The following is a 115,343-nucleotide window of genomic DNA, read 5'->3' on the forward strand; positions in this document are numbered from 1 at the left end:
CGGTACGGCGGAGCCGGGCCTGCCGGCGTCGGTGTTGTCGGGGGCTCAGGCCTCGCGCGGCGACAGCTCGCCCATGGGGGACCAGCCCTCGGCCGCGATCTCGTCGCTGATGATCTGGGGGGTGGTGGCGATCGCGCCGGCCATCGCCTCCAGGCCCTTGCGGAAGTGCTCGGAGTTGACGTGCCTGTCGCCGGCCTCGCGGTCGGCGAAGCCCTCGACCAGGACGAACTGGCGCGGGTCGTCGACGCTGGTCGACCACTCGAAGAACAGGTTGCCCGGCTCCTGCCGGGTGGCCTGCGTGAAGTCGTCCACCAGCGACAGCCACGAGTCCTGGTGCTCGGGCCGGACGGTGAACTTGACGACGATGAAGATCATGCTGGCTCCTGCGTGGGTACGGACCGGCCTGCGCCTGCGCGGCCGGGCGGGCTGCCGCCCGCGTCGTCCCCCCATGGTGGGCGCCGCCGTCCGACTGCCGAAGAAGGATCGCCGCGCATTCCGGCCCTCCCGGAAAATCCACCGGCACGGCCCCGGCGGGCGGGGCCGTGGTGCCGGGAAAATCCGGTGCGACGAGGCTGCCGGGCGTGGTCGGATGTGCTGCCGGTGGAGACGAGGAGAGGGCGGCGGCAGCATGGTGGAGACGTGTGACGAGGACCGGGCCGCCGATGAACCGCGGTCCTCACGGCGCACCGTACCGCTTCTGGAACTGCCCCGGCCCACCGGCCGCCACGCCGTGGGCGTGCATACCGCCCACCTCGTCGACGACGATCGGGAGGACCCCTTCAGGACCGGCCGGTCCCGTGAACTGATGGCGCAGTTGTGGTATCCGGCGGAGGCAGGGGCCGGTGACGGTCCGGGCCGGTACGTCTCCGCCGCGATGTCCGCCCTGGTCGTCGACTCGTGGGAGGAGGAGCCGGGCCGCTCCGGGCTGCCGCGCGGCACGGCGGCCGGGATCACCGTGTACGGCGCCGCGGACGCGCCGCCCGCGCCGGACGCGCGCGGCTGCCCGCTCGTCCTGCTCTCGTCCGGCCACGCGCAGCACCGCGCCGCCCTGACCGCGCTCGGCGAGGACCTCGCGAGCCGTGGATTCCTGGTGGCGGCCCTGGACCATCCCTCGGACGCGATCGGCGTGGAGTTCCCGGACGGCCGGATCGTGCCGTACCGCGAACCGGACGGACTCGCGGACGGCGACACCGCCGACCTCGCCGGCCGCTACCTGGAGGTCCGGGCCGCCGACCTCCGCTTCGCCCGCGCCCGGCTGTCCCGGTCCGGGTTCTGGTGGCACGCCCTGCTCGACCCGTCGCGGGCCGGTGTGGTGGGCCACTCGCTGGGCGGCGCGGCAGCCGCCGAGGCCATGCGGCTCGACGCGGGCTTCACGGCCGGGGCGAACCTCGACGGCACTCCGTACGGGGAGGTCCTGCGCACCGGCCTGGAGCGGCCGTTCCTGCTGTGCCAGTTCACCCCGGACGACCCGGAGTTCCCGGAGGAGACGCGGGCCAGGGAGCGGCTGTGGAGCGGGCTGCGCGGGCCGCGGCTCCATCTGTCGGTGTCCGGCGGCGGACACGCGTCCCCCACCGATCTCGACGCCCTGGCCGGCCCCCTCGGCTACCGGGAGTTCACCGACGCGGAGGACTACGCCTTCGCGCTCGGCTCGCTGCCCGGTGGCCGCGGTGTCGAGATCACCCGGGCGTGCGTGGGCGGCTTCTTCGAACAGCAACTCCTGGGCGGGCAGGACGTTACGGAGGTGCTTCCCCCGGAGGTCTCCGTGGCGGGCTGAGCGCAGGTTCACGCCTGCGGGGACGGCTCGGGCAGGCCGGGGCCGTCGCAGTGCACGTCGCCGGCCGGGACGGTGCCGCCGACGAGGTAGGCGCCGACCGTGCTGTCCACGCAACGGTTGCCGCGGCTGGCAAAGACTCCGTGCGAGTAGTCGTGGTGCAGGGTGACGAGCCGCGATCCGGGGAGGGCGCGGCCGAGGGCCCGCGCACCGGCGATCGGGGTCACGGGGTCGTGCGCGGAGGACACCAGCAGCGCCGGGGGCGCTTCGGGGCTGCCGAGCGGGGTGCGCCGTGCGGGGCGGTGGTGCCAGTACGCGCAGGCCGCCGCCTCCAGGCCGGTCAGTACGGGCCGCGGGTCCCGGTGCCGCAGCCGCCGGATGTCGGCGAGCACCCGGCCCGGCGTGGGGCCCGGCCCGTCGGCGCACTTCACGGCGCGGTTGGCGGCCTCGTACGTACGTGACTCGGGGCCGTCGAAGGGCGCGGCGGGGCGGAGCCGGCCGACCACACCGTCGTCCAGGTAGGCGCGCAGCCCGTCGCCGAAGGCGGTCCAGCGTTCGGTGCGGCCCAGGGTGCGGTAGACGGTCCGGTCGAACGCGGCGGCGCCGTAGCCGGACACGGGGTGGGCCGTGAGGCCGTCGCGCGTGCGCTCGTAGGCGGCGCGGACGTCGTGCCGGGTGGTGCCGAGCCGGAAGCGGGCGGCGTGCCGCGCCAGCCAGTCGAAGAGCACGTCTCGCCGGCGCAGCAGGGCGTGGGCCTGCCGTACGTCGAAGGCGTGCCAGTCCTCCGGGCCGACCGCGCTGTCCAGCACCAACTTGTCGACGTGGTGCGGGAACCGGGCGGCGTAGGCCGCGCCCAGGTAGGTGCCGTACGAGACGCCGAGGTAGCTGATGCGCCGCTCGCCGAGCGCGGCGCGGACGGCGTCCATGTCGTGTGCGGTCTCGGTGGTGGAGAGGTGGGGGAGGGCGGCGCCGGTGCCCTTCGCGCAGTCGGCGGCCAGCCTGCGCTGGGAGTCCAGGTAGGCACGTTCGCCGGGGCGGTCGTGCGGTACGGGGTCGAGCGGCGGGGAGCCGGGTCCCGGGGCGTCGAAGAGCCCGCCCATCGGGCCGCAGCCGGCGGGTGCGCTGTGCCCCGTGCCGCGCGGGTCGAAGCCGATGACGTCGTAGGCGCGGCGTACGGCTGCCGGGAGTTTGGCGCGCTTGGTGACGGCGTACGGGAGGCCGGAGCCGCCCGGTCCGCCGGGGTTGACCAGCAGGACCCCGCGCCGCTCGGCGGGTGTCCCCGTGGCGCGGACGCGGGAGACGGCTATCCGTATGTGCTCGCCGTCCGGGCGGGTGTGGTCCAGCGGCACGCTCACCGTGCCGCATTCGACGCGGTCCGGTGCGGGCGGCGCGGGGACGGAGTCCGGGCAGGCGCCGAAGCGCGGGGCGGGGGTGGCGGCGCCGGGCCGGGGTTCGGCGGCCGTGGCGGTGGTGAGCGGGACGGTGCCGGTCAGGAGGGCGCAGAGCAGCGCGGTGCGTCGCCGGGCGGGAGGGGGCATGGGCTCGCCGTTCGTGAGGAGGGGAGGGCGCGGACGGGCGTGGGGGCGCGGGCGGTCGCGCCGTGGGCGGGGAAAAGACGGGCCCACGAGGTGACAATGAAAATCATTACGGTTAGCATCGCGTTCGGTCAACACCGCGCCGCGGCCCCCCGGGGTCCCCCGCGGCGTGCCCGGAAGCGAAACCGCCTGCGCAGAAGGAGAGTTGTGGCGCATCTGCTGATGGTCGAGAGCTGGGTCGGGTCGATGGGCAGGCTGCTGCCCCGTGCCCTTCGCGAGGCCGGACACGACTTCACCTTCCTCACCCGCGACCTGCACCACTACCTGCGGGCCGCCCCCGAGGGCACCGCCCACCCGCTGCTGGCGGCCCGCAACGTCCTCACCACCGACACCAACGACACCGAGGCCCTGCTGCCGTACGCGGGCCGTCTGCACGCCGCGATGGGCTTCGACGGCGTCCTCAGCTCGTGCGACTACTACCTGCCCGCCGTGGCGGGCATCGCCGCGCACCTCGGCCTGCCGGGGCCCGCGCCGGCGGCCGTGGCGGCCGCCTGCCGCAAGGACGCCACCCGCCGCGCCCTGGAAGCCGCCGGGGTGCCGGGCCCGCGGTTCGCCGTCTGCGCCGACTGGGCGCGGACCGCCGAGGCGGCGCGGGAGATCGGCTTCCCGCTCGTGCTCAAGCCGGTGGACCTGTGCGCCGGGATGTTCGTACGGCGGGTGGACGACGAGGCGGAGCTGGCGCGGGCCCACCGCGCGCTCGCCGGGTTCCCGGTCAACGCGCGCGGGCAGCTGCGGGCGCCGGTGGTGCTGCTGGAGGAACTGCTCGACGGGCCGGAAGTCAGCGTCGAGACCGTGTCGTACGGGGGTACGGTGCGCGTGGTCGGGGTGACCGACAAGAGCGTGGGCGGCGCCCCGGCGTTCGTCGAGACGGGGCACATGTTCCCTGCCGCGCTCACCGCCGCCGACGCAAAAGCGGCGACGGAGACCGCGTGCGCCGCCCTCACGGCGCTCGGGCTCGACCAGTGCGTCGCGCACACCGAGATCAAGCTCACCGCGGACGGGCCGCGCGTCGTCGAGGTCAACCCGCGGCCCGCCGGCAACCGCATCACCGAGCTGGTCCGCCACGTCACCGGCGTCGACCTGGCCGCCGCCTTCGTCGAGGTGGCGCTCGGCCGCGAACCGGACCTCGCGCCGCGCGAGACCGGACTGCGCAGCGCGGCCATCGGCTTCCTGGTGCCCGGACGCACAGGGGTGCTGGAGGACATCACGGGAGCCGGGGGGATCGAGGGACGGCCCGGCGTGCTGGAGGTGCAGCTCGCCGCGCCCGGCAAGGCCGTCAAGGAGACCGGCAGCAACAACGGATACCTGGGCCACGTCATGGCCGGCGACGGCGAAGGGGCCGGTGCGCGCGCCCGCGTCGAGGAACTGCTGGCCGGCCTGTGTCCGCGGGTGGTGGACGAGCGATGAGCCCGGTGGGACAGGGGGCGCCGCACCGGAGCGCCGCACGGCCCGCGGCGGCCGACTACCCGGACCTCGTACGCCGCGTACGGGCCGGGGAGCTGGGGCCCGACCCCCGTACGCGGAAGATCGCGGTGGCCTTCACCACCAGCCAGGCCGTACGGCACGAAGGGCGCAGCGGCGGCTACCGCAACGAAGTGCTCAGCCTGCGGCTGGGCAGCGCGGTGGGCTCCTGCGCCGTCGAACCCGGCGCGCTGCCCGCCGCCGCGATCGACGACTGCGTGGGCGCCGACGTCGCCACGCTGCTCGGCCACCCGCTGGCGCCGGTACGGGTCGCCGCCCTGGACGCGTACATCATGCACGCCCTGCCGCACACGCCCGAGAACGGCGCGCAGCCCTGGGAGCTGCCCGCCGGGAACTCGCTCGCCAAGTCCCGGGCCCGCGCCCGGGGCGTGGCCGGGCTGCTGGCCGCCGCGCCCGGCCGTACCGTCCTGGTCGTCGGTGTCGTCAACTCGCTGCTGGAGGCGCTGCGCGCCCGCGGCCTGGTCTGTGTGCCGTGCGACCTCAAGGGCGGGCGCACGGAGTGGGGCGAGCCGGTGCGCACCGACGCGCTCGCCGAACTGGACGGCTGCGACGCGGTACTGGCCTCCGGCATGACGCTGGGCAACGGCACCTTCGAACCGCTGCGCGCCCACTGCGCGCGGCACGGGAAGCCGCTGGTGATGTTCGCCCAGACCGGAAGCGCCGTGCTGCCGCGCCTGCTGGGCGCGGGGGTGAGCGCCGTGTGCGCCGAGCCGTACCCGTTCTTCTGGCTCGACGGCGGGCCGGGCGTCGTCCACCGCTACACCGGCGACGACGGCTACGCCCTGCTGGAACAAGGAGGCGCCCGATGACCGCCACCGTCCTCGGCACACCCGCCGCCAACCGCGAACTGCTCGCCCTCGTCGGCCGTACGCCGCTGGCCCGCGTCACCGGCGACCTGCCCTGCCCGCACCCGGGCTTCTGGGCCAAGCTGGAAGGGCTCGGCGCGGGCGGCATGAAGGCGCGGGCCGCCGTGTCCATGCTGCTCGGCGCCCGCGAGCGCGGCGAACTGCGGCCCGGCGCGCCCGTCGTGGAGTCCACGTCCGGCACCCTCGGCGTCGGCCTGGCCTTCGCGGGGCAGGCGCTCGGCCACGACGTGGTCCTGGTCTGCGACAGTGAACTGGAACCGGCCATGCGGCAGTTGCTGCGGGCCTACGGCGCGCGGCTGGAGATCGTCGACCGGCCCGCGCCGGAAGGCGGCTGGCAGGCCGCCCGGCTCGCCCGGCTGCGCGAACTGCGTGCCCTGCTGCCGCACGCGTACTGGCCCGACCAGTACAACAACCCCGACAACGCCGCCGGTTACGCCTCGCTCGCCGCCGAGATGGCCGCCGCGCTGGACCACCTCGACGTCCTGGTGTGCAGCGTCGGCACCGGCGGCCACAGCGCCGGCATCATCGGTCCGCTGCGCCGCCACTGGCCCGCGCTGCGCCTCATCGGCGTGGACGCCACCGGCTCGACCATCTTCGGGCAGCCCGCCCGGCCCCGGCTGATGCGCGGCCTCGGCAGCAGCATCCACCCGCGCAACGTCGCCTACGCGGCCTTCGACGAGGTGCACTGGGTGGGGCCCGCCGAGGCCGCCGACGCCTGCCGGCGGCTGGCCCGCGGCAGCTTCGTCAGCGGCGGCTGGAGCACCGGCGCCGTCGCCCTGGTCTCCGCCTGGGCGGCCCGCGTGCACCCCGGCGCCGTCGTCGCCACCGTCTTCCCCGACGGACTGCACCGCTACCTCGGCACCGTCTACGACGAGGACTTCGCCGCCGCCCACGGGCTGGACGGACGGGCCGTCGCCACCCGCCCGGTGGAGATCCCGCACCCCACGGCGGCAGAGGCTGTCGGCTGGGCCCGGTGCACCACCGTCGTCGACCCGAAGGCCGCGGTGGCCGGAGCGGCCGGAGCGGCCGGACCGGTCGCGCCGGTCGGCCGGGAGGGCGCCGCGTGAACGTCACCCTGCGCGTCGTACGCCTCCGGCTCGCCGAACCCCTGCGGATATCCCGGGCGGTGATGCACGAGCGGAACGCCGTCTGGATCACCGTGGAGCACGGGGGGACGCGCGGCCACGGCGAGGCCGTCACCAGCGTGTACTACGGGCTCGACACCGACACCCTGCGGCGGCTGCTGGCCGGCGCAGGCACGGAACTCGGCCGTTTCGCCGGCCCGGAGAGCGCACTGGACGCCCTGCGTGCGAGCGAACTGCCCGCGCCGGGCACGCCGCCCGCCGTCACCGCGGCCGTCGAGTCGGCGCTCCTGGACCTCGTGGGCAAGCGGGCCGGACAGCCGGTGCACCGGCTGCTCGGCACCGCGCGGCGGCCCGTCGCCGCCACCGCCCGCACCATCGGCATCGTGTCCGCGGAGCGGGCCCGTACGCAGGCCCGCTGCCTGGCCGGCAGCGGCTTCCGCGTCATCAAGATCAAGGCCGGTACGGCGGACCCCGAGGACGACCTCGCCCGCGTACGGGCCGTACGGGACGCCGCCCCCACGGCGGCGCTGCTGCTCGACCCCAACGGCGCCTGGACGCCGGAGCTGGCCCGGCGGCTGCTGCCGCGCTTCGCCGAACTCGGCGTCGAGGCCGTCGAACAGCCCACCGCACCGGGCGACCCCGAGGCGCTCGCCCGGCTCGCGGCGCGTTCGCCGCTGCCGGTCGTCGCCGACGAGGACGCCGTCGGCCTCGCGGACGTCGAGCGGCTGGCCGGACGGGTGCAGGGCGTCAACGTCAAGCTCGCCAAGTGCGGCGGCGTGCACGCGGCGCTGCGCATCGAGGAGCTGGTCGCGGGCAGCGGCACCGGGCTGATGCTCGGCTGCCTCACCGCGGGCACCCTCGGCATCGCCCCCGCCGTACACCTCGCCGACCGGGCCCGCTGGGTCGACCTCGACGGGCACCTGCTGCTCGCGCACGACCCGTGGACCGGCATCGGCGGCACCGACGGGACCGTACGGGCCGGGTCGGGCGCGGGGCTGGGCGTCCGGCCGGTCATCCCGCGGGCGCCGGCCCCGTACGACCGGCACGCCGCGCCCGGCCCCGTCGCGGCACAGGCCGCGGCACGGCCCGCGACACCTCCCGCAGCACAGCTCGCAGCGCAGAAGGAAAGGCACCACCGTGAAGACGTGGAGTGAGATGCGGGCCTTCCCGCTCGCCATCCGGCTCCTGCTGGTCAACCAGCTCGGCGTGAACATCGGCTTCTACCTGCTCATCCCGTACCTCGCCACCCACCTCGGCGAGGACCTGGGGATGTCCGCCGCCGTGGTCGGCATCGTGCTGGGCGTACGCAACCTCAGCCAGCAGGGTCTGTTCATCCTCGGCGGCTCGGCCGCCGACCGGCTCGGCGCCCGCGGCGTGATCATCGCGGGCTGTGCGCTGCGCACCGTCGGCTTCGCGCTGTTCGCGCTCGGCGACGGGCTGCCGGTGCTGCTGGCCGCCTCCATACTCAGCGGGCTGGCCGGGGCCCTGTTCAACCCGGCCGTGCGGGCGTATCTGGCAGCGGAGGCCGGTGACCGCAAGGCCGAGGCGTTCGCCCTGTTCAACATCTTCGCGACGACCGGCGCCCTGGTCGGGCCGCTGATCGGCAGCGCCCTGCTGCTCGTCGACTTCCGCGCCTCCGCCCTCACCGCCGCCGCGATCTTCGCCCTGCTCACCGCCGCCCAGGCCGCCGTGCTGCCCGCCCGCGAGGTGCCCGCCTCCAAGGGCAGCGTGCTCGGCGACTGGCGGGAGGTCCTCGCCAACCGGGCGTTCCTGGCGTTCTCCCTCGCCATGGTCGGCATGTTCACCATGGAGAACCAGCTCTATCTGCTGCTCCCGGACGGCGCCCGGCGGGCCACCGGCTGGGACGGCGCGGCGGGCATCGTCTTCCTCGTCGGCACGCTGGCCAACCTCACCCTCCAGATGCGCATCACCCGCTCCCTCAAGGAGCGCGGGACCAGGGCGCGCTGGGTCGCGGCCGGGCTGGCGCTGATGGGCGTGGCGTTCGTGCCGCCGATGGCGGTCGCCGGGATGTCCGCGGGGGGCGGCACGGGGCGGGCCGCGCTGGGCCTCGTACCGGTGCTCGCCGGGGCGCTGCTCCTGTACGTCGGCGTCATGGTCGCCCAGCCGTTCGTCATGGAGCTGATACCGGAGTTCGGCCGCGCCGAACTGACCGGAACCTACTTCGGGATCTTCTACGTCGTCTCCGGCATCGCCGCCGCCGTCGGCAACACCGTCGTGGGCTGGGCCATGGACGCGGGCGCGCACGGCGGCGCCGCGTGGCTGCCCTGGGCGTGCTGCCTCGCCTTCGGCCTTCTCTCGGCGGCGGGCGTCGGCTGGCTGCACCGGCTGCGGGCGCTGCCCGTACGGGCCGTGGCGGTGACGGCGTGAACGAGACCGCCGCCCGCAACCTGCTGACCGACAACCCCGCGCTCTACGAGGCACGCTTCCCCGACCCGGAACGGCTCGCCGCCCGCTGGGCCGAGGACGTGCTGCGCGCGCACGGCGCCGGGCCGCGCGTGCTCGACATCGGCTGCGGCACCGGACGGGACGCCGCACACCTGCACGCCACCGGCCGTACGGTCGTCGGCGCCGACCTGTCGGACGCGATGCTGGCGTACGCCCGTACCCATCACCCCGGACCGCGATACGAGTGCGCCGACCTGCGCCGGTTCCGCCTTGAGGATCTCGGGCCGCGGCCGTTCGACGCCGTCGTCTGTCTGGACAGCGCGCTGCTCTACTGCCACACCAACGACGAACTGGACGGCTTCCTCGACTCCTGCCGCCGCGCGCTGACGCCCGGCGGACTGCTGGTCGCGGAGATGCGCAACGGCGCGTTCTTCCTCGGCCGTACGGAACTGCTCGATGCGCCGGCGATCCGCGGCTTCGCGTGGGAAGGCACCGTCTACCGGTCCGTCACGACACTCACCGTGGACCGGGCCGCCCAACTGCTGCGCAGACGGCGGGTGTGGAGCGCGGAAGGCGGCACGCCGCCCGTCGAACAGCACTCCGCCTGGCGGCTGCTGTTCCCGCAGGAACTGAGGTACGCGCTGGCCGCGCACGGCTTCACGGTGCTGGGACTGCACGACGGGCCCGGCCCCCGTACGGAACCGCCCTGGCAGCCCGGCCCGGCCGCTGCCCCGGACGGTGCTGCCGACGGCGACCGGCTGCACCTCGTGGCCCGCCTGGCCGACCGCTGAACGCCCCGGACTACAGCCCCCGAATCCCGCCCCGCCTTCCTGTCCACCCACCCACACACCACGAGGCGAGACCCACCATGACCGAACTCCCTCTCTCCGACCGGGCACCCGACGATCACCCCGGCCTGCGACGGCGCGGCTTCCTCGCCCGGGCCGCGGGCGTCACGGCCGCGACCGGCCTCGTCCTGGCCGGCTGCGGGGCCGCCCCCGGCCCGTCGGACGCCGGTGGTGGCCGCCCCCGGCGCGGCGGCCGGCTGCGCGCCGCCTTCGCCGGGGGCGGCGCCTCCGAGACCCTCGACCCGCACCTGGGCAACCTCTTCGCCGACGCCGCGCGCGCCAAGGCCCTCTACGACAAGCTGGTCGACTGCGGCACCGACATGGCCGCCCGCCCCCGCCTGGCCGCCAAGTGGGAGCCCGACGACGCCCTCGACCGCTGGCGGATCACCCTGCGCAAGGCGTCCTTCCACGACGGCAGGCCGGTCACCGCCGAAGACGTCCTCTACAGCTTCCGCCGCATAGCCGACCCGAAGAAGGCGTACCGCGCGAAGGCGTCCCTGGAGCCCATCGACCTCGCCGCCAGCCGGGCGGTGTCCCCGGACGTCGTCGAGTTCCGGCTCAAGCGCCCCACCGCCGAATTCCCCAACGTCCTCGCCGCGTTCGGCGCGTACATCATCCCGAAGGGCACCACCACCGCGGACTTCGCCGCGCCCGTCGGCTCCGGCCCGTTCCGCTTCGTCTCCTTCGCGCCGGGCCGCTCCTGCGTCGTCAAGCGCAACGACGCCTACTGGGACGGCGCCCCGCACCTGGACGAGCTGGAGTTCGTCGTCGCCAACGAGGAGTCCGCCCGCATCAACGCGCTGCTCGGCGGGCAGGTCGAGTACGCACACGAACTCAACCCCACCACGGCGCGCGCCCACGAGGGCAAGGGCCAGATCGAGATCGTACGGCTGCGCAACAGCGCCATGCAGTCCTTCGCGATGAAGACCGACCGCGCCCCCTTCGACGACAAGCGGGTCCGCGAGGCGCTCTTCCTCGTCGCCGACCGCGGGGAACTGGTCGACGGCGCCCTGTCCGGGGCGGGCGAGATCGGCAACGACCTGTTCGGGAAGGGGTACGAGTACTACGCAGGGGACCTGCCGCAGCGCCACCAGGACCTCGACCGGGCCCGCCACCTCCTCAAGCAGGCCGGCGCCGAGGATCTGCGGATCACCCTCGACACCTCGCCCGTCGCCGCCGGGTTCACCGAGGCGGCCGGCATCTTCCGCGACCAGGCCGCCAAGGCGGGCGTGCGCGTCCAGGTCAGGTCCGGCAGCAAGGACAGCTACTGGAGCGACATCCTCGACTCCGGCACCCTGTGCTGCTACCGCTCCGGCGCCATGCCCATCGAGTCGCACATCTCCCAGCGGCTGCTGACCGGCTCGACGACCAACGCCACCAAGTGGCACCACAAGGACTTCGACGCCCTGTACCAGCAGGCCCAGTCCACCCAGGACAAGAAGGAACGCGCGGCGGTGTACGGGCGGATGCAGCGCCGCCTGCACGCCGAGGGCGGCTTCCTGGTGTGGGGCTTCGCGGACTGGATCGTCGGCACCTCCCGCCGCGTGCACGGTGTCGCGCACGAAGCGCCCGCCAACACCCTCGACTGGGCCCGCTTCGACAAGGTGTGGCTGGCGTGACGGCACTCACCGCGCCGCCCCGGCGGTCCGCGGCCGGCGCCGTACCGGCCGTGCTGCGCTCCTGGACGGCGCGCCGGCTGCTGCTCGGTGTCGCGCAGACCGCCGCCGTCGTGGTGCTGGTCTTCGCGCTCACCGAGGCGCTGCCCGGGGACGCCGCCGTCGCCCTGGCGGGCGACCAGCCCGACCCCGCCCGCATCGCGGCCATCCGTACCGAACTGGGACTGGACCGCCCGGCCGCCGAACGGTTCGCCGGCTGGGCGCTCGGGCTGCTGCACGGCGACCTCGGCACCTCGCTCGCCTCCGGCCGCCCCGTCACGGCCTACCTCGCCGACGGCTTCGGGCCCACCCTGCTGCTCGCCGCCGTCACCGTGGTGCTGCTCGTGCCGGCCGGGGTCGGGCTCGGGGTGCTGGCCGCGCGCCGCGAGGGCTCCCGCGCCGACCGGATCGTCAGCTCCCTGACCCTCGCCGTCTACGCCGTACCGGAGTTCGCCCTCGGCGTGCTCCTGGTCACCCTCTTCGCGCTGCGCCTGGGCTGGCTCCCGCCGACCGCCGTCGGCTCCGGCGGCGACCTGCTCGCCCAGCCCGCCGTCCTCGTCCTGCCCGTCCTCGTCCTGCTCTCCCGGCCGGTGTGCTCGATCAGCCGCCTGGTACGGGCCGGCATGATCGACGCGCTGCGCGCCCCGTACGCCCGGCAGGCGGCCCGCTACGGACTGTCCCCCGCGCGCGTCCGGTACGCGCACGCCCTGCCGAACGCCCTCGCGCCCGCCGCCCAGCAACTCGCCCGCACCGTCGACTGGCTGTTGTGCGGGGTGATCGTCGTCGAGGCGCTGTTCGTCATCCCGGGCCTGGGCACCGTCCTGATGAACGCGGTCGCCGAACGCGACATCCCGGTGGTGCAGGGGCTGGCCGTCGTCTTCGGCGTCATCGCCGTCGTCCTCAACCTCGGCGCCGACCTCGTCGCCCGCCGGCTCGCGCCACGGGCGGGGGTGGCGGCCTGATGCCGAAGACCCCGCGCACGGCGGGCGGAACGAGGCGGTGGCCGGGACGCGCCGGACTGCTGATCGCCGGAGTGCCGCTCCTGCTCGCCCTCCTCGGACCGCTCCTCGCCGGTGAACCGGGCCCGCGCACCGCGTCCTTCACCCTCGGCGGCGGCCACTGGCTCGGTACCGACTTCGTCGGCCGCGACGTGGGGCGGCAGATCCTGCTCGGCGGGCAGTCGGTGGTGCTCGTCGCGCTGGCCGCCACCGCCCTCGCGTACGCCGTCGCCGTCCCGCTGGGACTGGCCGCCGCCCTCACCCACCGCGGGTGGCTCGAAGACCTGCTGATGCGCCCGCTGGACGTCCTGCTCGCGATTCCGTCGCTCCTGCTGATCCTGCTGGTCGCCGCCGTCTTCACACCGGGCCCTCCGGGGCTCGCGCTGCTGGTGGCGCTGGTCAACATCCCGGACGCGGCCCGCATCGTCCGCGCCGCCGCCTCGGAAGCGGCCGCCCGCCCGGCCGTCGAAGCGCTGCGGATGCAGGGCGAGACCTGGTGGCGTACAGCGGTCGGCTACGTCGGCCGGTCGGCGCTGCGCACCTTCGCCGCCGACGCGGGCGTCCGGCTGACCGGCGTGCTCTACCTCGTCGCCACCGCCGCGTTCCTGGGCGTGGGCGTCGAACCGGACGCGCCGGACTGGGCCGTCATGGTCGACCGCAACCGGACCGGGCTGTTCGTGCAGCCGTGGGCCGTGGTGGTACCGGCGCTGCTGATCGTGGCGCTGTCGATGGGCGCGAACCTGACGGTCGACGCCGCACTGCACGACACCGAGGAGGGCCGCCCATGAGCGCGGCAGCGAACGTCGTCGCCGAAGTCGAGGACCTGCGGGTGGAGGTCGGCGGCCGGGCCGTCGTCGACGGCGTACGCCTGCGGGTCAGGGCGGGCCGGGTCACCGCGCTGGTCGGCGCCTCCGGCAGCGGCAAGACCACGACCGGCCTGGCCCTGCTCGGCGCGTACCCGCCGGGCGCCCGGGTCCTGGGCACGGTGACCGTCGCGGACGGCCTGGTCGGCCACGTACCGCAGCACCCGGCGGCGGTCCTCAACCCCGCACGCCGCGCCGGGGCCCTGCTGACCGACATCGCCCGCACCCAGGTACGCCACCTGCCGCGCCGCGAACGGCCCCGCGCCGCCGAGGCCCGCGTCGTCGACGCGCTCTCCCGCGCCCAGCTCGACGACCCCACGGAGCTGCTGCGCCGCTATCCGCACCAGCTCTCCGGCGGCCAGCAGCAGCGCTTCGTGCTCGCCCAGGCCCTGCTGCTGGGCGCGCGCGTCGTGGTCGCCGACGAGCCGACCACCGGGCAGGACGCCCTCACCAAGCGCCGCATCGTCGCGGAACTGGAGTCGGTCGTCCGGCAGGGCATCGGCGTCCTGCTGCTGAGCCACGACCTGGACGTGGTGCGCCGATTGGCCCACGAAGTCGTCGTCCTGAAGGACGGGCGGGTGGTCGAGGCGGGGCCCGTGGAGCAGGTGGTGACGGCGCCCCGGCACCCGTGGACGCGCGAGCTGTTCGCGCCGGGGGAGGAGGACGGTACGGGGGCCACGGGGCCCACCGGGACCAACGGCCGCCCGGCCCCCGACGCGGAGTCGGTCCCCGCACCCGCCTCCGCCGCCCCCCTCCTGGAGGTGCGGAACCTCACCGCACACCACCACGGCAGCCACACCACCTCCCGGCCCCGCTCCGCCGGGCGTCGCACCGTGGACGTGCTGCGCGACGTCTCCCTCCATGTCCGGCCCGGACGGCGCGTCGCGGTCGTCGGACGCTCCGGCAGCGGCAAGACGACGCTCGGCCGGTGCCTGGCGGGGCTGCACCGCACCTACGAGGGCGAGGTCCGCCTCGACGGCGTGCCGCTGCCGCGCAGCCTGCGCGACCGCACCCCCGCACAACTGGCGGCGGTTCAGTACGTGTTCCAGGACGCGCAGGCGTCGTTCGACGAACACCGCACGGTGCTGGCGCAACTGGCGCGCACGGCGGTCCGCCTGCGCGGAGCCGCCCCCGCGGACGCGGCACGGGAGGCAGCGGCGCTGCTCGCGGAGGTCGGGCTCGGCGAACAGCACGCCGACAGCCGTCCCGGCCGGCTCTCCGGCGGCGAACTCCAGCGCGCGGCGCTCGCGCGCGCCCTGCTCGCCCGCCCCCGCGTCCTGGTCTGCGACGAGATCACCTCGGGCCTGGACGCGGTCACCCGGCGCGGCATCCTGGCCGTACTCGACCGGCTGCTGCGGGAACAGCCGGACCTGGCCCTGGTGTGGATCACCCACGACCTCACGACGGCGGCCCGCGCCGACCACATCCTCGTCCTGGACGCGGGCGACACCGTCGAACAGGGCCCCGCCCGCCGGGTCCTCGCCGCGCCCGGTCACCCCTTCACGGCGGCGCTGGTGGCGGCGTCGCGGGGCGAGCGGGAGTTCGCCGCCGGGGGGCTGCCGTGAGCCCCGTGGTGCTCCGTCGGCTCTACTCCACGGTCAGCAGAATCCGCGTCTGCGGCGCGGCGGCGGAGAAGCGCAGCCGGAGCGGGAGGGCGTACGTGGCGCCGGGCTCCAGATCGGCGATCTTCGCAGCGCACGGCCGGCTCTCGACCGGCTCGGGTCAGGACGGTCGGCCTGTCGGCCGCCGTCGCGGAGGCGGAGGCCCGCGGGGGGCCGGCGGCGACGGCCGGGGCGCTACGACGGGCTGTCGCCGGCCGGTTTCCGGGCCATGAGGAAGGCCTGCGGGGTCCGTTCGGCGAACCGGCCGGTGTCGGGTTCGCGTACCAGGCGGGCGCGTACGGGCAGGCCTGCCCCGTCCAGGAGCGCGGCGAGCTGGTCCGGCTGCCGTCGGTGGAAGTCGAGTGAGATGCGACGTCCGAAGGCCTCCTCCAGGCGCAGGGGTTCGTCGCCCACCTGGAAGGCGGTCAGCAGATGGCCGCCGGGCACGAGGACGCGGTGGAACTCGACGAAGACCTGCGGGAGCTGTCCGAGAGGAATGTGAATGGTCGAGTACCAGGCCACGATGCCGGCGAGGCTGTCGTCGGGCATGTCGAGGGCCAGCATGGAGCCCTCGTCGAAGCGCAGCTCCGGATACTCGCGGCGGGCCACCGCGAGCATCCCCGGCGAGAGGTCGACGCCGAAGACGGAGAGGCCGAGGCCGGCCAGGTGCGCGGTCACCCGGCCGGTGCCGCACCCGATCTCGGCCACCGGGCCGCCGCCCCCGGCCCGCACCAGGTCGGCGAACCCGGCGAGCATGCCCCGGTCCAGCGGTTTGTGGGCCAGTTCGTCCCGGGCGAATGCCACGTAGTCGTCGGCCAGGGCGTCGTAGGACACCCGGGTGTCCAGCAGGAAGTCCGGTTCGCTCATGGAGGAGGACCCTACTGCGCGCGCCGTGGGCGCCGCGCTCCGGCCGGCGCCCGACCCGGCCTCCCTGGCGGGCGGGCGCCGCGGCCGCCTCCTCAGGAGTTCGACGGGGACGTGGGCGCCAGGACGCGGGTGTCGCCCGCCGGACCGGCCGGGATGCCGAGTTCGAGAGGGGTGGTGCCGTAGATGTCCTGCACCCAGTTGGCGTGGTAGACGGTGTCGAGGTAGCGCTCGCCCAGGTCGGGCGCGATGGCCACGGCGGTCGGTGCCGCGCCGCCGTCCTGTGCGGCCAGCCAGCGGGAGGCGCCGCTGACGACGGTTCCGGTGGAGCCGCCGAACAGGAAGCCGCGGCCCGCCAGCCGGTGGCACATCCGTACGGTGTCGCTCTCCGGTACGAGCACCACGTCGTCGACGAAGTCCTCGTCCAGCAGCGGCGGGCGGATGCCGGTGCCCAGGCCGGGGATCATGCGCGGGGCGGGCGGGTGGCCGAACGCCACCGATCCGACGCTGTCCACGGCCACGACGCGCACCCCGGGGCGGTGTTCCTTGAACCAGCGGGCGCAGCCCATCAGCGTGCCGGTGGTGCCGGCGCCGACGAACAGCACGTCCAGGCCGGGGAAGGCGCGGGCGATGGCGGGCGCGGTGTGGCGGTGGTGGGCCCGCCAGTTCGCCTCGTTCGTGTACTGGTTGAGCCAGACGCAGCGCGGGTCCTCCTCGCACAGCTTGCGCACCAGCGCCAGCCGGGCGGCCAGGAAACCTCCTTCGCGGGCCGGTTCGGTGACCGTGTGCACGGTGGTGCCGAACGCCTCCATCAGGCGTTTGGAGGCCAGGTTGCACCGGGAGTCGGTGACGCACACGAACCGGTAGCCCTTGGCGGCGGCGATGACGCTCAGCGCCACGCCCAGGTTGCCGGACGACGACTCCACCAGCACCGATCCGGGGGTGAGCAGCCCGGACCGCTCGGCGGCCTCGACCATGGCGACGGCGGCCTTCTGCTTGACCGAGCCGGTGAAGTTGAAGCCCTCGCACTTGAGGTAGAGGGGGCTGCCGAGCAGGGTGGCGAGGTCGACGTACAGGTCTTCCTCGTTGAACTCTTGGGGGGCCGAGATGATCGGCATGGAACCTCCCGCCTTGCGGCGTGTCCGTCCTGGGCTGCGTCAGCCGTAGCGGCGCATCTCGTGGAAGAAGTCGTCGATGACCAGCAGGTCGCCCGCGGCCCGCACGGTGTCGTACACGTGCTTGCCGACCGCGAGGTCCAGCGCGCCCAGCCCGAACGGGGAGAAGACCACCGGGCGCCCGGCGGGCGGTCGCAACCGGCCGGTCAGGACGTCGTGGAGCGTGCCGTGGACGAAGTCCCGGTGCCCGACGCGCTGTTCCGCCAGGTGCAGTGAGGTGTCCGCGCGCAGGCAGTGGTCCACGTCGTCGACGATGTTCGTGGCGCCGAGCACCACCTCGGGCGACAGGTCGCGCAGCGAGACGTGCAGCACCAGCGGGTGGTGGGCGAACCAGCCGGGGTCGCTCACGTGCGGCGTGCCGGCGACGGTGGCGAAGACGACCAGGTCCGAGGAGCGGATCAGGCCCTGTGGCGTGTCGTGGACGGTGACGCGGCCGGTCTCGCCGTACCGGTGCAGATAGTCGGTGAAGCCCTTGGCGTGTTCGGCGCTCAGGTCGTGCACACCGACCTCGTCGAAGCTCCAGCCGCTCTCCCGCAGGAAGCGGTGGAGGTACCGGGCGATCAGCCCGACGCCGAAGAAGCCGACCCGGGCCGGGCGTTCGCGGTCCGCGCTCAGCCGGTCGGCGGCGAGCGCCGCGGAGGCCGCGGTGCGCACGGCGCTGATCACGGAGCTCTCCAGGCAGGCGTACGGGTAGCCGGTCCGCGGGTCGTTGAGGATCAGGACGGCGGACGCGCGGGGCAGCCCGGCGGCCACGTTCTGCGGGAAGCTGGAGATCCACTTCAGCCCGTCGGTGCCGGACTCCCCGCCGAGCGAGGCGGGCAGCGCGATGATCCGCGCGGTGGGCCGGTCGGGGAAGCGCAGGAAGTGCGAGGGCGGGTTGACGGTGCCGCCCGTGCCGTGCAGGCGGTAGGCGTCCTCGATCAGCCGTACGAGCTCCGCGCTGCGGCCGTCGACGACCTGGGCGATCCGGGACCCGGGGATCACGGCGAAGGAGGGCGCGGTGTGCTGGTGGGGCATGAAGGCTCCGTGAGGGATCAGAAGCGGTGGCGGGGCGGCCGGTGCCGCGGTCGCCCGCCGCCGCGCTCCGTGGCCCGGCGGCCCGTGTCCGGGCCGGGGTGTGGTGGGCCGGCCGGGCTCCCGGCCGGTTCCGCGGTAGTGGTGTCGGGGAGTCGAAGCCGCGCGTGGCGTACGGCCTGACCTGGCGGTTCGTGGATTGTCCGGCCGTACGGGACGGTGCCGGTGCGGCGCCCGGCCCGCTGCTGGACCGGCGGGGCGACGTGACGCTAACCGCGCCGCCGAGGGAGCGTCAAGCAACACAAGTCACGCCAATCCCGGCGTCCACCAGGGGAATTCGGCGGCTGACGCGGACATCGGCATCGTCTTTAAGGCCTGGCTTAACGACCGCCCGTGACGGCCTGAGCTGGGTCTTTCGGGGGTCCCTGAACCATCGTTTCCGGTGGCGGCGCACCCGCCGGTGACGGGTGCGCGCCGCGAAACGCCGTGCGCGCCACGGTGGTTGACGTGCTCATGGGCAGCGGCCACCCTACGCCGGACAACGCGCCGAATCCCGGCGCCATCACCGTATTGCGGGAGACACGATGATCCAGCGGGCGGAATGCACTCTGGCCGACAAGATCAATCATTTGTTCTCGGTCGTCCGTGCGGAGGACGGCTCGGAGTACCGCAACGAACACGTCGCCGCCGCCATCAGAGAGACGGGCGTGCGGATCTCGCAGAGCTACATCTGGCAGCTGCGCCGCAGCGGCAACGCCAACCCGACCCTCAGGCACCTCCAGGCGCTGGCCGACTTCTTCGGCGTGCCCGCCGCCTACTTCCTGGACGACGCGGTCGCCCGGCGGGTCGGCCAGGAGCTGGCCGCGCTGGCGGCGGAGCGCGCCCGGCTGCGGGAGGAAGCCGGCAGCGGCGACGTACGGCTGATGGCGTTACGCGCCGGCGAGCTGTCGAGCGAGGGCCGCAGACGGGTGCTGGAACTGCTCGACCTCGTCCACCGGATGGAACGGGCGGAACGCGAGACGCGCCAGGAGTGCGGGACGAGCCAGGAGCGCGGGCGGCCGGACGGCGGGCGTTAGCGGCCGTATATCCGCGCGATGCGCCGCCCATAGCCGCGGGTTCCATGATCCGGAGGTGACGGCGGGCGGCTGCCGTCCCCGGTTCCCGAAGGAGGTCGTCCGCGTGCGTCAGGTTCCCCTCACCGGCCCGCGTGCGGCGGGCTGGAAGGCGCTGGCCGAACTGGTGCGGGCGCCCGCGGCGCTGACCGTGCCGGGCGACGTGATCGCCGGTGCCGCGGCGGCGGGCCGCCGGCCGGACCCGGCCGTCGCCGCGCTCGCCGTCGGCTCGGCCGGGCTGTACTGGGCCGGGATGGCCCTCAACGACTTCGCCGACCGGGAGACCGACGCGTACGAACGCTCGCACCGGCCGGTGCCCTCCGGCCGGATCAGCCCCGGAACCGCGCTGGCCGTCGCCGTGGTGTGCACCGCCGGCGGGCTCGCGGTGACCGCGGCGGCCGGCGGGCGGCGCTCCCTCGCCGCGGCCGTGCCGCTGGCCGGCCTGGTGTGGGCGTACGACCTGCGGCTGAAGTCCACGCCGTACGGCCCGGCGGCGATGGCCTGCGCCCGCGGACTCGACGTGCTCGTGGGCGCGACCGCCGCCCCGGGCGGGCGCGGCGTCCGTGCCGCGCTGCCCGCCGCCGGGGTGCTGACCGCGCACACCGCCGCGGTGACCCGGCTCAGCCGCAGCGAGGTCGAAGGGTCCCGCCCGGCCCTTCCCCTGACCACACTGGCCGCCTCGGCGGCCGTTGCGACGGCCGCGGCGATACCCCCGCGCCGCGGCCACGTCCGTACCGGCCGGCCGGCGCAGGCGAGCGCCGCCCTGGCCGGCTGGTACGGCGTCCGTTTCGGGACCGCCCTCCTGGCGGCGGCCCGCGACCCGGCCCCGGGCCGCCTCCAGGCGGCGGTGGCCGCGGGCATCCACGCCATGGTGCCGTTGCAGGCCGCGCTGACCGCGCGTACGGGAGCGGTGGGCCCGGCCGCGGCGCTGGCCGCCGTGCTGCCGCTCGCCCGGCGGCTGGGACGGCGGGTGTCGCCGACGTGAGCGGGACGTACGAGACGGCGGCGATGGCCGGACGGGCGGAGACGGGCCCGGGGGAGACCGGCCCGGCGGACACCGGCCCGGCCCCCGGAGACCTCCGTGCCGCGCTCGCCGCCTGTCTCGACCCGGCCGGTGCGGCCTGGCTGGCCGCGGCCGAGGCGCGGCTCGTCGCCGGCCCCGAGGCGCTGGACGGGCTGTTCCCCAGGGCCGCCCGGCACTGCGGTCACGGCCCGCTGCCCGGTGCCGAGGGGTGGACCGTCGCCGACGCCGCCCGCACCGTACTGCTGTTGGCCCTCCCGTACGGGGGCGGGGAACTCCTCGCCCGGCTCACCGCCTGCTACCAGCACGGCGACGCCGGTGAACGCCGCGCCGTCCTCAGGGCGCTGCCCCTGCTCGACGTCGGCGACGGCGGTGTGCCCCTGGTGGAGGACGCCCTGCGCACCCACGACGCCCGGCTGGTGGCGGCGGCCGTCGGCCCGTACGCGGCACACCGGCTCCCGCAGCACGAGTGGCGCCACGCCGTACTCAAGTGCCTGTCGGCCGGTGTGCCGCTGACGGCCGTGGCCGGGCTGGCGCGCCGCCACGACGCGGAGCTGGCCCGAATGCTGCGCGCCCTCGCCGACGAGTGCGACGCGGCGGGGCGGCCGGTGCCCGCGGGGGTGCGCCGCCTGGCCGGTCCGCGGCCCGCCGGGCCCCATCCGACGACCGCTTCGGCTACCTTCAACAGTGCGCCGTGCGACAGGAGTTGAATACGTTGCGGATATTCGACCCGCACATCCACATGACCTCCCGGACCACCGACGACTACCGCGCCATGCACGCGGCCGGGGTGCGCTGTGTGGTCGAGCCCGCCTTCTGGCTCGGCCAGCCCCGTACCTCCGTGGGCAGCTTCGTCGACTACTTCGACGGGCTGCTCGGCTGGGAGCCGTTCCGCGCCGCGCGGTTCGGCATCGCCCACCACTGCGCGATCGCGCTCAACCCGAAGGAGGCCAACGACCCGCGCTGCGCGGGCGTGCTGGACCTGCTGCCCCGCTACCTGGCGAAGGACGCGGTGGTGGCGGTCGGCGAGATCGGCTTCGACGCGATGACGGCGGCCGAGGAGAAGGCCTTCGCCCGGCAGCTGGAGCTGGCCGCCGCGGAGGGCCTGCCCGCGCTGGTGCACACCCCGCACCGGGACAAGGCCGCCGGGACCGCCGCGTCGCTGGAGCTGGTCGCCGCCTCCGGCATCGACCCCGGCCTGGTGGTCCTGGACCACCTGAACGAGCTGACCGTGGCGCAGGTCGCCGGCAGCGGCTGCTGGATGGGCTTCTCCCTCTACCCCGACACCAAGATGGACCCCGCCCGCATGGTCGCCGTCCTGCGCGAGTACGGGACCGAACGGATGCTGGTCAACTCCGCCGCCGACTGGGGCGACAGCGACCCGCTGCTGACGCGGGCCGCCGGGGAGGCGATGCTCGCCGCGGGGTTCACCGAGGACGACGTGGACCAAGTGCTCTGGCGCAACCCGGTGGCGTTCTACGGGCAGAGCGGGCGGCTGCGGACGGCACCGCCCGAAGGCGTACCGGACGGGCCCGCGCTCTACGAGGGCAACTCCGTGCAGCGCGGGCCCCGGTGACGGCCGATGCGCTTCCGGCACCCGGACGGCACGGTCGTCCACCTCGCGTACTGCACCAACGTCCACCCGGCCGGTGACCTCGCCGGCATCGTGGCCCAGCTGGACCGCTACGCCGTGCCCGTACGCGAGCGGCTGGCGGCCGACCGCCTCGGCCTCGGCCTGTGGCTCCCGCAGCCCGTCGCCACGGCGCTCGCCCAGGACCCGTCCGCGGTCACCGGGCTGCGTGCCGAACTGCACGCCCGCGGTCTGGAGGCCGTCACCCTCAACGGCTTCCCGTACCGCGACTTCCACGCACCCGTCGTCAAACGCGACGTGTACCTGCCCGACTGGTCGCACCCCGCCCGCCTCGACCACACCCTCGACCTCGCCGTGATCCTGTCCGGCCTGCTGCCCGACACCGCCGCCCGCGGCAGCGTCTCCACGCTGCCGCTCGGCTGGCGCACCTGGTGGACCCCGGAGCGGGCGGCGTCGGCCGCAGCCAGGCTCGACGAACTGGGCGCCTCCCTGGCCCGGCTCGCGCGCTCCCGCGGGCGGGCGGTCCGGGTGGGCTTCGAGCCCGAGCCCGGGTGCGTGGTGGAGCGCAGCGAGGAAGCGGTACGGCACCTCGCCGGACTGGACACCTCGGTGCTCGGCGTCTGCCTCGACACCTGCCACACGGCCGTCGCCTTCGAGGAGCCCGCGGAGGTGCTGGCCCGGTACGCGCGAGCCGGACTGCCCGTGGTCAAGGTGCAGGCGTCCAGCGCCCTGCACGCGCCGGACCCGGCCGACCCGGCGGCGGCCGAGGCCCTCGCGGCCTTCGCCGAACCGCGCTTCCTGCACCAGACCAGGGAAGCCGTGCCGGACGGCGTCCCGCTGGGCTGCGACGACCTCGACGAGGCCCTGCGTCCGGGCCGGCTGCCCGGCCGCGCGCCCTGGCGGGTGCACTTCCACGTACCGCTGCACGCCGAGCCCGCGCCGCCGCTGCGCAGCACCGCGCCGGTCCTCGACGCCGCGCTCGCGGAGCTGTTCGGCGGCGAGCGGGCCGCCGCCGACCACGTGGAGGTCGAGACGTACACCTGGTCCGTACTGCCCGAGGACCGGCGCCCGGACACTCCCGAGGCGCTGGCCGACGGCATCGCGGCCGAACTCGGCTGGGCCCGCCGCAGGCTGGTCCACCACGGCCTCAAGGAGCTGCCCGGATGAGCCGACGCACGCCCGTGGTGGTGCTGTGCACCGTCGGGGTCACCCCCCGGCTGCTGCCCCACATGCCGCATCTGCGGGCCATCGGGGAGGAGGGCTTCACCGCCGCGCTGGACCCCGTCTTCCCCGCCGTGACCTCCACCGTCCAGGCGACGCTGACCACCGGGCTCGCGCCGCGCGGCCACGGCGCCGTGGGCAACGGCTGGTACGCGCGCGACCGCGCCGAGGTGCAGTTCTGGGGACAGCACAACGGGCTGGTGTCCGGCGAGAAGGTGTGGCACGCGGCCCGCGCGCTGGCACCGGAGCACCGCACCGCCTACCTGTGCTGGTGGTACGCGATGGGCGCCGAGGTGGACACCGTCCTGACCCCGCGCCCGGTCTACCGCTACGACGGCCGCAAGGAGCCCGACTGCTACACCCGGCCCGCCGGGCTGCGCGACGCGCTCACCGGCGCGCTGGGCCCGTTCCCGCTGTTCCGCTACTGGGGCCCGGCCGCGGGCATCGCCTCCTCCCGGTGGGTGGCCTCCGCCGCCCGCCTCGTCATCGGCACCACCGACCCGGACCTGGCCTTCGTCTACATCCCGCACCTCGACTACGACCTCCAGCGCTACGGGCCCGACGGGCCGGAAGCCATCCGGGCGGCCCGGCAGGCGGACGCCGCGATCGGACCGCTGCTGCGCGAACTGCGCGACCGCGGCACGACCGTGCTGGCGCTGAGCGAGTACGGCATCACCGCGGCCCGCCGGCCCGTGGACATCAACCGGGCCCTGCGCCGGGAAGGGCTGCTGGGCGTCTTCGCCCAGCGCGGCATGGAGTACCTGGACCCGCACACCTCGCGGGCGTTCGCCGTCGCCGACCACCAGGCCGCCCACGTGTACGTACGGGACCCGGCCGACGTGCCGCGGGTGCGGGACGTGCTCGCCGGGCTGCCGGGCGTGGAGCGCGTGCTCGACCGCGACGGGCAGACGGGCCTCGGTATCGACCACGCGCGAAGCGGCGAACTGGTCGCCATTGCCGAGCCGGACGCGTGGTTCACGTACTACTACTGGCTGGACGACGACCGGGCACCGGACTTCGCACGTGGCGTGGAGATCCACCGCAAACCCGGTTACGACCCGGCCGAGCTGTTCTTCGACCCGGCCATCAGCCACGTGCGCGGCCGCGCCGCCCTGGCCGTACTGCGCAAGAAGATCGGGATGCGCGCCCCACTGGCCTACGTACCGCTCGACGCGACGCTGGTACGCGGCACCCACGGCCGCCTGCCCGACTCCGCGCAGGACGGGCCGGTACTGCTGTGTTCCGACCCCGCCGAGGAGCGCGGCCGTTACCGCGCCACGGAGGTCAAGGACCTGATCCTGCGGCTGTCCGGGCTCGTCCGGCGGCCGGGGCCGCACCCCCTTCCGAGCCGACCGACCCGCCAAGCCGCAGGGAGAGATGTGCCGTGAACGTGCTCGAAGAGATCATCGCCGGGGTCCGCGCGGACCTCGACGAGCGCCGCCGGGCGGTCCCCGTCGACGAGCTGCGGGAACGCGCCGCGGCGGCGCCGCCCGCGCTGGACGGCGTACGGGCGCTGCGCGGCGACGGGGGAGTGCGCGTGATCGCCGAGGTGAAGCGCGCCAGCCCCTCCAAGGGTGAGCTGGCCGCGATCGCCGATCCCGCCGCACTGGCCGCGGGCTACGCGGACGGCGGCGCGGCGGCGGTCAGCGTCCTGACCGAGGGCCGCCGGTTCGGCGGCTCCCTGGCGGACCTGGACGCCGTACGCGCCCGGGTCCGCGTCCCGGTGCTGCGCAAGGACTTCATCGTCACCGACTACCAGCTCTGGGAGGCGCGGGCGCACGGCGCGGACCTGGCGCTGCTGATCGTCGCCGCCCTGCCGCAGCCCCGGCTGGCCGAACTGGTCGCCGCCGCCGTGGAGATCGGGCTGACGCCGCTCGTGGAGGCGCACTCCGCGCCGGAGATCGCGCGCGCGGCGGACGCCGGCGCCGAAGTGATCGGCATCAACTGCCGGGACCTGCGCACCCTTGAGGTGGACCGCTCCCTGTTCGCCCGGCTCGCCCCGCACGTGCCCGGTCACGCCGTGCGGATCGCCGAGTCGGGCGTCCGCGGGCCCGCCGACGTCGCCGGGTACGCGGCGGCCGGGGCGGACGCGGTCCTGGTCGGCGAGGCGCTGGTGACCGGCGGGGACCCGCGCGCCGCGGTCCGCGCGCTGACGGCGGCGGGCCGGCCGGGAGCCGCCGCGCGGTGAACACCGGCCGCCCCGGCGGCCGTCCGGACTTTCGGGGGGAATCCGTCATGAGCTGGCAAGCATCCATCGAGATCTCCCGGGACTCCGGGGAGTCCCTCACCGCCCAGGTGCAGCGCACCATCAAGCGGGAGATCAGCGACGGGGTGCTGCACCCCGGCACCCGGCTGCCGTCCACCCGGCGGCTCGCCGACGACCTGGACGTCTCCCGCAGCGTGGTGGTCGAGGCGTACGGGCAACTGGTCGCCGAAGGCTACCTGGAGGCGGTGCAGGGCTCCGGGACCCGCGTGGTCCGGCACCTGTCGGCCGCCCCCGCGCCGGTCGTGCCCACGCTCCTGGACGAGGGGCAGGTGCCGTCGGTCCGCTGGGACCTGCGCAGCGGCACCGTCAACGTCGCGCACTTCCCGTACCGGGAGTGGCTCGGCTGCGGCCAGCGCGTCCTGCGGACCGTACGGCAGGGCGACCTGGGCTACCCGCCGCCGTCCGGCGTGCCCGCGATGCGGGAGGAGGTGGCCCGCTACCTGGGCCGGGTCCGGGGCGTGCGGGCCGCGCCCGGCCAGGTCATGGTCGTCTCCGGCTTCGCGCACGGGCTGGGCCTGCTGTGTGCCGCGCTGCCGTCCCTGGGCATGACCACGCTGGCCATGGAGGACCCCGGGCTGCCCCGGCAGCGGGCGTTCGTGCGGGAGGCGGGGATGCGGACGGTGCCCGTACCCGTCGACGAGGACGGTATCGACGTGCAGGCGCTGGCCCGCACCGGGGCCCGCGCGGTGTTCGTCACGCCCTTCCACCAGTTCCCCACCGGTGTCACCCTCTCCCCGGAACGCCGGGAGGCGCTGGTGCGCTGGGCACGGGACGTGGACGGCTACGTGATCGAGGACGACTACGACGGCGACTTCTGGTTCGACCGCCGGGCGCGCCCGCTGGCCCTGCAACGCCTCGCCCCCGAGCGCGTGGTGTACGCGGGCACATCCTCGAAGTCCCTGGTCCCCGCCCTGCGGCTGGGCTGGCTGGTGGTGCCGCGGGACCTGCAGCCGGTCCTGGAACGGCTGCGCTCGCAGCGCGACCTGGGCTCCGACTGCCTGACCCAGCTCACCTTCGCCGAACTGCTGCGCTCCGGCTCCTTCGACCGCCACCTGCGCCGCCTGCGGGCGCGCTACGCCACGCGCCGCAAGACGCTGGCCGACGCCGTACGGCAGTTCCTGCCCGAGGCCCGGCTCGACGGCCCGGCCGCCGGGCTGCACGCCTACGTACGGCTGCCCCGGCACACCGACGAAGCCGCGCTGGTGGCGGGCGCGCTGCGCCGGTCGGTCCTGGTACGCGGGGGCCGGGAGTTCTGCGCCCGGCCCGACGGCGCGCGGCCGGCCCTCGTCGTGGGCTACACCGCGCTCCACCGCTCCGGGCTGGCGGAGGCGCTGCGCGCGGTGGGCGCGGCCCACGCGGAGCTGCCGGGCGCGCGGCGGTACCCCGGGCCGGTGCGGGCGGCGGCCCGTTCGGCCTGAGCCCGGGGCGCCGCCCGGCCGCCGCCGGTCTCAGGTCCGGGCCGGGCCGCGGTCGCCGCGCGGGCGGTCGCGGTACATCTCGGCGAGGAGGAAGGCCAGGTCCAGGGACTGGGCGTGGTTCAGCCGGGGGTCGCAGGCGGTCTCGTAGCGGTGCGGCAGGTCCTCGGCGAGCACCGAGTTGCCGCCGCCGATGCATTCGGTCACGTCGTCCCCGGTCAGTTCGACGTGCACGCCGCCGGGGTGGGTGCCCAGCGCGTGGTGCACCTCGACGAAGCCCCGCACCTCGTCCAGGACCGTGTCGAACCGGCGGGTCTTGTGGCCGCTGGGCGCGGTGATCGTGTTGCCGTGCATGGGATCGCAGACCCAGCCCACCAGGGCGCCTTCGGCGACCACCTTCTCCACCAGCGTCGGCAGCACGTCGCGCACCCGGTCGGCGCCCGCGCGCACCACGAAGGTCAGCCGCCCCGGCTCCCGGCGCGGGTCCAGCCGGTCGAGGTAGCGCAGCACGGTGTCCGGGTCGGTGGCCGGGCCCAGCTTGACCGCGACCGGGTTGCGCACCCGCGAGAAGAACTCCACGTGCGCGCCGTCCAGGTCGCGCGTGCGCTCGCCGATCCACAGCAGGTGCCCGCTGGTGGCGTACGCCTGCCCGGTCCGCGCGTCGGTGCGGGTCAGCGCCGCCTCGTAGTCCAGCAGCAGCCCCTCGTGCGAGACGTAGAACTCGGCGGTGCCCAGCTCCTTGGTGTCGATCTCGCAGGCCTGCATGAACGCGAGGCTGTGCTCGATCGCGTCGGCCAGCTCCTCGTAGCGCTCGCCCGCCCGCGACCCGGCGACGAACCCCCGGTTCCAGGCGTGCACCTGGCGCAGGTCGGCGAAGCCGCCGGTGGTCAGGGCCCGTACGAGGTTGAGGGTCAGCGCCGACGACTCGTACATCCGCAGCATCCGCCCGGGGTCGGGGCGCCGTGCCCCGGCGGTGAATTCGAGGCCGTTGACCGCGTCGCCCCGGTACGAGGGCAGGGTCAGGCCGTCCCGCCGCTCGACCGGGCTGGACCGCGGCTTGGCGTACTGCCCGGCCATCCGCCCGACCTTGACCACCGGCACGGCGGCGGCGTACGTCAGGACCACCGCCATCTGCAGGAGCGTTCTGAGCTTGCCGCGCACCGACTCGGTGATGCCGGACGGGCCGAAGGTCTCGGCGCAGTCACCGCCCTGGAGCAGCAGCGCCTCGCCCCGCGCGACCTCCGCCAGCCGTTCGCGCAGCGCGTCGCACTCGGCGGCGAAGACCAGGGGCGGGGACGCGGCCAGCCGGCGCGTCACCGCGCCCAGCTCCGCCGGGTCGGGCCAGTCCGGCTGCTGCGCGGCGGGAAAGGACCGCCAGGAACCGGCGGGGGAGCCGGCCGTGTCGTGCGGATTACGCATCATCGCTGCCTTTCCGGGAACGGGACAACACCTCGCGTCACTCCATCCACGGGCACGGGCCGAAGCGCGGTCAAGCGAATCCGAAGTGGTCCGTACCGGTGCGCTCCGATTGGTCTGGTACGCCCGCCGCGCCCGCTGCTTTGCTGACCGCGGCCCAGCGCCAACGGCCCCGCGGACCGCCGACGGGGCCGCGTCCACGAGGAGTTCACCATGCCGGGAACGACGCCGATCGGTGTGCGGGTCACCGCTGCCGGCCTGCCCCGCCACGACCCGCTCGACCTGTACACCCGCCTGCGGCACACCCTGACGGCGGCGGACGTCTACCTCTTCGAGAGCCTGGCCGGAGCCGACGCGGACCGCCGCTCCGCCGTCGTCGGATTCGGCCGGCTGGCCGCGATCCGCGTCCACGAGCGGCACATCGACATCGACGCCGACGGCGTGCCGGGCCTCGGGCCCGCGCTCGCCGCGACCGCCCGCGAACTGGGGCTGCGCAGGGACCCGGCGGGGCCCCGCGGCGGCCTGCGGCTGCGCCACAGCGAGCCAGGGCAGGTCTGGGCGCTGCTCACGGCGGCACAGCGGCTGTTCGCCCTGGACACCGCGGTGCCGGCGGACGCGTACGCCTTCGGGTTCCTGGCCGCGCTCGCCTACGAGTCCGCCTGGCACATGGAGACGCTGCCCGCCCGTACGAAGGCGCCCCGCGGGCCGGACATCACACTGACCCTCTTCCGGGACACCGTGTGGTACGACCACGCCACCGGCGAGGTGCGCCACCTGCGGGCCGAAGGGGACGGCTGGCCGGACGCGGCCGTGACGGCGGCGGACGTGGCCGCGGCGGCGCACGAGGCCGCACGGGAGCCGGGCGGCGGGCCGCTGCCCGAGGCGCCCGCCCCGCTGTCCGTACGCGACAGCGTCGACCGCGCCACGTTCCTGGACTGGGCGGACCGGTGCCTGGAGCACATCCGGGTCGGTGACATCTACCAGATCCAGATCGGCCACCGCATCGACGTGCGGACCGCCCTGACACCCGTCGAGGTCTACCGGCGGCTGCGTGGCCGCAACCCCTCGCCGTACATGTACCTGATGCCGCGCGAGGGCAGCACCCTGATCGGCGCCAGCCCGGAGCTGTTCTTCCGGATCGAGGGCGACGAGATCGTGATGCGCCCCATCGCCGGCACCGCGCGGCGCGGCCCGGACGCCGAGGAGAACCGGCGGCGCGTCAAGGAGATGCGGGAGAGCACCAAGGAACGCGCCGAGCACATCATGCTCGTGGACCTGTGCCGCAACGACGTGGGCCGGGTGAGCCGGCCCAGCACCCAGCCGGTGGAGCGGCTGATGGCCGTGGAGAGCTACTCGCACGTCTTCCACCTGGTCTCCTCGGTCACCGGACGGCTCGAACCGGGCGTGGGCCCCTGGCAGGCGGTACGCGCCACCTTCCCCGCCGGGACCATGACCGGCGCGCCCAAGGTGCGCGCCATGGAGATCATCGACGGGCTGGAGCACGAACCGCGCGGCGCCTACGCGGGCGCGGTGGGCCTGGTGGACGTCCGCGGCTGGAGCGAACTGGCGCTGTGCATCCGCACGATCGAGTACGACGGGAGCACCTACGCGACCCAGAGCTCGGCGGGCATGGTCGCGCAGTCCGACCCGCAGGCGGAATGGCGCGAGACGCTGGCGAAGATGGGGGCCGCCTACTGGGCGCTCACCGGTGAGGAGCTGACGGCATGACCGGAACGCGGACCGCGGCGGGCACCGGGGGAGCGGGCGGGGCGCGGAGCTTCGCCGGCACCCGGGTCGTCCTGATCGACGCGTACGACAGCTTCGTCCACATCATCGACCAGTACCTGCGCACCCTCGGCGCGCACACCCAGGTCGTACGGTCCCTGACCCGCACCCCCGGCGAACTGGCCGCGCTGGAGCCCGACGCGCTGGTGCTCGGGCCGGGGCCCGGCCACCCGGCGGAGTCCGGCCACGTGGAGCTGGTGCGGCACTTCGCCGGACGGGTGCCGCTGCTCGGCGTCTGCCTGGGCCACCAGGCCGTGGCGCTGGCGTACGGCGGCCGGATCGAGGTGGCGGAGCAGGTGATGCACGGGCGGACCAGCACGGTGCGGCACGACGGGGCCGGCATCTTCCAGGGCCTGGGCCACACGCTGGAGGCGACCCGCTACCACTCGCTGATCGTCGCCGAACCGCTGCCGGACGAACTGGTGGTGACCGCCGCCGACACCGACCACGGGTACGTGATGGGGCTGCGGCACCGCACCCTGCCCGTGGAAGGGGTGCAGTTCCACCCGGAGAGCATCATGACGAACGGCGGCCTGGAGATGATGGCCAACTTCCTGACCACGGCCGCCGGTCACGGGGTGCCCGCCACCACCGCGGGCGGCACCCGGTGACCGCCGGGCGCCCGGACCCCACCTGGCCCGCCCTGCTGAACGCGCTGCTGGAACGCCGGGACCTGACCGAGGCGGACACCGCCTGGGCCATGGGGCAGGTGATGACGGGCGACGCCGGACCGGCCCGGCTCGCCGCGCTGCTCGTGGCCCTGCGCGCCAAGGGGGAGACGGCCGAGGAGATCGCCGGGCTGGCCGGTGCCCTGGCCGCGCACGGGGTGCCCCTGCGCGTGCCGGGGCCCGCGCTGGACATCGTCGGCACCGGCGGCGACGGCTCGGACAGCGTCAACATCTCCACGATGTCGGCGGTGGTCGCGGCCGGCGCCGGGGCCCGGGTGGTCAAGCACGGCAACCGCTCGGCCTCCTCCGCCTGCGGGTCGGCCGACGTACTGGAGGAACTGGGCGTCGCCCTGGAACTCGCGCCCGAAGCCGTCGCGGAGGTGGCCGAGGAGACCGGCATCACCTTCTGCTTCGCCCCGCTGTTCCACCCGGCGATGCGGCACGCGGCCGGGCCCCGCCGCGAACTCGGCATCCGTACCGTCTTCAACTCCCTGGGCCCGCTGGCCAACCCGGCGCGCCCCGCGGCCCAGGCGGTCGGCGTCGCGGACCCGCGGACGGCCCCGCTGCTGGCCCGGGTGCTGGCCCGCCGGGGCGTGTCGGCGCTGGTCTTCCGGGGCGACGACGGCATGGACGAGCTGACCGTGACCACCACGTCCACGGTCTGGTCGGTGCACGGCCACGAGGTCCGGGAAGAGGTCTTCGACCCGCGGGACCTCGGGATGTCCTACGCGCCCGCCGAGGCCCTGCGCGGCGGCGGCCGGGCGCACAACGCCCGGGTGGCACGTGAGGTGTTCGCCGGGGCGACGGGGCCCGTACGGGACGCGGTCCTGCTGTCGGCCGCGGCCGGCCTGGCGGCGCTGCGGCCTTCGGACCGTCCGGTCGCGGAGCGGCTGGCGGACGGTGTGGCGCGGGCGGCCGAGGCGGTGGACTCCGGCGCGGCGGCCGGGGTCCTGGAGCGGTGGGCGGCGGTCACCGCCAAGCGCGCGGGGCGGTGACGACGGCGGTGTGGTGAGGGCGGTGCGGTGACTGCCGTGGACGGGCGGTCACCGCACCGGTACGGCAGACGGGCGGGGCCCGGACGCGGTCGTCCGGGCCCCTGCCGTCGTCTGCCGCCGTCGCTCACTGGTCGGGCGGCGACTCGTCGGAGAAGATCCGTGTGTGGATCTTGCCGTCTGCCGTGAGGTAGCCGTCCAGCATGCCGTCGCTGCTGTGCGGGGCGTCGTAGACGCCCTGGGCGTTCAGCGCGATCACGCCGCCGTCGCCGCCGAGTTTCGGCAGCCGCTTCACCAGGACCTCGTACGCGGCGCCGGGCAGGTCCTTGCCGCCGAACTCGATCAGGTCGGAGATCGTGGCGGTGGCGGCGCCCCGCAGGAAGACCTCGCCCGCTCCGGTGGCGCTGGCCGCGACGGTGCTGTTCTTGGCGTAGGTGCCCGCGCCGACGACGGGCGAGTCGCCGACCCGGCCGACCATCTTGTTGGCCAGGCCGCCGCTGGACGTGGCCGCCGCGAGGTTGCGGTCGTGGTCGACGGCGACCGCGCCGACGGTGCCCTGGGTGAGCTTGTCGTCCTTGCCGCCGCCCTTCTTGCCCTTGGCGCCGCGCCCCTTGGCCATGAGCAGCTCCTGCCACCTGGCCTCGGTCCAGTAGTAGTCCTGGGTGACGGTGGGCAGGCCGCCGCGGGCCGCGAAGTCGTCGGCGCCCTCGCCGGCCAGCAGCACGTGCCTGGTCTTCTCCATGACCAGCCGGGCCGCGGAGACCGGGTTACGGACGTTGCGTACGCCCGCCACGGCCCCCGCCGCCAGGTCGGAGCCGCGCATGATCGACGCGTCCAGCTCGTGGCCCGCGTCCTCGTTGAACACCGCGCCCTTGCCCGCGTTGAACATCTCGTTGTCTTCCAGCGTGCGGACGGCGGCCTCGACCGCCGCCACGCTGCTGCCGCCCTTGTCCAGGACTTTCTGCCCGGCGCGCAGCGCGTCCGCCAGCCCGTCGCGGAGCACCTTCTCCAGGCCGGGCGGCGCGTCCTCGCGCTTCAGCGCGCCGCCCGCGCCGCCGTGCACCGCCAGCACCACGTGCTGGGCGTCCGGGCGCGCGGTGCCCTTCGCGGCGGCGGCGTGCCGGGCGCTGCCCGCGGCCACCGCGTCGCCGCCGGAGGCGCCCGTGGCGGGCAGTGCCGTCAGGACGCCGGCCAGGACCGCGGCGCCGGCGCCCGCGGAAAGCAGTCGTATCCCCGAAACCTTTCGCACAATGTCTCCCGAATTTGTCCCGAACAAAAGCCGAATGCCGGCGCGTCGGTGACCGGTGGGGTAAGAAGCCGGTCGCACGCTATCGCACGGGTACGGCGGCGGGGGCGCCGGAAAGCGGCGGCATAATCCGTCGATAAGCGCGGGTTAACGGAATGGTGATTTCCGCATTCGACTGTACCTTTCACATACCGCGCGGTACGTGAAGGGTTTCTCACAGGTCGGCGGGCCGGGACGGGTTCGGGGCCGTGGGCAACCGGTCAGTAGTCGAGATGGTCGGTTGTATCACTTCAACTTGTGGACTATGGTCCGCAGTTGCATCACTTTTAACTGGGATGAAAGGACCGACGTCCGGGTTTCCCAGCAGAGTTGAGGCCGGCCGGCGGGGACGCCGCCGTTCCGGGACCCGCTCCGACGAGAGCATACGCGCGGAAAGCCGCGCGCCAACACAACAACGGGGGTGAGGAGGCGGCGCCGGCCTGCGAGGGCACGCGCCGCCGGACGACGCAGTGTTGGTCACCAGTGCACGTGGACCGTTCTCGCTGATGCGCAACTCGACGGAGGATCGTCAGTCAATGGCACCCGCACCGCTTGGCAACGACAGGGCGCACGACCACACCGGACCGGCGGGGGAGTGCGCTTCGCCCACCGGACTGGAATTCAGGCTGCTGGGGCCGCTGGAGGTCCGCGCCGGCGGGCAGGCGCTGCGTATCCAGGGCGTACGCCAGCGGGCGGTCCTGGCGCGGCTGCTGCTGGCCCAGGGCCGGGTCGTCTCGGTCGACTCGCTGGTGACCGAGGTCTGGGACGGCCGCCCCCCGAACACCGGCCGCACCCAGGTCTCGATCTGCGTGGCCGCGCTGCGCAAACTCTTCCGCTCCGCCGGCTATACGGACGACGTGATCCGCACTGTCTCGCCCGGCTATCAGCTCGCGCTCGACGGGCACCGGCTGGACACCGTCGAATTCGCACGCGGCGCCGAGCGCGGATACGCCCTGGCGCGCGAGGGCCGCAGGGCCGAGGCGGTGCAGGCGCTCCAGCAAGGGCTGGGATTATGGCGGGGACCGGCGCTGGGCGGCGTGGCCGCGCAGTTCGCCGAGTCGGAGGCGGTGCGGCTCGCGGAGCAGCGGCTGCTGGCAACCGAACAGCTGATGTCGCTGAGACTGGAACTGGGTGAACACCGGTCGCTGATAGGTGAGTTGACCGCTCTGGTACACGCCAGCCCACTGCGGGAGCAGCTGCGGACCGTCCTCATGATCGCCCAGTACCGGGCAGGACAGCGGGCCGAGGCCCTGCGTACGTACCGTGAGGCGCGCAAGCTGTCGATCGAGGAACTGGGCCTGGAACCGGGCGCCGAACTCCAGGCCGCCCACGACTCCATCCTCAACAACACCGCGCCCGTCCTGCCCGCCGAGGAGCCCCGCGACGGCCGCCCCAGGGGCGGCCGGGCGCCGTCCCAGCTGCTGCCCTCCAGCGTCGCCTTCGTCGGCCGCACCGCCGAGCTGCGCACCCTCGACACCCTGCTGACCGGCGGACCCGCCCGGCACGGCTCGGTGGTCAGCTTCATCAGCGGCGCCCCAGGCAGCGGCAAGACCGCCCTCGCGACGCACTGGGGCAGCCAGATGCTCCAGTACTTCCCGGACGGCCAGCTGTTCGTGAACCTGCGCGAGGCCGAGCGGGACCGCCCCGGACAGGCGGCCGGCGTCGTCCTGCGCCGGTTCCTGCGCGCCCTCGGCGTGCCCGCCGAGCTGATGCCCGACGACCCCGCCGAGTGCGGCGCCCTCTACCGCAGCATCCTCTGCGAGCGCCGCACCCTGGTCATCCTCGACGACGCCACCTCCTTCCAGCAGGTCGAACCGCTCCTGCCGGGCGGCGGGCACACCTGCGTCCTGATCACCGGACTCGACCAGTTCATGGACAACCGCGGCGCCCCCGGCGTCCAGCTCGGGCCGCTCGGCCACGACGAGTCGGTGGCGCTGCTCGCCTCGGTGGTCGGCCGCGACCGCGTCGCCGCCGAGCCCGGCGCCGTGGACGAACTGGTCGAACGGTGCGGACGGCTGCCGCTGGCCCTGCGCGCGGCCGGCGCCCGGCTGGCCGGCAAGCCCCACTGGTACGTCAAGGACCTGGTCACCCGGCTGTCCGACGGCGCCCGCCGGCTCGACATCCTCAGCCACGGCGAGCACTCCCTGCGGGCCTGCTTCGACCAGGCCGTGGCGGGACTGCCGCCGCACCTCGCACACGCCTACGGGGCGCTCAGCGCGCTGCCGGACGGGCCGTTCGGCGTACCGGCCGCGGCGCAGGTGCTCCGGGTGGGCCAGGCCGAGGCCGAAGACCTGCTGGAGCGGCTCGTCGACCTCAACCTGCTGGCGACCGGCTCGCGGGTCCGGCGCGGCTCGCTGCTGTACCGCTACCGCGGCCTGCTGCGGCTGCACGCCGCCGAGCTGCACGCCGCGGAGGCCTCGCTGGAGCAGGCCACGCTGCGGTTCACCAGACGGCTGAGACAAGGCGGCGGCAGAACCGCCACCAGCCTTTTCGAGGAGCGCTGTTCCTCGGAGCAGTGAGCGCGAAAGTGCGCGCATGGGCATCCGATAAAGCGTCCATAGCCGGCCTCCGGAGACTGTGGGCATCCCCGCACGGCGTGTGCGGGGCGGGCGGTTCCCCGGTGCGGGAGCCAGAGAATTCGGAGGCAGCCGATGGCGCGCACAAGGAGAGCGGTGATGGTGGCGGCCGGGGTCGCGGCGATCGTCGCCGTGGGTACGGCCACGCCCGCACAGGCGGCGCCCGCGGACAAGATGAAAGTTCTCGCGAATTTCACCCAGACCAGCGCGGCCAGTTACGACGCGTGGAACGCCGCGCGCAGCCATCAGGGGGACTGGGCCGCGTACGGTTTCGACTGGTCCACCGACTACTGCACCTCCTCGCCGGACAACCCGTACGGCTACCCGTTCAAGATGTCCTGTGCCCGCCATGACTTCGGCTACCGCAACTACCGTGCGGCGGGCCAGTTCCCCGCGAACAAGGCACGGCTGGACAACGCCTTCTACGAGGACCTCAAGCGGGTCTGCGCGAAGTACAGCGGCGAGGACCGCACCGAGTGCAACAGCCTCGCCAAGGTCTACTACGAAGCGGTCAAGGTGCTCGGTCTGAAGCGGGCAGCCGCGGCCTGAACCGCCGCACCACGCACATTTCTCTGCCGGGAGCGCCGTGTGCACGGCCGCGGCGTTCCCGGTGAACGGGGGAGGAACACCACGTGTTGAGAATTCATTTCACGGCGCAGGACCTGGCCCGCACCCGGCTGAGCCCCACGCTCGGGCCGGTCGCCGAGACCGTGTTCGCGCTCGGGCTGCTGGACGGCGCGAGCAACGCCCTGCACCAGCGCTGGCGGCACCGGCTCAGCCGGCACCTGCGCCGGCGGACCCCGCTGACCGGCCTGCTGGCCACCCGGTCGCACGCCGTACGGGCACCGGACGACCTGCTGTGCCTGGTGGACCGGTCGCCCGGCGCGGACGACGGGGCGCTGCGGGCGCTCGGCATCGACCGTCAGGAGGTGCTCGACGGCGTCCTGGAGGTGTGGCGGTCGGCGGTCGCGCCGTACTGGGGCAGGATGCTCAACCACCTGGAGGCCGAGTGCACCACCCGCGGCCGGATCACCATGACCGGCGGCGTGGACCGGCTGCTCGCGACGCTGCACTCGCGCGTCTCCTGGAACTCCCCGGTGCTGGAACTGCCCGGCCCCGACCAGGAGGTACGGCTGCGCGGCCGCGGGCTGCTGCTGGTGCCCTCCTTCTTCCTGGCGCACCGCCCCGGCGTACTGATCGGCGCGGAGCCGGACACCGGCCAGGCCGCGCTGGTCTTCGCCGTGCCCCCCAGCTCACCGCAGGCGGAGCGGCTGTGGGACGAGCCGGTCAACACGGTGCAGGCGCTCGGCGCGCTGGTCGGGCGGACCCGGGCCGCCGCGCTGCGCGCGCTGACCGCCTCCCGCACCACCACGGAACTCGCCCAGAAACTCGGCATATCCTCCGCCGGCGCCAGCCAGCACGCGGCGATCCTGCGGGAATCCGGGCTCATCACCACGCACCGGAACCGCAATACCGTGGTGCACACGGTGACGCCGCTGGGAATGGCGCTGCTCGGTATGGAACAGGACGCGGCGGACGACGCGCCGCGGCACGGGACGGCCGGCGCCCGGACCCCTATGGCGACGGGTACGGAAACCCGTATGGCGGCCGGCGTCGAAGGGCGTGCGGCGACGGGTGCGGAAAGCCGTATGACGGCCGCGTGAACACCGCCCGGCGGGCCGGGACTTTTCTTTCCGTGACTTTGCCGGACAACGGGCGCCGCGACTTCGCGGAAGCTGTTTCAGCCCTGCCTTGAAAACGGAAGTCCGGGCCGTCGTACGGCCTTTTGCGGGCCTGTCGCGCGGCGGTTCGGCGGTGACTTAATGTCCTTGACGGCCGCTTCGCGGCGCGGATAGCTTCACGACGCCCAGCCGGTCCGGCGGCCGTCGGATGCCTTTCGAGAAGACGGCCGGCCCATTTCCGTTCGGAGAAACGAGGAATTGACGGGTCATGTTGGATGCCACGCGTTATTCCAGTGCGACGGAAATCCTGCGGCAGTGGGCCGTGGCCCGGCCCGGCCAGGACGCGCTGATCTGGGTACGCGATCCCGAAAGCCGGGACGCGGTCCACCTCACCTACCGGGAACTGGACGAAAAGGCCCGCGGTATCGCGGTGCGGCTCGCCGGGGAACACCCCCGGGGCTCGCGGATACTGCTGCTCTATCCGCCCGCCGAATTCATCGTCGCCTTCCTCGGCTGCCTCTACGCCGGCATGGTCGGCGTACCGGCGCCGCTGCCGGGCCGCTTCCCGCACGAGCGCCGCCGCGTCCGCGCGGTGGCCGCCGACTCGCAGGCCGCGGCCGTCCTGACGGACACCGCGCACCTGGACGCCGTACGGGAGTGGGCCGCCGCGGAGGAACTGGCCGGTCTGCCGGTGGCGGCGACCGGCACCGCGGCGGACGGCGACCCGGACGCGTGGCGGTCCCCCGGGTCCGGACCGTCGGACCTGGCCCTGCTCCAGTACACCTCCGGCTCCACCGGCACGCCCAAGGGCGTGATGATCACCCACCGGAACCTGCTGGTCAACGCGGCGACCCTGTGCCGGACCCTGGAGGTCCCCGACGGCGCCCGGTTCGGCGGCTGGGCCCCGCAGTACCACGACATGGGCCTGATGGCGCAGACCCTGCCCGCGCTGTTCCTCGGCAGCACCTGCGTCCTGATGGACCCGACGGCCTTCCTCAAGCGGCCGCACCACTGGCTGAAGATGATCGACGCGTACGACGTGCAGTGGTCCGCCGCCCCCAACTTCGGCTACGACTACTGCTCCCGCAAGGTCACCGACGAGCAGCTGGCCGGCCTGGACCTCTCGCGCTGGCGCTACGCGGTCAACGGCTCCGAGCCCGTGCAGACGGGCACGATGACGGAGTTCGCCAAGCGGTTCGCCGCCGCCGGGTTCCGCCGCGAGGCGGCCTCCCCGTGCTACGGCCTCGCCGAGTCCACCGTGTTCGTCTCCGGCGCCCCGCCCCGCGAGCCGGTCGTCACGGCGGTCGCCGCCGACGCCCTGGCCACCCATGACTTCACCCCCGCCCCCGCCGCCGGGGACAGCCGCGAGCTGCCGAGCAACGGCTTCGCGCACGGCTACGACGTGGCCGTGGTCGACCCCGCCACCCGGGAACGGGTGGCGCCCGGCCGGGTCGGCGAGCTGTGGCTGCGCGGCCCCAACGTCGCCCAGGGCTACTGGCGCAACGAGGAGGCCACCGAGGCCACCTTCCGCGCGTGCACCGCCGACGGCGACGGGGGCTACCTGCGCACCGGGGACCTGGGCACCGTGCACGACGGCGAGATCTATGTGACCGGCCGCCTCAAGGACATGATGATCTTCCGGGGCCGCAACCTCCACCCGCAGGACATCGAGCACGAGCTGCGCGTGCGCCACCCCGAACTGGGCACGGTCGGCGCGGTGTTCGCCGCGACCGCGGCCACCGAGGACGCCTCGGACGTCGAGGAGGTCCTGGTCGTCACCCACGAGGTACGGGCGGGCCTCGCGCCGGACGCGCTCCAAGCGCTGGCGGCCCGCGTCAAGCAGTCGGTCGCGCAGGACTTCGGCGTCGTACCGGCCGCCGTGTGCCTGCTGCGGCGCGGCGGGGTGCGCCGCACCACCAGCGGCAAGATCGAGCGCTCCGCCATGCGCGAGCTGTTCGGCAACGGCGAGCTGGACGCCACGTACGCCGTCGTCGACCCGCGCATCGCCACGGCCATGGCCACCACCGCCCCGGCCGCCGCACCGCGGAACTGACCGGCCCCGACCGACCCGGGCCGGCCCCGGCCGACCCGACCGACCCGGAACGACTCCTGACCGACACCGCCGACCGGAGGTCCCGCCATGACCCGACACGCCCTGCCCGCCGAGGAGATCCGGCAGTGGCTGGCCGAACGGCTCGCCGCCCACCTGGGCCGGGAGAGCCACGAGATCCGGCACGACGCCCTGATGGCCGAGTACGGAGTGGACTCGCTGCACGCGGTGGCGCTGGTCACCGAGGTGGAGGACCGCTGGGGGCTGACCCTGGACGCCGCGGTGGCGTGGGAGCACCCCACCGTCGCCCGGTTCGCGGACTTCCTCGCGGCCGAGCTCTCCGTCGGCGCGGCCGGCTGACGCACCACCAGACGAGAAACCGAGAGAGGGCGGGTTGAGCATGTCCGAGGGTGGAACGGCCCTGCGTCACGGCACGTCGGCGGCCCAGCTGGGGGTGTGGGTCGCGCAGCAGTTGGAGCCGGACAACCCGCTCTACAACTGCGGTGTCCTCTTCGACATCGGCGGCCCGGTCGACCCGGCGCTGATCGACCGGGCCGTGGCCCGCGCCGTCGAGGACACCGAGGCGCTGCGGGTGCGGTTCGCCGAGGACGCGGACGGGCTGTGGCAGTACCCCGTCACCGGCACCGCGCCGGTCCGCCACGTGGACATGGGCGCGGCGGCCGACCCGTACGAGGCCGCCCTCGCCTGGCTGCGGGAGGACCTGGCCGTGCCCGCCGACCTGACCCGCGGCCCGCTCTACGGACACGCTCTGCTGCGCCTGGCCGACGACCGCCACCTGCTGGCCTTCCGCTACCACCACATCGCCCTCGACGGCTGGGGCCAGACCCTGCACTGCCGCCGCATCGCCGAGGTCTACACCGCACTGGGCAAGGGCGACCAGCCGCCCGCCACCCCCTTCGGCAGCCTGCGCGACCTGCTCGACGAGGACGCCGCGTACCAGGTCTCGCCCGCCCGCGAACGGGACCGCGCGCACTGGCTCGACGCGCTGGCCGCCCCGCCCGAGCCGGTGCGGCTCGCCGCCGGGTCCGCGCCGCCCGCCCACAGCGACCTGCGCGCCACCCGGTGGCTGACCGACGCGGGGACCCGCGCGCTGACGGACGCGGCCCGCGCGGCCGGCACCCGCTGGACCGTGGTGCTGACCGCCGCCCTCGCCGCCTACCTGCACCGCACCACCGCCGCCCGCGACCTGGTGCTCGGCTTCCCGGTCGCAGGCCGCACCGGCCCGGCCGCCCTCGCCACTCCCGGCATGTCCGCCAACGAGGTGCCGCTGCGCCTGGCGGTCCGGCCGTCCGACACCCTCGAAGAGCTGACCGGACAGGTGGCCCGGCAGGTGCTGCGCGCCATCCGGCACCAGCGTTACCGGGGCGAGGATCTCCAGCGCGACCTGGGACGCTCCGGCGAGCACCCGCTCACCGGGCCCGTCGTCAACCTCGTCGCCTACGACCAGAGCGTCTGCTTCGGAGAGCACACCGTCACGGCCCGGCAGCTGTCGACCGGCCGCGTCAAGGACCTCGCGGTGCACGCCTACGGAGCCGCGGACGGCGCCGGCGGCATCCGGCTCGACTTCGACGCCAACCCCGCGGTGTACGACGACGCCGAACCGGCCGCGCACCGCGACCGGTTCATGGCCTTCCTGGACGGTCTGCTCGCCGACGTCACCCGCCCGGTGGGCCGGGTGGACGTGCTGGCCCCCGCCGAGCGCCGCCGCGCCCTCGTGGAGTGGAACGACACCGCCCGGCCGCTGCCCGCCGCCTCGCTGCCCGGCCTGTGGGCCGCGCAGGCCGCCGCCACCCCGGACCGGCCCGCCGTCACCGCGGACGGCCGTACCCTCACGTACGCGGAGCTGGACGAGCGGTCCGACCGCCTGGCGCGGCGGCTGATCCGCCGCGGCGCGGGCCCGGAGACGTTCGTGGCCCTTCTGCTGCCGCGCTCGACGGAGCTGGTCGTCGCGTTGCTCGCGGTGGTCAAGTCGGGCGCCGCGTACGTGCCGGTGGACCCGGACTACCCGGCGGACCGCATCCGCTACATGACCGAGGACGCCCGCCCGGCACTGGTACTGACCACGTCCGGGCTCGCCGACCGGGTCCCGGTCCCGGCCGGGCGGCGCGTCCTGCTGGACGGTACGGACGGCACGGACGGCCCGGACGGCGTGAACGGGGCGGAGGACCTGGACGGTACGGATCAGCCCGGCACCCCCGGCGCCACCCCCGGCCCGGTGACCGACGCCGAGCGCACCGCCCCGCTGCTGCCCGGCCACCCCGCCTACGTCATCTACACCTCCGGCTCGACCGGCCGCCCCAAGGGCGTCGTCGTCGAGCACCGCTCCCTCGCGGCCTACCTCCAGCGGGCCCGCGAGGTCTACCCGGCCGCCGCGGGCGCCTCCCTGCTGCACTCGCCGGTCGCCTTCGACCTGACCGTCACCGCCCTGTACACACCGCTCGTCAGCGGCGGCTGCGTCCACCTGGGCGAGCTGACGGCGGAGACCGTACGCGGCACCGGACGGCCCTCGTTCATGAAGGTCACCCCCAGCCATCTGGAGATCCTCGACGCGCTGCCGGACGAGGCGTCGCCGGCCGACATGCTGATCATCGGCGGCGAGGCGCTGTACGGGCGGGCGCTCGCCGCCTGGCGCCGCCGCCACCCGGGCGCCGTCGTGGTGAACGCGTACGGCCCGACCGAGGCCACCGTCAACTGCCTCGACCACCGCCTGGAGCCCGGCGCGCCCACCCCCGAAGGCCCGGTGCCGATCGGGCGCCCCTTCTGGAACACCCGCGCCTACGTGCTGGACGCCGCGCTCCAGCCGGTGCCGCCGGGCCTGCCCGGGGAGCTGTACATCGCCGGCACCGGACTGGCCCGCGGCTACTGGACGCGCCCGGGACTGACCGCCGAACGGTTCGTCGCCGACCCGCACGCGGACCTGCACGGCGACCCCGGCGCCCGGATGTACCGCACCGGCGACCTGGTGCGGCAGCTGCCCGACGGGGCGCTGGAGTTCGTCGGGCGCGCGGACGACCAGGTCAAGATCCGCGGCCACCGGATCGAGCTGGGCGAGATCACCGGCCGGCTGGTGCGGCTGCCCGAGGTCGCGCGGGCCGTCGTGATCGCCCGCGAGGACCGGCCCGGCGACCACCGCCTGGTCGCCTACGCGGTGCCGCACGGCGGCGCCCACCCCGAGTCGCTGCGCGAACAGCTGGCCGACGTGCTCCCCGAGTACATGGTGCCGTCCGCCGTCGTCCTGCTGGACGAGCTGCCGCTGACCCCCAACGGCAAGCTGGACCGCGCGGCGCTGCCCGCGCCCGAATACGCCACCGACACCGCGGAGCGGGCACCCCGCACCCCGCAGGAGGAGATCCTGTGCGGGCTGTTCGCGCAGGTCCTCGGGGTGCCGCGGGTCGGTGTCGACGAGGACTTCTTCGCCCTGGGCGGGCACTCGCTGCTCGCCACCCGGCTGATCTCCCGCGCCCGCGCCGCGTTCGGCGCCGACCTCTCCGTACGCCAGATCTTCCGCACGCCGACCGTGGCCGGCCTGGCCCGGGTGCTCGCCACGGCCGACGGCGCCGCGCCGCCCCGTCTGACGGCCGCCGCCCGCCCCGCGCGGATACCGGCCTCGCCCGCGCAGCACCGCTGGTGGCTGCTGGACCGCATGGAGGCCGCGGACGCCGCCGCCACCCACAACATCCCCGCGGCGCTGCGGCTGTCCGGCCCGCTCGACCGGGACGCCCTGCACGCGGCCCTCGCCGATGTCGTGTCCCGGCACGAGCCGCTGCGCACCCTGCTGACGGAGGACGCCGACGGACTGTGGCAGACGGTCCTCGCCCCCGAGGACGCCCGGCCCGGCCTGCCGGTGACCGCCACCGCCCGGCAGGACCTGGACGGCGAACTCGCCCGGGCCGCCCGCACCCGCTTCGACCTGGCCGCACAACCGCCGCTGCGCGCCCATCTGTTCCCCCTCTCCGCGACCGAACACGTCCTGCTGCTGGTCGTCCACCACGTCGCCGCGGACGGCTGGTCCATGGACCGCCTGGTGCGCGACCTCGCCACGGCCTACACCGCCCGTCACGACGGCCGCGCCCCCGGCTGGGAGCCGCTGGCCGCGCACTACGCCGACTACACCCTGTGGCAGCGCGAAGTGCTCGGCTCCGAGGACGACCCCGAAAGCGTCGTCTCCCGGCAGCTCGCCTACTGGAAGACGGCGCTGGCCGGACTGCCCGACGACCTGGCGCTGCCCGCCGACCGGCCGCGCCCCGCCGTCTCCTCCGGCGCGGGCGACCACTTCGAGTTCGACGTGCCGGCCGCCCTGCACGCCTGTACGGTCGACCTGGCCCGCTCCCACCACGCCAGCGTCTTCATGGTCGTACAGGCCGCGCTCGCCGCCCTGCTCAGCAGGCTCGGCGCGGGCACCGACATCCCGGTCGGCTCGCCGATCGCCGGGCGCACGGACGAGGCCGTCGAGGCGAACGTCGGGGTGTTCGTCAACACGCTGGTGCTGCGCGCCGACGTGTCCGGCAACCCCTCCTTCGCCGAACTCCTCGGCCGGGTACGGGAGAGCGACCTGGCGGCCTACGCCCACCAGGACGCCCCCTTCGAGCGTGTCGTCGAGGCGCTGAACCCCGTACGGTCGCTCAACCGCGGCCCGCTGTTCCAGATCATGCTGGCCTTCCAGAACACCTACCGCCACGACGGCGTCAACGCGATGAACGCGGTGCCCGGCCTCGACGCGGAACTGGTGCCCAGCCACACCGGCACCTCCCCGTTCGACTTCTCCCTCGACCTCGGCGAGCGCTTCACCGCCGACGGGGAACCGGCCGGCATGTACGGCGGCATGGAGTACAGCACCGAACTGTTCGAGCGCCGCACGGCCGGGCTCCTCGTCGAGCGTCTGCTGCGCGTCCTGGACCAGGCGTGCGCCGACCCGGACCGCCGCGTACGGGACCTGGACGTGCTCTCCGGCACCGAGCGCCGGGAACTGCTGGAGGGGTACAACGCCACCGACCGAGAGGTGGCTCCGGCCACGGTCGCGGAGCTGTTCGCGGCGCAGGCGGCCCGTACACCGGATGCCGAGGCGCTGGTGTACGAGGGCGAGTCGCTGACGTACGCCGAACTGGACGCGCGGGCGAACCGGCTGGCCCGGCTGCTGGCCCGGCACGGCGCCGGACCGGAGTCCCGGGTCGCGGTCATGGTGCCGCGCTCGCTCCAGCTCATGACCGCCCTCCTGGGCGTGCTCAAGGCCGGTGCCGCCTACGTGCCCGTGGACGCCGACTACCCGGCCGACCGCATCCGCTACGTCCTCCAGGACGCCGCGCCGAGCCTCGTACTGACCCTCTCGGACACCGGCTCGCGGGGAGCGGCCGACGCGGCCGGCGTGCCCGAACTGGTGCTGGACGCGCCGGAGGTGGCACAGGCCCTCGCCCGCGAGGACGGCACGGACCCGGGCACCCCGACCGACCCCCGGCACCCCGCGTACGTCATCTACACCTCCGGCTCCACCGGCCGCCCCAAGGGCGTGGTGGTACCGCACCGGGGCGTCGTGAACCGCCTGCTGTGGATGGAGCACCACTACGGCCCCGGCGCCGGGGAACGGGTGCTCCAGAAGACGCCCGCCGGGTTCGACGTGTCCGTATGGGAGTTCTTCTGGCCGCTGATCAGCGGCGCGGTCCTCGTCCTGGCACGGCCGGAGGGCCACAAGGACCCCGCCTACCTGGCGGACCTGATCCGCCGGGAGCGCGTCAGCGTCGCGCACTTCGTGCCGTCGATGCTCCAGGCGTTCCTGGCCGAGCCCACCGCGGCCGGCTGCACCAGCCTCGTACGGGTGCTGTGCAGCGGCGAAGCCCTCCAGGGCGGCACCAGGGCCCGCTTCGCCGAACTGCTCGGCGCCTCGCTGCACAACCTCTACGGGCCCACCGAGGCGTCGGTGGAGGTGACCTACTGGGACTGCGGCCCGGACGAGGGCACGGCGCCGGTGCCGATCGGCCGGCCCCTGTGGAACACCCGGGTCTACGTCCTCAACGAGGCCCTGCGGCCGGTGCCGCCCGGCGTACCGGGGGAGTTCTACCTCGCGGGCGTGCAGCTGGCCCGCGGCTACCTGGGACGCCACGGGCTGACCGCCGAACGCTTCGTGGCCTGCCCGTACGGCGAGCCGGGCGGGCGGATGTACCGCACCGGCGACGTGGTGCGCCGGCATCCCGCGGGCCACCTGGAGTTCGTCGGCCGCGCGGACGACCAGGTCAAGCTGCGCGGACAGCGCGTCGAGCCGGGGGAGATCGCGGCCGTGGTGGCCGCCGACCCGGCGGTCGCCCAGGCCGTGGTGCTGGTCCGGGAGGACTGGCCCGGGGACCAGCGGCTGGTGGCCTACGCGGTTCCCGCCGCGGGCGCCGCGCTCGACCCCCGTGCGGTGCGCGAGCGCGCCGCACGCGAACTGCCCGACTACATGGTGCCGTCCGTGGTCGTCCCCCTGGACGCGCTGCCGCTGTCGCCCAGCGGCAAGCTGGACCGCAAGGCCCTGCCGGTGCCCGAGCGGGAGCGGGCGGGCGCGCACCGGCCGCCGCGCACCCCGCGCGAGGAGATCCTGTGCGGCATCTTCGCCGACGTGCTCGGCGTGCCCCGGGTCGGCATCGACGACGGCTTCTTCGAACTGGGCGGCCACTCCCTGCTCGGCACCCGGCTGATCGCACGGGTCCGCGCCGTGCTCGGCGCCGACCTGTCCGTGCGTGACCTGTTCGCCGCGCCGACGGTGGCGGGGCTGGCGGAACGCCCCGCCTGGCGGCCGGAGGGCCGCGAGCGGCCCGCGCTCGTACGGTCCCGGCGCCCGGAGGCCGTCCCGGCGTCGTTCGCGCAGCGGCGGCTGTGGTTCCTCGACCGCATGGAGGGGCCGGGCGCGACGTACAACATGTCGGTCGCGCTGCGCCTGCACGGCGCGCTGGACCGGGCCGCCCTGGCCGGGGCGCTGGCGGACGTCGTCGCGCGGCACGAGGCGCTGCGCACGGTGTTCGAGGACGTGGACGGGGAGCCGTACCAGGTGGTGCTGGACGCCGCCGACGCGGTGCCGGAACTGCCGGTGACCGAAGTCGCCGAGGAAGAACTCGCGGAGCGGATCGCCGCGTTCGGAAGGCGCGGCTTCGACCTGGCGGCCGGGCTGCCGCTGCGGGCGGGCCTGTTCGCCGTCGCGCCCGCAGAGCACGTACTCGTGCTGGTGATCCACCACATCGCCGGGGACGGCTGGTCCAAGGCGCCGCTGGCCCGCGACCTCGCCGCGGCCTACACGGCCCGTACGGAGGGCCGCCCGGCCACGCTGCCGGAACCGCCCGTGCAGTACGCCGACTACGCGCTCTGGCAGCGCGAACTCCTCGGCGCCGAGGACACCGCCGACAGCCTGGCCGGCGAACAGATCGCCTACTGGCGCCGGACGCTGGCCGGGCTGCCGGAGGAACTGGAACTGCCGACGGACCGGCCCCGCCCGGCGGCGGCCGGATACCAGGGCGCGGTGGTGCCGTTCCGCGTCGAGGCGGAGCTGCACGGCAAGCTGCTGGCGCTGGCCCGCGACTGCGACGCCAGCCTGTTCATGGTCGTGCAGGCCGGACTGGCGGCGCTGCTGACCCGGCTCGGCGCGGGCACCGACATCCCGATCGGCTCGCCGGTGGCAGGACGGACCGACGAAGCCCTGGACGACCTGGTCGGCTTCTTCGTCAACACCCTGGTACTGCGCGCCGACACCAGCGGCTCGCCGACGTTCCGGGAGCTGATCGGCCGGCTGCGCGAGGCCGGCCTCGGCGCCTACGCCCACCAGGACCTGCCCTTCGAACGGCTGGTGGAGATCCTCAACCCGGTCCGGTCGGCAGCGCGGCACCCGCTGTTCCAGGTGATGCTGGCCTTCCAGAACGACACCGGGACCGGCCTGGAGCTGCCCGGCCTCACCCTGCGGCCGGAGCCGCTGCCGCTGGACATCGCCAAGTTCGACCTCTCCTTCCACCTCGGCGAACTGCCCGGCCCGGACGGCGCGCCCGCCGGGATGACGGGCCGGGCCGAGTACGCCACGGACCTCTTCGACCGCGGCACCGTCGAGCGCCTGACGGCCCGGCTGCTGCGCGTGCTGCGGGCCCTCGCCGACCGGCCGGACCTGCGGATCGGCGAGGTCGCCGTACTCGACCCCGCCGAGCGCCACGACCTGCTGGAGACGTGGAACCCGGCCCGCGCCGAACCGGCCGGGCCGCGGACCCTGCACGGCCTCTTCGAGGCGCAGGCCGCGCGCACCCCCGGCCACGTCGCCGTCGTCCACGAGGACGAACAGCTCACCTACGCCGAACTGGACGCCCGCGCCGCCCGCCTGGCCCGCCTGCTCGTGGACCGCGGCGCCCGCCCCGAGGAACCGGTGGCGCTCGTGCTGCCCCGCTCGGTGGACCAGGTCGTCGCGATGCTCGCGGTCCTCAAGGCGGGCGCGCCGTACGTACCGCTGGACCCGGAGTACCCCGTGGAGCGGCTGCGCCACGTGGCCGCCGACAGCGGCGCCCGGCTGGTGCTGACCCGGCACGGCGTCATCGAGGACGGTCTCTTCGACGAGCACGTACGGCCGGTCTTCCTGGACGGGCCGTGGGACACCGGCACGGCGGACGGCGACCCCGGCCCGGCCCTGCCCGGCCCCGGCGCCCGGCCCGCGAACCTCGCGTACGTGATCTACACGTCGGGGTCCACCGGCCGCCCCAAGGGCGTCGCCGTCAGCCACGCCTCCATCGCCGGCTTCCTCGCCTGGAACCAGCGGGTGTGCGCCCTGACGACCGACGACGCGGTGCTGCAGAACCACTCGGTGGCCTTCGACAACTCCGTGTGGGAAATCTTCCAGTGCCTCGTCTCCGGCGCCCGGCTGCACCTGGTGCCCGCGGAGACCGCCTACGACCCCGAGCGCTTCCTGCGCGTCGTACGGGAAGCGCGGATCACCTCGCTGAACGCCACGCCCTCCCAGCTGCGGATGCTCCTGGGCGCCGACGGCGACACGGCCGCGAGCCTGGCCACCGTGCGCCTGGTGTTCACCGGCGCCGAGGCGGTGCCCGCGGACGTGGCCCGGCGGCTCCTCGCGGTCACCCGCGACGACTGCGAGATCTTCAACGAGTACGGGCCCACCGAGGCCACCGTCACCTCCGCGACCTGCCCGATCACCGCGGACCTGCTCGACGCCCACCGGGCGCAGCCCAGCGTCCCCTTCGGCCGCCCCACCGACAACGCCCGCCTCTACCTCCTCGACGACTGGCTGCAGCCGGTCGCGCCCGGCTCCCGCGGCACCCTCTACGTCGGCGGCTCCGCCGTCGGCCGCGGCTACCTGAACAACCCGCGCCGCACCGCCGCCGACTTCGTCGCCGACCCGTACGCCGGGGTCCCGTCCGCGCGCATGTACCGCACGGGCGACGTGGTCAGGCTGCTGCCCGACGGCAACCTGGTCTTCCTCGGCCGGGCCGACGACCAGGTCAAGGTGCGCGGCTTCCGCATCGAGCTGGGCGAGGTCGAGACGGTGCTGGCCCGGCACCCGGACGTGGGCCAGGCGGCCGTGGCGGTGCGGGGCGGGCGCCTGGCGGGCTACGTCCGGCCGGCGCCGGGGCGCGAGCCCGGCCCGGCCGGGGTCCGCGACTTCGCGGCCGGGGTGCTGCCGGACTACATGGTGCCGTCGGCGGTCGTCGTGGTGGACGCGTTCCCGCTCACCCCCAACGGGAAGCTGGACCGGCGCGCGCTGCCCGACCCGGACTTCGGGGCGCTCTCCTCGGGCCGCGGGCCGCGCGACGAGCGCGAAGCGGCCCTGTGCGCCGTCTTCGCCGACGTGCTCGGCGTGGAGCGGGTCGCCGTCGACGACGACTTCTTCGCCCTCGGCGGCCACTCCCTGCTGGTCACCCGCCTGGCGGGGCGCGTACGCGCCGCGTTCGGCACCGAACTGTCCATCCGGCAGGTCTTCGACGCGCCCACCGTCGAACGCCTCGCGGCCGTCCTCGCCACGGCGGGCCGCGCCCGCACCCCGCTCACCCCCGCCGACCCGTCCGTCACCCGCATCCCGCTGTCGTACGCACAGCAGCGGCTGTGGTTCCTCCAGCACCTCCACGGGCCCAGCCCCGCCTACAACATCGCCGCCGCCCTGCGGCTGGACGGCACCCTGGACCGGGCGGCCCTGCAAGCGGCCCTCGCCGACGTGGCCGACCGCCACGAACCGCTGCGCACGGTCTTCGCGGAGGACTCCGAAGGGCCGTACCAGAACGTGCTGCCCCGTGGGTCCGTGCACCGGGACCTGCCCGTCACGGACGTCGGCGACCGGCCACTGGAACAGCACCTGGCGGACGCCGCCGGAACCGGCATCGACCTGATGACCGACGCGCCGTTCCGGGCGCACCTGTTCGCCGTGGCGCCCGAGGAACACGTCCTGCTGCTGGTGATCCACCACGCCGCCGCCGACGGCTGGTCGCTGCCGCCGCTGGCCCGCGACCTGGTCACCGCCTACGAGGCCCGTACGGCAGGCCGCGCACCCGACTACGCGCCGCTGCCCGTGCGCTACGCCGACTACAGCCTCTGGCAGCACGACCTGCTCGGCACCGAAAGCGACCCCGGCTCCGTCCTGGCCCGCCAGCTCGCCCACTGGCGGCAGGCGCTGGCGGACCTGCCCGCCGAACTGGCGCTGCCGGCCGACCACCCCCGCCCCGCCGCCGCCTCCGAGGACGGCGCCGAGACCGCCGCCGACATCTCCCCCGAGACGCACCGGGCGCTGCTGCGGCTGACCCGGGAGACCGGCACCAGCCTGCTCATGGTCGTGCACGCCGCACTGGCCGTCCTCCTCACCCGGCACGGCGCCGGCGCGGACATCCCGATCGGCACACCGGTCGCCGGCCGCGACGACGAGGCGCTGGAGGACCTGGTCGGCTTCTTCGTCAACACCCTGGTGCTGCGCGCCGACACCGGCGGCGACCCCCGCTTCACCGACCTGCTCGCACGCGTACGGGAGAGCGACCTGGCCGCCTACGCGCACCAGGACGTGCCCTTCGAGAGGCTGGTCGAGGAGCTGAACCCGGAGCGGTCCCTGGGGCGTCACCCGCTGTTCCAGGTGATGCTGCGGGTGGACGGCCACGACCGGAACACGGCCCTGGAGACCGTCGCCCGGCTCGCCGGACTGACCGTCACCCGGCAGCACACCGGTACCGGCGCCGCCAAGTTCGACCTGAACTTCGCCGTGGAGGAGCGCTACGGCGCCGACGGCGGCCCGGCCGGACTGCGCGCCGGGCTGGAGTACCGCACGGACCTCTTCGAGCCGGGCACCGCACAGCTGCTCGTACGACGCCTGGCCCGCCTCCTGGCGGAGATCGCCGGGCACCCGGACCGCCGGATCGGCGACTTCGGCATCCTCGACGAGGACGAGCGGCAACGCGTGCTCGTCACGTGGAACGACACCGCCCGCGAGGTGCCGGAAGGCGGCCTGGCGCAGCTGTTCGCCGCCCAGGCCGAGCGCACCCCGGACGCCGTCGCCGTGACGGGCGACGACGCGGAGCTGACCTACGCCGGGCTGGACGCCCGCGCCACCGCCCTCGCCGGCCGCCTGGCCGCCCTCGGTGTGTGCAGGGAAACCCCGGTCGCGCTGCTGACGGAGCGCTCCGTGCACGTGCCGGTGGCGGTCCTGGGCATCCTCAAGGCCGGTGGCGCGTACGTACCGCTGCACCTCACCGACCCGCCCGCCCGGCTGCGGCACGTCGTCCAGGACACCGGCGCCCCCGTCGTGGTCGCCGACCGCGCCCTGGCCGCGCGCGCCGCCGAACTGGGCGTGCCGGTGGTCGTCGTGGACGAGCCGGACCCGGACGCCCCGGGCACTACGGTCGCCGCGGAACTGCCCGGCGATGCGCTGCCGGACCACCTGGCGTACGTGATGTACACCTCCGGCTCCACCGGCACGCCCAAGGGCGTCGCCGTCACCCAGCGCGACGTCGCCCAGCTCGCCTTCGACCGGCGCTTCGCCGGGGACGCGCACCGCCGGGTGCTGCTCCAGTCGGCCCGCGCCTTCGACGCCTCGACCTACGAACTGTGGGTCCCGCTGCTCAACGGCGGCCGGATCGTCGTCGCGCCGCCCGGCGACCTGGACGTACCCGCCCTTCAGGCAGTGCTGGACCGGCACGCGGTGACCGCGCTGTGGCTGACCGCCGGCCTGTTCCGGGTCGTCGCCGAGGAGGCGCCCGGCTGCCTGCGCGGCGTGCGGGAGGTGTGGGCGGGCGGCGACGCGGTGCCCGCCGAGGCCGTACGGCGCGTACGCGAGGCGTGCCCGGACACCACCGTCGTCGACGGCTACGGCCCCACCGAGACCACCACGTTCGCACTGGCCCACCCCCTGCGCCCGCACGACCCGGTGCCGCGCACGGTGCCCGTCGGGCGGCCGCTGGACAACATGCGGGTGTACGTCCTGGACGCCGCGCTGCGCCCGGTGCCGCCCGGCGTCGCCGGTGAGCTGTACATCGCCGGGGCGGGCCTGGCCCGCGGCTACGCCGGACGGCCCGCGCCGACCGCCGAACGCTTCACCGCCGACCCGCACGGCGCCCTCTTCGGCGCCCCCGGCTCCCGCATGTACCGCACGGGCGACCTCGCGCGGTGGACGGCGGACGGCGTGGTCGAGTTCGCGGGCCGCGCCGACGACCAGGTCAAGCTGCGCGGTTTCCGTATCGAACCGGGCGAGATCGAGGCCGTGCTGGCCCGCCACCCGGGCGTTGCGCAGAGTGCGGTCCTGGTCCGCGAGGACCGGCCGGGCGACCGGCGGCTGGCGGCCTACGTCGTACCGGCCGCCGGCGACGCGGACGGCGACGGCACCCGCGCCCCGTCCCTGGACACCGAAGCGCTGCGCGGGCACCTCGCCGGTGAACTGCCCGACTACATGGTGCCCTCGGCGGTCGTCGTCCTCGGCGCCCTGCCGCTGACCCCCAACGGCAAGGTGGACCGCCGGGCCCTGCCCCGCCCGGAGTACGGGGAGACGACGGGCCGCCGGGCCCCGCGCGACGAGCGCGAGGCGCTGCTCGGCAGCCTGTTCGCCGAGGTGCTCGGGCTGCCCGAAGCGAGCCTGGACGAAGGGTTCTTCGCCCTCGGCGGCGACAGCATCATGGCCATCCAGCTCGTCAGCAAGGTCCGCAGGGCCGGGTACGAGATGTCCGTACGCGACGTCTTCGAGCACCAGACGGCGGCCGGACTGGCCCGCGCCGTCCGGCGCGTGGACGACAGCGCGGACACCGCGGCCGACTCCGCGGGGCGTACCGGACCGGTGCCGCCGACCCCCGTCATCCACTGGCTCCGCGAACTCGGCGGCCCCATCGCACGGTTCAGCCAGTCGCAGGTCGTACGCGTCCCCGCCGGACTGCGGGAGGAGCACCTCACCGGAGCCCTGCAAGCGGTCCTCGACCACCACGACGCCCTGAACATGCGGCTGCACGTCACCGGGAGCGGGTGGGAGCTGGAGATACCGGAGGGCGGCCGGGCCACGGCCACGGCGCTGCTGCGCCGGGTCGACGCGACGGCCGCCGCCCCGGACCCCGACCGCTTCCGCGCGCTGCTGCTCGAAGAGGGCACCGCCGCCCGCGCCCGGCTCGCGCCGGAGGACGGTGTGATGGTGCAGGCGGTGTGGTTCGACGCCGGGCCGCACCGGCAGGGCAGACTCCTGCTGGTCATCCACCACCTGGTCGTCGACGGTGTGTCCTGGCGCATCCTGCTGCCCGACCTGGCCGAGGCGTACCGGGAGCTGGCCGCAGGCCGCACCTCCGCCCTCCAGCCCGTCGGCACCCCCTTGCGCCGCTGGGCACAGCGCTTGCAGGCGCGCGCCGCCGACCCGCTCACCCCCGAGGAACTGGCCCTGTGGACCGACACGGTGGCCACCCCCGGCCCCCGGCTCGGCGCCAACGCCCTCGACCCGGAGCACGACACCCACTCCACGGCCGGGTCGCTCTCCGTGACCTTGCCGTCGTCCGTCACCGAAGCCGTACTGGGCACCGTGCCGGAGGTGTTCCGTGCCGGTGTGGACGACGTCCTGCTGGCGGCCTTCGCCCTCGCCGCCGCCGAATGGCACGCCACCCGCGACACACCACCCGCCGGAACGGCCACCGGGGTCCTGCTGGACCTCGAAGGCCACGGCCGGGCGGAGGACTTCGCGGGCGGCGGCACCGACCTGTCCCGCACCGTCGGCTGGTTCACCGACATCCACCCCGTACGGCTGGACCCGGGACCGTTCGACCGGGCCGACGCCTTCGCCGGCGGACGGGCCGCGGGCGACCTGATCAAGCGCACCAAGGAACAGCTGCGCGCCGCTCCGGACCGCGGCATGGGCTACGGCCTGGCGCGCTACCTCGCCCCGGACACCGCACCGCGGCTCGCCCGGCACCCGCGCCCCGAGATCGCCTTCAACTACCTCGGGCGCTACGCGGTCGGCACCGGCGACGAGGCCGGTGACTGGACCGTCGAGACGGGCGCCGCCACCGGCCCCGACCACGACCCGGACATGCCGCTGTCCCACGTGCTGGAACTGAGCGCCGCCACCCGCGACACCCCGCAGGGCCCCGAACTGGTGGCCGTGTGGACCTGGGCCGGACGGCTGCTGTCCGAGGACGGCGTCCGCGACCTGGCCCGGTGCTGGTTCCGGGCCCTGGAAGCGCTCGCCGAGCACGCGCACCACCCCGACGCCGGCGGGCTCACCCCGTCCGACGTGGCGCTGTCCTCCATAGGCCAGCAGGAGATCGACGAGTTCGAGGAAGAGTTGACGCAGGAGTGGGAGACGCTGCAGTGAGCCGACAGAAGCGGGCCATCGAGGACATCTTTCCGCTCTCCCCGTTGCAGGAGGGCCTGCTGTTCCACAGCGTCTACGACCGGTCGGGCAACGACGTCTACACGGCACAGACGGTCTTCGACCTGGCCGACCCCCTGGACACCGACGCCCTGCGCGCCGCCGTCGCGGCCCTGCTGCGCCGCCACGCGCCGCTGCGCGCCTGCTTCCGGCAGCGCAGGACGGGCGAGTGGGCCCAGCTCGTCCTGCGGGCCGTCGAGCCGGTGTGGGAGGACATCGACCTGAGCGCGCGGCCCGCCGCCGAGCGGGCTGCCGAGGCGGACCGCATCGCCGCCGAGGACCGGGTGCGCCGCTTCGACCTGGCAAGCCCTCCGCTGATGCGCTGCACCCTGATCCGGCTCGGCGGCGGCGCGTACCGCTTCCTGCTGACCAGCCACCACCTGCTGTACGACGGCTGGTCGCTGCCGCTCCTGGCCCGCGAGCTGTTCGCGCTGTACGAGAACGGGGGAGCGGACGGCACGCTGCCCCCGGTGACGCCGTACCGCGGCTATCTGACCTGGCTCGCCGCGCAGGACCGCGACCAGGCGCGGGAGGCCTGGGCCGACGCCCTGTCCGGTCTGGAGGAGGGCACGCTCGTCGCGCCGGGCGCCGACCGCGAACCGGCCATGCCCGAGGAGGCCCACCTCCGGCTCACCGCACAGGACACCGCCGCGCTGACCGGCTGGGCCCGCGAGCGCGGGCTGACGCTCAGCACCGTCGTACAGGGCGCCTGGGCGCTGGTCCTGGCGAGCCTTACGGGGCGGTCCGACGTGGTCGCCGGCATCACGGTCAACGGACGCCCGCCGGAGGTCGACGGCGTCGAGTCGATGGTGGGCCTGTTCATCAACACCCTGCCGCTGCGGCACCGCATCCGGCCCGACGAGACCCTCGAAGCGATGCTGCGGCGGCTCCAGGCCGAACAGTCCCGGCTGACCGCCCACCAGCACCTGGGGCTCTCCGAGATCCAGCGGCAGACCGCGGCCGGCGAACTCTTCGACACCCTCTGCGTCTTCCAGAACTACCCGTCCAGCGGCGCCGGCCGCCGCGCCCTGGGCAACGCCCTGCACGTCACCGGCGTCGCCACCCGGGACGCCACGCACTACCCGCTCGCGCTGATCACCGCCCCCGGCGAGCGGCTGGCCTTCCGACTGGACCACCGGCCGGACGTCTTCGACGAGGCGGCGGCACAGACCGTCCTCGACCGGCTGGGCCGGGTCCTGGACGTGCTCGTGCGCGACCCGGCCCGCCCGGTGGGCCGCATCTCACTGCTCGCCGACGACGAGCGGCGCCGGGTGCTGGAAGAGTGGAACGCCACCGCGCACGAGGTGGCTCCGGCCACCGTGCCGGAGCTGTTCGCCGCGCAGGCGGCCCGTATACCGGATGCCGAGGCGCTGGTGTACGAGGGCGAGTCGCTGACGTACGCCGAACTGGACGCGCGGGCGAACCGGCTGGCCCGGCTGCTGGCCCGGCACGGCACCGGGCCCGGCGCCCGGGTCGCCGTGCTCGTGCCCCGGTCGGCCGGACTGGTCGTCGCGCTGCTCGCCGTCCTCAAGGCGGGAGCCGCGTACGTCCCCGTGGACGCCGACTACCCGGCCGACCGCATCGGCTACGTCCTTCAGGACGCCGCGCCGAGCCTCGTACTGACCGTCTCGGACACCGCGAGAACGGCGGCCGCGACGCCCGGCACCACGCGGCTCGTCCTGGACTCGCCCGACGTGCGCGAAGCGCTGGCGCGGGAGGACGGGGCGGCCCCGGACACCGCCCTCACACCCGGCCTGCCCGCCTACGTCATCTACACCTCGGGCTCCACCGGCCGCCCCAAGGGCGTCGTCGTACCGCACCGCGGCGTGGTCAACCGACTGCTGTGGATGCAGGACACGTACGGCCTGACCGCCGCCGACCGGGTGCTCCAGAAGACCCCGGCCGGGTTCGACGTGTCGGTGTGGGAGTTCTTCTGGCCGCTGCTGACCGGCGCCGTCCTGGTGGTGGCGCGGCCGGAGGGCCACAAGGACCCCGCGTACCTGGCCGAGGTGATCCGCCGCGAGCGGATCACCACCGCGCACTTCGTACCGTCGATGCTCCAGGCGTTCCTGGCCGAGCCCGCCGCGGCCGGCTGCACCAGCCTGGTACGGGTGGTGTGCAGCGGCGAGGCTCTGTCGGGCGAGGTACGCGCACGGTTCGCGCGCACACTGGACGCCTCGCTGCACAACCTGTACGGGCCCACGGAAGCGTCGGTGGACGTCACGTCCTGGGCCTGCGGCGACGAACACACCGGGACGGTGCCCATCGGGCGGCCCGTGTGGAACACCCGCACGTACGTGCTGGACGCGGCGCTCAACCCGGCCGCGCCCGGAGTGCCGGGCGAGCTGTACTTGGCGGGCGTGCAGCTGGCACACGGCTATCTGCACCGCGCCGGGCTGACCGCCGAGCGGTTCGTGGCCTGCCCGTTCGGGGCGCCCGGCACGCGGATGTACCGCACCGGCGACCTCGCGCGCTGGCACGCCGACGGCCACCTGGAGTTCCTGGGCCGCGCCGACGACCAGGTCAAGATCCGCGGTCAGCGCGTCGAACCCGGCGAGATCGAGGCGGTGCTCGCCGCCCACCCGGACGTGGCGCAGACCGCGGTCGTGGTCCGTGAGGACCGGCCCGGCGACCAGCGGCTGGTCGCCTACCTGGTGCCGGCGGCCGGCACCGGACTGGACGGCGCCGCCGTACGGGCGCACGCGGCACGCGAACTGCCGGACCACATGGTGCCGTCGGCCGTCATGGTGCTGGACGCGCTGCCGGTGACGGCCAACGGCAAGCTGGACCGCAAGGCCCTCCCGGCGCCCGGACACGCCGCGGGCGGCGGCGGACGCGCCCCGCGCGACCCCCGCGAGGAGCTCCTGTGCGGCCTGTTCGCCGAGGTGCTCGGCGTGCCCCGGGCCGGCGTCGACGACTCCTTCTTCGACCTCGGCGGCCACTCCCTGCTGGTGACCCGCCTGGTCAGCCGCATCCGCTCGGTCCTGGGCGCCGAACTCACCATCCGCCAGGTCTTCGAGGCACCCACCGTCGCGGCGCTGGCCGCGCTGCTCGACGACGCCGCGGACGCCCGGCCCGCCGTCACCCCGGCCACGCCCCGCCCGGAGCGGATACCGCTGTCCCTCGCGCAGGAACGGCTCTGGTTCCTGCACGGGTTCGAAGGCCCCTCCGCGACGTACAACATGCCCCTCGCCCTGCGGCTGACCGGCCCACTGGACCGGGCCGCGCTGCGCTCCGCCCTCGCCGACCTCGTCGCCCGCCACGAGCCGCTGCGCACCGTCTTCGCCGAGGACGCGCAGGGCGCCCGGCAGGTCGTCGGGGAACCGGCCGGCCTGGAGCCGACCGTCGTCGAGGACGCGGCCGACGGCATCGGGGAACGCCTCGCCGAGGCGGCCCGCCACCCCTTCGACCTGACCGCCGAACCACCTGCCCGCGCCTGGCTGTTCGCGACGGGCCCCGAAGAACACGTCCTGCTCCTGCTCGTCCACCACATCGCCGCCGACGGCTGGTCGGTACGGGTCCTCGCCGACGACCTGGCAACCGCATACACGGCACGGCACACGGGACAGCCGCCCGCCTGGGCGCCGCTGCCGGTGAGCTACGCCGACTACACCCTGTGGCAGCGAGCCGTCCTCGGCTCGCAGGACGACCCCGCCTCGCCGCTGGGCCGCCAGCTCGCGTACTGGCGCGAGGCCCTGGCCGGGCTGCCCGGGGAACTGACGCTCCCGGCCGACCGGACGCGCCCCGCCGTCGCCTCGCACGGCGGCGACCGGATCGACTTCGCCCTCCCGGCCGCCGCCCACGCCGCGCTGACCGGCCTGGCCCGCGCCAACGGCGCCAGCCTCTTCATGGTCTTCCAGGCCGCGCTGGCCGCCCTGCTGTCCCGGCTGGGCGCCGGCACCGACATCCCGATCGGCTCGCCCGTCGCCGGCCGGACCGACGACGCCGTGGAGCAGGTGTCCGGGCTCTTCATCAACACGCTGGTGCTGCGTACGGACGTCTCCGGCGACCCCACCTTCACCGAACTGCTCGCCCGCGTACGGGAGACCGACCTCGCCGCCTACGCCCACCAGGACGTGCCCTTCGAGCGGCTGGTCGAGGAACTGAACCCGGAACGCTCGCTGGCCCGCCACCCGCTGTTCCAGGTCATGCTGGCCGCCGCCCAGGACGGCAACGGCGAACCGGTCCGGCTGCCCGGCCTCACCACGGCCCCCGTGCGCGCCGACACCGGCACCGCGCAGTTCGACCTCTACCTCACCCTCCGGGAACGCCACACCGAGGACGGCAGCCCCGAAGGCGTGTCCCTGAGCCTGGAGTTCAGCACCGACCTCTTCGACCGCGCCACGGCCGAGACCCTCGCCGCGCGCCTGACCCGCGTCCTGGACGCGGCCGCCACCGCCCCCGACACGCCCCTGCGCGACCTCGGCCTGCTCGACGCTGACGAACGCGCACGCGTCCTGACCACCTGGAACGCCACCGCGACCGCGCTGCCCGCCGCCTCGGTCACCGACCTGTTCGAGGCACAGGCCGCCCGCACCCCGCACGCGGTCGCCGTCGAACACGACGGCGGCAGCATGACGTACGCCGAACTGAACACCGCCGCCAACCGGCTGGCCCACCACCTGATCACGCAGGGCTGCGGCCCCGAACGGTACGTCGCCCTCGCACTGCCCCGCACCGGACAGCTCACCGTGGCGCTGCTCGCCGTCCTCAAGACCGGCGCGGCCTACCTGCCGCTCGACCTCGACCACCCCGCCGACCGGCTCGCCCTGATGGTCCAGGAGGCGGCGCCCGCACTCACCCTCACCACCACCGGCGCCCGCCTCCCGCACCCGGGCCCCGCGCTGCTCCTCGACACCCCGCAGGCCCGGGACACGCTCGCCCGGCAGCCCGCGGACAACCCGGCCGACAGCGACCGCACGGCGCCCAGCGCGCCACAGCACCCGGCGTACGTCATCTACACCTCCGGCTCCACCGGCCGGCCCAAGGGCGTGGTCGTACTGCGCGGCGCCCTGCTCAACTTCCTGCACGACATGGGCGACCGGCTCGCCCTCGGCCCCGCCGACCGGCTGCTCGCCGTGACCACCCTCGGCTTCGACATCGCCGGACTGGAGATCTTCGGTCCGCTGCTGCGCGGCGCCACCGTCGTGCTCGCCGGCCGCGACACCGTACGCGACCCGGCCGCGCTGCGCGCCCTCGCCGCCGACGGCGCCACCGTCATGCAGGCCACCCCCAGCCTCTGGCACGCCTTGGTCTCCGACGGCGAGCCCGGCTTCCTGCGCGGCATCCGGGTGCTCACCGGCGGCGAGCCACTGCCCGCCGCCCTGGCCGCGACGCTGCACGCGCACGCCGCGTCGGTCACCAACCTCTACGGCCCCACCGAGACCACCATCTGGTCCACCGCCGCCGAGATCGCCGGGAACACCGCCGGCACGCCCGTCATCGGCCGTCCGGTCGCCAACACCCGTACGTACGTCCTCGACCGCGCCCTGCGCCCGGTGCCGCCCGGCGTGGCAGGCGAACTCCACATCGCGGGCGCGGGTGTGACCCGCGGCTACCTCGGCCGCCACGGCCTGACCGCCGAACGGTTCGTCGCGGACCCCTACGCCGCCGCCCACCACGACCCGGGCGGCCGGATGTACCGCACCGGCGACCTCGTCCGGTGGACCGCCGACGGCACCCTCCAGTTCCTCGGGCGCGCCGACGACCAGGTCAAGCTGCGCGGCTTCCGTATCGAACCCGGCGAGATCGAAGCCGTGCTGGCCGGCCGCCCGGACGTCGCGCGGGCCGCCGTCGTGGTCCGCGAGGACCGGCCGGGGGACCGGCGGCTGGTGGCCTACACGGTGCCCGCCGACGCCGTCGCCCCGTCACCCGCCGTACTGCGCGACCACGTTGCCGCCGCCCTGCCCGAGTACATGGTGCCCGCCGCGTACGTCACGCTCGACGCGCTGCCGCTGACCCCGAACGGCAAACTGGACCGCAAGGCCCTGCCCGCGCCCGAGCACGGCACGGGCAGCGGCGGACGCGCCCCGCGCGGACCCCGCGAAGAGATCCTGTGCGAACTGTTCGCCGACGTACTGGGCGTCCCCGAGGTCTCCATAGACGACGACTTCTTCGCCCTCGGCGGCCACTCCCTGCTGGCCACCCGGCTGGCCGCCCGCGTCCGCAGCGCGCTCGGCGCCGAACTGGCCGTCCGCGGACTGTTCGAGGCGCCCACCGTCGCCCGGCTGGCCGCACTGCTCGACGGCGCGGGACACGCCCGCCGCGGCGTGACCGCCGGGCCCCGGCCCGAGCGGCTGCCCCTGTCGTACGCCCAGCAGCGCCTGTGGTTCCTCAACCGCTACGAAGGCCCGAGCGCCACCTACAACATGCCGCTCGCGCTGCGCCTATCGGGCCGCCTGGACCGGGCGGCGCTGCGGGCCGCGCTCGCGGACCTGGTGGCCCGCCACGAGCCGCTGCGCACCGTCTTCGCCGAGGACGAGGACGGCTCGTACCAGGTGGTCCTGGACGACGCCGTGCTGGAGCCCGACGTTGTCGAAGTGACCGGGGACGGCCTGGACGCGGCCCTGTCCGAAGCGGCCGCGCACGCCTTCGACCTGTCCGCCGAGGTGCCGGTGCGCGCCTGGCTGTTCGCCGTCGCGCCCGAAGAGCACGTCCTGCTGCTCCTCGTGCACCACATCGCGGCCGACGGCTGGTCGCTGCCGGTCGTCTCCCGTGACCTCGCCCGTGCCTACACAGCCCGCGGCGCCGGGCAGCGGCCCGACTGGCGCCCGCTGCCCGTGCAGTACGCCGACCACACACTCTGGCAGCGCGACGTCCTCGGCGCGGCCGGGGACCCCGAATCGCCCCTCGGCGAGCAACTGGCCTACTGGCGCGCCGCTTTGGCGGAGCTGCCGGAGGAGATCGCCCTGCCGGCCGACCGGCCCCGCCCCGCCACGCCCTCGCACCAGGGCGGCCGGATCGACTTCACCGTCCCCGCCGGCCTCCACGCGGCCCTGGCCGGGCTCGCCCGCGAGACGCGCTCCAGCCTGTTCATGGTGCTCCAGTCGGCCCTGGCCGCCCTGCTCTCCCGGCTCGGCGCCGGACGGGACATCCCCCTCGGCAGCCCCGTCGCCGGACGCGCGGACGAGGCCGTGGAAGACCTCGTCGGCCTGTTCGTCAACACGCTCGTGCTGCGCACCGACCTGACGGGCACCCCCACCTTCGCCCAGCTCGTCGAGCGGGTACGGGAGACCGACCTCGCCGCCTACGCCCACCAGGACGTGCCCTTCGAACGGCTCGTCGAGGACCTCAACCCGCAACGCTCGCCGTCCCGCCACCCGCTCTTCCAGGTCCTGCTGGTCCTGGACAACGCGATACGGCAGCAGACCCCGCCCGGCCTCCCCGGCCTCACCGCCGCCCCCCAGCCGGTGCACACCGGCGTCGCCCGCTTCGACCTGCTGTTCTCCTTCACCGAGCGACGCGGCACCGACGGCGCGCCACTGGGCGTCGACGCGGCGCTGGAATACAGCGCCGACCTCTTCGACCACGCCACCGCCGCCGCGCTCACCACCCGGCTGCTGCGGCTGATGACGGCCGTCACCACCGACCCGCACCAGGACGTGCACGCCCTGGACGTCATGGGCCCCGACGAGCGGCACCAGGTCCTGACAGGCTGGAACGACACCGCGCGCGACCTGCCCGCCACCACCCTGCCCGCGCTGTTCGAGCAGCAGGCGGCGCTGCGCCCCACGGCACCGGGCGTCATCGACGGGGACACCGTCCTCACCTACGGCGAACTGAACATCCGCGCCAACCGGCTCGCCCGCCGCCTCGTCGCCCGCGGCGCAGGCCCCGAACAGCGGGTGGCCATCGCCCTGCCGCGCTCCGCCGCCTGGCCGGTGGCGCTGCTCGCCGTCCTGAAGACCGGCGCCGCCTGGCTGCCCGTCGACCCCCGGCAGCCCGAAGAGCGCGTCGCCTTCATCCTCCAGGACAGCCGCCCCGCCCTGGTGCTCGACACCGACGACACGGACCTGCCGGACCTGGCCGCGCTCTCCGGCGCCGACCTCACCGACGCCGAACGCACCGCCCCCCTCTCGCCGCACCACCCCGCGTACGTCATCTACACCTCCGGCTCCACCGGCCGCCCCAAGGCCGTCGTGATGCCGGCCGGTGCCCTGGTCAACCTGCTGGCCTGGCACGCGGACGCGGTGCCCGGCGGCCCCGGCTCCGTCACCGCCCAGTTCACCGCCGTCGGCTTCGACGTCTGCGCACAGGAAATGCTCTCCGCGCTGCTGCACGGCGGCACCCTGGCGATCTGCCCCGACGACGTACGCCGCGACCCCGACGCGCTGGCCGCCTGGCTGGAACGGCACGCCGTACAGGAGCTGTACGCACCGAACCTGGTCGTGGACGCCGTCTGCCGCGCCGCCGACGAGCAGGGACTGCGGCTGCCCGCACTGCGCCACGTCGCCCAGGCGGGCGAGGCGCTGACCCCGCGCGGCGCCGTCCAGCACTTCCACGCCCGCCGCCCGCACAGCACCCTGCACAACCACTACGGGCCGACCGAGACACACGTGGTCACCGCCCGCACCATGGACGGCGACCCGGGCGCCTGGCCGGAGGCCGCGCCGATCGGCCGGCCGGTCACCAACACCCGTGCCTACGTCCTCGACAGCGGCCTGCGGCCGGTGCCGCCGGGCGTCGTGGGCGAGCTGTACATCGCGGGCGCCGGGCTGGCCCGCGGCTACTGGGACCGTCCGGCGCTGACCGCGCAGCGGTTCGTGGCCTGCCCGTTCGGGGCGCCGGGGGAGCGGATGTACCGCACCGGCGACCTCGCACGGTGGAACGGCGACGGCGAACTGGACTACCGCGGCCGGGCCGACGACCAGGTCAAGATCCGCGGCTTCCGCATCGAACCGGGCGAGGTACGGGCCCTGCTGCTGCGCCACCCGGACGTCGCGGGCGCCGCCGTGACCGTCCGCGAGGACACCCCGGGCGACCGCCGCCTGGTGGCGTACGCGGTGCCCGCGGACGGCGCCGCGCTCGACACCGCGGCCCTGCGCGCATACGCCAGGGACGCGCTGCCCGACTACATGGTGCCGTCGGCGGTCGTCGCGCTGGACGCGCTGCCGCTGACCCCCAACGGCAAACTGGACCGCCGGGCACTGCCCGCGCCCGCCCCCGGCACGGACGGCGACGGCACCGGCCGGGCGCCGCGCTCCCCGCAGGAGGAGATCCTGTGCCAGGTCTACGCCGAGGTGCTGGGTGTCCCCGAGGTCACCATCGACGACGACTTCTTCGCGCTCGGCGGCCACTCGCTGCTGGCCACCCGGCTGGCCGGCCGCATCCGCGCCACCCTCGCCGTCGAGGTCGCGGTCCGGCAGGTCTTCGAGGCACCCACCGTCGCGGCGCTCGCCGCGCTCCTGGCGGACGCCGCGGGAGCCCGTACGCCGGTCACCGCCGTCGTGCCCCGGCCCGCCCGGGTGCCGCTGTCCTTCGCCCAGCAGCGCCTGTGGTTCCTCGAACGCCTCCAGGGCCCGAGCGCCACGTACAACATCGCGGCCGGCATGCGCATCGCCGGACCCCTGGACGTGCACGCGCTCCGCGCGGCACTGGCGGACACCGTGGCCCGGCACGAGTCGCTGCGCACCGTCTACGCCGAGGACGCCGAAGGACCGCACCAGGTCCTGCTGGCGGACGCCGTCCCCGAGCTGCGCGTCACGGCCGCGGCCGAGGACGACGTGGCGGACCTCGCCGCCGAGGCCGCCCGGATTCCCTTCGACATCGCCCGCGAACTGCCCGTACGCGCACACCTCTTCGCGATCACACCCGAGGACCACGTCCTCGTCGTGGTGCTGCACCACATCGCGGGCGACGGCTGGTCGATGCCCGTCCTCGGGCGCGACGTCGGCACCGCCTACGCGGCCCGGCGCGCGGGCCACGCCCCCGCCTGGCCGGCCCCCGCCGTGCAGTACGCCGACTTCACCCTGTGGCAGCGGGCCGTCCTGGGCTCCGAGGACGACCCGGACAGCACCGTCAGCCGCCAGCTCGACCACTGGCGGCGCACGCTCGACGGCACTCCGCAGGAACTCGCGCTGCCCGCCGACCGGCCCCGCCCCACGCGGCCCACGCACGAAGGCGCCTTGGCCGGCTTCACGATCCCGGCCGAGCTGTACGGACGGCTGCGCGACGTGGCGCGGCAGTCCCGCGCCAGCCTGTTCATGGTGCTCCAGGCGGGCCTGGCCGCGCTGCTGACGCGGCTCGGCGCGGGCACCGACATCCCGGTGGGCGCCCCCGTCGCCGGCCGCACCGACGACGCGCTCGGCGACGTGGCCGGGCTGTTCGTCAACACCCTCGTGCTGCGCACCGACACGTCCGGCACCCCCACCTTCACCGAACTGGTCGCCCGCGTACGGGAGACCGACCTCGCCGCCTACGCCCACCAGGACGTGCCCTTCGAACGGCTCGTGGAGGCACTGGCCCCGCAGCGGTCACTGGCCCGCCACCCGCTGTTCCAGGTCGCGCTGGCCCTCAACAACACCGCGCAGCCGGCCGCCGCCGGCGCCATGACGCTGCCCGGGACGGCCATCACCCCGTACGCCGTCGGCACCGCCACCGCCAAGGTCGACCTCGCCTTCGCCCTCCACGAGCGCCACGACGCGGAACACGGCGGCCTGCACGGCGTCCTCGAATACAGCACCGACCTCTTCGACCCGGCCACCGCACACCGGCTGGCCGAACGCTACGTACGCCTGCTGGACGCGGTCTCCGCCGACCCCGGCCGCCCCGTCGCGCACGCCGGCATCCTGGACGCGGACGAACGGCGCCGAGTCCTCGGTGAATGGGCCGCCACCGCGCCCGCGCTGCCCGCCCGCACCCTGCCCTCGATGATCGAGGAACAGGCCGCGCGGACCCCGGACAGCACCGCCGTGGAAAGCGCCGGACACCGGCTCTCCTACGCCGAACTCAACGCCCGAGCCAACCGGCTGGCCCGCCTGCTCGCCGCTCGCGGCGCCGGCCCCGAACAGCTGGTCGCGCTCGCCCTGCCCCGCTCGGCCGACTGGGTGGTGGCCATGCTCGCCGTGGTCAAGACCGGGGCCGCGTGGGTTCCCGTGGACCCGCATTACCCGGCCGACCGCATCGCCTACATGCTCGGCGACGCCCGCCCGGCGCTCGTCCTGACCGAGCCCGGGACCCGCGACCGGGTCACCGGCGCTGTGGACGAACGGACCGTGGACGGCCGGACCGTGGACCTGGGCGACGCGGCGGTGCGGGACACCCTCGCCGCCCTGCCGGACACCGACCTCACCGACGCCGACCGCACGGCCCCCCTGCACCCCTCCCACACCGCGTACGTCATCTACACCTCCGGCTCCACCGGCCGCCCCAAGGGCGTGGCCGTCACCCACCGCGGCCTGCACTCCCTGATCCGCAGCCACCTCGATACGTTCGCGCTGGACGGCGACAGCCGCGCCATGCAGCTGATGTCGCTCAGCTTCGACGCCGCCGTCGCCGACGTGACCCAGACCCTGGCCGCCGGGGCGACGCTGGTGCTCGGACCCGCCGACGGGCCCGTCGCCGGTGAGGAACTCGCCGAACTGCTGACCAAGTCGGCCGCCACCCACGTCCTGCTGCCCCCGTCGGTCCTGGCCACCGTGCCCGAGGACCGCGCGCCGACCGTACGGGCCGTGATGACCGGCGGCGAGGCGTTCACCCCGGACCTGGCCCGGCGCTGGACCCGCGGCGGACGCCGGGTGATCGACGCGTACGGGCCGACCGAGGCCACCGTCACCGCGGCGATGAGCCGCCCGCTGGCCGAGGACGAGGCACCGCACATCGGCGGCCCGGTCGCCGGCACCGCCCTGTACGTGCTCGACACCGGACTGCACCCGGCCGCCCCCGGCGTCGGCGGCGAGCTGTACATCGCGGGCGCCGGGCTGGCCCGCGGCTACCTGCACCGCCCCGGCCTGACCGCGGAGCGCTTCGTCGCCTGCCCGTTCGGCGCGCCGGGGGAGCGGATGTACCGCACCGGCGACCTGGTGCGGTGGCGCGCCGACGGCAACCTGGAATTCCTGGGCCGCGCCGACGACCAGGTCAAGGTCCGCGGCTTCCGCGTCGAGCCGGGCGAGGTGGCGGCCGCGGTCGCCGGCCACCCCGGCGTCGACCGGGCCGAGGTGCTGCTGCGCGAGGACCGGCCCGGCGACCGCAGGCTGGTCGCCTACGCCGTGCCCGCCGACGGCGCGGCCCCCACCCCCGCCGGCCTTCGCGCGTACCTCGCCGAACGGCTCCCGGGCCACCTCGTGCCCGCCGCCTTCGTCCTCCTGGACGCACTGCCGCTCACCCCGAACGGCAAGCTGGACCGGGCGGCGCTGCCCGCGCCCGACTACGCGGCGGGCGGCACCGGCGGCACCGGGCGCGCGCCGCGCACCCCGCAGGAGGAGATCCTGTGCGGCCTGTTCGCCGAGGTCCTCGGCGTGCCCGAAGTGGGCGCCGACGACGGCTTCTTCGACCTCGGCGGACATTCGCTGCTGGCCACCCGGCTCGTCAGCCGCATCCGCTCGGTCCTCGGTACGGAGGTGAGCATCCGCTCGCTGTTCGAGACGCCCACCCCGGCGGGGCAGGCCGCGGCCCTCGGCCGGGACACCGCCACCCGCGCCCGGATCACCTCCGGGCCGCGCCCCGCACGGGTTCCGCTGTCCTACGGGCAGCGCCGCCTGTGGTTCCTCAACCGCTTCGAGGGCGCCAGTGCGGGCTACAACATGCCGCTGTCGCTGCGGCTGTCCGGACCGCTGGACCGCGCGGCCCTCGCCGCCGCCGTCCGGGACGTGGCCATCCGCCACGAGCCGCTGCGCACCGTCTTCGGCGAGGACGCCGAAGGCCCGTACCAGCGTGTGCTGGACCCCGGCGCGGCCCGCGTGGACCTCACCGTGGTGCCCGTCACCGCGGCGGAGCTGGACGACCGGGTCACCGAGGCCGCCCGGCACCCCTTCGACCTGGCGCGGCCCGAACCCCCGGTGCGCGTCCACCTCTTCGCGGCCGGAGAGGAGGACCACGTCCTGCTGTTCCTGATGCACCACATCGCCGCCGACGGCTGGTCCGTCCCGCTGCTGGCCGGCGACCTGACGCGGGCCTACCTCGCCCGGCGCGGCGGTACGGCACCCGACTGGGCGCCACTGCCTGTCAGTTACGCCGACTACACACTGTGGCAGCGCGAACTGCTCGGCTCGGAGGACGACCCGGACAGCGCGGTCAGCGCCCAGCTGGCCCACTGGACCGAGGCGCTGGCCGGACTGCCGGAGGAACTGGCACTGCCCACCGACCGCCCCCGGCCCGCGGCACCCACGTACACCGGCGACCGGTTCGACATCGACATCCCCGCCGGTCTGCACGGGAGGCTGCGCGACCTGGCCAAGGAGCACAACGCCAGTGTGTTCATGGTGCTCCAGGCGGCCCTGGCGACGCTGCTGCACCGGCTGGGCGCCGGTGAGGACATCCCGATCGGCTCGCCGGTCGCCGGGCGCACCGACGACGCGCTCGACGACCTCGTGGGCTTCTTCGTCAACACCCTGGTCCTGCGCACCGACGTGTCCGGCAGCCCCACCTTCGCCGAACTGCTCGGCCGCGTACGGGAGACGGTGCTCACCGCCTACGCCCACCAGGACGTACCGTTCGAACGGCTGGTGGACACCCTCAGCCCGGAACGCACCCTGGCCCGGCACCCGCTGTTCCAGGTCGTGCTCTCCCTCAACAACACCGACCGGGTGGCCTCCCGCACCGCGGGCGACCACGGCCTGACGGTGACCGGCCACCCCGTCGGCACCGGCACCGCCAACTTCGACCTGCTCTTCGGCTTCGGCGAACTGCCCGGCGGCCCGGACGGGCCCGGCGGCATGTACTGCTCCGTCGAGTACAGCGCCGACCTGTTCGACGCCGGTACGGTACGGGCCCTCGCCGACCGGTACGTACGCCTGCTGGCCGCCGTGGCGGCCCGGCCCGGCACCCCCGTCGGCCGCCTCGACATCCTGGACGCGGGGGAGCGCCACCAGATCCTGGAACGGTGGAACGCCACGGCGCTCGACGTGCCGCGGCTCACCTGGCCGCGGCTCTTCGAGGCGCAGGCCGCGCGCACCCCGCAGGGCACGGCCGTCGACTTCCAGGGCACCGCGGTCTCCTTCGCGGAACTGAACGACCGGGCCAACCGGCTGGCCCACCACCTCGTCGCCGCCGGCGTCGGCCCCGAGCAGTTCGTGGCCCTCGCGCTGCCCCGCACCGACGAGCTGATCGTGGCGCTGGTCGCCCTGCTCAAGTCCGGCGCGGCCTACCTGCCCGTCGACCCCAACTACCCGGCCGACCGGATCGCGTACATGCTGGAGCAGGCCCGGCCCGCGCTCATCGTCACCACCGCCGGGGCCGCCGGCGCGCTGCCCGCGGCCGGGACGCCGCGGCTGCTGCTCGACGACCCCGGCGTGCGCGCCGCGATCGCCGCCCGGCCCGCCCACGACCCGGCGGACCACGACCGCACCGCCCCACTGCGCCTCGACAGCGCCGCCTACGCCATCTACACCAGCGGCTCCACCGGCCGCCCCAAGGGCGTCGTCGTCCCGCACACCGGTATCGCCTCCCTCGCGGCGGCACACGCCGACCGGTTCGCCCTGGACGCCACCAGCCGCGTCCTGCAACTGGTCTCGCCCAACTTCGACGCCGCCGTAGGCGACTTCGTGATGACCCTGCTGACCGGTGCCACCATGGTCCTCGGCCCGGCCACCGGCCACGTGGGCGGCGACGAACTCGCCGAGCTGATCACCGAACGCCGGGTCACGCACATGGCCGTCCCGCCGACGCTGCTGGCCACCCTCGACCCCGGGCGGGCCCGCACGCTGCGCGGCGTCCTGATGGGCGGCGAGTCCTTCCCCGCCGAACTGGCCCGCCGCTGGCACGACGCGGACGTGCGCGTCGTCAACGTCTACGGCGCCACCGAGTCGACCGTACTGACCACCATGAGCGCCCCGCTGACCGGCCGGGACACCCCCGACGCCGGCGGGCCGATCGCCAACGACCGCCTGTACGTCCTGGACGGCGCCCTGAACCCGGTGCCCCCGGGCGTGCCCGGCGAGGCGTACCTCGCAGGCGGCTCGGTGGCCCGCGGCTATCTGCACCGGCCCGGCCTGAGCGCCGAACGCTTCGTGGCCGACCCGTTCGGCGCGCCGGGCGAACGGATGTACCGCACCGGCGACCTGGTGCGCTGGACCGGCGCCGGCACGGTGGTGTTCGCGGGCCGGGCCGACGAGCAGGTCAAGATCCGCGGCTTCCGCGTCGAGCCCGGCGAGATCGAGGCGGTGCTCAGCCGGCACCCCTCGGTCGCCCAGGCCCTGGTGACGGTCCGCGAGGACCGGCCCGGCGACCGGAAGCTGGTGGCCTACCTGGTGGCCGCGGCGTCCGGCGCCGACACCGGGGAACTGCGCGCCCACCTCGCCGGGCACCTGCCCGACTACATGGTGCCCGCGGCCCTGGTCGTCCTGGACGCGTTCCCGCTCACCCCGAACGGCAAGGTCGACCGGCGCGCCCTGCCCGTACCGGACCTGGGCACCGGCACGCCGGGCCGCGGGCCGCGCGACGCGCGCGAACGCCACATCTGCGAGCTGTACGCGGAGATCCTGGGGCTGCCGGCCGTCGGCATCGACGACGAGTTCTTCGCGCTGGGCGGCGACAGCATCATGTCCATCCAGCTCGCCAGCCGGGCCCGCCGCAAGGGCCTGGTGATCTCCGCCAAGGACGTGTTCGAGCACAAGACACCGGCCGCCCTCGCCCTGATCGCCACCGACGCCGCCGACGAGGCCGCGGAGGAGGCGGGCGCCGGCATCGGAGCCGTACCGCTGACACCGATCGTGCACTGGTTCGCCGAACTCGGCGGCCCGGTCGACGGACTGCACCAGTGGCGGATGCTCCAGGCCCCCGCCGGCTGCGACCGGGACCGGCTGGCGGCCACCGTCCAGACGCTGCTGGACCACCACGACGCGCTACGGATGCGGCTGCACGCCGGGCCCGGCACACCCGCCGAAGGACCGGACACCGGACGGCACTGGCAGCTGGAGGTGACCGCGCCGGGGACCGTGCGCGCCGAGGACGCGGTCCTGCACGTCGACTGCCGCGGCCTGGAGACGGACGCCTTCCACAAGCTGATGGCCCAGCACGCCGACGACGCCCGCGACCGGCTCTCGCTGCGCGAGGGACGCCTCGTCCAGGCCGTATGGTTCGACCGCGGCACCGAAGGGCCGGGCCGGATCTTCCTCAGCGTCCACCACCTCGCCGTGGACGGCGTCTCCTGGCGCATCCTGCTGCCCGACATCGAAGAGGCCTGGCAGGCGGTCACCGCCGGGGAGACCCCCGCGCTCCAGCCCGCCGGCACCTCCGTACGGCGCTGGGCCACCCGCCTGGCCGACTGGGCCCTGGAAGCCGACCGCGAGGCGCAACTCCTGTACTGGGAGAACGTGGTGAGCCGCACGGAACCGCTGCTGGGCCGCCGCGCGCTCGACCACGGCCGGGACGTCAACACCCGGGCCGCGCTCCTGGAGCGGACCCTGCCCGCCGATATCACCGAGGCCGTGCTGACGACGGTGCCGGACACCTTCCACACCGGCGTCAACGAGGTGCTGCTCACCGCGCTGGCCCTGGCCGTCGCCGAGGTGCGCGGCACGGCCCCGTCCGGGGTGCTCGTCGACCTCGAAGGCCACGGCCGCGAGGAGGAGGCCCTGCCGGGCTCCGAACTCTCCCGCACCGTCGGGTGGTTCACGAACATGTACCCGGTGCTGCTGGACCCCGGCGTGTACGACCGCGCCGAGGCCCTGTCCGGCGGGCCCGCCGCCGGCCGGGTCCTCAAACGGATCAAGGACCAGCTCAACGCCGTACCGGACAGCGGTCTGGGCTACGGGGCGCTGCGCTACCTCAACCCCCGCACCGGACCGCGGCTCGCCGCGCACCCCGGCCCCCAGATCGGCTTCAACTACCTGGGCCGGTTCGCCGAGACCGACACCACCGGGCCGGCCACCGACTTCTCGGTGCTCGCCGACCTCGGCGCGGCCGGCGGCCAGCACCCGCTGATGCGCCTGCCGCACGCCCTCGACCTCGCCGCGGTCACCCGCGACGGCGCGCGCGGACCCGAACTGGTGGCGAACTGGCTGTACGCGCGCGAAGTGCTCTCCCAGGACGAGGTACGCCGTATCGCCGACGCGTGGTTCCGGGCGCTGGGGGCGCTCGTGGAGCACGCCCGGCGGCCGGAGACGGGCGGCCACACCCCGTCGGACATGGCGCTGGTGCAGGTGAGCCAGAGCGAAATCGATCTGCTGGAAGACGAGTGGAGGACGCCGTAATGAGTCAGTCGGGGTTGGAAGAGATCCTGCCGCTGTCACCGCTGCAGGAGGGCATCTTCTTCCACAGCGTCTACGACGAGACGGCACCGGACCTCTACGCGGTCCAGCTCGTGGTGGACCTGGAAGGACCGCTGGACCCGGCGGCGCTGCGGGCCGCGGCCGCCGGGCTGCTGCGCCGCCACGCGAACCTGCGCGCCGGGTTCCGCTACCAGGGCGTCAGCCGCCCGCTGCAGATCGTGTACCGCGAGGTGCCGGTGCCCTGGCACGACGTGGACCTCACGGACCTGCCGGAGGACGGCCGGGCCGCCGAAGCGGACCGCGTCGTCGCCGAGGACCGGGCCCGCCGCATCGACCTCACCCGGCCACCGCTGATGCGCTTCACCCTCGTCCGGCTCGACGCCCGGCAGCACCGGCTGATCCTGACGTTCCACCACGTCCTGCTCGACGGCTGGTCGCTGCCGGTGCTGTGGCGGGAGCTGTTCGCCCTCTACAAGAGCCGGGGCGACACCACCGGGCTGCCCACCGTGCGGCCCTACCGCGACTACCTGGCCTGGCTCAACGGCCAGGACCGCGCCGCCGCCGAGGCCGCCTGGCGCGCCGCGCTGGCCGGCCTCGACGGGCCCACCCTCGTCGCGCCCGACGCCGGGCAGGTCTCGATGGTGCCCGGCCAGATCAACGTCAAGCTGTCCGAGCGGACCACCACCGCGCTCACCGGATGGGCCCGGGACCGCGGGCTGACCATGGGCACCGTCCTGCAGGGCGTGTGGGCCCTGGTGCTGTCCCGGCTGACCGGCCGCGACGACGTGGTGTGCGGGGTGACGGTCTCCGGGCGGCCGTCCGAGATCGACGGCGTCGAGTCCATGATCGGCCTGTTCATCAACACCGTGCCGATGCGCGCCGACCTGCGGCCCGCCGAGCCGATGTCCGGGTTCCTGCACCGCCTCCAGGAGAGCCAGACCGCGCTGCTGGCCCACCACCACATGGGCCTGTCGGACATCCACAAGGTCGCCGGGTCCGGCATCCGCGGCGCCCTGTTCGACACCCTGACGGTCTTCGAGAACTACCCCAGCGGCGGTGGCGGTGGCGGCGCCTCGGCCGCCGCCCTCAAAGTCACCCGGGTCGACAGCCAGGACGCCAACCACTACCCGCTGTCGCTGATCGGCGCGCCCGGCGACCGCATCTGGCTGCGCCTGGACCACCGCCCCGACCTGTACGACGAGGCCGCGGCGCGGGCCGTCATGGACCGGGTGGTACGGGCCCTGGAGGCGGTGGCCGCCGCGCCGGACACCCCCGTCGCCGGGATCACCGCGGCGAGCGAACCCGCGGGCGGGCAGCTGCCGCACGCCCTGACCGGCGCCGAACGGCCCGTGCCCGACGCCGGGCTGGCCCGCCTCTTCCGCGACAGGGCCGAACACGCGCCGGACGCCCCCGCGGTGGTCTCGGACGGCCTCACCCTCACCTACGCCGACCTCGACGCCCGCTCCAGCCGGCTCGCCCACCGCCTGGCCGAGCGGGGCGTGGGGCCGGAGTCGCCGGTCGCGATGGTGCTGGAGCGCTCGGCGCAGGTGCCGGTCACCGTACTCGGCATCCTCAAGGCGGGCGGCCACTACGTGCCGCTGCACGACACCTGGCCGACGGAACGGATGCGCCAGGCCGTCGCGGAGGCCGGCGCCGAGGTGGTCGTCACCGACCGCGCGTCGGCGGCGCGCGCCGACGACCTGGGCCTGCGGACCGTCGTCGTGGACGACGGCTCCTTCGACGGGCTGCCCGCCACCGCGCCCGACGTGCCCGTGCACGCCGACCAGCTGGCGTACGTGATGTTCACCTCCGGCTCCACCGGGCGGCCCAAGGGCGTCGGCGTCACCCAGCGCGGCGTCGCCGAGTTGGCCTTCGACGCCCGCTGGCACACCGGGGCGCACGAGCGGGTCCTGATGAACGCCACCACCGCCTTCGACGCCTCCACCTACGAACTGTGGATACCCCTGCTGGCCGGTCACCGGATCGTGGTCGTACCGCCCGGCGGGCCCGACGTCGCCACCGTGGAACGGGTGATCAGGGAACACGGGGTGACCGGCGCGCTGCTGACCACCGCGCTGTTCAACCTGCTCGCCGAGGAACGCCCGGAGGCCTTCGCCGGGATGCGGGAGGTCACCACCGGCGGCGACGCGGCCTCCGCTGAGGCGTTCCGCCGGGTCCTGCGGCACTGCCCGGACCTGACCGTCACCAACCTGTACGGCCCGACCGAGATCACCATGAACGCCACCCACCACGCGGTCACCGACCCGGACGCCCTGGGCTCCGCGGTGCCGATCGGCGGGCCCATGGACAACACCCGGCTGTACGTCCTGGGCGGCGGCCTGCTGCCCGTACCGGACGGGGTGCCCGGCGAACTGTACGTCGCGGGCGCGGGCCTGGCCCGGGGCTACGCGGGCCGCTCCGCCGCCACCGCCGAACGGTTCGTCGCCGACCCGTTCGGGCCGCCCGGCGCCCGGATGTACCGCACCGGAGACCTGGTGCGCCGCGGCCCCGGCGGCGCCCTGGAGTTCACCGGCCGCGCCGACCAGCAGGTCAAGATCCGCGGCTTCCGCGTCGAACCGGGCGAGATCGAGGCGGTCCTCGGCCGGCACCCCGCGGTCGGCCAGAGCGTGGTCGCCGCCCGCCTCGACGGGGCCGGCGAGAAGCGCCTGGTGGCGTACGTCGTGCCGGCCGCGCAGGCCGGGCCCGACGGCCCCGCGGCGGAGGATCTGCGCGGGCACGCCGCCATGGCGCTGCCCGGCTACATGGTGCCCACCGCGTTCGTCACCCTCGGCGCGCTGCCCGTGATGCCCAACGGCAAGGTCGACCGCAAGGCGCTGCCCGAACCCGACTGGGACTCGGCGGTACTGGGCCGCGGGCCCCGCGGCCCGCGCGAGGAGATCCTGTGCGGCCTGTTCGCCGAGGTCCTCGGCGTCGCCCGCGTCGGCATCGACGACAGCCTCTTCGACCTCGGCGGCAACTCCCTGATGGCCACCCGCCTGGTCAGCCGCATCCGCTCCACGCTCCGTACCGAGCTGGCCATCCGCGAACTGTTCGAGGCGCCGACGGTGGCGGGCCTGTCCGCCGTCCTGGACCGGTCGGCGGGCGGGCGCACCGGCGTCCGCGCCGTCACCCCGCGCCCCGAGCACGTACCGCTGTCCTTCGCGCAGCAGCGGCTGTGGTTCCTCAACCGCGTCGAGGGCGCCAACCCGACGTACAACCTCCCGGTCACGCTGCGGCTGACCGGCCGCCTGGACCGGGACGCCCTGCGCGCCGCGCTCGGCGACCTCAGCGACCGGCACGAGCCGCTGCGCACCGCCTTCGGGCAGGACGACTTCGGCCCGTACCAGCGGGTGCTGCCGCCGGCGCCCTTCGAGCTGGAGACCGTCGAGGCCACCGAGGACCGGCTGCGGGACCAGCTCGACGCGGCCGTGGAGCACCGGTTCGACCTGACCGCCGACGCCCCCGTACGCGCCTGGCTGTTCGCACTGTCCGACCACGAACACGTCCTGCTGCTGCTCCTGCACCACATCGCGGCCGACGGCTGGTCCATGCCGCTGCTGCGGCGCGACCTGACCGTGGCCTACACCGCCCGCTGCGAGGGGCGCGCCCCGCAGTTCCAGCCACTGGCCGTCCAGTACGCCGACTACGCCCTCTGGCAGCGCGAGATGCTGGGCTCCGAGGACGACCCGGAGTCGCTGATCACCCGCCAGCTGGCCTACTGGAGCGAACAGCTGGCCGGAATGCCGGAGGAACTGCGGCTGCCCGCCGACCGGCCGCGCCCCCGGGTGGCGGGCCACCGCGGCGGAATGCTCGTCTTCGACGTGCCCGAGCGCACCCACGCCGGACTGGACCGGCTGGCCCGCGACACCCGCTCGACGCTCTTCATGGTCGTGCAGGCCGGTCTCGCCGCGCTGCTCTCCCGGCTCGGAGCGGGCTCCGACATCCCCATCGGCACCCCGATCGCCGGCCGTACCGACGACGCCATCGGGGAACTCGTCGGCTTCTTCGTCAACACACTGGTGCTGCGCACCGACGTGTCCGGCAGCCCCACCTTCAAGGAGCTGATCGCCCGCGTCCGCGACACCGACCTGGCCGCGTACGCGCACCAGGACGTGCCCTTCGAGCGGCTCGTCGAGGTCCTCAACCCCGAACGGTCCCTCTCCCGCCACCCGCTGTTCCAGGTCCAGCTGTCCTTCAACAACAACGACCAGCGCGCCGCCGCCGAACTGCACGGCCAACTCACCGGCCTGACCGTGGCGGACGAACCGGTCACCGTCGGCGCCGCCAAGTTCGACCTGCTCTTCTCCTTCGCCGAACGCCGCGGCGCGGAAGGCGAACCGGCCGGGATGCGGGCCTCGCTGGAATTCGCCCTGGACCTGTTCGACCCGGACACCGCACAGTGGATCGTCGACAGCCTGCTGCGGCTCCTCGACCTCGTCGGACAGGACCCGGACGCCCGGGTGGGCCGGATCGACGTCCTGGAAGCCGCCGAACGCGCCCAGGTCCTGCACACCTGGAACGACACCGCCCGCGACCTGCCCTGGCGCGCCCTGCCCGGACGGATCGAGGAACAGGCGGCCCGGCACCCGCAGGCACCCGCCGTGGTGCACGAAAGGGTGGGCGACGACGGCACGCCCCAGGACACGGAGCGGCTGTCCTACGCGGAGCTGAACGCCCGCGCCAACCGGCTGGCCCGCCTGCTCACCGGGCGCGGCGTCGGCCCCGAGTCGTACGTCGCCCTCGCCCTGCCGCGCTCCCCGCTCCAGGTCACCGCGGTCCTGGCGGTCCTCAAGACGGGCGCCGCGTACGTACCCGTCGACCCCGCGCACCCCGCGGACCGGCGGGAGTACATCCTGCGCGACTGCGAACCGGCCGTGGTGCTCGCCACCCGCGCCGGGGGCCCGGCCGCGGCCGGCCCGGACCGGCTGGTCCTGCTCGACGACCCCGCCGTACAGGAAGCGCTGGCCGGCCACGCGGACACCGACCTGACCGACACCGAACGGCTCCGGCCCCCGCTGCCCGGCCACCCGCTCTACGTCGTCTACACCTCCGGCTCCACCGGCCACCCCAAACCCGTGGTCATGCGGGCCGGCGCCCTGGCCAACCTGATCGACTGGCAGGCCCCGCTGCTGGGAGGAGCGGGCACCGTCACCGCGTCGTACGCGCCCATCGGCTTCGACGTGAGCGCGCAGGAGACCCTCTCCGCGCTGGCCTTCGGCAAGACGCTGGTCCAGTGCCCCGAGAACGTCCGCCGCGACGCCGGGCTGCTCGCCGCCTGGCTCGGCAGGCACGGCGTCCAGGAGCTGTACGCGCCGAACCTCGTCATCGAGGCCGTCGCCACCGCTGCCGCCGAACAGGACCTGGACCTGCCCGCGCTGCGCGACGTCGTACAGGCGGGCGAGGCCCTGGTGCCGGGCGACGCGGTCCGCGCCTTCTTCGCCCGCGTCCCCGGACGCAGGCTGCACAACCAGTACGGGCCCGCCGAGACACACGTCATGACGGGCGGCGTCCTGCCCGCCGACCCCGGCGCCTGGGACGCGGCGCCCTCGATGGGCGGACCGGTCGCCAACGCCCGCCTGTACGTGCTCGACGAGGCGCTGCACCCTGTGGCGCCGGGCCGCACCGGCGAGCTGTACCTCGCCGGAGCCGGCCTCGGACGCGGCTACCTGCGCCGCCCCGGCATGACGGCGGAACGCTTCGTCGCCGACCCGTTCGGCGCGCCGGGCGAGCGGATGTACCGCACCGGCGACTTGGTGCGCCGCCCCGGCCGCGACGACGTCCGCTTCACCGGCCGGGCCGACTTCCAGGTCAAGGTCCGCGGCTTCCGCGTCGAACCCGACGAGGTCGCGGCGGCCCTCGCCCGCCACCCCGGCGTGGCGCACGCCGCCGTACTGGCCCGCGAGGACCGGCCCGGCGACCAGCGCCTGGTCGCCTACCTGGTGCCCGGCGAGCACGGCGCGCCCGACGAGCCGGACCTCGTCGCCCACCTGCGGCGCGGCCTGCCCGACTACATGGTGCCCGCCGCGTTCGTGACGCTCGACGCCCTGCCGCTGACGGCCAACGGCAAGCTCGACCGCCGCGCCCTGCCCGCCCCCGAAGCGGGCCGGGACACCGTCGTACACCCCCGCACCCCGCAGGAGAAGATCCTCGCCGACCTCTTCGCCGACCTGCTGGACGTCCCCGCCGTCAGCATCCACGACGACTTCTTCCGGCTCGGCGGCCACTCCTTCCTGGCCACCCAGCTCGTCACGAAGGTACGGGCCGCGCTCGGCGCCGAGATCTCCGTACGCAGCGTCTTCGAGGCGCCGACCGTCGCCGGACTGGCCGCCGAACTCGGCTCCGACAGCACCCGCGACCCGCTCGCCCAGCTGCTGCCGCTGCGCGCCGGGGGCAGCCGTCCGCCGCTGTTCTGCGTGCACTCCGGCTCCGGCACCAGCTGGTCCTTCGCCGGCCTGCTCACCCACCTCGACCCGGACCAGCCGGTCTACGGGCTCCAGTCGCGCGGCCTGACCGACCCGGGCCGCCTGCCGGAGTCGATCGCGGAGATCGCCGTCGACTACGTCGCGCAGCTGCGCACCGTGCAGCCCACCGGGCCGTACGCGCTGCTGGGCTGGTCCTTCGGCGGCCTGGTCGCGCACGCCATGGCCGTCGAACTGGAGCGGCAGGGCGAGCGGGTGAGCCTGCTCGGCATCATGGACACCTTCCCGCCGGACACCGGTGCGCCCGCGCCGGACTGGGCCGACCACGAGATCATCGCCCCACTGCTGGCGCAGGGCTTCGACTTCGACATGGCCGAGCTGGCCGAGGACCGGGACACCGTGCTCACCCGGTACGCCGAGCACCTGCGGCAGCAGAACGACCGGCTGGCCGGCCTCGGCGAACAGGGCCTGGTGCGCAGCATCAACGTCTACGTCAGCAACAACCGGCTCATGGGCACCTTCAGCCCCGGCGTCTTCAGCGGCGACCTGGTCTTCTTCCGCGCCACCCGGCCGACGCCCGGCATCACCTATCCGGCGGACGCCGAAGCGCGGCTGGTGCCCGCGGCCTGGCAGCCGTACGTGCGCGGGCGCATCACCGAGCACCCGGTGGACACCACCCATGGCGCGATGCTCACCGACACCTCCGCCGCCGCCGTCATCGGGCGGGTACTCGACAAGGAACTGTGACCAACCGCCTTACGCAGAAGGGTTATTAGGTCCCTGCTTAAAGGCGGTGACCGCATGGGCGGCCGATGCTAGCTTCGGTGCGTCGGCCGCCGACGGAACAACCCCATATCCATGACGAACGAGGTAATCCGCGGTATGACGGACGCAATCGCCGAAGTGAACCTGGCCGATCCGCAGACCTTTCACCGCCAGGATCTGACCGGCTACTGGAAAGAACTCCGGGCCCAGAGCCCGGTCCACTGGCACCCCGAGCGGGACGGACAGCCCGGATTCTGGGTGGTGAGCCGGCACGCCGACATCCTGTCCGTCTACCGCGACCCCGCCCACTTCACCTCCGAAGGCGGAAACCTGCTGGTCACGCTGCTCGCCGGCGGCGACTCGGCGGCCGGTCAGATGCTCGCGGTCACCGACGGCCACCGCCACCGCGAACTGCGCAAAATCATGCTGAAGGCATTCTCGCCGCGTGCCCTGGACCGTATCGGCGAACGGGTACGGGCCAATACCCGCGCGCTGGTCGCGGAGGCCGCCGAGCGGGGCAGCTGCGATTTCGCGGCGGACATCGCCGGCCGCATTCCGATGGGCACCATCGCCGACCTCCTCGGCGTACCGGCCGCCGACCGCGAATTCCTGCTCACCCTGACGAAAGAGGCCCTCAGCTCCGACGCGGAGGGCGTCGACGAACTCGACGCGCTGATGGCGCGCAACGAGATCCTGCTGTATTTCGGCGAGCTGGTCGCCGAGCGCCGCAAGTCGCCCGCCGACGACGTGATCAGCGTGCTGGCCGGCGGCGAGATCGACGGACAGCGGCTGACCGAGGACGAGATGGTCCTCAACTGCTACAGCCTGATCATCGGCGGCGACGAGACCAGCCGGCTGTCCATGATCGACTCGGTCCGGACGCTCTCCCGCCACCCCGGGCAGTGGCGGATGCTGCGCGACGGCGACGTGGCGCTGGGCACCGCCGCCGAGGAGGTGCTGCGCTGGGCCACACCCGCCATGCACTTCGGCCGCACCTGCCGCGCCGACACCGACCTGGCCGGCGTCCGGATCACGGCGGGGGAGCCGGTCACCCTCTGGCACTCCTCCGGCAACCGCGACGAGAGCGTCTTCGACGACCCGTACACCTTCGCCCTGGACCGCTCGCCCAACAAGCACATGACCTTCGGCTACGGCCCGCACTTCTGCCTCGGCGCCCACCTGGCCCGCGTCGAGGTCTGCGAACTGCTCTCCGCGCTGCGCGAGTTCACCACCGGCTTCGAGGTCACCGGCGAACCGCGGCGCATCCACTCCAACTTCCTGACCGGCTTCAGCAGCCTGCCCGTCCGCTTCGAGCCGGACCCGGCGGGACTGGAGCGCTACGAGGACACCCGCCGCGAAGTCGTGTGACCCGCGGCCCGACCCGAGGAGAACCGCACATGAGCACGAACCCCTTCGAGGACGCCGACGGCACGTACCTGGTGCTCGTCAACGACGAAGGCCAGCACTCGCTGTGGCCGTCGTTCGTCGACGTGCCCGCCGGCTGGCAGGTCGCCCTCAAGGAGACCGACCGGCAGTCCGCCCTGGACTACGTCAACGAGAACTGGACCGACATGCGCCCCAAGAGCCTGGTGGCGGCCATGGAGGCGGCGGCCTCCTGACCGCGCCCGCCCACCGGATTCCCGAGCACCACGGAAAGGTACGCATCGCATGTCACGCGTGACCCGGCTGTCCCGCAGGCTGCGCAGGGCCCTGGCCTCGCTGGCGGCCGGGACCACGCTGGTGGGGCTCAGCACCCTGCCCGCCGCCACCGCACAGGCCCACCAGGACCCGCGCAGCGTCATCCGGTACACCGAGTACGGCGTCCCGCACATCACCGCGGGCAACTACACCAACCTCGGCCTCGGCTACGGCTACGCGGCCGCCAAGGACAACCTCTGCGTCCTCGCCGAGACGTATCTGACCGTCAACGGCGAACGCTCGCGACACCTCGGCCCCAAGACCCCGGCCAACCCCGGGCTCGGCGTGGCGGGCGACAGCCTCAGCAGCGACCTGTACTTCCAGCGGACCAAGGAGAGCGGCACCGTCGAACGGCTCCTGCGCCAGGCGCCGCCGAACGGCCCCGACCCGAAGGCCGTCCGGATGGTCCGCGGCTACGTGCAGGGCTACAACCGCTACCTGCGCGAGACCGGCAAGGACGGCATCTCCGACCCCGCCTGCCGCGGCAAGGCATGGGTGCGGCCCATCACCGAACTCGACGTCTACCGCCACCTGCACGCGATCGCCACCGTCGTCGGCACGGGCGGCGTCATGGACGGCATCACCAAGGCCCGGCCGCCCGCGGCGGACTCCGGGAAGCAGCCGGCCGCGGCGCGCGCCGGGAGCCCCGCCGCGCGCACCGCACCCGCCGCGACCACCGCCCTCCCCGCCGGCACCGCCGACAAGCTGGCCGCCGCCGTCCGCGCCGCCCGCGGCGACGGCGAACTGGGCAGCAACGCCATCGGTGCCGGCTCCCGCGGCACCGCCACCGGAGGCAGCGTCCTGCTCGCCAACCCGCACTACCCCTGGCAGGGACCGCGCCGCTTCTGGCAGAGCCAGCTGACCATCCCCGGCGAACTCGACGTCTCCGGCGCCGGACTGCTCGGCATACCCGCCGTCATGATCGGGCACAACGATCAGGTCGCCTGGAGCCACACCGTCTCCACCGCGGCCACCTACGGCCTGTACGAGGTCCCCCTCGTCCCCGGCCACCCGACCAGGTACCTGGTCGACGGCAAGCCGGAGGAGATGACCAGCCACCGGGTCAGCGTCCGCGTCCGCAACCCCGACGGCACGCTCGGCACGGTCACCCGCACCCTGTGGGACACCCGCTACGGACCCGTGATCAGCGCCGGACCCGGCGGCGTACCGCTGCCCTGGGGCAGGACCGCCTACACCGTCCGGGACGCCAACGCCGGGAACCTGCGCGCCCTGAGCACCTGGATGGGCCTGGGACGCTCCCGGGACACCGGCGACGTCCGGCGCGTCCTGTCCCACTCCCTCGGCGTGCCGTGGGTCAACACCGTCGCCACCGACCGACGGGGCACGGCCCTGTACGCCGACCTCCAGGTCGTCCCGCACGTCACCGACGACCTGGCCGCGCGGTGCAGCACCCCGATGGGCGAACAGATCTTCCGGATGAGCGGGGTGTCCATCCTGGACGGCGGGCGCGGCGACTGCGCCTGGGGCACCGACGCCGACGCCGTGGCCCCCGGGCTCCTCGGCCCGCACCGGCTGCCCGCGCTCTCCCGCACCGACTACGTCACCAGCGCGAACGACAGCCCCTGGCTCGCCAACCCCGCCGCGCCGCTGACCGGCTACCCGCGCGGCGTCGGCGACACCGGCACCCCGCGCTCGTTCCGTACCCAGCAGAACATCCTGGCCGCACAGCGCCGCCTGGCAGGCACGGACGGGCTGCCCGGCCGCGGCTTCACCCGCGACACCATGGCGCGGACCCTCTTCACCCAGCACAGCCGCGTCGCCGCACTGGCCGCCGACGACACGGCGACGATGTGCCGCGCCTTCCCCGGCGGACGTGCCCCGTCCGCCGACGGGCCGGTCGACGTGGCGTCCGCCTGCCGGGCCCTGGCCCGCTGGGACGGCCGCTACACCCTCGACAGCCGCGGCTCCCTGCTCTTCGAGCGGTTCGTCCTGAAGGCCGCCGCGGTGGCGGGCGGCCCCTGGCTGACCCCCTTCGTCCCGAAGGACCCCGTACACACCCCGCGCACCCTCGCCACCGGGAACGCGGCCGTGCAGCGCGCCTTCGGGGACGCCGCCGCCGAACTGAAGGCAGCGGGCATCCCCTTGGACGCGCCCCTGGGCTCCCACCAGAGCGTCACCAGGGCCGGCGAACGCATCCCCGTACCCGGCGCACCCCACCAGCTCGGCGTCCTCAATGTCGTCACCCCGGTCTGGGACCCCGCGGCCGGCCCCACGGACGTCCACTCGGGCTCCAGCTTCCTCCAGGTCACCGAGTTCCCCCGGGGCGGACCGCCGCGCGCCTCGACCCTGCTGGCGTACGGCCAGTCCACCGACCCCACCTCGCCCCACCACACCGACCAGACCCGGCTCTTCTCCCGCGGCACCTGGGTGCCCGAACGTTTCACCCCACGGGAGATCCTCGCCTCACCGGCCCTGCGCACCCAGGTGCTGACCCGGGATTAGGCTCCGTGCGGGGGCCCGGCCGACCCACCGGCCGGGCCCCGCACGGGGAGGAACCGTCCGGCGCAGACCCGGGCGGGGAAGAAGAGGAGCACCATGCCGACCGGCACCGTCAACGGGATACGCCTGAGCTACGAGGACACCGGCTCGGGCGATCCCGTCATCATGATCATGGGGTCCGGCAGCAGCGGCCGGGCCTGGCACATGCACCAGGTGCCGGCCCTCGTCGCGGCCGGACACCGTGTCGTCACCTTCGACAACCGCGGCATCCCGCCCACCGACGTGTGCGCGGCGGGTTTCACCGTCGAGGACCTGGTGGCCGACGTGATCGGCCTGGCCGGGAAGCTGCGGCTGGGCCCGTTCCGCGTCCTGGGCACCTCCATGGGCGCCTACGCGGCCCAGGAACTCGCCCTGGCCCGCCCCGACCTGGTGCGCCAGGCCGTCTTCATGGCCAGCCGCGCCCGTACCGACGCCCTGCGCCGCCGCCTGGCCGAGGCCGAACGCGAACTCCACGCGTCGGGCACCGCGCTGCCGCCGGGCTACGAGGCCGTCGTCCTGGCCATGCAGTGCCTGTCACCGCGCACCCTCGACGACGAACAGGCCGTCGTGGACTGGCTGGACCTGCTGGAGCTGGCCCGGCCCGACGAAGCGGGCAAGGGCGCACAGCTCGGCCTGGACCCGATGCCCGACCGCCGCGCCGCCTACGCGGGCATCACCGTGCCCTGCCACGTCATCTCCTTCGCCGACGACCTGATCACCCCACCGCGGGCCGGCGAGGAACTGGCGGCGGCCGTCCCGGGCGCGACCTTCGAAGTGATCCCGGACGCCGGGCACTACGGCTACCTGGAGAACCCGGAAGCGGTGAACAAGTCGGTGCTGGAGTTCTTCCGTTCCTAGCGCGGCGTCGAGCGCTCGAAGGTGCGGCGGTAGGCGGTGGGGGTGGTGTCGAGTGCGCGCCGGAAGTGCAGGCGCAGGTTGGCGGCCGTGCCCAGCCCGCAGTCGCGTGCCACCCGGTCGACCGGGTGGTCCGTGGTCTCCAGCAGTTCCCGCGCCTTGCCGAGGCGGGCGTTGAGCAGCCACTGCAACGGGGTGGTGCCCGTCTCCTCCGTGAACCGGCGCATGAAGGTGCGCTGCGAGAGACCGGCGTGCCGGGCCAGTACGCGCAGCGTGAGCGGCTCGCCGAGCCGGTGCAGGGCCCATCCCCGGGTGGCGGAGAGCGATGCCTGACCGGCCACCGCGACCGGGGCCGGTACGTACTGGGCCTGCCCGCCGTCGCGATGCGGGGCGGCCACCAGACCGCGGGCGATCTGGTTGGCCACCACCGCGCCCAGGTCGCGGCGGACGATGTGCAGGCACAGGTCGATGCCGCAGCACACCCCGGCCGAGGTGAGGACGTCTCCCTCGTCGACGTAGAGCACGTCGCGGTCGACCGTGACGGCCGGGAAGTCCCGTTCGAGGTCGTCGAGGTGCCTCCAGTGGGTCGTGGCGTGCAGCCCGTCCAGCACGCCCGCCGCGGCCAGCACGAAGGCCCCCGTGCAGATCGACACCACTCGCCGGCCCCGGTCGCGGGCCTCGGCCAGGACGTCGAGCAGGGCCTGCGGCGGCCGGAGCAGCGGCTCGTACCCCGGCACGATCACGGTGTCGGCGGCGCGCACCTGCTCCAGGCCCCCGTCGGTGACCAGGGCGAAGCCCGCGGTGGTGGCCACCTTCGCGTCGAGCGCGCACACGGTCGTCTCGTAGTGGGTCTCCGGCCGGGCGTTGAAGATCTGCGCCGGGATCGCCAGGTCGAGCGGGGTGACCCCGTCCAGCGCCAGGACCGCCACTCGATGCACTGCCATGGCAATATCCTAACGAAGGCAGGAAATTTTGCCTCTCGCCAGGTCAGGGCAGTGCGACCAGGCTGAAGACATGACCACACCTCCTCGCGGGGCGGCCCCCGGCCTGCTCACGCTGCCGGGCACACCGCTTGCCGACGCCGTCGTGAACCTCGTCCGGCCGGTGCAGACGCCGTCCGTGTTCAACCACAGCATCCGTACCTATCTGTTCGCCCGACTGGTGGCGGCCCGCCTCGCCCTGGCCGCGGGCGACGACTACGACGACGACCTGCTGTTCGCCGCGTGCGCGATGCACGACCTCGGTGTGGCGTCGGACGGCCCGCACCGACAGCGGTTCGAGGTCGAAGGCGCCGACCGGGCCGCCGCGTTCCTCGTCGAGCGCGGATCTTCCGAGGCGGACGCCGAGCAGGTCTGGCAGGCCATCGCCCTGCACACCTCGCCCGGCATCGCCGAACGCCGCGGCACGCTGTGCGTGCTCGTCCGCGAAGGCGTCGCCCTCGACTTCGGCGGCCCGCTGGGCACCGATCACCTCGACGGCGTCACCGACGAGCAGGCCGACGCCGTGCACACCGCGTATCCACGGCTGGAGATGATCCGCTCGCTCACCGACGCGATCGTCGCGCAGGCCGCGAAGCACCCGAAGAACGCACCCCGGTACGCGATCCCCGGCGAATTCCTGCGCGAGCGCGAGACCTTCGGCCGGACCCGGATGGAACACGCCTGCCGTTCGTCCCGCTGGGGCGATTGACGCCACGACGCCGACGGCAGGGACCAGGCCGGTCGAGACCGGCCGGCAAAGACAGGGCCGACCAGGACAAGGAAGCGCCGCAATGACCATCCACACCGTCGACGTCCCCGAAGGCAACCCGGTCTTCGGGCGCACCACCAGCGCCTTCGCGGACTTCGGCTATTCCGCCGCGGTCCGCGCGCACGGCCTCCTGTTCATCGCGGGAACGATCGGACGCCGCGCCGACGGAACCATCCCGGACACCATCGAGGAGCAGAGCGAGATCGCCATCCGGAAGATCGAGGAGATCCTCCGGCTGGAAGGCCTCGATCTGTCCTCCCTCGTCGACGTCACCAGTTACCACGTCGACATCCACCAGCACCTGCCCGGCTTCGGTGAGACCAAGCGACGCCTCGTCGCGGCGCCCTACCCGACCTGGACGATCATCGGGGTCGGTGGCCTCGCCAGCCCGGGACTCCTCGTCGAGATCCGTGCGATCGCCGCCTACCCCGACGTGTCCCGGTAGACCGCCGCCCCGGCCCGCTCCTGGGCTCGGGCAGGCGGAGGCGGGGCGGCCGTCCGTGCGGCCACCCCGCCTCCGTCCGGTACGGCTGCTCACTCGGCGGTGAGCAGCCACAGCCAGGTGGACGGCGCGCCCAGCGGCTCCCGCCGGGCGATCTTCAGTCCGGCCCCGGCGAACGCGTCCTCGTACGTCGCACGGTTCATGATGGGCGTGTCCATGAACGCGTGGACGAGCTCGAAGCCCACGGAGAAGACGGGCAGCGGGGCCCGCAGCTCCGGCCACTCCTGCGCGACGGTGTCCCCGATCAGGAAGCGCTCGGCGTCCGGGAACACCCGGCGCAGCGTCCGCATGACCCCCACCGGATCGCCCGTGGCCTCGAACAGGTCGTGCATCATCAGGAAGCTGGCCACCAGGTCGACACCGGGGAAGACGCGGTCGGCGAAGTTCAGCACGTCGCCGTGGACGATCTCGATACGGTCGGCGAGCCCGGCCTCGCCGACCCGCTTGGCCGCCTGGGCGCAGGCCGCCTCGTTGATCTCGATGCCGGTACCGCGGCGGCCCGCGTCCTGGCCGCACAGCCGCAGCAGCCGGGTGGCGTCGCCGCAGCCGAGGTCGGCGACCCGCTCGAACGGCACCGAGGCCAGCAGCTCCGCCTCCAGCGGCAGCATCATCTCCCGGCCCACCTCGCCCGACCCGACGGCGACCATCTTGCCGTCCCGGTCGATGTCGCCCTCGAAGACCGAGCTGCCCAGGGCCAGCGCCGGCATGCCGCGCAGCAGGTCGTTGTAGCCGCCGACACCCCAGGTGAAGAAGCCCTTGTGGCGGACCAGGTCGCGGCCCGCCGCGGTCAGCGAGACGCGGTGCGCGGCGTCGTCGGTGATCTCCGTGTACCCGAGCAGCGCGGTGGTCCGCAGCATCGCCAGCAGCCGGGCGGGCTCGGCCCCGGTGGCCGTGACGAGCGCGTCCAGCGGCCGGGTGCCGTCCGTCAGGTGCTCCCACACGCCGAGCCGGGTGAGCGCGAAGACGACGTTGGAGCCGATATAGCCGTTGAAGAGGGTCTGCGGGGCGATGGGGTCGAGGGTGGGGACGGTGAGGGCGCCGCGCGCGGCGCCGAGGCCGTTGCCCAGCCCGGCGGGCGCGCGGGGCACGCCGAGCACCGCGGCGACCGCTTCGCAGAAACGATCCATCTGTTCCGGGGTGCCCACCGTGACCCGAATCCGGCCCGGCAGCCCGAACAGCGTCAGATCACGGACGAGGATGCCGTGCTCGTCGGCCAGCCGCGCCGCGAACGCGGCACTGTCCCCGCCCACCTCGACCAGCACGAAGTTGGTCACCGACGGCACGAACTCCACACCGAGCCGGGACAGCCCCCGGCACAGCCGCTCCCGCGCCGCGGCGACCCGGGCCCTGGTCTCCTCGATGTGGTCCTCGCTGTCCAGCGCGGCCACGGCCGCCTGCTGGGCCAGCCGGTTCACGTTGAACGGCAGCGCCTGCCGCGCCCGCTGGATGTCCGCGATCAGGTCGGCCGGACCGACGACGTACCCGGCCCGCAGGGACGCCAGCCCCCACGCCTTGGAGAACGTACGCAGCACCAGCAGCCGGCGGCCGTCCCGCACCGCGTGCATCGCGTGCTCGAAATCGGGCCCGGCGAACTCCATGTACGCCTCGTCGAACACCGGTATCGCACCGCCGCGTTCCGCGGTCGTCAGGATCTCCTCGACCGCGGCGGGGGCGAGCACCGTACCGGTCGGGTTGTGCGGGTTGCACACGAAGGCCAGCGCGGCGCCGTCCTCCAGCGCCTCCTGGACGCCCGCAGCGGGCACCCGGTCGCCGCTCAGCGGCACGGTGCGCACCGTGGCCCTGGCCACGCCCGCCGACGTGGCGTACCCGGGGAAGGTGCCCTCGGTGACGACCACGGTGTCCTCGGGCCCTACGCACGCCAGCGTGACCAGCAGCACCAGCTCGTCCGCGCCGTTGCCCACCGCCACCATGTCCGGTGTGACGCCGTGGCGCCGGGCGATCCGCTCGCGCAGCGCACCGGCGCCGCTGTCCGGATACGTGGCGCACCGGGCCTCCAGCTCCTTGGTGACCGAGGCGATCACCCCGGGCGGCGGTCCGTAGGGATGCTCGTTGCAGTGGAGGCGGAGCATGTCGCCGCCCCCCGGGTGCTCACGGTGGAGGGCCTGCGCTGAGGGGAGGGGGCTCACGGTGTCTCCTTCTGCTGGAAGTTCGGGGGTGTCCCGGTTGTCGGGGGCGGGGCGGGGCGGCTACTGCCCGAGATCGACGCCGGGCGACTGGAAGGCGGGGCCGAGCACGGTCTTCGCCCCCGGGGAGGAGGGCACCGCCAGCAGCTTCCTGGCCTCCACCTGCACCTGGAACATCAGGCCGACGGTGTTGTCCATCTCCTCGGGATGGCCGTTGAAGACACGGTCAAGGCCCTTGAGGAGGTTGGTGTACGAGGTGTCGCAGCGCAGCGACTCGCGGCGCCCCAGCGAGTCCGCGGGCAGCCGGTAGGTGTCCGGGTCGTCGACCATGGGGTACACGCCGTCAGGGTCGAAGGGGATCGCCGGCCCGTCGAAGGCCCACTTGCCGGAGCTGTCGCGCTTGAGCTGCCGGCCCTCCACGATCTCCTGGAACATGTAGTAGTGGCCCAGTTCGCCCGGATCGCCCAGGCCGTTGCCGTCGAGGTCGTGCGGGCTGCCTTCGCCCTGCTCCACGATCTGGTGGACGGCCAGCAGCGCGGAGCGCTTGTCGGTGACCTTGTAGAGGGTCCCGGGGGCGTCCGGCCAGCCCACCTGGCGGGCCGGATCGCCGGTGAACAGGTCACCCTCGGCGTCCAGTTCGACGATGGCGCGGGCGATACGGTTGTAGAGCCAGGCGATGGTCTGCGGCTCGTACTCCGCCTTGGTGAACCAGGTCTCCAGGGTCGCCACGGCCGCGTCGTCCACCGACCGCACCTCGCCGCTGCGGCTGACCCGCACACTGTCGGGCGAGATGACATGGCCCTTGAACGGCTTGCCGTCCACCATCGGGTGCTGCGGCTGCTCGATCGCCATGAAGACGTCCCGGACGTGCTCCAGCGACAGTCTGCGCAGCCGTACCTCCAGATCGGGCAGTACGGCGGCGGGCAGTTTCCCCGGATACGTCGGCACCGCGCCGGGCCGCCCGATCCGCGGCGCCCCGCCGACCGCGTTGAGCAGGTTGCACACCTGCGCCATGTGCTGCATCTCCTCCAGCACCACGGCCCGGATCAGCGACGCGATCTTCGCGTTGCGGCCCGGTTTGATGGACAGCAGCGCCGCCAGGTACGGCGGAACGGTCGCCAGCTCCACGAGCATCGCCTGCTGGAGGATCTCCCGCAGCCCGGCGGGTGTGGTGATCTCCAGCAGCGGCGGCTCGGGGGAGGAGTCCAGCCAACGCACGATCATGTCTCGCTTTCCTGGGGACAGATCCCTGGTCACCGGCATGTGGTTCGGCGAGTCCACGGGGGCCAGCAGGGTCCGTCGGATGTACGTCCGGTGCCGCAGCACGTGGCGGTAGTCGCCGAGGTCGAGGATGTCCCGCATGACGGGGAAGAGGTTCGCGTACGTCTGGAACAGCGGCTGCACATCGCTGATCCACGTGGGCCGCCGCGGCGCCCGGTACACGTCGAAGACCCGGACGCTGACCGTGCCGTCGGGATCACCGGGACGGTGCAGCGGGCCGTACGAGATCTCCGCGGTCACCCCGTCGAGGTGCTCGCGGGGGCTGCCCGGGTCCTTGCCGGTGAACGTCACCCGCGCCCGGCCGGCGGCGTCCGTCACGGCCTCGGCGGGAAAGACGACCGGCTGCGGCGCCTTCCCGGCGTCCAGCGCCAGGCGCAGCCCCGCCGCCGGTTTCCCGTAGCGGGTGGCGTACAAGGTGGTCGAGGCGGACTCCGCCGGGCCTTCCGGATGCAGCCGGAAGACGAAACCGTCGGCGTGCACCCAGGTCGCGTCGGCGTTCTCGGCCAGCAGGACGGCCGGCTGCGGCGCGGCGTCGACCAGCGCCAGACGGCGGCGGGAGACCAGGTCCAGCTGCGTACGGGTGAGCCGCGCCGTCGCGATGCCCGCGCCGCGTTCCTGGAAGCCCTTGTCCAGCCCCCGCAGCGGGGCCAGGGCCTCCGCCTTGCCGTCCGCGTCGAGCACGGCCAGCCGCAGCGGCCCGACATCCTCCGGCGGACCGCCGCGCCCGACCGCCCGGATGCTGTTGCCGAGGTCGACGAAGACCGTCGCGGACTTCTCGTCCACCCGGCAGGGCGCGTGGTTCAGCCGGCCTCCGGCGGCGGGCTTGCGCAGCCTGCGGCCGGCGAGAAAACGCTTCGGCTCACCCGTGAAGTACGGCCCGAGGGAGCCCGTGACGCGGCCGAGCGTGATGGTGTCCGGCCAGTGCTCGACCCCGTCCTCGACGGCGTCCATCGTGAGCTTGACCGACAGCATGTCCTCCTGCGTGAGCCCGCGCAGCGCGTCCAGCAGCGGCGAGCCCGTACGCGGCGCCCAGGCCAGCCCGGTCAGTACGGACTGATAGGTGCCCGACATGTCGGGGCGGCCGGACGGCAGGTCGGCCCGCGGCCACAGGTCCTCGACCGCCGACGGCAGGAAGTCGCCCCGCAAAAGTTCCCGGCCGTCCTTGTCCAGCAGCCGGGGCCGCCAGCCGTAGATCTCCGGAACCATCTGGTTGGCCGGGTCCAGATCGACCATCTTGGCGTTCGTACGCAGGTCGTCGTCGACCAGCCGGCCGCCGACCACCGGGTCCTGGCGCGGGTCGGTGACCAGGGTGCCGTCCGGGCGGCAGACGCTGGTCACGGTGACGTCGACCAGCCGCAACGTCCCCGGACCGCGCGGATTCCACAGGCCGTTGACGTCCGGCATGTTCATCCGCCATTGGAAGCGCGGCTCGAAGAGGTCGTTGTCGAAGTACTGCGGTGCGTTGTTGGCCGTGGCCACGTCGGTCTGGACGGTGCCCGCGAAGTTCAGCCGCGGGTACCCGAGATAGGACACGGTTCTTCGTCCTCCGTATACGAGGCGGGGCGGGCTGGGGCGGGGGTGAGTCGGGTGCCGGGGGAGGTCCTGGGGGTGGGGGGCCGGGGGGCTGGGGGGCTGGGGCCTGGGGGGCGGGCCCGGGCCCGGTCATGGGCCTGGCTGGGGGCCGGGTTGTGGTCCTGGCTACGGATCGGTCGCGGCCTTGGATCTATGACCCTTGGATTTACGACCCTTGGATTTACGACCCTTGGTTTCATGCCGGTGATTCGGGCCCGGCCGCGGCCCGGTTCGTGTGGGCGTTCAGGCCCAGCGGACGCGGACGGGAAGCGCGTCCGGCGCGAGGTTCACCCGCGGCGCCCGGTACTGGAGGGGCGCTTCACGCTGTACGGACAGATCCGCGCAGCGGTCCAGCAGCAGGTTCGTGGCGACCTCGGCGACCACGCGCGCCAGCGGCGCGCCGAGGCAGAAGTGCATACCGTGGCCGAAGCCGAGGTGCCGGTTGGGGGAGCGGCGGATGTCGAAGCGCTCCGGGTGCGGGAAGTGCCGCTCGTCCCAGTTGGCCGACGCCGTCCACACCGCGACCGGCTGCCCGGCCGGCACCGTGTGCTCGCCGATCCGCGACTCGACCGTGGTCAGCCGCAGCGCCCGGGGCAGCGGCCCCCGATAGCGGAAGACCTCCTCCAGGGCCGACGGGATCAGCGTCCGGTCGGCGCGCAGCTCGGCGGCCGCCTCCGGGTGCTCGTCCAGGCAGACGACCAGGTTGGCGAGCAGCATGGTCGTCGTGTTGTGCCCGGCCAGCAGCATCACCGCGGCGAGGCTGACCACGTCCTCGTCCGTCAGCCGGTCCCCGTCGACCTCCACGGTGACCAGTCTGCTGAGCAGGTCCGCCGCCGGTTCGGCCCGGCGTCTGCGCACCAACTCGCCCAGGTAGGCCTCCAGTTCCTCCAGTGGGGGGCCGAGCTGCTCGGCCCCGCCCGGACCGGCCACCACCTGCTCGGGACTGGTGAGCACGCCCGCCCAGCTCTGGAAGGCGCGGCGGTCGTCGTGCGGTATCCCGAGCAGCTCGCACAGCACGATCATCGGCAGCGGATAGGCGAACCGGTCGAGCAGGTCGAAGCTCTCCCGCCCCCGCAACTCGTCCAGGATGCCCCCGGCGATCTCCTCGACCCGCGGCTCCAGCCGGTTCACCAGACGCCGGGAGAACGCCTGGCTGACCAGACCCCGGTACTTCTTGTGCGTCGGCGGATCCATGGTGAAGAAGCTCGCCCGCGTGAGCCGCTCGATGACCGGGGGGATTGTCGTCTCCACCCCGGCAGCCTGCCGCGCCGCATGCATGTCCGCGGAAAAGGACGGGTCCGAGAGCACCCGCTGCGCCTCGTCGTAACCGAATATCTGCCAGGCCCGGATGGATTCGTCGTAACCGGCGGGATTCTTTTGGCGCATATCGTTCAGCCACGCATACAGTTCCGCCACTTCCTTGTCCGGAAGGCGGGCCGCTTTTTCGGAAGTTCCGGGCCCAGATGGCAGCATGGCATCTCCACTAAAGGCAGGGGACGGCTCACGGGCAACAGAGGCTAGCGCAGCCCCTGTTGCCTGTCAGTGCCGGTTCACCTGCCCCGATCCCCCGTACGGCGGCCCCGGCCGCGCCGCGAGCCAGATTGCCAGTATCTTTTCGCCACCGCTGAATGAGCGGATATCCCGCCGCCGCTTCCCGACTGCTTCCCGACGCATCCGGCCGCTGCTTCGCGGCTGCTCAGGCGTCCCGCGAACGGAGGACGAAGTACCCGGCCATGTTGGCGACCACGGCCCACAGCGCCAGCAGTCCGACCGCGGTCGCGGTCCCGTACGCGTCGTTCTCGGCGACCCCCATCAGGTTCATCCCGGCCGGTCCGGGAAGGTAGTCGGCGGCCTTGGAGAGGAATTCCACGGACGTGGACTGCATCGTCATCGGAAGCACCAGCATCAGCAGGAAGCCCACGGTGAGGGTGCCGGCCACACTGCGCACGGCCGCGCCGATACCGACGACGATGACCCCGAGCGCCCCGAGATAGCCCCCGACCGCGAACGCCTGGCCCACGGCGTCCTCGACGGCCACCGGCTGCGCCGCGTCACCGAGCGCGGCCACGGCGGTCCCGAGCCCCACCGGAGTGAGCACCACGCCCGTGACGAAGAGCACCGGGAAGAGCACCAGGCACTTCGCCAGCAGCATCCGCCAACGGACCGGTATCCACAGCAGCGTGGAGCGGATGCTGCCGGTCGAGTACTCGGTCGCTATCACCATCGTGGCCAGCGCCAGAATGCCGAACTGGCCCATGAAGGCGACGCCCGTGCCGAGGTTGTCCAGCGGCGCGGTCGGCAGCCCGCCCGCGGACCCGTCGGCGGGTGCGGACCGGGCGGCGCCGCCCGCGATGACCGTGTACGCGATGATCAACGCCGCCGTCGAGGCGAGCGCCACCCACGTGGAACGCACCGTCCAGAGCTTGGTCCACTCCGCGGCCACGGCACCCACCAGTCCGCCCCGGCCGCCGCCGGTGGCGCCCGACCGGGAGGGTATGGGCGCCCCGGAGGATGGCCGGGCGGCGGGCCCGGCCGTCGGATCGGTCGAGGAATCAACGGTCTTGTTGCTCATGAGTCGCCCTGCCCCGTCTGCTGAGTGTGCTGGTGTGTGCCGTACTCGACGCTCGATGCGGTCAGTTCCATGTACGCCTCCTCCAGCGAGGGCGCCTGGACGCGGAGTTCGTGCAGCCGCGCGCCGGCCTCGTGGGCGAGGTCGCCGATCCGCTCGGCGGTCGCTCCGCGCACCGAGAGCCCGTCGCCGTCCAGCCGCTCCGCGCTGAAACCGGCGGCGGCTATCCTCCGCTCCAGCTCCTCCAGGCTGTGCCGCTCCGGTATCCGCACCCGGACCGTGCCGAGCGAGCTGCGCCGGATGAGCTGCTCCATCGGCTCGTCCGCGATGAGCTTGCCCTTGCCGATGATGACGAGCTGATCGGCCGTCTGCTGCATCTCGCTCATCAGATGGCTGGAGATGAACACCGTCCGGCCCTCCTCGGCGAGCGAGCGGGCGATCTGGCGGACCCAGCGCACCCCGTCGGGGTCGAGTCCGTTCACCGGCTCGTCGAAGATCAGCACACCGGGGTCGCCCAGCAGCGCGCCGGCGATCCCGAGGCGCTGCCCCATGCCGAGGGAGAACAACCCGACCTTGCGCTCGGCGACGGAGGACAGGCCGACTGCCTCCAGCACCTCGCCGACCCGACGGCCCGGTATGCCGTTGCTGCGCGCCATCGCCAGCAGGTGCTTGCGCGCACTGCGCCCGGGGTGCAGCGCCTTGGCCTCCAGGAGCGCGCCGACCTCCCGCGTCGGATACCGAAGCTCTTCGTAGGGCTTGCCGTTGACCAGGGCCTTCCCCGCGGTCGGGCGGTCCAGGCCGAGGATCATCCGCATCGTCGTGGACTTGCCGGCGCCGTTGGGCCCGAGGAATCCGGTGACCTGCCCGGGCTTGATCTCCAGCTGCAGATCCTCGACCGCGGTGACGCCTCCGTAACGCTTGGTCAGCCCGCTGAGGGTAATCATGGGGTCTCCCTGTCGGTGTGTTGACGTCTACGACAGTAGAAAAAGAGCCAGGCCTGCCACATCCGACGAACGGATTCGATCGCCTACCACTTTCGTTGCGTGCCACCGGCCGTTCGCACGCCGAAGGGCTTTCGGGCGTGTGCCGGACGAGTGTGTGCCGGGTGGGCGTGTGCCGGACGGGCGTGGGCGAAGCGTTTTTCGGCCGGAACTTAAGGGCGGTGACGGCTCGGGGCGCCGCTGTTACGTTCGTGCGGCCGAGAAGAACCGATGCCCCTTCTCGGCTTCTTCTTCCGGCACCGGAAACGGTGCGCGGACACGGCGCGGTCGCGGACGGCCCGCACCGTGCGGGGCCGGGCGGAACACGGCCCGGCCCCGCTTTCGCCCGCCCCGGGTGTCCGTACGCCGTCTGAACCCGGGAGGCCGCGAACCGTGAACGCCGGATTCGGCAGACGCTCATTCCTGCGGACCTCGGCGGGCGTCGCGGTCGCCTCCAGCAGCACCCTGGCCGCCCGGCCACCCGGCGAACCCGACGCGGTGGTACCGGCGGCTGCCGCGGACCCGTACGAAAACGCGGTACGCGACGCCCAAATGGAATGGACGACGACGCCGGAACTCCCGCGCGCCGCGCCGTTCCTCGGAAACGGCCGGCTCGCCGTCTCCGTCCATTCCGCCGACGGCGGCCGTGCACTGCGCTTCACCCTCTCGGGCCAGGGCGCATCCCGTACGCGGCAAACGGCCCACCTCGACCTCATACCGGACGGTCAGCTCACCGGCCTGCGCTGCACCCTCGACCTGTGGAACGCCGAACTGACCGGGACGCTCACCACCACCCGCGGCAGCATCGCCTTCACCGCCCTCGTCGCCGCCGACAAGGGACCGCTGTACATCCGCACGTCCGCACAAGGCGGCGAGCGCGGCCCTGAATTCAGTGCGGACAGCAGCAACTCGACGCCAGAAAGTCTCTCCTGGGATCGGCGTCGATCAGCCGGACGTTCAACGACTGCCGCGCTCTCTCTCGGAGAGGCATCAGCTGCCGGCGACACCACTGTGCGCCGCGCTCTGGCCTCCGGCCCGGACGAGGTGGTCACCGCGCACCGCAGGTGGTGGCATGCCTTCTACCGGCGCAGCTTCGTCTCCCTCCCCGACCGGACGTTGCAGCGGTTCCACTGGATACAGATGTACTCGGCCGCATCGCTCACCGACCCCGCCGTACGCGGTCTGACGCACGCCCCCGCGCTCCTGCATCCCGCCCACCACCTGGGCCTCGGCCCGGCCTTCGAACCACCACCCGCCGACGGGGCCTCGCCCGCCCAGGACCATCTGGTCACCGCCCTGCCCGGCGTCGGCTCGAAGGCGGGCCGCGCCCCCCACCCGGTGCTGGCCGCCGGCGCGCCCCTCCTGTGGGACGTCCACCGGCACACCGGCGACCTGCGCATCCTCCGGGACCTGCTCCACCCCGCCCTGCGCCGCGCCGTCGACTTCTGCGCCGGTTTCCTCGTCGAGGGCGCCGACGGCCGGCTCCACCTCCCCCTGACGCACTCACCAGGGCAGGCGGACGTCGTCGACTGCACATACGACCTCGCCCTGCTGCGCTGGGCCGCGAAGACCCTCGTACGCACAACCCGGGAACTGGGCGCCGACGACGAACGGCTGGGCAGGTGGCGGGAGATCGCCGCCCGCCTCGCGCCCTACCACCGCGACGCGCACGGCGTCATGCTCGGACAGGGCCGCGCCCTCACCCGCTCCGACCCGGAAGCCGCGCACCTGCTGTGGCTGTGGCCCCTCGGGGAGATGTCCTGGTCGAGGCCCGCGGACCGCGAGGTCATGCGGCGCAGCTTCGACCACTGGGCGGGGATGCGCGAAGCGTGGCACGCGGGCTCGTACGCGCTGGCCGCCGCCCTGGCCTCGGCTCTTCACGACCCGCGCCGGGCGGTGGCCCACCTGCGTCACCTCACCGGCGGCGGGCCACAGGACGACACCGCGGCCCAGGGGGCGGCGCTGCTGCCCAACACCCTCTACGCGCACGCCGCTTCCCTGCGGGAAGCAGCACCGTTCGCCGCGGGCCGAACGCTGGTCGACCTCCTCGTCCGAGAAGACGCAGGCGTGGTCGAGGTGTTCCCCGCTGCGTCCGCACTCGGGCCCGACGCCTGTGTGGCGGGCCTGCGCGTGTCGGGCGCCTTCGCCGTGGACGCCGCGCGCCGTGATGGCCGTACGCGATGGGCGCGCGTACACAGCACATCGGACCGCCTCCTGCGGCTGCGTCACGGCATCACCGGTGACGTGGACGTTCTCATCGGCGCCCCGGGCGAGGAACGGCGCACCGCGCGGGCACGGACTCCCGAACCCGGGCTGCTGTCGCTCCGCCTGTCCGCGGGGGAGAGCGTGACGGTTCTGCCGCGCGGCACCGACCCGGCCTGCGAGGTGGGTGAAGTCCCGCCCATCGGCAACGGCCGTGTCTGGGGCGGCGGTTCCTGACACCGCCGCCCCCGGCAGGAGCCCGCGGGCGTTGCCTCTGCTGCCGGCACGACACCCTGCTTCCCGCGCCGCCTACCCGGTGCCCCCGCCGTCGGCCGACGGCCCCCCACGGAACAACGAGACCGGCCGGTCCGATGGTCATCGACCACCGAACCGGCCGCCGTACCGGGCCGCCGCCCGGCACGGTCACTCGCTGGCGATCGCCGCCAGCATGTTCGTACGAGCCGCCCGGCGGGCCGGCCACATCGCGGCCAGGACGGCCGCGACGGCGATACCGGCCAGCGCCAGCGCGATGATCCCGGCGGGCACCGAGAAGTCCCACAGCCGCTGCCCGAACATGGCGTGCTGCATGACGGCCCCGGCAGGCACCCCCACCACGACTCCGAGCAGCGCCCCGAAGAGCGAGATCACGATGCTCTCCACCCGGATCGTCCGGCGGACCAGCAGCCGCGAGGCGCCCACCGCCCGGATCACCCCGATCTCCCGGGTGCGCTCCATGACCGAGAGCACCAGCGTGTTCACGACACCGAACACGGCGATCAGGATGGCGACGCCGAACATCGCGTACATCAGCGTGAAGGCCAGCGACTGCTGCTCGACGCCCTGCTCGACGAGCGTCTCACGGTTGCCTATGAGCACGTCCGGGCGCTCCCGGAAGGCCGACTTGATGCTGGCCCGCGCCTTCTCCGGGTCGGGCCCGGAGGCGTACAGCGTGGTGATCTGCTTGCGCAGCGCCTCGGGCGCCTTGGCGACGTCCAGGAAGATGCTGGCCTGCAGCTCCGTCGCGTCGTAGATGCCCACCACGGTCTGGGTGACCGAGGTCCTGGCGTCCAGGTGCAGGGTGATCCGGTCGTTCATGCCCAGGTCCATCATGTCGGCCTGGTTCTGCGAGATGACCACGCCCCGCGTCAGGTCGGCACTGCCCGCGGTGATGTTCGGTGTCAGCACGCCCTTGAGGCCGGCCGGCTCGATCGCGGAGATCCGCCGCTCGGTCTTGCCGCCCTTGTACGTCAGCCCGACCAGCACGTCCCGGCTGCCCGCCACCTGGGAGACGCCCGGCAGCGTGCCGACCCGGGTGGCCTCGGCGGGGGTGAGCGAGGACTGGCCGCCGGCGGCGGACTGCAGCACCGTGGTCGTCGTGGGCACGTTGGCCCGCGTCGTCGAGGCGATCAGCGCGGAGAACGAGGCGCTGAGGGTGGCGAACGAGCAGACCAGGGCCAGCCCGACGGTGATGGCGGTCGCCGTGCCGGCGGTGCGGCGCGGGTCGCCCGCCGCGTTGCGCAGCCCGAGCCGGACCGCGGGCCGGGAGCGCACGCCGAGCAGCCGGGCCACCGGCTTGAGGACGACCTCGGCGAAGAACGGCGCCAGCATGATCATGCCGGCCACGCCGAGGACCGCTCCCACCAGGCCGATGATGCGCGCCGCGTTGGACGAGCTCGGGTCCGCGGTGGCGACGACCATGACCGCGCCGACGGCCACGAAGCCGAGGCCCAGCAGGACCCGCAGCCGCTTGGTCTCCCGCGGCACGATCGCGTCGGTGCGCAGCGCGGCGACCGGCGGTACGGCCGCGGCACGCCGCGCGGAGCTGTACGCGGCCAGTACGGTCACCAGCAGGGCGACCCCGTACCCGAGCAGGACGGCCACCGGGCTGACGGTGAAGTCGACGTCACCTCCGGGCCGCATCACCGAGATCATCGACGGGCCCAGCGCCACACCGGCCAGCGTGCCGATGGTGCCGCCCGCCAGGCCCAGTGCGACGGCCTCGACGATGATCCCGGACCGCACCTGACGCTTGCGCGCGCCGACGGCCCTGAGCAGCGCGAACTGCCGGGTGCGCTGACTGACGAGCATGGTGAAGGTGTTGGCGATGACGAACCCGCCGACCAGCAGCGCGACCGCCGCGAACGGCAGCATCGTCATGCGCAGTTCCTGCGCCTCGTCGTCCGACTGCCGCACCGCGGCCTCCGCCAGGGCACTGCCCGTCTCGACGTGGTAGTCGGTGGGGACGGCCTTGCGCACGGCCTCCTTGACGGCGCCGGCGCCCGCGCCGGCCGCCGCGGTCAGCTCGATGCGGTGGAAGCGCTTGCCGAGCAGCTGCTCGGCGGTCTTCGTGTCGTAGGCGACCACCGGCACCGCGTCGGACGCCTCGTTGGAGTCCTGGGTGGTCTCCGGGCCGAGCCGGTTGTACTCGTACAGCGCGGTCACCTTGGCGCTGTCCGTACGCCCGCCGGCCAGCAGGACGCGGGTGGTGTCGCCCACCTTGATGCCGGCCTTGTCGGCGTCGGACTTGTTGAGCGCGACCTGCCCCGGACCGGCCGGGGGCTTGCCCGACTCCACCGTGAAGCGTTTGTCGTTGCTCCAGTTCGTGCCCGCCCGGTCCAGGACGGTGGTCGTCTTGACGAACTTGTCGTCGCGGCCGACCAGTCCGGCCCGCCCGACGATCACGCCTTCGGCGCGCGCGACGCCGGGTGTCGTGGCCAGCCGGTCGCGGTCCGCGGTCGTCAGCACCGGGTCCTTGCCGGGGCTCTGCACCGAGACCCCGACATCCTTGCGGGTCTCCCGGCCCGCGAGGGTGGTGGCGATCGAGTCGCTCACCACCCAGCTTCCGACCGTCGCGGTCACACCGAGCGCGATGGCGATGAGCGTCATCACCACGCGGCCCTTGTGGCCGAGCAGGTCGCGCAGCATGGTCTTGAACATCAGGCGGCAGCCTTCTCGAAGGACTTCATGCGCTCCAGCACACTGTCCGCGGTCGGTGCGTAGATCTCGTCGACGATGTGGCCGTCCTTGAGGAACAGCACCCGGTCCGCGAAGGCGGCGGCGCTCGGCTCGTGGGTCACCATCGCCACCGTCTGGCCGAGGTCGTCGACACTGCGGCGCAGGAAGCCGAGCAGCTCGGCGGAGGCGGCGGAGTCCAGCGCTCCGGTCGGCTCGTCGGCGAACACCACCTCGGGCCGGGTGACCAGCGCGCGGGCGCAGGCCACCCGCTGCTGCTGGCCGCCGGAGAGCTGGCTGGGGCGGTGGTCGAGGCGGTTCTGCAGATTCAGGGCCGCGATGACCTTGTCCATCGTCTCGCGGTCGGGCTTGCGGCCGGCGAGGTCGAAGGGCAGCGTGATGTTCTCCAGGGCGGTCAGCGTGGGGAGCAGGTTGAACGCCTGGAAGACGAACCCGACCCGGTCACGGCGAAGACTGGTCAGGGCGTCGTCGCGCAGCCCGGTCACCTCGGTGTCCCCGATCCACACCGTGCCCTCGTCGGCCTGGTCGAGGCCCGCGACGCAGTGCATCAGCGTCGACTTGCCGGAGCCGGACGGCCCCATGATCGCGGTGAACTCCCCCCGGCGGAACTCCACATCGACGCCGGCGAGCGCGACCACCTGGGAATCAGCCGTTCCGTATCGCTTGGCCAGCCCGACGGCCCGGACGGCTGCTGTTGTCTGTGTCATGGCAGAAATCGTGCAGGCGCGGCACCGGCCGGCACGTCGCCAAAAAGACCACGAACATCCATGACTTAAGTTGAGGCCGCGCTGAACCTTCGTGGGGCCGCGCGCAGACGGACGGCAGAAGTCGCCCTCGTCACGAAGAACTAGGCTCGGGGCGTGGCTCAACGCATGGAGACAGCGCTCCGTCAGCGCCTGCGCGACGCAGTGGACCGGTGGGGACTGAAAGTACTGGCGGTCGTCGTCGCCGTGGGCGCGTTCATACCCATCGACGGCCGCCCGATCACGTTCATGCAGGAGAAGTTGGGGATCTCACCACAGGAATCGCTGGCCCTGTCGGCGGTCGCCGCCGTGGTGTCCTCCGCCGCCGTCCTCCTGCTGCCGCGCCGGCGCTGGCCGGTGATCGCCATCGGCCTGGCGGGCTGGATCCTGCTGTCGGTCTGGATGACTCTGGGCGTCGGCTCGTACGTCGTCGCCCGCAACGCCCGGCGTCAACTGCACCTCGCCTGGTACGTCGTCGGTGCGAGTACGGTCGTGATCCTGCCGATGACCACCGGCGCCGCCATCGGAGTGCCCGGTATGGCCCGGGAAGACCTGCTCTCCTCGCTCGGCAGCGTCGTCCTGTTCGTCTGGCTGCCCGCGGTGCTGGGCCTGTGGAGCAGGGCCCGCCGCGATGTGATCGAGGGCCTCCAGGAGCGCGCCGCGCAACTGGAGCGGGAACAGGCCGCGCGCGCCGAACAGGCCCGCATCCAGGAGCGGGCCCGCATCGCCCGCGACATGCACGATGTCGTCGCCCACCGGGTGTCCCTCATGGTGCTGCACGCGGGCGCGTTGGAGGTCAACGCGAAGGACGACGGCACGGCCGCCGCGGCGGAACTGATCCGCACCACCGGCAGGGAGGCGCTCGGCCAGCTCAGGGACGTCATCGGGGTCCTCAAGAGCGACGGCGACGGCGACGAGCCCACCCTCGGGCCGCAGCCGACGCTGGTCGACCTCGACCGGCTGCTCGACCAGTCGCGGGCCGCGGGCATCACCGTACGGCGATACGACGAGGGCACTCCGATACAGCTTCCCACCCTGCTGGAACACGCCGCGTACCGCGTCGTGCAGGAAGCCCTCACCAATGTCCACAAGCACGCCGGCACGGCCCACACCGATGTCGCCGTGTACTACCGCGACGCGGACCTGGAGATCACCGTGAGCAATACGGCCCCGGCCGGCCCCGTCGAGGCCCTGCCGGGCAGCGGCATGGGACTCGTCGGACTGCGCGAGCGGGTCGAACTGCTCGACGGCGTCTTCGTCGCCGAGCCCCGCCACGACGGCGGGTTCACCGTCTCCGCCCGCTTTCCCGTCTCCGCACCCGCTCTGGAGGACCACGCGTGATCCGCGTCCTGGTAGTAGACGACGAAGCGCTGGTCAGGGCCGGCCTGCGCATGATCCTGGAGCCGACCGAGGACATCGAGGTGGTCGCCGAGGCGAGCGACGGCAGCGAAGCGATCACCGCGGCCGCCAAACACCGTCCCGACGTCGTCCTGATGGACGTACGGATGCCGGGCATGGACGGCCTGACCGCCCTGCGCGAGCTGCGCCGCTCGCCCGACGGCCCGAGGGTGATCATGCTGACCACCTTCGACCTCGACGACTACGTGCACTCCGCCCTGCGCAACGGAGCCTCCGGCTTCCTCCTGAAGGACACCTCCCCGCGCGACCTCGCCAACGCCGTCCGCACCATCGCCGAGGGCAGCGCCATGCTCACGCCGAAGGTCACCGCCCGCCTGCTCGACACCTTCGCCGGCCTGGAATCCGAAGGCGCCGCCGAGGCACGGCAGCGCCTGACGGTGCTGACCGAACGCGAGGACGACGTGGTGCGGGCCGTGGCCCGCGGCCTGTCGAACGCCGAGATCGGGCGCGCCCTGGCCATGAGCGAGGGCACGGTCAAGGCCCACGTCAGCCGCGCCCTGGCCAAACTGGGGCTGTCCAACCGGGTCCAGATGGCCCTGCTCGTCCGCGACGCCGGCATCAAGTAGCGGGCCACGGCACGCCCGTACGGCCACGGCGGTACGGCGGTACGGCCAAGGCGGACGGCCGTACCGCCCCGGCGTCTTTTCGCCCACGCTGAAAGACCACCGCCGACCGCGCGAACAACAGGCGCGGCCCCGCCCGAGGTGGCAGCCTTCTCCCTCCCGACACCTTGGAGGAGGACGGATGACGGGGGAACGCGAAGGCTTCCACTTCGGGTACGGCACGAACGGATTCGCCAACCACCGCCTGGACGACGCGCTGCGCCACCTCGCAGACCTGGGATACACCGCGGTCGCTCTCACCCTCGACCACGCCCACCTCGACCCCTTCGCGGCGGACCTGCCCGCTCAGATCCGCCGGGTCGGGCGCACCCTGTCCGCGCTCGGCCTGCGCTGCGTGGTGGAGACCGGCGCGCGCTACCTGCTCGACCCGGCGCGCAAGCACCACCCCACCCTCGTCAGCGACGACCCGGCGCCGCGGCTGGACTTCCTGTGCCGCGCGGTGCGCATCGCCGCCGGCCTGGAGGCCGACTGCGTCTCGTTCTGGTCGGGCATCCGGCCCACCGGCACCGCGCCGGAGGTGGCCAGGGAGCGGATGCGGGCCGGAGTGGCACACGTACTGGGGGAGGCGGAACGGTACGGCGTGCCCCTCGGCCTGGAACCGGAGCCCGGCATGTTCGTACAGCACCTCGAAGACGCCCTGGCCTTCCGCGCCGAACTGGACGCACACCCGCTCCTGGGCATCACCCTGGACGTCGGCCACTGCGTCGCCGTCGAGCCCGTCGACGCCGCCGAGTGCGTACGCAGATCCGCCGGCCTTCTGGTGAACGTCCAACTGGACGACATGCGGCCCGGGGTGCACGAACACCTGGAGTTCGGCGAGGGCGAACTCGACCTGCCCGGCACCCTGGCGGCGCTCCGCGCGACCGGGTACACGGGCGTGGCGGCGGTCGAACTTCCCCGGCACAGCCACGCGGCCCCTGACGTGGCCCGCCGTGCCCTCGGCGCGCTGCGCGCGGCCGACGCCGCCATGGCTCCTGGCTGACCGGCCGGGCGGGCAGCGGCCAAGGTGCCGGTCGGCCCCGGCGGCCCCGGCGGCCGCGGTGGCCTGGCGGCTCCGGCGGAACGCACCGGCCCTCCGGACCTGGCCGGTCGGACCGGGCAGCACCCACCAAAGTCAGGGGTCACCGACATCGTTCGTGCGTAGTGGAACACCCCTCCCGCCTCCTACGGTCAAGAAGTCCGAAAGGCATACCGCCACGCGGCATGTCCAATTTCACCGTCCCGGACCGGCATGGAGGAAGAACAGGCATGGACGAGCGACTGGGGACGTCACGCGCGCCGGGCAGGCCCGGCGGCGGCGAAGCGGTCGACGAACGGGAGGCGCCACGGGCCCCGGCCGTCGGCCTGACCTCCGCCGAAGTGGCGAGCAGGGTCGCGGAAGGCAAGGTCAACGACGTACCCGCCCGCTCCAGCCGCAGCATCCGCGACATCGTCCGGGCCAACGTCTGCACGCGCATCAACGCCGTCATCGGCGTCCTCTTCGTCATCATCCTGATCGTCGGGCCGATCCAGGACGGCCTGTTCGGCGGCGTCATCCTCGCCAACACGCTCATCGGCGTGATCCAGGAGGTGCGGGCCAAGCGCACCCTCGACCAGCTCGCCATCGTCGGCGAGGCGCGCAACACGGTCCGCCGCGACGGCGCCACCGTCGAGCTCGCCCCGGCCCAGCTCGTCCTGGACGACGTCATCGAACTGGGCCCCGGGGACAAGGTCGCCGTGGACGGTGTGGTCCAGGAGTCGGACAACCTGGAGGTCGACGAGTCCCTGCTCACCGGCGAGGCCGACCCGGTCTTCAAACGCCCCGGCGACAAGGTGATGTCCGGCAGCTTCGTGGTGGCGGGCACCGGCGCCTTCACCGCCACCCGCGTCGGCCGCGACGCCTACGCGGCCCAGCTCGCCGAGGAGGCCCGCCGGTTCACCCTGGTCAACTCCGAACTGCGCAACGGCATCAACACCATCCTGAAGTTCGTCACCTACGCCATCATCCCGGCCGGCATCGCCCTGATCATCAGCCAGCTGGCCGTCGGCAGCGGCGACATCCCCGAGGCCGTACGGCGCATGGTCGCCGGCCTGGTGCCCATGGTCCCCGAGGGGCTGGTGCTGCTCACCTCGGTCGCCTTCGCGGTCGGCGTGATCCGGCTAGGCAAGAAGAAGTGCCTGGTCCAGGAGCTCCCCGCCATCGAGGGACTGGCGCGGGTGGACACCGTGTGCCTGGACAAGACCGGCACGCTCACCGAGACCTCCATGGACGTCGACGAGGTCCACCAGATCGAACCGGGTGTCCCCGTCGGGGAGGTACTGGGCGCGCTCGGCGCCGCCGACGCCCGGCCCAACGCCAGCATGCAGGCGATCATCGACGCCCACCCCGCGCCGGAGGGCTGGGCCGAGCAGAACAGCGTTCCCTTCTCGGCCGCTCGCCGGTGGAGCGGAGCCACCCTCTCCGACCCGGCCGGCCGTACGTCCACGTGGCTGATCGGCGCCGCCGACGTCCTGCTCCCGCCCGGCCACGCCGTCCTGGTCGCCGTCGACGCCTACGGGTCCCGTGGCCTGCGCGTCCTGCTGCTCGCCCGCTGCTCCGTCCCGCTCACCGAGGCCCTCGGCAATCCGGCCCTGGACACCGACACGGTGACCCCCGTCGCCCTGGTGGTCGTCAAGCAGCGCACCCGCGCCGAAGCCCCCGCGACGCTGCGCTACTTCGCCGGCCAGGGCGTGGAGGCCAAGGTCATATCGGGCGACAACGCCCTGTCGGTCAGCGCCGTCGCCAGGGGACTCGGCCTGCCCGGCAGCGAACGCCACGTCGACGCCCGGTACCTGCCGGAGCGCCCCGACCAACTCGCCGACGCCGTCGAGGGCAACGCGATCTTCGGCCGTGTCGGACCCCAGCAGAAGCGCGACATGGTCGCCGCCCTCAAGTCCCGCGGCCACACGGTCGCCATGACCGGCGACGGCGTCAACGACGTCCTCGCGCTCAAGGACGCCGACGTCGCGGTATCGATGGGCACGGGCAGCCCCGCCGCCCGCTCCGTCGCCCAGATCGTCCTGCTGAACAACAACTTCTCTTCGCTGCCGTCCGTGGTGGCCGAAGGCCGACGCGTCATCGGCAACATCGAACGCGTCGCCAACCTCTTCCTCACCAAGACCGTCTACTCGGTGCTCCTGGCCATCGTCGTCGTCCTGGCCAACGTCCCCTATCCCTTCCTGCCCCGCCACCTGACCCTCATCGGCTCGCTCACCATCGGCATCCCGGCCTTCTTCCTGGCCCTGGCCCCCAACGCCGAGCGCGCCAAGCCCCACTTCGTACGCCGCGTCCTCAGGTTCGCCGTCCCCTGCGGCGCCATAGCCGCCGCGGCCACCATGACCTCGTACACCATCGCCCGCTCCGTCTACGACGGCAATCTGGCCGCCGAGACCTCGGCCGCCACCCTCACCCTGTTCCTCGTCGGCCTGTGGGCCCTGGCCATCATCGCCCGCCCCTACACCTGGTGGCGCATCCTGCTGGTACTGGCCATGGCGGTGTCCTTCGCCGGAGTGCTCGTCATACCCTTCCTGCAGAAGTTCTTCCAGCTCCAGCTCGTCGGTACGACCGCGCCCTGGGCGGCGGTGGGCGTGGCCGTGGCAGCCGGCCTGCTCCTGGAAGGCATATGGCTCTTCACCCGCCGGGCCGCCACAGCGCAGCCCACCACCTGACCCCGGCGCAACCCGTCCCGGCCCGGTCGGAACAACGGCTCCGGGCCCGCCACTATCGGAACGTCGGTTCCAGGCCCTCCACCCAGCCGAGCAGCGCACGGTACTGCTCGTCGAGGGCCTGGCTGCCGTCCCCGTCCGGGTCCTTGAAGAAGAAGCCCAGCGCGGGCAGCGGCCCGGCCAGCCCGGCCCGGTGCGCCACGGAAACCAACCGCACCAGGTCCAGTACGAGCGGCGCGGCCAGCGCCGAGTCGCACCCCTGCCAGGTGAACTGCAGCGTCATCGCCGTACCGAGAAAGCCCTCGAAGCCGATGTGGTCCCACGCGGTCTTCCACTCGCCCAGCGCCGGTACGTTGTCGATGTGCACGGCCCCCTCGACCGAAGGCCCGAGCACGTCCGCGATCACCCGCTGCTTGCTGCCGGCCTTGCTCAGCGCCGCCTCCGGGCGCTCCAGCGCGGCGCCGTCGCCCCCGCCCAGCAGGTTCGTACCCGACCAGCTCCGCACCCGCAGCGCCCGCCGCGCGAACATCGGCGCCAGCGCACTCTTCACCAGCGTCTCGCCCGTCTTCCCGTCCCGGCCCGCGTACGGCACCCGCCGCGCGCGGGCCAACGCCGCGAGCGCCGGCAGCCGTGCCCCCGTGGACGGCGTGAAATCGACGAACGGGCACCCCGCGCCGAACGCCGCGTACGCGTACAGGGAACTGGGCGGCACCACATCGGGCCGCTCCTCCATGGCCCGGCGCAACGCCTCGGGTGTGGCGAACTCCGGGGCGTCCGGTGCGGCCGCTTCCGTGGAAGCCACGTTCACCACGACCACCGTATCCAGCGAGTGCCGCTCCCTGAACGCCTCCAGATCGGCCGCGAGACCTCGCGCGACCTGGCCCTGGACCACCGTGCCCCCGGCTCCGGCCCCCGGCCGCATCTCCGCCTCGGCCGCCGCCAGCTCCCCACCGACGTGTTCCACCAGCCCCTGAGGCAACACCCCCGCCCCGGCCAACGCCTCCGCGCGCTTGCGCAACGGCGTCTCCACCACGTCATGCCCCCCGAAGACCAGGTCTCCGTACGCAGGCAACGGCAGCCCCCGGAACTCCGGCAGTTCGGTGACGCACCCCGTGGCAGGCGCCAGCCCGCCTCCGACCGCAGCGGCACCCGCGACCACCGTCGTAGCCACCGACCCTCGCCCCCCGACCAGCCAGACCCCGACCTTCCCGCTGTCGCTCCGCATACCGAGACCCTCCTCGCACCGGCCGTGAATCCTTCCGGCAACCACCCTCGATCCCGGGCGTATGCGGGGCCCATGGATGCCACTTGCGCGGAGTAACCCGGCACCATCCACGCCGCCCGAGGCCCCTCGCCGAGGCCGATGACACACCGCGGACGGCGACCGGACCACAGATCACAAGCCGGGACGGCCACTGTGTACGCTCCCGGGCATTAGGCTGGAGCTGTGTTCGGTACCGTTCAGAATTCCTCCGCCGCCTTCGACGTGGTCTGCATGACCGCGTCGCTCGGCGGTGTGAGCGCGTACCGCGAGATCCTCGCGGCGCTGCCCGATACCTTCCCCGCCGCGGTGGTCCTGGTGCAGCACCGGCCGGTCCGCGAGCAGGACGGGCTGGTGGGAGTCCTGCAGTACCGCTCCTCGCTGCCGGTGCGGCTGCTGGAGGACGGGGACCGGCTGGCAGCGGGCGTGGTCCACGTCGTGCCGGCGGGCCGCTGGGCCGCCTTCACACCCGAGGGCAAGGTCTCGCTGAACGTCACGGACGGCCACCGTTCGGCGGATCCGATGTTCGCTTCCGCGGCGGCCGCCTTCGGCCCCCGGGTACTGGCGGCCGTACTGACCGGACGCCTGGAGGACGGGTCCCTGGGCGTACGCCACATCCGCGGCGCGGGAGGCCGGGTGCTCGCCCAGGACATCACCACCGCGGAAGCCTTCGGTATGCCGAGCGCCGCGATGGCCACCGGCTGCATAGACTTCGTGCTGCCCCTGCCGGTGCTGGCTCACGCGCTGGTCAGCCTGGTGATGGTGCCGGGTGCCGCAGGCCTGATGCGGGTGTCGCTGCCGTCCTGGGCGGCGGTGATCCCTCCGGCGGTCACCACCTGACCACGGGACGAAAGGCGGGCAGGCCCATGAAAAGCGGCACATCCGGTCCATACGACATCAAAGGCAACCGCATCCTCGCCGCCCTGCCGGAAGCCGAACGGCAGCGGCTGCGGCCGCATCTGGAGCCGGTCGAGATGAGCACCGGGGACGTGCTGTACCGGCCGGGGGAGCGGATCGACGCGGTGTGGTTCCCCGTACGGGGCGTGTGCTCGATCCTCGCCGAACTGGACGGACCCGCCGTCGAGGTCGCCACCGTCGGCGACGAGGGCATGGTCGGACTTCCGGTGTTCCTGGGCGTCGGCAGCCCGACCGAGCTGGCCGTGTGCCAGGTCGCCGGACACGGACTGCGGATGGACGCCGACCGGTTCCGCCACGAGATCGCCGTACTGGACGGGCGGCTGCAGCAGACGCTGCAACGGTTCACCCAGTCCATGTTCACCCAGTTGGCACGCAACGCGGGCTGCAACCGCAGCCACCGCACACGGCAGCGGTGCGCCCGCTGGCTGCTCATGACCGCCGACCGGATGCACAGCGACCAGTTCGTCCTGACGCAGAAGTTCCTCGCCCAGATGCTCACGGTCCGCAGATCCTCGGTCAGCGAGGTCGCGGGCGCCCTGGCCGAGGACGGCTGCATCAGCTACAGCCGCGGCACCATCACCATTTTGGACCGCGCCCGTCTCGAAGCGAACGCCTGCAGCTGCTACCGCGTCGTCCGCGATGCCATCGACGCCACGTTCCCGGCGGCCGCCGAAGGGGAATGAGGCGGAGCCGGCCCCCCCGAGGCGCGCTCTGGTGAAGGCGCGCCCGCGGCTCGGCCGGGACGGCGCCGTCGCCCGGCCACAGGGCTTCTGTGCCACCGTCACCTCCGGCGGCGGCGAGCCCCGGCCGGGCGGGAGCGCGACGTCGGTGGGGCAGCGCGGTTCGAGGTTCACGATCGGATCGTAGGGCCGGGGTCTGACAACGCCCGGAATGCCGAGGTCACGCGCACTGCAAGGTCACAGGACGAGCGCCGCGGCGAGCTCGTGGGGGCGGGCGGCGAACGGGCTGTGGCTGCCCGGGAGGGTACGTACGGTGAACGGGTGGGCGGGCGCGGCCCGGTCGGCCTCGGTGATCATCAGGTCCTGGACGGCCGGCGTCAGCGCCCGGTCGTCCGCGCAGCGCAGGAAGGTACGCGGAATCCGTCCCCACCGTGCCGCGGTCACGGTGACCGGGCCCGTCGTGAGCGTGAGAGGCAGGTCGGTGGTCAGGAGGGAGCGCCAGCGGTCGAAGCGGTCCCGGGGCGTGTCGGTGTAGTGGGTCTGCCGCAGGCGCTCCACGTAGGCCGGGTCGGGCGAGAGCGGGTTGATCCGGATGGCGCCCAGCGCGTCCGGATCGGCGACGGGGAGGTCCCGGCCCCAGGCGGTGGCGTTCTCGGGGGAGGCAATATAGTCGGAGAATCGCGGCCGCCCGCCGGGGACGAACGCGCTCAGGTAGACGATCCTGTCGACGAGTTCGGGCGCCCGTTCAGCGGCCAGCGACGCCGGGCCACCGCCCGCGCTGTGCGCGACCAGCACGACACTGCGGTAGTGGCGGACCCGGCGCAGCGTGTCCAGCACGGCCCCGGCGCAGTCGTCCGTCGTCAGGCCGGCGAGTGGGGACTTCTCCGTCAGCAGGCCGGGCTGGCCGGGCAGGAGGTAGCCGGTGGGCAGCGGCGCGCCGGTCCCGTGTCCGGGAAGGTCGACGGCCACGCTCGCGGCACCGAGCGCGGCGAGGGCGCGCTGAGTCGGCGCCCATTGCGCGGAGCTGTGCCAGGCGCCGTGCACGAACACGAAAACGGTGCCGGTCAGGGAAGGGTCCAGGTCTGTGGGGTCAGTCGCCATGCCTCCATCCCAGACGACGGCCGCGGCGCCATCCACCCGTAGATCTGACAAGCTGGTCGGCCATACTTCTGAGATATCACCGGAGGCCGACCATGGAAGCGCGGCATCTGCGATACGCGCTCGCTCTCGCCGAGCACGCGCACTTCGGCCGGGCGGCCGCCGCCCTCGGGATCGCGCAGCCCCCGCTGTCCAAACAGATCGCCGACCTGGAACGCGAGGTCGGGGCGCGGCTGTTCGACCGTACGCGGCAGGGCGTGTTCCCGACGGCGGCAGGCGAGGCGTTCCTCGCCAGAGCGCGTCGGGCACTCGACGAGATCATGGCGGCCACGGTCGACGCGGGCCGGGCCGCCCGCGGCGAGACGGGCCGCCTGCGCCTCGGCTTCATCGCCTCGGCCCTGCTCGAACCCCTGCCGGCGGTGCTGAGCCGGTTCGGCCGCGAACGCCCCGACGTACGGCTGGAACTGCACGAAATGGCGACCAGCCGCAGCACCGCCGCACTCGTCGCCGGTGAACTGGACGTGGCGGTCACCCTCGGCCACCCGCGAGGCGCCGGAGTCGAAAACCTCGTGTCCGTCACGATCGGACACGATCACCTGACCGCCGTCGTGAGCACCGCGCACCCGTACGCGGGCCGACCGTCGGTGAGCGTGGACCAACTGCGGCAGCAGCCACTGATCGTGGCGTCCGGCGCGGACGAGCCCACCACCATCGCCGGGCTGCGCGCCCTGCTGGGCAAGGACTCCACGGCTCTCGGCGGCGCGACCGTCGCCAGGGACATCCATACGATCATCGGCCTCGCCGCCTCCGGGATCGGCGTCGGCCTGGGGCCGTCCCGGATGCTGTCGGCGCCGCGCCCGGGGACGTGGTTCTGCGGGGTGACCCCGCGTACGCCCCTGCCGGACCTGGTCCTGTCCTTCGCCGCCCGGGAGCAGTCCCCGGTGCTGAGCGCCTTCCTCGACGTCATCCGGAAGAGCTGCCCCGATGTCGGCGCCGCGCTCGACCATCGGATCGGGCCGCGCCGGCCTTACGGCTTCGAGGGCGCGGGGCAGTAGGGGGCGGCCGGGCCTGATCGCGGCCGTGCCCTTGTCCTGCCCTCTCCTGTCCTTTCTGTCCTTGCGCCCGGGGGCGGGGCGTGAGGCTGTGCCTGCCCATCGGCTCCGGAGTGCAGAGGTCTCCCTCCAGCAACATCACCCTCATCGGCGACGCCATCCACAGCAGGCCTATCGCGGCCAGGACCGCACCCGGAGTGACTGAGCGAGCCGCGCAGAAGCCGCGGTCCCAGGAGGCCGGGTACTGGGGTGGCCGGGTACCGGGGTGCCGGTCGACACCGGTTGAATCAGGGGCCATCCCTCCTGACGGCAGGTCAGGAAACCATGTGCCAGCTCAAGGTGTGGTCCACGGAGCCGATGACTGCCAGGACGAGGAGGTCGGTGAGGCCGAGGGCGAGGCCCAGGGAGGCCAGGAGCGGGCGATGGGTGCGGCGGGTCAGTGACAGGGCGGCCAGTGCGATGGCGAAGGGGCCCAGCAGGATGTTGAACACCAAGAGGCCGGTCATGCCCAGGATGAAGGAGGCGGCGGCCTCGTCGTCGCCCCGCGGCTCGGTCATCGCCGGGACCGCTTCGCCGGGTGTTCCCTGACGGCGAAGGCGAGCAGGACCGCGCTGACGGCCGCTCCGGCCGCGATCGCGACGGGGACGGAGAGGTGCGCCACGGTGCCGATCAGGATGCCGGAGAGCAGGACGGTGAGGTCTAGCAGGAGCATCAGCGTGTCCTTTCCTGGGGGAGCAGGGTGCGGCGTGGGATCGCGGGATCGCGGGCCGGTCAGCGTGGGGCGGCCGGGGGGTTGGTGCCGTCGGCCAGGAGCGTGTCGCTGATCTCCTCCAGATCGCGGTTCTTCGTCTCGGGAGCGAGGCGGACGAGGGCGAGTGCCGCGGCGAGCAGGGGCACCGCTCCGATCAGGGCCGTCGAGGCGATGGAGGGCACGGTCGCGGCGGCGACCGTGAGCGCGAGGATCAGTACGCCTCCCACCTTCGTCATCCCGGCCGCCAGGCCCGCGCCGCGCGAGCGCACCAGCGTCGGGTAGACCTCCGCCGCGTACCCCATGACGGCGGCGGCGACCGAGCTGATTCCGGACAGCGGGACGACCAGCAGCAGGGACAGCAGCAGCTCACGGTGGGCCAGCGCGTCACCGGCCAGCACGAACCCGAACAGGGTCACACCCGTGAGGCCACTGAGCGTGACGAGGGTCCGGCGGCTGCCGAGCGTCTGGTACATCCAGGCGGTCAGGACGGTGAGGGGCAGGCCGAGGAGCGCCGCGTTGCGCACCACGTACGCCGAGTTGACGCCCGACAGGCCCATCCGCTCCAGATTGGTGGGCACCCATTGCTGGAACCCGTAGGTGGTCAGGCCGACCCCGATGCCGAGCAGGGTGATGGCCAGCGTGGGCCCGGCCAGACCACGGCGCAGCAGGGTGCGGAAACCGCGCGGGGCGTCCGCCGCGGACGCGGTGGGCCGGGCGTTCCTCTCGTGGACGACCGCGGCTCCGTAACGGGTCATCACCGCCTCTGCCTCCGCCTGCCGGCCCCGCGCCAGGAGATACCGCGGCGACTCCGGTATCCAGCGGTTCAGCGCGAGGAACACCAGCCCGGTGGGAAGGCCGATCAGCCAGAGAATCCGCCAGCTGAACGTCGGTGTGAGTTCCGCGGCGAGCCAGCTGGTGATGACGTACGCCCCGGCGATGTCGCCCCCGACCAGTACCATCAGCCAGCCGCGATGGCGGGCCGGGATGGTCTCCGCCAGCAGGGTGAAGGTGAGTGGCAGCATTCCGCCGGCTCCCATGCCCATCACCAGGCACATGATGATGTTCCAGGTGAAGCTCGGCATGGTGCCGCAGATCGAGGTCGTCACGAACAGCATTCCGGCGAACAGGATCGATGCCCGCCGCCCGATGCGGTCGCCGAGCCAGCCCCACATCCACGACCCCAGTACCGTTCCGGTGATTCCGGAGAGGGGCAGCCAGGCGACGCTGATGCTCCCGTCGGGATGCGTGGGGGAGCGGAGCCCGTACTCTTCTGCCGCGCCGGAGGCGACGAACGCCAGCGAGGTGGGCTTCATGACGTCGATGGTCACCGCGACGGCCATGACGATCAGCAGCAGGACGTGGGGGGCGCGGATCGGCGCGTCGTCCAGGGCCCGGACGCGGATGCCGACGGCGGCCTCCCGGATCTGCCGGCTGCGCTTCGGGAGCAGCCCGTAGAGCGTCACGACCAGGCCGACGCCGATCAGCGCCATCCCGAAGATCATCGCGGGGTCGGGACGCATCCCCGCGAGGTGGTAGTGCATGTGCCGGGCGCCGAAGTACATCGGGAGGTGGAGGACGACGCCCGCAGTGCAGATCGCCGTGCCGAGCCAGAAGGCGACCGGGCGCTGGAATCCGCGGGGCGCTTGCGCGCGAGTGGCGGTGGAGGAACGAGGGGGCATGGCAGCCTTCCGTCTCGCGGGCCTGGGGAGGAACCGAGGGGAGTCGGAGCGGTCACGACAACGACCGGGTACGGGGGAGCGCGTGGGCCGGGCGTGGTGGAGCGGGGACGCGGCCGGGTGCCGCCGTCACGGCGTGGGGGCGGGGGGCGTGGTGCGGCCCGCGGGCGGTGCGAGCCGGGCGCCGGCCCGGCGTGCGGCGGTGAACGCGGCCCAGGCGACCAGGGCGACGAGCTCACGGTCCCCGTACCCGGCCCGGCGCAGCGGGGCCACCGTACGCTCGTCCACCCGGTACGAGGCGAGGGCCGTGAGGAGGGCGAGGCGGCCGGGGGGCCGGTCCTCCGGGGACAGGTGGGCCAGGGCCTCGTCGAGCCAGGTGAGGCCGAGGTCCGTGGGCGAGCCGTCCCAGCTGCCGATGCGGTCGCGGACCAGGCCGCGGACCGGCTCCGGGACGGCGCCGTCGGCCGCGTCCTCGATCGCGGCGGCGGCGCGGGCGAGCGCTCCGGCCACGGTGGGGGCCGGGGCCGCCCAGGCGAGGTCGTCGGGGAGCCGGGCCGCGGGCAGCAGGTCCAGGGAGCGCCCGGGTTCGTGGTGGCCGCCGGCCCGCGCGCGCAGGATGCGGCCCAGTACCAGGCGGCTCGCCCGCCGGGCCGGTTCCGGTGCCGAGGACGGTACCGGTGGCTCCCCGAGGAAGACGTTGACGACGCGGTTGAGGTAGTGGAAGGTGACCGCCACGCCGACGGCTTCCGGCACTTGGACGGAAGGGACCGGGGCGGGCCAGGGCGGGGCCGGGTCGCCTGGCCGGCCGGGAGATCCGCCCGGCCCGGTGTGCGATCGGCCGGTTCCGGCGCCTTCGGTGCCGCCGGCCAGCAGTCCGTGGAGCGTCGCGCCGTGCACCTCGGCGCAGTACGGGCAGCGGTTGGCCTCCGAGACAGCCGTGGCGACGGCCTCCTTGTCCGCGCGCGCCATGCGTCCGGTGGCGACCAGCGTCTCACGGAGCATCAGCCAGGCGGCGGCCAACAGGCGGGGGTCGGGCGAGTGGAGGGCGACGGGGGGCGCGAGGAGCCCGAAGTCGCGCTCCGTCGCGTCGTACACCGCGGCCACCGGCCCGTCCGCGGACGCGGGCGGAACGGGGGACACATGACGTACCCGGGACAGGGCTCCGCGCAGGGCTCGGCGCACGAGCACGTTCGTCATCGGTCGGTCTCCTTGCGAGAGGCGGGACGTTCTCAACCACGCGTCAGGTAGGGGAGCTGGCGGCGGGTGCCGCGGTGTGCCGAGCCGTCACCGTCCGGTGTCGGCGCGCCGTAGGTGACGGCCACGCCGCGCTCCCGGGCCGCCTCGACGATGCCGGGGACGGCGCGCTCGGCGAGGGCGGAGATGGTGAGCGCGGGGTTCACGGTGAGCGCGCCGGGGACGGCCGATCCGTCGGTGACGAAAATCCCCGGGTGGCCGCGGAGTTCATGGCGGTCGTCCAGCGCCGAGGTGTGCGGATCGTCACCGATGCGGCAGGAGGCGAGGGGGTGGACGGTGTAGGCACCGACGACGTCGTTGGTCCACGGCAGCACGCGGGAGAGGCCGTCGCGCTCCAGGATGTCCTTGACCGCCGCGTCCGACTCCGTCCAGCCCCGCAGGGTGTTGGCGCTGGGCCGGTACTGAATGGGGCCGCGGCCGAGCATCTGCTGGGAGATGCGGGTGGCGTTGCCGGTGGGCGGTGGC

General features: G+C 74.1%; 66 protein-coding genes (1 of these 66 running past the window's edge). 44 read left to right on the plus strand and 22 right to left on the minus strand.

Annotated elements, in window-relative coordinates:
- Positions 1-45: 45 nt before the first annotated feature.
- Positions 46-375: a putative quinol monooxygenase gene (locus tag ACFV57_RS24730; protein ID WP_385236246.1), complete on the minus strand. Its 330-nt coding sequence runs from the start codon at positions 373-375 to the stop codon at positions 46-48.
- A gap of 253 nt (positions 376-628) precedes the next feature.
- Here ACFV57_RS24730 and ACFV57_RS24735 point away from each other — a divergent pair, with 253 nt between their 5' ends.
- Positions 629-1,774 carry a hypothetical protein gene (locus ACFV57_RS24735; RefSeq protein ID WP_385236249.1) on the plus strand — a complete coding sequence of 382 codons (1,146 nt, stop codon included), beginning with the start codon at positions 629-631 and terminating at the stop codon, positions 1,772-1,774.
- 8 nt (positions 1,775-1,782) lie between these two features.
- Here ACFV57_RS24735 and ACFV57_RS24740 read toward each other — a convergent pair whose 3' ends face one another.
- Entirely contained in the window at positions 1,783-3,309 is a 1,527-nt protein-coding gene (locus ACFV57_RS24740; protein ID WP_385236252.1) for an alpha/beta fold hydrolase, read from the minus strand.
- 204 nt (positions 3,310-3,513) lie between these two features.
- Between ACFV57_RS24740 and ACFV57_RS24745 the strand changes: the two genes are divergently transcribed.
- The 10 genes from ACFV57_RS24745 to ACFV57_RS24790 all read left to right on the plus strand — a co-directional run bounded on the left by ACFV57_RS24745 (position 3,514) and on the right by ACFV57_RS24790 (position 15,134).
- Complete coding sequence (locus tag ACFV57_RS24745) at positions 3,514-4,773, plus strand: ATP-grasp domain-containing protein (RefSeq protein ID WP_385236255.1); 1,260 nt, start codon at positions 3,514-3,516, stop codon at positions 4,771-4,773.
- Positions 4,770-5,657, plus strand: coding sequence for a Rossmann-like domain-containing protein (locus ACFV57_RS24750; RefSeq protein WP_385236258.1), 888 nt, complete (start codon positions 4,770-4,772; stop codon positions 5,655-5,657). Before ACFV57_RS24745 ends, ACFV57_RS24750 begins: the two co-directional genes overlap by 4 nt.
- Positions 5,654-6,781, plus strand: a complete 1,128-nt coding sequence (locus ACFV57_RS24755) for a PLP-dependent cysteine synthase family protein (RefSeq protein ID WP_385236261.1) — start codon at positions 5,654-5,656, stop codon at positions 6,779-6,781. The genes ACFV57_RS24750 and ACFV57_RS24755 overlap by 4 nt, the downstream gene beginning before the upstream one ends.
- Positions 6,778-7,953 carry a dipeptide epimerase gene (locus ACFV57_RS24760; protein WP_385236264.1) on the plus strand — a complete coding sequence of 392 codons (1,176 nt, stop codon included), beginning with the start codon at positions 6,778-6,780 and terminating at the stop codon, positions 7,951-7,953. The genes ACFV57_RS24755 and ACFV57_RS24760 overlap by 4 nt, the downstream gene beginning before the upstream one ends.
- Positions 7,937-9,187: an MFS transporter gene (locus tag ACFV57_RS24765; RefSeq protein ID WP_385236267.1), complete on the plus strand. Its 1,251-nt coding sequence runs from the start codon at positions 7,937-7,939 to the stop codon at positions 9,185-9,187. The genes ACFV57_RS24760 and ACFV57_RS24765 overlap by 17 nt, the downstream gene beginning before the upstream one ends.
- Entirely contained in the window at positions 9,184-9,996 is an 813-nt protein-coding gene (locus tag ACFV57_RS24770) for a class I SAM-dependent DNA methyltransferase (protein WP_385236270.1), read from the plus strand. The genes ACFV57_RS24765 and ACFV57_RS24770 overlap by 4 nt, the downstream gene beginning before the upstream one ends.
- A 77-nt stretch (positions 9,997-10,073) precedes the next feature.
- A complete protein-coding gene (locus ACFV57_RS24775; RefSeq protein ID WP_385236272.1) occupies positions 10,074-11,672 on the plus strand; it encodes an ABC transporter substrate-binding protein in 1,599 nt (532 codons plus the stop codon).
- On the plus strand, positions 11,669-12,670 hold the full coding sequence (locus ACFV57_RS24780; protein ID WP_385236275.1) for an ABC transporter permease: 1,002 nt from the start codon (positions 11,669-11,671) through the stop codon (positions 12,668-12,670). Before ACFV57_RS24775 ends, ACFV57_RS24780 begins: the two co-directional genes overlap by 4 nt.
- Positions 12,670-13,494, plus strand: coding sequence for an ABC transporter permease (locus ACFV57_RS24785; RefSeq protein ID WP_385236278.1), 825 nt, complete (start codon positions 12,670-12,672; stop codon positions 13,492-13,494). The genes ACFV57_RS24780 and ACFV57_RS24785 overlap by 1 nt, the downstream gene beginning before the upstream one ends.
- Positions 13,491-15,134 carry an ABC transporter ATP-binding protein gene (locus tag ACFV57_RS24790; RefSeq protein WP_385236281.1) on the plus strand — a complete coding sequence of 548 codons (1,644 nt, stop codon included), beginning with the start codon at positions 13,491-13,493 and terminating at the stop codon, positions 15,132-15,134. The genes ACFV57_RS24785 and ACFV57_RS24790 overlap by 4 nt, the downstream gene beginning before the upstream one ends.
- A 231-nt stretch (positions 15,135-15,365) precedes the next feature.
- Here ACFV57_RS24790 and ACFV57_RS24795 read toward each other — a convergent pair whose 3' ends face one another.
- The 3 genes from ACFV57_RS24795 to sbnB all read right to left on the minus strand — a co-directional run bounded on the left by ACFV57_RS24795 (position 15,366) and on the right by sbnB (position 18,226).
- On the minus strand, positions 15,366-16,037 hold the full coding sequence (locus ACFV57_RS24795) for a class I SAM-dependent DNA methyltransferase (RefSeq protein WP_385236284.1): 672 nt from the start codon (positions 16,035-16,037) through the stop codon (positions 15,366-15,368).
- A 92-nt stretch (positions 16,038-16,129) separates the two neighbouring features.
- The gene (gene sbnA, locus ACFV57_RS24800) at positions 16,130-17,152 is read right to left on the minus strand and encodes a 2,3-diaminopropionate biosynthesis protein SbnA (RefSeq protein WP_385236287.1); all 1,023 of its coding nucleotides are present in this window, start codon (positions 17,150-17,152) and stop codon (positions 16,130-16,132) included.
- Between the two features lie 39 nt (positions 17,153-17,191).
- Positions 17,192-18,226, minus strand: coding sequence for a 2,3-diaminopropionate biosynthesis protein SbnB (sbnB, locus tag ACFV57_RS24805; RefSeq protein ID WP_385236291.1), 1,035 nt, complete (start codon positions 18,224-18,226; stop codon positions 17,192-17,194).
- 581 nt (positions 18,227-18,807) lie between these two features.
- Between sbnB and ACFV57_RS24810 the strand changes: the two genes are divergently transcribed.
- The 8 genes from ACFV57_RS24810 to ACFV57_RS24845 all read left to right on the plus strand — a co-directional run bounded on the left by ACFV57_RS24810 (position 18,808) and on the right by ACFV57_RS24845 (position 26,852).
- Positions 18,808-19,299, plus strand: a complete 492-nt coding sequence (locus ACFV57_RS24810; RefSeq protein WP_385236294.1) for a helix-turn-helix domain-containing protein — start codon at positions 18,808-18,810, stop codon at positions 19,297-19,299.
- A gap of 103 nt (positions 19,300-19,402) precedes the next feature.
- The gene (locus ACFV57_RS24815; protein ID WP_385236297.1) at positions 19,403-20,320 is read left to right on the plus strand and encodes an SCO3242 family prenyltransferase; all 918 of its coding nucleotides are present in this window, start codon (positions 19,403-19,405) and stop codon (positions 20,318-20,320) included.
- Positions 20,317-21,066: an EboA domain-containing protein gene (locus tag ACFV57_RS24820; protein ID WP_385236300.1), complete on the plus strand. Its 750-nt coding sequence runs from the start codon at positions 20,317-20,319 to the stop codon at positions 21,064-21,066. Before ACFV57_RS24815 ends, ACFV57_RS24820 begins: the two co-directional genes overlap by 4 nt.
- A 5-nt stretch (positions 21,067-21,071) precedes the next feature.
- Positions 21,072-21,932 carry a TatD family hydrolase gene (locus ACFV57_RS24825; RefSeq protein ID WP_385236303.1) on the plus strand — a complete coding sequence of 287 codons (861 nt, stop codon included), beginning with the start codon at positions 21,072-21,074 and terminating at the stop codon, positions 21,930-21,932.
- Positions 21,933-21,938: 6 nt separating this feature from the next.
- Entirely contained in the window at positions 21,939-23,114 is a 1,176-nt protein-coding gene (eboE, locus tag ACFV57_RS24830) for a metabolite traffic protein EboE (RefSeq protein ID WP_385236306.1), read from the plus strand.
- Positions 23,111-24,556 carry an alkaline phosphatase family protein gene (locus ACFV57_RS24835; RefSeq protein ID WP_385236309.1) on the plus strand — a complete coding sequence of 482 codons (1,446 nt, stop codon included), beginning with the start codon at positions 23,111-23,113 and terminating at the stop codon, positions 24,554-24,556. The genes eboE and ACFV57_RS24835 overlap by 4 nt, the downstream gene beginning before the upstream one ends.
- Positions 24,553-25,356 (plus strand): indole-3-glycerol phosphate synthase TrpC, encoded by an 804-nt coding sequence (trpC, locus tag ACFV57_RS24840; protein ID WP_385236312.1) that lies wholly within the window; start codon positions 24,553-24,555, stop codon positions 25,354-25,356. The genes ACFV57_RS24835 and trpC overlap by 4 nt, the downstream gene beginning before the upstream one ends.
- A gap of 47 nt (positions 25,357-25,403) precedes the next feature.
- A complete protein-coding gene (locus ACFV57_RS24845; RefSeq protein WP_385236314.1) occupies positions 25,404-26,852 on the plus strand; it encodes a PLP-dependent aminotransferase family protein in 1,449 nt (482 codons plus the stop codon).
- Between the two features lie 30 nt (positions 26,853-26,882).
- On the opposite strand, the gene ACFV57_RS24850 is transcribed toward ACFV57_RS24845, so the two are convergent.
- Positions 26,883-28,271, minus strand: coding sequence for a class II 3-deoxy-7-phosphoheptulonate synthase (locus ACFV57_RS24850; protein ID WP_385236317.1), 1,389 nt, complete (start codon positions 28,269-28,271; stop codon positions 26,883-26,885).
- Positions 28,272-28,478: 207 nt separating this feature from the next.
- On the opposite strand from ACFV57_RS24850, the gene ACFV57_RS24855 reads away from it, so the two are divergent.
- The 3 genes from ACFV57_RS24855 to trpD are packed head-to-tail and all read left to right on the plus strand — an operon-like array spanning position 28,479 to position 31,713.
- Positions 28,479-29,993 carry an anthranilate synthase component I family protein gene (locus ACFV57_RS24855; RefSeq protein WP_385236320.1) on the plus strand — a complete coding sequence of 505 codons (1,515 nt, stop codon included), beginning with the start codon at positions 28,479-28,481 and terminating at the stop codon, positions 29,991-29,993.
- On the plus strand, positions 29,990-30,661 hold the full coding sequence (locus ACFV57_RS24860; protein WP_385236323.1) for an anthranilate synthase component II: 672 nt from the start codon (positions 29,990-29,992) through the stop codon (positions 30,659-30,661). Before ACFV57_RS24855 ends, ACFV57_RS24860 begins: the two co-directional genes overlap by 4 nt.
- Complete coding sequence (gene trpD / locus ACFV57_RS24865; protein ID WP_385236326.1) at positions 30,658-31,713, plus strand: anthranilate phosphoribosyltransferase; 1,056 nt, start codon at positions 30,658-30,660, stop codon at positions 31,711-31,713. The genes ACFV57_RS24860 and trpD overlap by 4 nt, the downstream gene beginning before the upstream one ends.
- A gap of 124 nt (positions 31,714-31,837) precedes the next feature.
- Here trpD and ACFV57_RS24870 read toward each other — a convergent pair whose 3' ends face one another.
- Complete coding sequence (locus tag ACFV57_RS24870; protein ID WP_385236329.1) at positions 31,838-32,959, minus strand: isoaspartyl peptidase/L-asparaginase family protein; 1,122 nt, start codon at positions 32,957-32,959, stop codon at positions 31,838-31,840.
- A 572-nt stretch (positions 32,960-33,531) separates the two neighbouring features.
- On the opposite strand from ACFV57_RS24870, the gene ACFV57_RS24875 reads away from it, so the two are divergent.
- From ACFV57_RS24875 to ACFV57_RS24930, 12 genes are all read left to right on the plus strand, one after another.
- Positions 33,532-35,514, plus strand: a complete 1,983-nt coding sequence (locus tag ACFV57_RS24875; protein WP_385236332.1) for a BTAD domain-containing putative transcriptional regulator — start codon at positions 33,532-33,534, stop codon at positions 35,512-35,514.
- A gap of 132 nt (positions 35,515-35,646) precedes the next feature.
- Positions 35,647-36,120, plus strand: a complete 474-nt coding sequence (locus ACFV57_RS24880; protein WP_385236335.1) for a phospholipase — start codon at positions 35,647-35,649, stop codon at positions 36,118-36,120.
- A gap of 83 nt (positions 36,121-36,203) precedes the next feature.
- On the plus strand, positions 36,204-37,235 hold the full coding sequence (locus tag ACFV57_RS24885) for a winged helix-turn-helix domain-containing protein (protein WP_385236338.1): 1,032 nt from the start codon (positions 36,204-36,206) through the stop codon (positions 37,233-37,235).
- A gap of 286 nt (positions 37,236-37,521) precedes the next feature.
- A complete protein-coding gene (locus tag ACFV57_RS24890; protein WP_385236341.1) occupies positions 37,522-39,306 on the plus strand; it encodes a fatty acyl-AMP ligase in 1,785 nt (594 codons plus the stop codon).
- 87 nt (positions 39,307-39,393) lie between these two features.
- On the plus strand, positions 39,394-39,663 hold the full coding sequence (locus ACFV57_RS24895) for an acyl carrier protein (protein WP_385236344.1): 270 nt from the start codon (positions 39,394-39,396) through the stop codon (positions 39,661-39,663).
- A 40-nt stretch (positions 39,664-39,703) separates the two neighbouring features.
- A complete protein-coding gene (locus tag ACFV57_RS24900; protein WP_385236347.1) occupies positions 39,704-54,088 on the plus strand; it encodes an amino acid adenylation domain-containing protein in 14,385 nt (4,794 codons plus the stop codon).
- On the plus strand, positions 54,085-71,493 hold the full coding sequence (locus ACFV57_RS24905; protein ID WP_385236350.1) for a non-ribosomal peptide synthase/polyketide synthase: 17,409 nt from the start codon (positions 54,085-54,087) through the stop codon (positions 71,491-71,493). The genes ACFV57_RS24900 and ACFV57_RS24905 overlap by 4 nt, the downstream gene beginning before the upstream one ends.
- The gene (locus tag ACFV57_RS24910; RefSeq protein WP_385236353.1) at positions 71,493-78,677 is read left to right on the plus strand and encodes an amino acid adenylation domain-containing protein; all 7,185 of its coding nucleotides are present in this window, start codon (positions 71,493-71,495) and stop codon (positions 78,675-78,677) included. Before ACFV57_RS24905 ends, ACFV57_RS24910 begins: the two co-directional genes overlap by 1 nt.
- Before the next feature lie 135 nt (positions 78,678-78,812).
- Positions 78,813-80,063 (plus strand): cytochrome P450, encoded by a 1,251-nt coding sequence (locus ACFV57_RS24915; protein WP_385236356.1) that lies wholly within the window; start codon positions 78,813-78,815, stop codon positions 80,061-80,063.
- 29 nt (positions 80,064-80,092) lie between these two features.
- On the plus strand, positions 80,093-80,314 hold the full coding sequence (locus tag ACFV57_RS24920; protein ID WP_385236358.1) for an MbtH family protein: 222 nt from the start codon (positions 80,093-80,095) through the stop codon (positions 80,312-80,314).
- Positions 80,315-80,363: 49 nt separating this feature from the next.
- Positions 80,364-82,856 carry a penicillin acylase family protein gene (locus ACFV57_RS24925; RefSeq protein ID WP_385236361.1) on the plus strand — a complete coding sequence of 831 codons (2,493 nt, stop codon included), beginning with the start codon at positions 80,364-80,366 and terminating at the stop codon, positions 82,854-82,856.
- A gap of 93 nt (positions 82,857-82,949) precedes the next feature.
- Positions 82,950-83,750: an alpha/beta fold hydrolase gene (locus tag ACFV57_RS24930; RefSeq protein WP_385236364.1), complete on the plus strand. Its 801-nt coding sequence runs from the start codon at positions 82,950-82,952 to the stop codon at positions 83,748-83,750.
- On the opposite strand, the gene ACFV57_RS24935 is transcribed toward ACFV57_RS24930, so the two are convergent.
- Complete coding sequence (locus ACFV57_RS24935) at positions 83,747-84,691, minus strand: GlxA family transcriptional regulator (RefSeq protein WP_385236367.1); 945 nt, start codon at positions 84,689-84,691, stop codon at positions 83,747-83,749. The genes ACFV57_RS24930 and ACFV57_RS24935 overlap by 4 nt on opposite strands.
- Positions 84,692-84,761: 70 nt before the next feature.
- Between ACFV57_RS24935 and ACFV57_RS24940 the strand changes: the two genes are divergently transcribed.
- Complete coding sequence (locus tag ACFV57_RS24940; RefSeq protein WP_385236370.1) at positions 84,762-85,436, plus strand: HD domain-containing protein; 675 nt, start codon at positions 84,762-84,764, stop codon at positions 85,434-85,436.
- Positions 85,437-85,518: 82 nt separating this feature from the next.
- Positions 85,519-85,941 carry a RidA family protein gene (locus ACFV57_RS24945; protein ID WP_385236372.1) on the plus strand — a complete coding sequence of 141 codons (423 nt, stop codon included), beginning with the start codon at positions 85,519-85,521 and terminating at the stop codon, positions 85,939-85,941.
- An 89-nt stretch (positions 85,942-86,030) separates the two neighbouring features.
- Here ACFV57_RS24945 and hisC read toward each other — a convergent pair whose 3' ends face one another.
- The 5 genes from hisC to ACFV57_RS24970 all read right to left on the minus strand — a co-directional run bounded on the left by hisC (position 86,031) and on the right by ACFV57_RS24970 (position 94,508).
- The gene (gene hisC / locus ACFV57_RS24950) at positions 86,031-88,145 is read right to left on the minus strand and encodes a histidinol-phosphate transaminase (RefSeq protein WP_385236375.1); all 2,115 of its coding nucleotides are present in this window, start codon (positions 88,143-88,145) and stop codon (positions 86,031-86,033) included.
- 60 nt (positions 88,146-88,205) lie between these two features.
- Positions 88,206-90,956, minus strand: coding sequence for a ferritin-like domain-containing protein (locus ACFV57_RS24955; RefSeq protein WP_385236378.1), 2,751 nt, complete (start codon positions 90,954-90,956; stop codon positions 88,206-88,208).
- Between the two features lie 282 nt (positions 90,957-91,238).
- Positions 91,239-92,381: a cytochrome P450 gene (locus tag ACFV57_RS24960; RefSeq protein WP_385236381.1), complete on the minus strand. Its 1,143-nt coding sequence runs from the start codon at positions 92,379-92,381 to the stop codon at positions 91,239-91,241.
- A 310-nt stretch (positions 92,382-92,691) separates the two neighbouring features.
- On the minus strand, positions 92,692-93,567 hold the full coding sequence (locus tag ACFV57_RS24965; RefSeq protein ID WP_385236384.1) for a hypothetical protein: 876 nt from the start codon (positions 93,565-93,567) through the stop codon (positions 92,692-92,694).
- Complete coding sequence (locus tag ACFV57_RS24970; RefSeq protein ID WP_385236387.1) at positions 93,564-94,508, minus strand: ABC transporter ATP-binding protein; 945 nt, start codon at positions 94,506-94,508, stop codon at positions 93,564-93,566. The genes ACFV57_RS24965 and ACFV57_RS24970 overlap by 4 nt, the downstream gene beginning before the upstream one ends.
- A gap of 429 nt (positions 94,509-94,937) precedes the next feature.
- Here ACFV57_RS24970 and ACFV57_RS24975 point away from each other — a divergent pair, with 429 nt between their 5' ends.
- Positions 94,938-96,983 (plus strand): hypothetical protein, encoded by a 2,046-nt coding sequence (locus ACFV57_RS24975; protein ID WP_385236390.1) that lies wholly within the window; start codon positions 94,938-94,940, stop codon positions 96,981-96,983.
- A gap of 186 nt (positions 96,984-97,169) precedes the next feature.
- Here ACFV57_RS24975 and ACFV57_RS24980 read toward each other — a convergent pair whose 3' ends face one another.
- Together ACFV57_RS24980 and ACFV57_RS24985 are read right to left on the minus strand one after the other, a co-directional pair.
- Positions 97,170-99,683 (minus strand): ABC transporter permease, encoded by a 2,514-nt coding sequence (locus tag ACFV57_RS24980; protein ID WP_385236393.1) that lies wholly within the window; start codon positions 99,681-99,683, stop codon positions 97,170-97,172.
- Positions 99,683-100,426, minus strand: a complete 744-nt coding sequence (locus ACFV57_RS24985; protein ID WP_385236396.1) for an ABC transporter ATP-binding protein — start codon at positions 100,424-100,426, stop codon at positions 99,683-99,685. The genes ACFV57_RS24980 and ACFV57_RS24985 overlap by 1 nt, the downstream gene beginning before the upstream one ends.
- 153 nt (positions 100,427-100,579) lie before the next feature.
- On the opposite strand from ACFV57_RS24985, the gene ACFV57_RS24990 reads away from it, so the two are divergent.
- The 4 genes from ACFV57_RS24990 to ACFV57_RS25005 all read left to right on the plus strand — a co-directional run bounded on the left by ACFV57_RS24990 (position 100,580) and on the right by ACFV57_RS25005 (position 106,191).
- Positions 100,580-101,803 carry a sensor histidine kinase gene (locus ACFV57_RS24990; protein ID WP_385236399.1) on the plus strand — a complete coding sequence of 408 codons (1,224 nt, stop codon included), beginning with the start codon at positions 100,580-100,582 and terminating at the stop codon, positions 101,801-101,803.
- The gene (locus ACFV57_RS24995; RefSeq protein ID WP_385236402.1) at positions 101,800-102,447 is read left to right on the plus strand and encodes a response regulator; all 648 of its coding nucleotides are present in this window, start codon (positions 101,800-101,802) and stop codon (positions 102,445-102,447) included. Before ACFV57_RS24990 ends, ACFV57_RS24995 begins: the two co-directional genes overlap by 4 nt.
- Before the next feature lie 178 nt (positions 102,448-102,625).
- Complete coding sequence (locus tag ACFV57_RS25000; protein WP_385236405.1) at positions 102,626-103,486, plus strand: sugar phosphate isomerase/epimerase family protein; 861 nt, start codon at positions 102,626-102,628, stop codon at positions 103,484-103,486.
- Positions 103,487-103,752: 266 nt separating this feature from the next.
- The gene (locus tag ACFV57_RS25005; protein WP_385236408.1) at positions 103,753-106,191 is read left to right on the plus strand and encodes an HAD-IC family P-type ATPase; all 2,439 of its coding nucleotides are present in this window, start codon (positions 103,753-103,755) and stop codon (positions 106,189-106,191) included.
- Between the two features lie 52 nt (positions 106,192-106,243).
- Here the strand turns inward: ACFV57_RS25005 and ACFV57_RS25010 are convergent, their stop codons facing one another.
- The gene (locus ACFV57_RS25010) at positions 106,244-107,413 is read right to left on the minus strand and encodes an inositol-3-phosphate synthase (RefSeq protein ID WP_385236411.1); all 1,170 of its coding nucleotides are present in this window, start codon (positions 107,411-107,413) and stop codon (positions 106,244-106,246) included.
- Between the two features lie 222 nt (positions 107,414-107,635).
- Between ACFV57_RS25010 and ACFV57_RS25015 the strand changes: the two genes are divergently transcribed.
- Both ACFV57_RS25015 and ACFV57_RS25020 read left to right on the plus strand, forming a co-directional pair.
- Positions 107,636-108,289 carry a chemotaxis protein CheB gene (locus ACFV57_RS25015; RefSeq protein ID WP_385236415.1) on the plus strand — a complete coding sequence of 218 codons (654 nt, stop codon included), beginning with the start codon at positions 107,636-107,638 and terminating at the stop codon, positions 108,287-108,289.
- A gap of 26 nt (positions 108,290-108,315) precedes the next feature.
- Positions 108,316-109,050, plus strand: coding sequence for a Crp/Fnr family transcriptional regulator (locus ACFV57_RS25020; RefSeq protein ID WP_385236418.1), 735 nt, complete (start codon positions 108,316-108,318; stop codon positions 109,048-109,050).
- Positions 109,051-109,284: 234 nt separating this feature from the next.
- On the opposite strand, the gene ACFV57_RS25025 is transcribed toward ACFV57_RS25020, so the two are convergent.
- Positions 109,285-110,148, minus strand: a complete 864-nt coding sequence (locus tag ACFV57_RS25025; protein WP_385236421.1) for an alpha/beta fold hydrolase — start codon at positions 110,146-110,148, stop codon at positions 109,285-109,287.
- Positions 110,149-110,240: 92 nt separating this feature from the next.
- Between ACFV57_RS25025 and ACFV57_RS25030 the strand changes: the two genes are divergently transcribed.
- Positions 110,241-111,200 (plus strand): LysR family transcriptional regulator, encoded by a 960-nt coding sequence (locus ACFV57_RS25030; protein ID WP_385236424.1) that lies wholly within the window; start codon positions 110,241-110,243, stop codon positions 111,198-111,200.
- 311 nt (positions 111,201-111,511) lie between these two features.
- Here ACFV57_RS25030 and ACFV57_RS25035 read toward each other — a convergent pair whose 3' ends face one another.
- From ACFV57_RS25035 to ACFV57_RS25055, 5 genes are all read right to left on the minus strand, one after another.
- Positions 111,512-111,754, minus strand: coding sequence for a DUF4190 domain-containing protein (locus tag ACFV57_RS25035; protein ID WP_385236427.1), 243 nt, complete (start codon positions 111,752-111,754; stop codon positions 111,512-111,514).
- On the minus strand, positions 111,751-111,909 hold the full coding sequence (locus ACFV57_RS25040) for a hypothetical protein (protein WP_385236430.1): 159 nt from the start codon (positions 111,907-111,909) through the stop codon (positions 111,751-111,753). Before ACFV57_RS25040 ends, ACFV57_RS25035 begins: the two co-directional genes overlap by 4 nt.
- Positions 111,910-111,968: 59 nt before the next feature.
- Positions 111,969-113,627 (minus strand): MFS transporter, encoded by a 1,659-nt coding sequence (locus ACFV57_RS25045; protein ID WP_385236433.1) that lies wholly within the window; start codon positions 113,625-113,627, stop codon positions 111,969-111,971.
- A gap of 126 nt (positions 113,628-113,753) precedes the next feature.
- Positions 113,754-114,821: a carboxymuconolactone decarboxylase family protein gene (locus ACFV57_RS25050; protein ID WP_385236436.1), complete on the minus strand. Its 1,068-nt coding sequence runs from the start codon at positions 114,819-114,821 to the stop codon at positions 113,754-113,756.
- 32 nt (positions 114,822-114,853) lie between these two features.
- On the minus strand, positions 114,854-115,343 hold the 3' end of the coding sequence (locus ACFV57_RS25055; RefSeq protein WP_385236439.1) for an FAD-dependent oxidoreductase. The gene runs 1,172 nt beyond the window's last position; only the last 490 of its 1,662 coding nucleotides appear in the window; its start codon lies beyond the right edge, outside the window — the gene reads right to left on this strand; the stop codon is at positions 114,854-114,856.

The sequence above is a fragment of the Streptomyces sp. NPDC059788 genome (assembly GCF_042732265.1).
Taxonomy (GTDB): domain Bacteria; phylum Actinomycetota; class Actinomycetes; order Streptomycetales; family Streptomycetaceae; genus Streptomyces.

Excerpts from the sequence above, each read along its gene's own strand:
- ACFV57_RS24730 (WP_385236246.1), bottom strand. The coding sequence starts at position 375 with ATGATCTTCATCGTCGTCAAGTTCACCGTCCGGCCCGAGCACCAGGAC.
- ACFV57_RS24735 (WP_385236249.1), top strand. The coding sequence starts at position 629 with ATGGTGGAGACGTGTGACGAGGACCGGGCCGCCGATGAACCGCGGTCC.
- ACFV57_RS24740 (WP_385236252.1), bottom strand. The coding sequence starts at position 3,309 with ATGCCCCCTCCCGCCCGGCGACGCACCGCGCTGCTCTGCGCCCTCCTG.
- ACFV57_RS24750 (WP_385236258.1), top strand. The coding sequence starts at position 4,770 with ATGAGCCCGGTGGGACAGGGGGCGCCGCACCGGAGCGCCGCACGGCCC.
- ACFV57_RS24755 (WP_385236261.1), top strand. The coding sequence starts at position 5,654 with ATGACCGCCACCGTCCTCGGCACACCCGCCGCCAACCGCGAACTGCTC.
- ACFV57_RS24775 (WP_385236272.1), top strand. The coding sequence starts at position 10,074 with ATGACCGAACTCCCTCTCTCCGACCGGGCACCCGACGATCACCCCGGC.
- ACFV57_RS24785 (WP_385236278.1), top strand. The coding sequence starts at position 12,670 with ATGCCGAAGACCCCGCGCACGGCGGGCGGAACGAGGCGGTGGCCGGGA.
- ACFV57_RS24790 (WP_385236281.1), top strand. The coding sequence starts at position 13,491 with ATGAGCGCGGCAGCGAACGTCGTCGCCGAAGTCGAGGACCTGCGGGTG.
- ACFV57_RS24795 (WP_385236284.1), bottom strand. The coding sequence starts at position 16,037 with ATGAGCGAACCGGACTTCCTGCTGGACACCCGGGTGTCCTACGACGCC.
- sbnA (WP_385236287.1), bottom strand. The coding sequence starts at position 17,152 with ATGCCGATCATCTCGGCCCCCCAAGAGTTCAACGAGGAAGACCTGTAC.
- sbnB (WP_385236291.1), bottom strand. The coding sequence starts at position 18,226 with ATGCCCCACCAGCACACCGCGCCCTCCTTCGCCGTGATCCCCGGGTCC.
- ACFV57_RS24810 (WP_385236294.1), top strand. The coding sequence starts at position 18,808 with ATGATCCAGCGGGCGGAATGCACTCTGGCCGACAAGATCAATCATTTG.
- eboE (WP_385236306.1), top strand. The coding sequence starts at position 21,939 with ATGCGCTTCCGGCACCCGGACGGCACGGTCGTCCACCTCGCGTACTGC.
- ACFV57_RS24835 (WP_385236309.1), top strand. The coding sequence starts at position 23,111 with ATGAGCCGACGCACGCCCGTGGTGGTGCTGTGCACCGTCGGGGTCACC.
- ACFV57_RS24845 (WP_385236314.1), top strand. The coding sequence starts at position 25,404 with ATGAGCTGGCAAGCATCCATCGAGATCTCCCGGGACTCCGGGGAGTCC.
- ACFV57_RS24850 (WP_385236317.1), bottom strand. The coding sequence starts at position 28,271 with ATGATGCGTAATCCGCACGACACGGCCGGCTCCCCCGCCGGTTCCTGG.
- ACFV57_RS24855 (WP_385236320.1), top strand. The coding sequence starts at position 28,479 with ATGCCGGGAACGACGCCGATCGGTGTGCGGGTCACCGCTGCCGGCCTG.
- ACFV57_RS24860 (WP_385236323.1), top strand. The coding sequence starts at position 29,990 with ATGACCGGAACGCGGACCGCGGCGGGCACCGGGGGAGCGGGCGGGGCG.
- ACFV57_RS24875 (WP_385236332.1), top strand. The coding sequence starts at position 33,532 with ATGGCACCCGCACCGCTTGGCAACGACAGGGCGCACGACCACACCGGA.
- ACFV57_RS24880 (WP_385236335.1), top strand. The coding sequence starts at position 35,647 with ATGGCGCGCACAAGGAGAGCGGTGATGGTGGCGGCCGGGGTCGCGGCG.
- ACFV57_RS24890 (WP_385236341.1), top strand. The coding sequence starts at position 37,522 with ATGTTGGATGCCACGCGTTATTCCAGTGCGACGGAAATCCTGCGGCAG.
- ACFV57_RS24895 (WP_385236344.1), top strand. The coding sequence starts at position 39,394 with ATGACCCGACACGCCCTGCCCGCCGAGGAGATCCGGCAGTGGCTGGCC.
- ACFV57_RS24900 (WP_385236347.1), top strand. The coding sequence starts at position 39,704 with ATGTCCGAGGGTGGAACGGCCCTGCGTCACGGCACGTCGGCGGCCCAG.
- ACFV57_RS24910 (WP_385236353.1), top strand. The coding sequence starts at position 71,493 with ATGAGTCAGTCGGGGTTGGAAGAGATCCTGCCGCTGTCACCGCTGCAG.
- ACFV57_RS24915 (WP_385236356.1), top strand. The coding sequence starts at position 78,813 with ATGACGGACGCAATCGCCGAAGTGAACCTGGCCGATCCGCAGACCTTT.
- ACFV57_RS24920 (WP_385236358.1), top strand. The coding sequence starts at position 80,093 with ATGAGCACGAACCCCTTCGAGGACGCCGACGGCACGTACCTGGTGCTC.
- ACFV57_RS24925 (WP_385236361.1), top strand. The coding sequence starts at position 80,364 with ATGTCACGCGTGACCCGGCTGTCCCGCAGGCTGCGCAGGGCCCTGGCC.
- ACFV57_RS24930 (WP_385236364.1), top strand. The coding sequence starts at position 82,950 with ATGCCGACCGGCACCGTCAACGGGATACGCCTGAGCTACGAGGACACC.
- ACFV57_RS24935 (WP_385236367.1), bottom strand. The coding sequence starts at position 84,691 with ATGGCAGTGCATCGAGTGGCGGTCCTGGCGCTGGACGGGGTCACCCCG.
- ACFV57_RS24940 (WP_385236370.1), top strand. The coding sequence starts at position 84,762 with ATGACCACACCTCCTCGCGGGGCGGCCCCCGGCCTGCTCACGCTGCCG.
- ACFV57_RS24945 (WP_385236372.1), top strand. The coding sequence starts at position 85,519 with ATGACCATCCACACCGTCGACGTCCCCGAAGGCAACCCGGTCTTCGGG.
- ACFV57_RS24960 (WP_385236381.1), bottom strand. The coding sequence starts at position 92,381 with ATGCGCCAAAAGAATCCCGCCGGTTACGACGAATCCATCCGGGCCTGG.
- ACFV57_RS24965 (WP_385236384.1), bottom strand. The coding sequence starts at position 93,567 with ATGAGCAACAAGACCGTTGATTCCTCGACCGATCCGACGGCCGGGCCC.
- ACFV57_RS24970 (WP_385236387.1), bottom strand. The coding sequence starts at position 94,508 with ATGATTACCCTCAGCGGGCTGACCAAGCGTTACGGAGGCGTCACCGCG.
- ACFV57_RS24980 (WP_385236393.1), bottom strand. The coding sequence starts at position 99,683 with ATGTTCAAGACCATGCTGCGCGACCTGCTCGGCCACAAGGGCCGCGTG.
- ACFV57_RS24985 (WP_385236396.1), bottom strand. The coding sequence starts at position 100,426 with ATGACACAGACAACAGCAGCCGTCCGGGCCGTCGGGCTGGCCAAGCGA.
- ACFV57_RS25000 (WP_385236405.1), top strand. The coding sequence starts at position 102,626 with ATGACGGGGGAACGCGAAGGCTTCCACTTCGGGTACGGCACGAACGGA.
- ACFV57_RS25005 (WP_385236408.1), top strand. The coding sequence starts at position 103,753 with ATGGACGAGCGACTGGGGACGTCACGCGCGCCGGGCAGGCCCGGCGGC.
- ACFV57_RS25010 (WP_385236411.1), bottom strand. The coding sequence starts at position 107,413 with ATGCGGAGCGACAGCGGGAAGGTCGGGGTCTGGCTGGTCGGGGGGCGA.
- ACFV57_RS25020 (WP_385236418.1), top strand. The coding sequence starts at position 108,316 with ATGAAAAGCGGCACATCCGGTCCATACGACATCAAAGGCAACCGCATC.
- ACFV57_RS25025 (WP_385236421.1), bottom strand. The coding sequence starts at position 110,148 with ATGGCGACTGACCCCACAGACCTGGACCCTTCCCTGACCGGCACCGTT.
- ACFV57_RS25030 (WP_385236424.1), top strand. The coding sequence starts at position 110,241 with ATGGAAGCGCGGCATCTGCGATACGCGCTCGCTCTCGCCGAGCACGCG.
- ACFV57_RS25035 (WP_385236427.1), bottom strand. The coding sequence starts at position 111,754 with ATGACCGAGCCGCGGGGCGACGACGAGGCCGCCGCCTCCTTCATCCTG.
- ACFV57_RS25040 (WP_385236430.1), bottom strand. The coding sequence starts at position 111,909 with ATGCTCCTGCTAGACCTCACCGTCCTGCTCTCCGGCATCCTGATCGGC.
- ACFV57_RS25045 (WP_385236433.1), bottom strand. The coding sequence starts at position 113,627 with ATGCCCCCTCGTTCCTCCACCGCCACTCGCGCGCAAGCGCCCCGCGGA.
- ACFV57_RS25050 (WP_385236436.1), bottom strand. The coding sequence starts at position 114,821 with ATGACGAACGTGCTCGTGCGCCGAGCCCTGCGCGGAGCCCTGTCCCGG.